The sequence below is a fragment of the Lagierella sp. genome (genome assembly GCF_029983815.1).
Taxonomy (GTDB): Bacteria; Bacillota; Clostridia; order Tissierellales; family Peptoniphilaceae; genus Mediannikoviicoccus.
The window spans coordinates 57,672-173,014 of the sequence record NZ_JASBYU010000002.1 but is presented as its reverse complement, the minus strand read 5'-3'; the positions used below and the strand labels follow the sequence as shown (position 1 = coordinate 173,014).

At 35.6% G+C, this 115,343-nt stretch carries 102 protein-coding genes, 1 tRNA gene, 1 CRISPR repeat array and 2 riboswitches (2 of these 106 cut by a window edge); of the genes, 27 read left to right on the top strand and 76 right to left on the bottom strand.

The genetic code is table 11. From position 1 onward, the window contains the following. A protein-coding gene (locus tag Q1K37_RS02010) for an ABC transporter permease (protein ID WP_300408858.1) crosses the window boundary here: on the top strand, positions 1 to 713 show its 3' portion. 532 nt of this gene lie to the left of the window's left edge; the window shows 713 of its 1,245 coding nt (coding positions 533–1,245); its start codon lies beyond the left edge, outside the window; it ends in the stop codon at positions 711 to 713. A gap of 91 nt (positions 714 to 804) precedes the next feature. On the opposite strand, the gene Q1K37_RS02005 is transcribed toward Q1K37_RS02010, so the two are convergent. Continuing rightward, positions 805 to 2,892, bottom strand: coding sequence for a heavy metal translocating P-type ATPase (locus tag Q1K37_RS02005; protein WP_300408857.1), 2,088 nt, complete (start codon positions 2,890 to 2,892; stop codon positions 805 to 807). Positions 2,893 to 2,895: 3 nt separating this feature from the next. Further along, positions 2,896 to 3,234 (bottom strand): metalloregulator ArsR/SmtB family transcription factor, encoded by a 339-nt coding sequence (locus Q1K37_RS02000; protein WP_300408856.1) that lies wholly within the window; start codon positions 3,232 to 3,234, stop codon positions 2,896 to 2,898. Between the two features lie 141 nt (positions 3,235 to 3,375). Here Q1K37_RS02000 and Q1K37_RS01995 point away from each other — a divergent pair, with 141 nt between their 5' ends. Then, positions 3,376 to 4,863 (top strand): cell wall-binding repeat-containing protein, encoded by a 1,488-nt coding sequence (locus tag Q1K37_RS01995; RefSeq protein WP_300408855.1) that lies wholly within the window; start codon positions 3,376 to 3,378, stop codon positions 4,861 to 4,863. Positions 4,864 to 4,998: 135 nt separating this feature from the next. Here Q1K37_RS01995 and arsS read toward each other — a convergent pair whose 3' ends face one another. From arsS to tpx, 10 genes are all read right to left on the bottom strand, one after another. Further along, positions 4,999 to 5,934, bottom strand: coding sequence for an arsenosugar biosynthesis radical SAM (seleno)protein ArsS (gene arsS / locus Q1K37_RS01990; protein ID WP_300408854.1), 936 nt, complete (start codon positions 5,932 to 5,934; stop codon positions 4,999 to 5,001). Then, positions 5,934 to 6,272, bottom strand: a complete 339-nt coding sequence (locus Q1K37_RS01985) for an arsenosugar biosynthesis-associated peroxidase-like protein (RefSeq protein ID WP_300408853.1) — start codon at positions 6,270 to 6,272, stop codon at positions 5,934 to 5,936. The genes arsS and Q1K37_RS01985 overlap by 1 nt, the downstream gene beginning before the upstream one ends. Positions 6,273 to 6,274: 2 nt before the next feature. Continuing rightward, positions 6,275 to 6,712, bottom strand: coding sequence for a C-GCAxxG-C-C family protein (locus Q1K37_RS01980; protein WP_300408852.1), 438 nt, complete (start codon positions 6,710 to 6,712; stop codon positions 6,275 to 6,277). Further along, the gene (locus tag Q1K37_RS01975) at positions 6,709 to 7,662 is read right to left on the bottom strand and encodes a (Fe-S)-binding protein (protein WP_300408851.1); all 954 of its coding nucleotides are present in this window, start codon (positions 7,660 to 7,662) and stop codon (positions 6,709 to 6,711) included. Before Q1K37_RS01975 ends, Q1K37_RS01980 begins: the two co-directional genes overlap by 4 nt. Beyond that, complete coding sequence (locus tag Q1K37_RS01970; protein ID WP_300408850.1) at positions 7,659 to 8,327, bottom strand: TIGR04283 family arsenosugar biosynthesis glycosyltransferase; 669 nt, start codon at positions 8,325 to 8,327, stop codon at positions 7,659 to 7,661. Before Q1K37_RS01970 ends, Q1K37_RS01975 begins: the two co-directional genes overlap by 4 nt. Next, positions 8,324 to 8,986: a TVP38/TMEM64 family protein gene (locus Q1K37_RS01965; protein ID WP_300408849.1), complete on the bottom strand. Its 663-nt coding sequence runs from the start codon at positions 8,984 to 8,986 to the stop codon at positions 8,324 to 8,326. The genes Q1K37_RS01970 and Q1K37_RS01965 overlap by 4 nt, the downstream gene beginning before the upstream one ends. Beyond that, positions 8,949 to 9,668, bottom strand: coding sequence for a TVP38/TMEM64 family protein (locus Q1K37_RS01960; protein ID WP_300408848.1), 720 nt, complete (start codon positions 9,666 to 9,668; stop codon positions 8,949 to 8,951). The genes Q1K37_RS01965 and Q1K37_RS01960 overlap by 38 nt, the downstream gene beginning before the upstream one ends. Next, positions 9,655 to 10,305: a TIGR04282 family arsenosugar biosynthesis glycosyltransferase gene (locus Q1K37_RS01955; protein WP_300408847.1), complete on the bottom strand. Its 651-nt coding sequence runs from the start codon at positions 10,303 to 10,305 to the stop codon at positions 9,655 to 9,657. The genes Q1K37_RS01960 and Q1K37_RS01955 overlap by 14 nt, the downstream gene beginning before the upstream one ends. Before the next feature lie 44 nt (positions 10,306 to 10,349). Continuing rightward, positions 10,350 to 11,096 (bottom strand): rhodanese-like domain-containing protein, encoded by a 747-nt coding sequence (locus Q1K37_RS01950; protein WP_300408846.1) that lies wholly within the window; start codon positions 11,094 to 11,096, stop codon positions 10,350 to 10,352. A gap of 137 nt (positions 11,097 to 11,233) precedes the next feature. Continuing rightward, entirely contained in the window at positions 11,234 to 11,734 is a 501-nt protein-coding gene (gene tpx / locus Q1K37_RS01945) for a thiol peroxidase (protein WP_300408845.1), read from the bottom strand. Positions 11,735 to 11,959: 225 nt separating this feature from the next. Here tpx and Q1K37_RS01940 point away from each other — a divergent pair, with 225 nt between their 5' ends. Beyond that, a complete protein-coding gene (locus Q1K37_RS01940) occupies positions 11,960 to 13,066 on the top strand; it encodes a rhodanese-like domain-containing protein (RefSeq protein WP_300408844.1) in 1,107 nt (368 codons plus the stop codon). Continuing rightward, entirely contained in the window at positions 13,047 to 13,454 is a 408-nt protein-coding gene (locus Q1K37_RS01935) for a hypothetical protein (protein WP_300408843.1), read from the top strand. Before Q1K37_RS01940 ends, Q1K37_RS01935 begins: the two co-directional genes overlap by 20 nt. A gap of 227 nt (positions 13,455 to 13,681) precedes the next feature. Here Q1K37_RS01935 and Q1K37_RS01930 read toward each other — a convergent pair whose 3' ends face one another. The 10 genes from Q1K37_RS01930 to Q1K37_RS01885 all read right to left on the bottom strand — a co-directional run bounded on the left by Q1K37_RS01930 (position 13,682) and on the right by Q1K37_RS01885 (position 25,488). Further along, positions 13,682 to 14,206, bottom strand: a complete 525-nt coding sequence (locus tag Q1K37_RS01930; RefSeq protein ID WP_300408842.1) for a hypothetical protein — start codon at positions 14,204 to 14,206, stop codon at positions 13,682 to 13,684. Positions 14,207 to 14,329: 123 nt separating this feature from the next. Next, positions 14,330 to 14,608, bottom strand: coding sequence for an HU family DNA-binding protein (locus tag Q1K37_RS01925; RefSeq protein WP_300408841.1), 279 nt, complete (start codon positions 14,606 to 14,608; stop codon positions 14,330 to 14,332). Between the two features lie 183 nt (positions 14,609 to 14,791). Then, entirely contained in the window at positions 14,792 to 16,027 is a 1,236-nt protein-coding gene (locus Q1K37_RS01920; protein WP_300408840.1) for a SurA N-terminal domain-containing protein, read from the bottom strand. 1 nt (position 16,028) lies between these two features. Beyond that, the gene (gene mfd, locus Q1K37_RS01915; protein WP_300408839.1) at positions 16,029 to 19,547 is read right to left on the bottom strand and encodes a transcription-repair coupling factor; all 3,519 of its coding nucleotides are present in this window, start codon (positions 19,545 to 19,547) and stop codon (positions 16,029 to 16,031) included. A 29-nt stretch (positions 19,548 to 19,576) separates the two neighbouring features. Then, a complete protein-coding gene (gene pth, locus Q1K37_RS01910) occupies positions 19,577 to 20,155 on the bottom strand; it encodes an aminoacyl-tRNA hydrolase (protein WP_300408838.1) in 579 nt (192 codons plus the stop codon). After that, complete coding sequence (gene glmU, locus Q1K37_RS01905; protein WP_300408837.1) at positions 20,156 to 21,544, bottom strand: bifunctional UDP-N-acetylglucosamine diphosphorylase/glucosamine-1-phosphate N-acetyltransferase GlmU; 1,389 nt, start codon at positions 21,542 to 21,544, stop codon at positions 20,156 to 20,158. It abuts the gene before it with no gap. 277 nt (positions 21,545 to 21,821) lie between these two features. After that, a complete protein-coding gene (locus Q1K37_RS01900; protein ID WP_300408836.1) occupies positions 21,822 to 22,661 on the bottom strand; it encodes a class C sortase in 840 nt (279 codons plus the stop codon). Further along, positions 22,648 to 23,511, bottom strand: a complete 864-nt coding sequence (locus tag Q1K37_RS01895; protein WP_300408835.1) for a class C sortase — start codon at positions 23,509 to 23,511, stop codon at positions 22,648 to 22,650. The genes Q1K37_RS01900 and Q1K37_RS01895 overlap by 14 nt, the downstream gene beginning before the upstream one ends. Beyond that, on the bottom strand, positions 23,512 to 24,396 hold the full coding sequence (locus Q1K37_RS01890; RefSeq protein ID WP_300408834.1) for a class C sortase: 885 nt from the start codon (positions 24,394 to 24,396) through the stop codon (positions 23,512 to 23,514). A gap of 141 nt (positions 24,397 to 24,537) precedes the next feature. Continuing rightward, a complete protein-coding gene (locus tag Q1K37_RS01885; protein ID WP_300408833.1) occupies positions 24,538 to 25,488 on the bottom strand; it encodes a SpaA isopeptide-forming pilin-related protein in 951 nt (316 codons plus the stop codon). 382 nt (positions 25,489 to 25,870) lie between these two features. Here Q1K37_RS01885 and murC point away from each other — a divergent pair, with 382 nt between their 5' ends. Together murC and Q1K37_RS01875 are read left to right on the top strand one after the other, a co-directional pair. After that, a complete protein-coding gene (murC, locus tag Q1K37_RS01880; protein WP_300408831.1) occupies positions 25,871 to 27,259 on the top strand; it encodes a UDP-N-acetylmuramate--L-alanine ligase in 1,389 nt (462 codons plus the stop codon). A 10-nt stretch (positions 27,260 to 27,269) separates the two neighbouring features. Continuing rightward, positions 27,270 to 28,298: an aminotransferase class V-fold PLP-dependent enzyme gene (locus Q1K37_RS01875; protein WP_300408829.1), complete on the top strand. Its 1,029-nt coding sequence runs from the start codon at positions 27,270 to 27,272 to the stop codon at positions 28,296 to 28,298. A gap of 96 nt (positions 28,299 to 28,394) precedes the next feature. Here the strand turns inward: Q1K37_RS01875 and Q1K37_RS01870 are convergent, their stop codons facing one another. Next, positions 28,395 to 28,841 (bottom strand): deaminase, encoded by a 447-nt coding sequence (locus tag Q1K37_RS01870; protein WP_300408827.1) that lies wholly within the window; start codon positions 28,839 to 28,841, stop codon positions 28,395 to 28,397. Positions 28,842 to 29,201: 360 nt separating this feature from the next. Between Q1K37_RS01870 and Q1K37_RS01865 the strand changes: the two genes are divergently transcribed. After that, positions 29,202 to 29,447, top strand: coding sequence for a hypothetical protein (locus tag Q1K37_RS01865; protein ID WP_300408825.1), 246 nt, complete (start codon positions 29,202 to 29,204; stop codon positions 29,445 to 29,447). A gap of 58 nt (positions 29,448 to 29,505) precedes the next feature. Here Q1K37_RS01865 and Q1K37_RS01860 read toward each other — a convergent pair whose 3' ends face one another. Genes Q1K37_RS01860 through Q1K37_RS01850 form a run of 3 tightly spaced genes read right to left on the bottom strand, consistent with a single transcriptional unit; the run spans position 29,506 to position 32,274 of the window. After that, a complete protein-coding gene (locus Q1K37_RS01860) occupies positions 29,506 to 30,261 on the bottom strand; it encodes a heparan-alpha-glucosaminide N-acetyltransferase (protein ID WP_300408819.1) in 756 nt (251 codons plus the stop codon). A 9-nt stretch (positions 30,262 to 30,270) separates the two neighbouring features. Next, positions 30,271 to 31,806, bottom strand: a complete 1,536-nt coding sequence (gene cls / locus Q1K37_RS01855; protein ID WP_300408817.1) for a cardiolipin synthase — start codon at positions 31,804 to 31,806, stop codon at positions 30,271 to 30,273. After that, positions 31,807 to 32,274: a pyridoxamine 5'-phosphate oxidase family protein gene (locus Q1K37_RS01850; protein ID WP_300408815.1), complete on the bottom strand. Its 468-nt coding sequence runs from the start codon at positions 32,272 to 32,274 to the stop codon at positions 31,807 to 31,809. A gap of 261 nt (positions 32,275 to 32,535) precedes the next feature. Here Q1K37_RS01850 and Q1K37_RS01845 point away from each other — a divergent pair, with 261 nt between their 5' ends. Next, positions 32,536 to 32,826, top strand: a complete 291-nt coding sequence (locus Q1K37_RS01845) for a hypothetical protein (RefSeq protein ID WP_300408813.1) — start codon at positions 32,536 to 32,538, stop codon at positions 32,824 to 32,826. A 122-nt stretch (positions 32,827 to 32,948) separates the two neighbouring features. Here Q1K37_RS01845 and Q1K37_RS01840 read toward each other — a convergent pair whose 3' ends face one another. Genes Q1K37_RS01840 through Q1K37_RS01825 form a run of 4 tightly spaced genes read right to left on the bottom strand, consistent with a single transcriptional unit; the run spans position 32,949 to position 37,137 of the window. Beyond that, entirely contained in the window at positions 32,949 to 33,470 is a 522-nt protein-coding gene (locus tag Q1K37_RS01840) for a hypothetical protein (protein ID WP_300408811.1), read from the bottom strand. Between the two features lie 40 nt (positions 33,471 to 33,510). Further along, complete coding sequence (locus Q1K37_RS01835; RefSeq protein ID WP_300408809.1) at positions 33,511 to 34,329, bottom strand: Cof-type HAD-IIB family hydrolase; 819 nt, start codon at positions 34,327 to 34,329, stop codon at positions 33,511 to 33,513. Beyond that, positions 34,322 to 35,902 carry an FAD-dependent protein gene (locus Q1K37_RS01830; RefSeq protein ID WP_300408807.1) on the bottom strand — a complete coding sequence of 527 codons (1,581 nt, stop codon included), beginning with the start codon at positions 35,900 to 35,902 and terminating at the stop codon, positions 34,322 to 34,324. The genes Q1K37_RS01835 and Q1K37_RS01830 overlap by 8 nt, the downstream gene beginning before the upstream one ends. Further along, positions 35,899 to 37,137: a CapA family protein gene (locus Q1K37_RS01825; protein ID WP_300408805.1), complete on the bottom strand. Its 1,239-nt coding sequence runs from the start codon at positions 37,135 to 37,137 to the stop codon at positions 35,899 to 35,901. The genes Q1K37_RS01830 and Q1K37_RS01825 overlap by 4 nt, the downstream gene beginning before the upstream one ends. A gap of 97 nt (positions 37,138 to 37,234) precedes the next feature. On the opposite strand from Q1K37_RS01825, the gene Q1K37_RS01820 reads away from it, so the two are divergent. Beyond that, positions 37,235 to 40,672 (top strand): pyruvate carboxylase, encoded by a 3,438-nt coding sequence (locus tag Q1K37_RS01820; RefSeq protein WP_300408803.1) that lies wholly within the window; start codon positions 37,235 to 37,237, stop codon positions 40,670 to 40,672. A 368-nt stretch (positions 40,673 to 41,040) separates the two neighbouring features. On the opposite strand, the gene ygiD is transcribed toward Q1K37_RS01820, so the two are convergent. Next, entirely contained in the window at positions 41,041 to 41,826 is a 786-nt protein-coding gene (ygiD, locus tag Q1K37_RS01815; RefSeq protein ID WP_300408801.1) for a 4,5-DOPA dioxygenase extradiol, read from the bottom strand. 595 nt (positions 41,827 to 42,421) lie between these two features. Further along, positions 42,422 to 43,732 carry a branched-chain amino acid transport system II carrier protein gene (gene brnQ / locus Q1K37_RS01810; RefSeq protein WP_300408799.1) on the bottom strand — a complete coding sequence of 437 codons (1,311 nt, stop codon included), beginning with the start codon at positions 43,730 to 43,732 and terminating at the stop codon, positions 42,422 to 42,424. A gap of 250 nt (positions 43,733 to 43,982) precedes the next feature. Here brnQ and Q1K37_RS01805 point away from each other — a divergent pair, with 250 nt between their 5' ends. Both Q1K37_RS01805 and Q1K37_RS01800 read left to right on the top strand, forming a co-directional pair. Then, on the top strand, positions 43,983 to 45,212 hold the full coding sequence (locus Q1K37_RS01805) for a cell wall-binding repeat-containing protein (RefSeq protein ID WP_300408792.1): 1,230 nt from the start codon (positions 43,983 to 43,985) through the stop codon (positions 45,210 to 45,212). A 144-nt stretch (positions 45,213 to 45,356) separates the two neighbouring features. Continuing rightward, positions 45,357 to 46,022 (top strand): YdjY domain-containing protein, encoded by a 666-nt coding sequence (locus Q1K37_RS01800; protein WP_300408791.1) that lies wholly within the window; start codon positions 45,357 to 45,359, stop codon positions 46,020 to 46,022. A gap of 416 nt (positions 46,023 to 46,438) precedes the next feature. On the opposite strand, the gene Q1K37_RS01795 is transcribed toward Q1K37_RS01800, so the two are convergent. From Q1K37_RS01795 to Q1K37_RS01780, 4 genes are read right to left on the bottom strand one after another with little or no spacing between them, the layout of a single operon-like run. Then, positions 46,439 to 46,858 carry a DNA-binding protein gene (locus Q1K37_RS01795; RefSeq protein WP_300408789.1) on the bottom strand — a complete coding sequence of 140 codons (420 nt, stop codon included), beginning with the start codon at positions 46,856 to 46,858 and terminating at the stop codon, positions 46,439 to 46,441. A 20-nt stretch (positions 46,859 to 46,878) separates the two neighbouring features. Then, entirely contained in the window at positions 46,879 to 47,244 is a 366-nt protein-coding gene (locus Q1K37_RS01790) for a hypothetical protein (RefSeq protein WP_300408787.1), read from the bottom strand. Positions 47,245 to 47,255: 11 nt separating this feature from the next. Further along, positions 47,256 to 48,008, bottom strand: a complete 753-nt coding sequence (locus Q1K37_RS01785; RefSeq protein WP_300408785.1) for a class I SAM-dependent methyltransferase — start codon at positions 48,006 to 48,008, stop codon at positions 47,256 to 47,258. Beyond that, positions 48,005 to 48,253 (bottom strand): hypothetical protein, encoded by a 249-nt coding sequence (locus Q1K37_RS01780; RefSeq protein WP_300408783.1) that lies wholly within the window; start codon positions 48,251 to 48,253, stop codon positions 48,005 to 48,007. Before Q1K37_RS01780 ends, Q1K37_RS01785 begins: the two co-directional genes overlap by 4 nt. Positions 48,254 to 48,457: 204 nt before the next feature. Further along, a riboswitch (M-box (ykoK) riboswitch) is annotated at positions 48,458 to 48,617 on the top strand. A 98-nt stretch (positions 48,618 to 48,715) separates the two neighbouring features. On the opposite strand from Q1K37_RS01780, the gene mgtE reads away from it, so the two are divergent. Continuing rightward, positions 48,716 to 50,071: a magnesium transporter gene (gene mgtE, locus Q1K37_RS01775; protein WP_300408781.1), complete on the top strand. Its 1,356-nt coding sequence runs from the start codon at positions 48,716 to 48,718 to the stop codon at positions 50,069 to 50,071. Positions 50,072 to 50,084: 13 nt separating this feature from the next. Beyond that, positions 50,085 to 51,449 (top strand): class II fumarate hydratase, encoded by a 1,365-nt coding sequence (fumC, locus tag Q1K37_RS01770; RefSeq protein WP_300408778.1) that lies wholly within the window; start codon positions 50,085 to 50,087, stop codon positions 51,447 to 51,449. Between the two features lie 53 nt (positions 51,450 to 51,502). On the opposite strand, the gene Q1K37_RS01765 is transcribed toward fumC, so the two are convergent. From Q1K37_RS01765 to selA, 5 genes are all read right to left on the bottom strand, one after another. Then, positions 51,503 to 52,276, bottom strand: a complete 774-nt coding sequence (locus Q1K37_RS01765; RefSeq protein WP_300408776.1) for a ZIP family metal transporter — start codon at positions 52,274 to 52,276, stop codon at positions 51,503 to 51,505. A 156-nt stretch (positions 52,277 to 52,432) separates the two neighbouring features. Then, complete coding sequence (locus Q1K37_RS01760; protein WP_300408928.1) at positions 52,433 to 53,812, bottom strand: sodium:alanine symporter family protein; 1,380 nt, start codon at positions 53,810 to 53,812, stop codon at positions 52,433 to 52,435. A gap of 173 nt (positions 53,813 to 53,985) precedes the next feature. Next, positions 53,986 to 54,082: transfer RNA gene (locus Q1K37_RS01755), tRNA-Sec, on the bottom strand. 71 nt (positions 54,083 to 54,153) lie between these two features. Beyond that, the gene (gene selB / locus Q1K37_RS01750; RefSeq protein ID WP_300408774.1) at positions 54,154 to 56,034 is read right to left on the bottom strand and encodes a selenocysteine-specific translation elongation factor; all 1,881 of its coding nucleotides are present in this window, start codon (positions 56,032 to 56,034) and stop codon (positions 54,154 to 54,156) included. Between the two features lie 2 nt (positions 56,035 to 56,036). After that, positions 56,037 to 57,446, bottom strand: a complete 1,410-nt coding sequence (gene selA / locus Q1K37_RS01745) for an L-seryl-tRNA(Sec) selenium transferase (protein WP_300408772.1) — start codon at positions 57,444 to 57,446, stop codon at positions 56,037 to 56,039. 239 nt (positions 57,447 to 57,685) lie between these two features. Further along, a riboswitch (glycine riboswitch) is annotated at positions 57,686 to 57,783 on the top strand. A 126-nt stretch (positions 57,784 to 57,909) separates the two neighbouring features. Between selA and Q1K37_RS01740 the strand changes: the two genes are divergently transcribed. The 7 genes from Q1K37_RS01740 (at position 57,910) to grdD (ending at position 65,246) form a co-directional block, all read left to right on the top strand. Continuing rightward, a complete protein-coding gene (locus tag Q1K37_RS01740) occupies positions 57,910 to 58,275 on the top strand; it encodes a GrdX family protein (RefSeq protein ID WP_300408770.1) in 366 nt (121 codons plus the stop codon). A 16-nt stretch (positions 58,276 to 58,291) separates the two neighbouring features. Beyond that, on the top strand, positions 58,292 to 59,230 hold the full coding sequence (gene trxB / locus Q1K37_RS01735) for a thioredoxin-disulfide reductase (protein ID WP_300408768.1): 939 nt from the start codon (positions 58,292 to 58,294) through the stop codon (positions 59,228 to 59,230). Between the two features lie 58 nt (positions 59,231 to 59,288). Then, positions 59,289 to 60,575, top strand: a complete 1,287-nt coding sequence (locus Q1K37_RS01730; protein ID WP_300408766.1) for a glycine/sarcosine/betaine reductase component B subunit — start codon at positions 59,289 to 59,291, stop codon at positions 60,573 to 60,575. Between the two features lie 81 nt (positions 60,576 to 60,656). Beyond that, complete coding sequence (gene grdA, locus Q1K37_RS01725; RefSeq protein ID WP_300408764.1) at positions 60,657 to 61,115, top strand: glycine/sarcosine/betaine reductase complex selenoprotein A; 459 nt, start codon at positions 60,657 to 60,659, stop codon at positions 61,113 to 61,115. 40 nt (positions 61,116 to 61,155) lie between these two features. Beyond that, entirely contained in the window at positions 61,156 to 62,466 is a 1,311-nt protein-coding gene (gene grdB / locus Q1K37_RS01720; RefSeq protein ID WP_300408762.1) for a glycine reductase complex selenoprotein B, read from the top strand. Positions 62,467 to 62,551: 85 nt separating this feature from the next. Next, a complete protein-coding gene (gene grdC, locus Q1K37_RS01715; RefSeq protein WP_300408760.1) occupies positions 62,552 to 64,087 on the top strand; it encodes a glycine/sarcosine/betaine reductase complex component C subunit beta in 1,536 nt (511 codons plus the stop codon). A 10-nt stretch (positions 64,088 to 64,097) separates the two neighbouring features. Beyond that, on the top strand, positions 64,098 to 65,246 hold the full coding sequence (gene grdD, locus Q1K37_RS01710) for a glycine/sarcosine/betaine reductase complex component C subunit alpha (RefSeq protein ID WP_300408758.1): 1,149 nt from the start codon (positions 64,098 to 64,100) through the stop codon (positions 65,244 to 65,246). Positions 65,247 to 65,391: 145 nt separating this feature from the next. Here the strand turns inward: grdD and Q1K37_RS01705 are convergent, their stop codons facing one another. From Q1K37_RS01705 to Q1K37_RS01690, 4 genes are all read right to left on the bottom strand, one after another. Next, positions 65,392 to 66,672 carry a dicarboxylate/amino acid:cation symporter gene (locus Q1K37_RS01705; protein ID WP_300408756.1) on the bottom strand — a complete coding sequence of 427 codons (1,281 nt, stop codon included), beginning with the start codon at positions 66,670 to 66,672 and terminating at the stop codon, positions 65,392 to 65,394. 250 nt (positions 66,673 to 66,922) lie between these two features. Further along, positions 66,923 to 67,435, bottom strand: coding sequence for a hypothetical protein (locus Q1K37_RS01700; protein WP_300408754.1), 513 nt, complete (start codon positions 67,433 to 67,435; stop codon positions 66,923 to 66,925). A 75-nt stretch (positions 67,436 to 67,510) separates the two neighbouring features. Then, positions 67,511 to 68,578, bottom strand: a complete 1,068-nt coding sequence (locus tag Q1K37_RS01695) for an FAD:protein FMN transferase (protein WP_300408753.1) — start codon at positions 68,576 to 68,578, stop codon at positions 67,511 to 67,513. Between the two features lie 109 nt (positions 68,579 to 68,687). Continuing rightward, on the bottom strand, positions 68,688 to 69,974 hold the full coding sequence (locus Q1K37_RS01690) for a trypsin-like peptidase domain-containing protein (RefSeq protein WP_300408751.1): 1,287 nt from the start codon (positions 69,972 to 69,974) through the stop codon (positions 68,688 to 68,690). 342 nt (positions 69,975 to 70,316) lie between these two features. Between Q1K37_RS01690 and Q1K37_RS01685 the strand changes: the two genes are divergently transcribed. Further along, positions 70,317 to 71,528: a DUF819 family protein gene (locus tag Q1K37_RS01685; protein WP_300408749.1), complete on the top strand. Its 1,212-nt coding sequence runs from the start codon at positions 70,317 to 70,319 to the stop codon at positions 71,526 to 71,528. 9 nt (positions 71,529 to 71,537) lie between these two features. Then, positions 71,538 to 72,971, top strand: a complete 1,434-nt coding sequence (locus Q1K37_RS01680) for an aminoacyl-histidine dipeptidase (RefSeq protein ID WP_300408747.1) — start codon at positions 71,538 to 71,540, stop codon at positions 72,969 to 72,971. A 69-nt stretch (positions 72,972 to 73,040) separates the two neighbouring features. Here the strand turns inward: Q1K37_RS01680 and Q1K37_RS01675 are convergent, their stop codons facing one another. The 11 genes from Q1K37_RS01675 to Q1K37_RS01625 form a co-directional block, all read right to left on the bottom strand. Beyond that, positions 73,041 to 73,598, bottom strand: a complete 558-nt coding sequence (locus tag Q1K37_RS01675; protein WP_300408745.1) for a GNAT family N-acetyltransferase — start codon at positions 73,596 to 73,598, stop codon at positions 73,041 to 73,043. Between the two features lies 1 nt (position 73,599). Beyond that, entirely contained in the window at positions 73,600 to 74,259 is a 660-nt protein-coding gene (locus Q1K37_RS01670) for a ComF family protein (protein WP_300408743.1), read from the bottom strand. 121 nt (positions 74,260 to 74,380) lie between these two features. Then, a CRISPR array of direct repeats spans positions 74,381 to 75,877; the repeat unit is 32 nt; unit sequence ATTTCAATCCACGCTCCCGCGTAGGGAGCGAC. Between the two features lie 120 nt (positions 75,878 to 75,997). Further along, positions 75,998 to 76,291 (bottom strand): CRISPR-associated endonuclease Cas2, encoded by a 294-nt coding sequence (gene cas2, locus Q1K37_RS01665; protein ID WP_300408741.1) that lies wholly within the window; start codon positions 76,289 to 76,291, stop codon positions 75,998 to 76,000. Position 76,292: 1 nt separating this feature from the next. Beyond that, on the bottom strand, positions 76,293 to 77,327 hold the full coding sequence (gene cas1c, locus Q1K37_RS01660) for a type I-C CRISPR-associated endonuclease Cas1c (protein WP_300408739.1): 1,035 nt from the start codon (positions 77,325 to 77,327) through the stop codon (positions 76,293 to 76,295). Between the two features lies 1 nt (position 77,328). Continuing rightward, entirely contained in the window at positions 77,329 to 77,982 is a 654-nt protein-coding gene (gene cas4 / locus Q1K37_RS01655; protein ID WP_300408737.1) for a CRISPR-associated protein Cas4, read from the bottom strand. Between the two features lie 5 nt (positions 77,983 to 77,987). After that, positions 77,988 to 78,827, bottom strand: coding sequence for a type I-C CRISPR-associated protein Cas7/Csd2 (gene cas7c, locus Q1K37_RS01650; RefSeq protein WP_300408735.1), 840 nt, complete (start codon positions 78,825 to 78,827; stop codon positions 77,988 to 77,990). Further along, positions 78,820 to 80,796, bottom strand: coding sequence for a type I-C CRISPR-associated protein Cas8c/Csd1 (gene cas8c / locus Q1K37_RS01645; protein ID WP_300408733.1), 1,977 nt, complete (start codon positions 80,794 to 80,796; stop codon positions 78,820 to 78,822). The genes cas7c and cas8c overlap by 8 nt, the downstream gene beginning before the upstream one ends. A gap of 11 nt (positions 80,797 to 80,807) precedes the next feature. Further along, entirely contained in the window at positions 80,808 to 81,521 is a 714-nt protein-coding gene (cas5c, locus tag Q1K37_RS01640; protein ID WP_300408731.1) for a type I-C CRISPR-associated protein Cas5c, read from the bottom strand. A 222-nt stretch (positions 81,522 to 81,743) separates the two neighbouring features. Then, complete coding sequence (gene cas3 / locus Q1K37_RS01635; RefSeq protein ID WP_300408729.1) at positions 81,744 to 84,188, bottom strand: CRISPR-associated helicase Cas3'; 2,445 nt, start codon at positions 84,186 to 84,188, stop codon at positions 81,744 to 81,746. 571 nt (positions 84,189 to 84,759) lie between these two features. Next, on the bottom strand, positions 84,760 to 85,884 hold the full coding sequence (locus Q1K37_RS01630) for an aldo/keto reductase (protein WP_300408727.1): 1,125 nt from the start codon (positions 85,882 to 85,884) through the stop codon (positions 84,760 to 84,762). Between the two features lie 51 nt (positions 85,885 to 85,935). Beyond that, positions 85,936 to 86,307: a DUF1801 domain-containing protein gene (locus Q1K37_RS01625; protein ID WP_300408725.1), complete on the bottom strand. Its 372-nt coding sequence runs from the start codon at positions 86,305 to 86,307 to the stop codon at positions 85,936 to 85,938. 152 nt (positions 86,308 to 86,459) lie between these two features. Here Q1K37_RS01625 and nhaC point away from each other — a divergent pair, with 152 nt between their 5' ends. Then, positions 86,460 to 87,899: a Na+/H+ antiporter NhaC gene (nhaC, locus tag Q1K37_RS01620; RefSeq protein WP_300408723.1), complete on the top strand. Its 1,440-nt coding sequence runs from the start codon at positions 86,460 to 86,462 to the stop codon at positions 87,897 to 87,899. Continuing rightward, a complete protein-coding gene (gene iadA, locus Q1K37_RS01615) occupies positions 87,896 to 89,029 on the top strand; it encodes a beta-aspartyl-peptidase (protein WP_300408721.1) in 1,134 nt (377 codons plus the stop codon). The genes nhaC and iadA overlap by 4 nt, the downstream gene beginning before the upstream one ends. Positions 89,030 to 89,081: 52 nt before the next feature. Here iadA and rbsK read toward each other — a convergent pair whose 3' ends face one another. Together rbsK and deoC are read right to left on the bottom strand one after the other, a co-directional pair. Further along, entirely contained in the window at positions 89,082 to 90,008 is a 927-nt protein-coding gene (gene rbsK, locus Q1K37_RS01610) for a ribokinase (RefSeq protein ID WP_300408719.1), read from the bottom strand. Between the two features lie 9 nt (positions 90,009 to 90,017). Continuing rightward, positions 90,018 to 90,656: a deoxyribose-phosphate aldolase gene (gene deoC, locus Q1K37_RS01605; RefSeq protein WP_300408717.1), complete on the bottom strand. Its 639-nt coding sequence runs from the start codon at positions 90,654 to 90,656 to the stop codon at positions 90,018 to 90,020. Between the two features lie 262 nt (positions 90,657 to 90,918). Here deoC and Q1K37_RS01600 point away from each other — a divergent pair, with 262 nt between their 5' ends. Further along, positions 90,919 to 92,079, top strand: a complete 1,161-nt coding sequence (locus Q1K37_RS01600; protein WP_300408715.1) for an amidohydrolase — start codon at positions 90,919 to 90,921, stop codon at positions 92,077 to 92,079. 44 nt (positions 92,080 to 92,123) lie between these two features. On the opposite strand, the gene rihC is transcribed toward Q1K37_RS01600, so the two are convergent. After that, a complete protein-coding gene (gene rihC / locus Q1K37_RS01595) occupies positions 92,124 to 93,041 on the bottom strand; it encodes a ribonucleoside hydrolase RihC (RefSeq protein ID WP_300408713.1) in 918 nt (305 codons plus the stop codon). Positions 93,042 to 93,358: 317 nt separating this feature from the next. Here rihC and Q1K37_RS01590 point away from each other — a divergent pair, with 317 nt between their 5' ends. Beyond that, positions 93,359 to 99,085 carry a leucine-rich repeat protein gene (locus tag Q1K37_RS01590; protein ID WP_300408711.1) on the top strand — a complete coding sequence of 1,909 codons (5,727 nt, stop codon included), beginning with the start codon at positions 93,359 to 93,361 and terminating at the stop codon, positions 99,083 to 99,085. Between the two features lie 80 nt (positions 99,086 to 99,165). Here Q1K37_RS01590 and Q1K37_RS01585 read toward each other — a convergent pair whose 3' ends face one another. The 8 genes from Q1K37_RS01585 to Q1K37_RS01550 form a co-directional block, all read right to left on the bottom strand. Beyond that, positions 99,166 to 100,230, bottom strand: a complete 1,065-nt coding sequence (locus tag Q1K37_RS01585) for a hypothetical protein (protein ID WP_300408709.1) — start codon at positions 100,228 to 100,230, stop codon at positions 99,166 to 99,168. 210 nt (positions 100,231 to 100,440) lie between these two features. Beyond that, the gene (locus Q1K37_RS01580) at positions 100,441 to 101,469 is read right to left on the bottom strand and encodes a double-cubane-cluster-containing anaerobic reductase (RefSeq protein ID WP_300408926.1); all 1,029 of its coding nucleotides are present in this window, start codon (positions 101,467 to 101,469) and stop codon (positions 100,441 to 100,443) included. Further along, a complete protein-coding gene (locus Q1K37_RS01575; protein WP_300408707.1) occupies positions 101,463 to 101,600 on the bottom strand; it encodes a hypothetical protein in 138 nt (45 codons plus the stop codon). Before Q1K37_RS01575 ends, Q1K37_RS01580 begins: the two co-directional genes overlap by 7 nt. Before the next feature lie 201 nt (positions 101,601 to 101,801). Continuing rightward, a complete protein-coding gene (locus tag Q1K37_RS01570) occupies positions 101,802 to 102,818 on the bottom strand; it encodes an FxLYD domain-containing protein (RefSeq protein WP_300408705.1) in 1,017 nt (338 codons plus the stop codon). Between the two features lie 129 nt (positions 102,819 to 102,947). Then, positions 102,948 to 103,787, bottom strand: coding sequence for a metal ABC transporter permease (locus tag Q1K37_RS01565; RefSeq protein ID WP_300408702.1), 840 nt, complete (start codon positions 103,785 to 103,787; stop codon positions 102,948 to 102,950). Further along, the gene (locus Q1K37_RS01560) at positions 103,780 to 104,448 is read right to left on the bottom strand and encodes a metal ABC transporter ATP-binding protein (RefSeq protein WP_300408700.1); all 669 of its coding nucleotides are present in this window, start codon (positions 104,446 to 104,448) and stop codon (positions 103,780 to 103,782) included. Before Q1K37_RS01560 ends, Q1K37_RS01565 begins: the two co-directional genes overlap by 8 nt. Positions 104,449 to 104,452: 4 nt before the next feature. Continuing rightward, the gene (locus Q1K37_RS01555) at positions 104,453 to 105,745 is read right to left on the bottom strand and encodes a metal ABC transporter substrate-binding protein (protein ID WP_300408698.1); all 1,293 of its coding nucleotides are present in this window, start codon (positions 105,743 to 105,745) and stop codon (positions 104,453 to 104,455) included. Between the two features lie 208 nt (positions 105,746 to 105,953). Further along, the gene (locus tag Q1K37_RS01550; RefSeq protein ID WP_300408696.1) at positions 105,954 to 106,655 is read right to left on the bottom strand and encodes a ZinT/AdcA family metal-binding protein; all 702 of its coding nucleotides are present in this window, start codon (positions 106,653 to 106,655) and stop codon (positions 105,954 to 105,956) included. Between the two features lie 707 nt (positions 106,656 to 107,362). Between Q1K37_RS01550 and Q1K37_RS01545 the strand changes: the two genes are divergently transcribed. Beyond that, a complete protein-coding gene (locus tag Q1K37_RS01545; RefSeq protein ID WP_300408694.1) occupies positions 107,363 to 108,772 on the top strand; it encodes a radical SAM protein in 1,410 nt (469 codons plus the stop codon). Positions 108,773 to 108,850: 78 nt separating this feature from the next. On the opposite strand, the gene msrB is transcribed toward Q1K37_RS01545, so the two are convergent. The 9 genes from msrB to Q1K37_RS01505 form a co-directional block, all read right to left on the bottom strand. Then, positions 108,851 to 109,801 (bottom strand): peptide-methionine (R)-S-oxide reductase MsrB, encoded by a 951-nt coding sequence (gene msrB / locus Q1K37_RS01540; RefSeq protein ID WP_300408924.1) that lies wholly within the window; start codon positions 109,799 to 109,801, stop codon positions 108,851 to 108,853. Positions 109,802 to 109,948: 147 nt separating this feature from the next. After that, positions 109,949 to 110,347, bottom strand: a complete 399-nt coding sequence (locus tag Q1K37_RS01535; protein WP_300408692.1) for a GNAT family N-acetyltransferase — start codon at positions 110,345 to 110,347, stop codon at positions 109,949 to 109,951. 82 nt (positions 110,348 to 110,429) lie between these two features. Beyond that, complete coding sequence (locus Q1K37_RS01530; protein ID WP_300408690.1) at positions 110,430 to 110,585, bottom strand: hypothetical protein; 156 nt, start codon at positions 110,583 to 110,585, stop codon at positions 110,430 to 110,432. After that, entirely contained in the window at positions 110,513 to 110,749 is a 237-nt protein-coding gene (locus Q1K37_RS08310) for a hypothetical protein (RefSeq protein ID WP_366524074.1), read from the bottom strand. The genes Q1K37_RS01530 and Q1K37_RS08310 overlap by 73 nt, the downstream gene beginning before the upstream one ends. A gap of 38 nt (positions 110,750 to 110,787) precedes the next feature. Beyond that, positions 110,788 to 111,129, bottom strand: coding sequence for a hypothetical protein (locus tag Q1K37_RS01525; protein WP_300408688.1), 342 nt, complete (start codon positions 111,127 to 111,129; stop codon positions 110,788 to 110,790). 77 nt (positions 111,130 to 111,206) lie between these two features. Continuing rightward, on the bottom strand, positions 111,207 to 112,232 hold the full coding sequence (locus Q1K37_RS01520; protein WP_300408686.1) for a uroporphyrinogen decarboxylase family protein: 1,026 nt from the start codon (positions 112,230 to 112,232) through the stop codon (positions 111,207 to 111,209). Then, positions 112,233 to 113,996, bottom strand: coding sequence for an ASKHA domain-containing protein (locus Q1K37_RS01515; RefSeq protein WP_300408684.1), 1,764 nt, complete (start codon positions 113,994 to 113,996; stop codon positions 112,233 to 112,235). Then, a complete protein-coding gene (locus Q1K37_RS01510) occupies positions 113,996 to 114,640 on the bottom strand; it encodes a corrinoid protein (RefSeq protein ID WP_300408682.1) in 645 nt (214 codons plus the stop codon). The genes Q1K37_RS01515 and Q1K37_RS01510 overlap by 1 nt, the downstream gene beginning before the upstream one ends. After that, a protein-coding gene (locus Q1K37_RS01505) for a hypothetical protein (RefSeq protein WP_300408680.1) crosses the window boundary here: on the bottom strand, positions 114,637 to 115,343 show its 3' portion. Its footprint extends 154 nt past the window's final position; 707 of the gene's 861 nt are visible here — the last part of the coding sequence; its start codon lies off the right edge, out of view; its stop codon occupies positions 114,637 to 114,639. The genes Q1K37_RS01510 and Q1K37_RS01505 overlap by 4 nt, the downstream gene beginning before the upstream one ends.

Here is a 115,343-nt window from a genome sequence, read left to right as displayed (position 1 = left end):
AAACAGGATTTATAGCTGGATACCTTGGAATGTTTGTAGTCTATATGACGGTAATCCTATTTGGAAACCAAGTTGCAACTTTGGTGGCTAGGGAAAAATCCGACAGAACTATGGAAATTCTAATTACAACCACTAAACCAACGGGACTTATAGTTGGAAAGGTCTTTGCAACTGCTATAATCTCCGTAATGCAAATGTCCCTAATAATATTGGCTCTATTTGTTGGATACAAGCTAAATATTTCCTACTACCCACCAGGACTATTGGAGTTTATTCAAGGTTCCTTTAATGCAAAGGTCTTGGCAGTATTTATGGTCTACTATATTCTGGGACTTCTTTTATACCTCTTCCTATTTGCATCCCTTGGCGCTTTGGTATCAAAGGTTGAGGAAGTTGCAAATGCTGTTGGCCCAGTGTCTGTAATAATCATTTTTAGTTTTATTGTTACAAACTTTACAATGCAGACCCCGGAGTCACCTGTGCTTAGAATTGCATCCTTGATTCCATTTTCTAGTCCAATGGCGTTTTTCACCAGGTATACCCTTATAAGTATTCCTGTAATAGATTTTATAATCTCCCTAGGCCTTTTGATTTTGGCGATAATCCTCCTTGCCTATATCTCCATCAAGATATATCGCTTGGGAACCCTTAACTATGGTAATAGGATTAAGTTCTTTAAGGCCCTTAGGATGATTATGGAAAAAGACGAATAGAATTATTAAACAAGAAATAATTGATAGACATTACAAAACCCGGGAGTCTTCCCGGGTTTATCTATATCTATTTTAAATTACAGATTCTACTTTAGTTTTCTTTTATGAACATTATTCTCAAGGAGTTTAATACCGCCAATAATGAAACTCCAACATCGGCAAATACTGCAGCCCACATATTGGCAAGTCCAAAGACCCCAAGTATCATAACCAAAACCTTGATGGTTAAGGCAAATATGATATTTTCTAAAGCTATAAGCTTGGTCTTTTGGGCTATTCTATGAAATAGGGAGAGCTTTTTAAGCTCTGTTCCCATTATGGTAACATCGCCAGAATCGATGGCGGCGTCTGAACCAAATTCTCCCATGGCTATTCCAACGTCTGAGATTCTAAGAACCGGTGCATCATTTGCCCCATCACCTACAAAGGCCACTTTACCCTCTGCCCTTTCCTTTATCTCTTCAAAGATTCTAACCTTGTCCTGAGGTAGTAGGTCGGCTTTAAAGTCATTTAGTCCCAGATCCTTAGCAAATATTTCTGCAGACTCCCTTCCGTCACCTGTAAGCATAATCTTATTTTCTATGCCTTGGTCCCTAAGTTCCTCTAGAGAATTTTTAGCATCCTCCTTTAATGTGTCTGCAATTTCTATATGTCCTAAATTTTCTTGATTCTTGCTTAGATAGATAATTGTTCCAGGAGAGTTGACCTTTTCCACTTGGATTTGATTTTCTTCCATCAAGGTCCTGTTTCCAAGAAGGATCTTTTCACCATTTAGAACACCTTTCATTCCCCTTCCTGGAATATCTTCAATGTCATTAATTTCCATGGCTATATCTTTATTAAAATACTCTTTAATGGACTTGGCAATGGGATGATTTGAGTTTTCTTCCATCTTCTTTGCGATAGAGAGCAGCTCTTCTACACTTCCCGAGTTAGCCTTTACATCCACAACCTTAAACCTTCCTTCTGTTAAAGTTCCAGTCTTGTCAAAAATAATAGTATCCACTTTGGTCATGGACTCTATATAGTTGGAACCCTTTACTAAAACTCCATATTTGGAATTTACTCCTATGGATGCAAAGTAGGCAAGTGGTATGGAAATGACCATGGCACATGGGCAGGATATAACCAAAAATGTAAGTGCTGTGTATATCCACTTTCTAAATGGTTCGTCTATGATAAGCGGTGGCACTAGAGCTATTATTAGAGCCAACAAAACCACTATGGGCGTATAGTATCTAGCAAAAACGGTGATGAAATTTTCCGTTTCCGACTTTTTATTACTTGCATTTTTAACCAAGTCTAGGATTTGACTTACCGTTGAGTCCCTGTATTCCTTTTCAACCCTAGCTTCTATAACACCTTCATTGTTAATTGAACCAGAGATTATCCTGCTTCCCTCTTCTACAACAACTGGCATGGATTCTCCTGTTATCGAAGAAGTGTCCAAGGAAGTCTTGCCAGATATGACAATGGAATCCACAGGTATTTTTTCTCCAGGCAAGATTCTTATTATATCCCCTACCTTTAACACGGCAGGTTTAACTACTTTAACTTCTCCGTCCACTACTAGATTTCCAGACTCCGGTTTCATCTTAACCAGGGATTTAATGGATTTGGTGGAGCTATCCACTGCCCTATCCTGTAAATATTCCCCTAGGGAGTAGAGTAACATAACCATTACCCCTTCTTCCCTCTGTCCTATTAAGATGGCACCGATAGTTGCAACGGACATTAAAAAGTTCTCGTCAAATACCTGTCCCTTCGAAATGTTTATAAATGCGGTCTTAAGCACAGAAAATCCTACAACTAGGTATGCAATGATTTCAACTATAGCACTTAAGGTTTCGTTTTTATTTTTTAAGAAAAAGGCTACCGCCATAAGGCCTATGGAGATGAGCATCTTCAAGACATCTTCATTAAAACCCTTCTTATCTTCATTTTCTTCCTGGTCAATATCCTCCTTTAAAACTTTAAAGCCTGTCCCAGGCTCAATTCTATCCACAATCTTCTTAGATTCCTCTAAGACTTCTTCATAGTTTCCATCTTCTGTCTCCACAAACAAACTGCTATTTAATACATTTACAGTAGCAGTCTTAACATTGGGGAGACTTTGTATTTCCCTTTCTATCTTTCCTGCACAATTTGCACAGGTCAATCCTTCTAAAATAATTTCCATAATCTACTCCAATATATGATCTAGTCCACTTTGAATGATTTCGCTAATATGCTCATCGTCAAGAGAATAGTAGATTACCTTTCCTTCTCGTCTATTTCTTACAATCCTTGCCTGTTTTAAAAGCCTTAACTGATGACTTACCGCCGACTGGCCCATCCCTAAAACCGACGCCAAGTCGGATACACAAAGTTCTCCATTGCCCAGGGTCAAAAGTATTTTTAACCTGGTGGAGTCAGAGAACATCTTATAGAAGTCAGCTAAGTCGTATGTATCTTCTTCTATAGGCAAATTGTCCATGGCTTTAGTTACTAAATCTTCATCTATATAATTTTTCTTATCCATATTCCCTCCTATGTTCATATGAGCAACCATTCATTCGTTAACTTTATATTAGAATAAAATAGTGGAAAAGTCAAATTATCCTAATTTTGCTTTACATAGCTTAGGGAAATATAATACTATAGTCATATAAGGGAGGAAAGAATGAAAGATAAGAAAATTTTTAGACATTTAATTACATTTTTAATATGCATTTCCATGGTTATTCCTATAAATACCATCGCCTTCGCCCAAGAGGCAAGGACTAACACACCTATTTTAGGAAAACCAAGTACTACAGTACATCAGATGAAACTTTGGGCAAAGAATAGAAACGCCAACCAATTATTTATCGATTTGGCGCCACTATACTATTCGGTTTCTGTATCCAGAGGAGTTGACCCCGCTGTTACCTATACTCAATCAGCAAAGGAAACAAACTTTTTAAGATTTGGTGGAGTTCTAGATGCATCCTATTTTAATCCCTGTGGTCTTAAGACTACAAAGGGCGGCGGAGACAAGGACCCGGAAGCCCATACTAGATTTTCATCATGGGAAGAGGGAATCACAGCACAGGTAGACCATTTAGCTCTCTATGCAGGAGCTGCTGGGTATCCTAGGGCAAACACCCCAGATCCAAGACATTTTGGTTCCATTCACGGTAAAGCGCCAATGGTAGAGGACTTAGGTGCAAATTGGGCTCCAAGCAAAGACTACGGCCTGGAAGTTGTGGATATGATGAATGTTTTACACACCTTCCCCTATAGTACCGTAAAGAGATTGTCTGGTAATACCAGATTTGACACCTCTGCTATCATCAATCAATATGCAAAGGTGGATTCAAATATTGCGGTTATTTCCAACGGACATTCCTTCCCAGACAGCATTACCGCTTCCATATTGGCAGGTAATTTAAATGCCCACCTGCTACTAAATGACCCGGGTAGAGTGACTGGAGAAATTAAAAACCTTATGCTTACTAAGAAGATTTCTACAATCTACTTAGTTGGAGGAAAGACATTGCCTAAGGACTATATCGACTCTTTAAAGTCCAGTGGCATTTCCATTCACTATGTAAAGGGAAAGAGCCGATACGACACAGCAGTAGAGGTTGCAAGACAAAATAGTCAAAGTGATGTCATATTCCTTGCAAATGGCGTCAATTTCCCCGATGCACTTAGCATTGCACCAATTGCGAAGATGAAAAATGCAAATCTACTTTTAACCAACGGCAAAGTTTTAGAGCCTGCAGTGGTGGATTTAATAAGTTCTGCTAAAGAGGTATATATTGTAGGTGGTGACAGCTCCATTTCAGTGGGTATTGAACAATTCATTAGTAAGAGAGTTAAGAATGTCACCAGACTTTCTGGTAAATCCAGATATGAAACTGCGGCAAAACTTGCAAATAACTACTATTCAAATCCAGACTATATCATGTTAGCTTCTGGTGAGGACTATGCAGATGCCCTTTCTGGTACTACTTTGGCAAATGCCCTAGGCGGACCTATTCTACTTACTAGAAAAGACGAGTTGCCAAATGACTTTGTAAGCTATATCAAGTACAAGAAGGTAAATACTCTATATATACTAGGTGGAACTGGATCCATTGGAAAATATGTAGAAAATCGAACAAAATTATTCTTAGATATGTAAATTAAAAAGCAGAGCACTGACAAGACAATTTTAATAAATGTCTATCAGTGCTCAATTGTATTCTTCGGTTCTATAAAGCTTTTAAGCTTTGTAAAAATATCTTTTTTCTCGCTAAACTTAGCTTAAGGACCCTCCTCATGAAGATCCTGCACCAGCAGTACAACCATAGCAATGGTCTCCTGTCATAATCTGTCTTCTAAAATCAAAATCCTCTGGGATATTTTTTATATTCATCTTGCCCTTACATGGAAGGCCTATGCTTAAGTTAAAGTCACAGTCATAGATCTTGCCATCCCAGTCCACAGAAATAGCATCAAGACACATTAGACTCTCTAAAACCTCTGGATTAAAAGCACTTTCCAGCTTTTTCATATACCTTTCGTAGTTTCCACTTCTTTTAAGCCAAGCTTCAAACCTACCAAGGGGCATATTTGTAATGGAAAATAGATTGTTAAAGACTATTCCATATTCATCCTTTAGTTTGCTTCGATATACATTTTCCAAGTCCTCCTGATTTCCAGGAAGGATTGCACCTGCTGGATTGTATACCAGATTAAGTGGCAAGTCCTTGCCATATCCCAACTCATTTAACTTTTTTAATACTTTTATACTGGAATCGTAAACTCCTGTACCCCTTACCTTATCGGTTTTGGATTTTTCATAAAAGGGAAGGGAAGCAAAGATTTCTACCTTGTTTTTCTTTAAAAACTCAATATCATATCCCTCTTCTAAATAGATGGATAGGTTGGTTCTTACAATGATATTGTCGGCGTAGTCCCTTAACTCTTCTATCAAGTACTTAAATACACGACTCATTTCGGGAGCACCTCCAGTAAGGTCCAACACCTTAAAGCCCTCCCTCTTAAATACATCTATACAGGCATTGGCCGTATCAAAATCCATATCCTCAGACCTATTGGGCCCACAGTTAAGGTGACAGTGTTTACAAGCCAAGTTACAATTTCTAGTTATATTTATTTGCATTGTAGAAGGATGGGACGAAGAGATTAGTTTTACCGCCTTTTGAATAAAGGGAGTAACGACTCTGGTCTTTTCCTTAGGCAATGACATTAAAATTCAAGCTCCTCTGCCAATTTTGTCATTTGAACACCATGGGCCAAAACCGCTCCCCCAGTTATAGCACTTGCTACATGAACCGCTTCCATCATCTGCTCTGTAGTATAGCCACTTTCAAGGGATGCTGTAGTATAGGCTTCTATACAATATGGACAGCTAACTGCATGGGCAACAGCTAATGCAATAAGGTTCTTTTCCCTTGTTGTCAATTCTCCCTCTTGAAAAACTGGTCCATAATATCCTAAAAATTTATCCCATAAATCCTTACCATGTTCTCCAAGTCTTCCATTACTAAAGTCCTCTAAGTCTTTTCTTTCAAAATATTCAGCCATAATCAACTCTCCTTTACAATTTTTTCTATAATTTTGATAGTATCTATCACTAAATCCGAGCATTTTATCATAAAATCCGGATTTTTTATAGCCATCTCTTTAACTTTATCAATATCCCTTAAATCGACTCCCACAATCTCTTTACAGATTTGAGAATTTGAAATCTTAGCAAATTCATCATCAAATTCCAGAAGTTTTTTCTTCAATTGGGTTTTGTCAAAATCCTCTAAACTATTTCCGTAGTATAGACCTAAGACCATGTAGGCACCAGTAACAACTCCGCAAATAGAACTTTTCTGCATACCCTTCCCAAAGCCAGAAGATATCTTCAAAGCCTTATTTAAATCCAATCCAAGCCTTGGTGCAAAATAGGAAAATACGATTTGGGAACAGTTAAAACCCTTAGAACTCATACTTTTTTGAAATTCTAATGGTGTCATCTACTTCTCCTAAAATTTCTCAGCTCTAAACTCCCAGATAAAAACTTTAATCTCTCTATTTCTTTTACATTAAGTATATCACATAGAATATGACCCGATAAGTTTAAATCCGCCCTTCTAAATCTACTGGAGCAACTGGCACAGTAGGTGGTGATAGGTTTGTCATAGGACTTTAATTTTTTTATAAATCCATCGGCGATTTCCGGTTCTCTACTAATGGCAAGTCCTCCAAGACCACAACATTGAACATCTTCAAAGGGGGTATTTAAATTTGGAACAAAATATTTTATCTCCTCCAATACTTCCAAGGTCTTTCTGTCGGGACATGGCACAAATATATTTTTTTCCTCTTCTACTTTCCTACCTAGCCCCAACTCCTTTAGCTCATGGTAGACTGAAACCACTTCTATATCGTAATTTGCCTTAAAGAAGTAATAACAGTTCATGCAGGCTGTAACTATCCTTTTAACGCCCTTTTTCTTAAAGATCTCCTCCAGCCTTTTCTTATCCTTTTTCGCCCTTTTCATATCTCCAGTTTCAAAGACAGGCTTTCCACAACAGTCCAAGGAAAAATCTATGCCCTTTTCTTCAAATATTTCCACCAATTTTTTTGAAGTCTCTGGGTATTGTCTAGGAAAGGAGCAGCCTAAAAAAAGTAGGGTATCGGACTTTTTCTTAGAATTATTTCTAAAGATATAGGGAGATTTTTCCATCTTCATCAGGGTAAATCCCCTTTCCTCTCCCTTCCTATGCTCCTGGGCGATAATTCTTCCGTCCAGGTCCACAGGACAGACTCTATTGCATTTTCCACAGAGAAAACAACTGTATTTTAAATCATCTCTCTTCACATAGTCCTTTAAATTTAAGTCATATTTCTTTAAAAAGTCACAGTTTTTAGTGCACTTTCCACATTCTATACATTTTTCTTCTACTAAATCAAAATAGCTCATCTTATATTCCTATACTCTCTTGCAATTTTACTTATGGATTCTCCATTTCTATACATATGTTGAAACTTTTGCATCCTATACATGGTCCTTAACATTCCACCTTTTTCAAATCTCACAGCCCTGGTGATTATCTTGGAATCACATTGTAAAATTCTAATGCCCCTATCCTTGATATCCATAGATAGTTGGTAGTCTTCCATTATTGGAATTTCCCTAAATCCTCCAATTTCCTCAAGGAGATTTCTTGTTAAGAAGATACCTTGGTCGCCAAATGCAATATTTCTTGTTCTAACCCGTAACCTGGACATAAACCCACAGATCTTCATTAGAGGATGCTTTGAGTCAAAGTAGAGTCTTAAACAACCTGCAGGACTTTTCTCTATACTCTTTTGTACTTCTTCAAGTATATTTTCCTCAAAGATGCTGTCACAATGTAAAAACAGTAGTATCTCTCCAGTGGAATTCTTTGCTCCATGGTTCATTTGAAAACTTCTTCCCTTAGGCGCAATCAAAATCCTCTCATCTTTATACTTTTGTACTAGGTGCTCGTCTTCCTTAGTTATGACAAAAAGCAGCTCATAATCGCCTTTTAGTTTATTTTTTTGAGCTAAAAAGTTCTTTAAAGCTGCTTCATCTCTATATACTGGAACTATAATTGAGATCATAGTTTACCTTTTTTCTTCAAGTATTTTGCCAAGAAGTTTGAAATCAATATCAATATAATCATAAAGATAATTGACAGGACAAATTCCTTGGATTTATAGTCTATGGACTTATCACCCATATTTAAATAGACTATGGTCCCAGGCATAATCCCCAAAATCGAAATTATTATATACTTTCTTAAGCCTATATTCAAAAGTCCAGACATATAGTTTATTAAATTATATGGGATAATCGGAGTAAGTCTAAGGACAAATAGATAAAATCCCAGATTGGTCTCCTTAGAAGTAAGCTTTCTCTTCATATCCTCACTTAGTCGTCTATTCAAATACCTATCTACCTGTTCCTTGCCTATATACCTTGCAATTAAATACATTAAGACGCAGTTTATACTAGCTCCTATCATAGTATAAAGAGTTCCCTTCCAAAGGCCAAAGGCAATACCTGCAGCTAAGGCAAGTACGGGAACGGGAAAGAAAAATATTGGTAGAATGGAAAATAAAGCTATATATATAAGCGGTGAAAACGCCCCTCCACTTTGTATGATTTCCCTAATTTTCTCAAATGGTAGATATTTTAAAACTATTACGGATACTACGACTATAAAAATAGTCAATAGTATCTTACTCAACTTTTGCAGATTTCTTCGCTTGTCTATCATTATAAATCTTCTTAATCATAAAGATAATTACTGAAATTGCAAAGAGACTAAGTAATCCTATTACCAAGGTCTTTGCTGAACCACTAAGCTCTCCCACCTTTGAGTAGATTATAGTTGCAGGTAATTGACCTATACCTGTTGCAATAAAAAATGGCCAAAATCCCATGGAAGTAAGACCTGCCGCATAACTGACTACATCAAAGGAGATAAATGGTAACAATCTACAAACTAGGATTGTATACTTACCATATTTTTTAAAGAATACATCAACGGATTCTAAAGCAGTCTTGGTGGCGATCTTTTCTACCACATCTCTACCTAAAATCCTTGCAATATAAAAGCACATTGCAGCCCCTACCATGGCGGATGACCAGGATAGTATAGCTCCCTTAACCCATCCAAAGATTGCTGCATTTGCCAAAGTTATAAAAAATGCAGGTATTGGGGAGATAATTGACTGTAAAATCATTAAGAAAAATGATATTACTGCAGCATAGGTACCATAACCCCTTATATATTCTATTACTCCATCTAAGTCCAGCTTGGTTAAAGTCTTTATAGAAGAGTTGACTCCCTTATTTACAGCTGGCACAAAAAAATATACCAATAGACAGATTCCAACCACAACCAATAAAGCTATTCGCTTTTTGTTGGAACTGCTCATATTACTACTTTCTTTCATATTCGCTCCTTATAATCCTTTCAAATTCATCAATGTCCTTATTTGTATTTCCAGTTACCCTATTAAAGTCAGAAGTTAAATCCACATCGTATATCTCTTCTAAAAGTTCATAACTTAGATTATCATTATCAATTCGACTTATGAGATTTTCCAACACTTTGCTATGACTTGACTTTTCCTCATCAAATACACAGAAAATTTTTTTCTTCATACCGATTAAGCAGTAGCCTCCATCCTCTGAAGGACCAATGACTATGTCCTTTGTGTCGAGTATGTCAAAAGCCTTCTGCAGGTAGTCTTCTGTCACACCTATTAAGTCCGATCCTAGAAGAATAACTCTTTCATAGCCCCGATCCAACACCTCAAATATTGCATTTTGCATTTTTTCATTGAGATTTTCTCCAATTTGAGGATAAAACCTATCCCAATTAAGTAGTTCTTTAAGTACTTCACTTTCTTCCATAGGATTTATATATACAAAGATATCCCTGTCTACAGAAAGAATATTGTTGAAGATTGAAGTCAAAATAATTTTATGAATCCTCGCAGCTTCCTGGGGTGAAAAATCCGTCAACAGCCTCGTCTTGGTCTTTCCCGGCAAAGGTACTCTGGTAAAAAATATAATAGCTTCTTTCATATTAAAAAAATGAACTACCCTTTGCAGAGTAGTTCATGACTAAACTATTTTACTAGTTCGTAATCGTGTTCTTTGGTTCCTTCAAGAACGTTGTATACTTCGTAGCCCTTTTCAGTAAGTGTATTAGCTACATCACTACTCTTATTTCCTGTAAAGCAGTAAGTTATAACAGGTTTTCCTTCAGGAATCTTGTCCATATTTTCTTCAACTTTGTCAAATGGAACTGAAACAGCACCTTCAACATGTCCCTTATCATAGTCTTCAGCAGGTCTTACGTCTACAACAGTAGCGTCGTTCTTCATTTCTAAGAACTTCTTAGAAGTGATGCTTGAATACTTAACTATATTTTCGTATTCATAGTCTTTAACACCTTCAGCGTCAGTTACGTCTTTATAACCATTTTCTGCTAAGATTTGAGCAGCTTCTGCACTTTTCTTACCAGTGTTACAATATACGATTACTGGAGTATCTTTGTAATCAGCTAATATTTCTGGATCAGCCTTTAAATCATCAACAAATACGTTAATAGCGTGTTTTAAGTGACCTTCTTTATATTGTTCTTCAGGTCTTACATCAACTACTAAAACTCCGTCCTTCTTCTTGTTGTCTCCTTCAATAGCGTCTAATTCGTCGCCCTTCATCTTCTTAACTTCTGTTGTTGCTACAGCTTCTGAACTACCAGCAGCACCAGTAGTATCATTTGCTCCATCAGTCTTTGCTGGTTGGTTACATGCAGTTAAACCTAATGCTGCAATTGTAACTAAACCTAATAATACTTTTTTAAATTTCATAGTGCCTCCTAAATTTAATATAATTTTAACACGAATACATTATAACATAAAATAGGATAATTTTCCTACTTATTGAACTTTTTCTTCCAGTTTTGGGAAAATTATCCTATATTTATTACAAAAATGTATTTATTTTACTATTTCAACTTCTTTGCTTCTTCGAAAGCCTTGTCAAAATCCACTTCATCTGTAGATTCTGGCACATATTCTACATAGGTTACCTTACCCTCTTTGTCAACTATTACAATACCTCTAGCTAACAATTGATTTTCCTTAACTAAAAATCCATACTTTTTACCGAATTCATGGCCATTGTAATCGGAAACTGCAATTACATTGTCAATTCCTTCAGCAGCACAGTATCTCTTTTGTGCAAAAGGCAGGTCCACAGAAATGGTTACAACCTTTACATCTTCTCCAAGTTCTCCAATCTTTTCATTGAAAGTTCTAGTTTGAACTTGGCAAACCGGTGTATCCAGTGAAGGAACAACTGAGTAAATTACCACCTTGCCCCTATCATCTGTTGAGTTGTAGATGGAAAGGTCTGTATTAACCGCTCTAAAATCCGGAGCCATATCTCCAACTTTTACCTCTTGTCCCTCTAATGTTACTGGTTCTCCACCAAATGTCATATTCATAAATTTACCTCCTTATTTTCTTCTATAGCTTAACACTTCCTATATACCCCTAATTTTTCTAATCAAGCAATAAATCCGATTACTTTCACAATAATAAGGCACCTACTCCATCATAACAATATAGTAGATTTCAATAAGTTATGATAAACTTAGATTGAATACAAATCCAGCCAATCTTTATGATGGTTGGATAAATTCATAAAAAAAAAGGAAAGGATGATCAATTTGAAGAAGTATTTAAAGGTTTTACTTCTGGCTTTAGTCGTAACTCTATCTGTAGTTGCTTGTAATAAAAAGCCTGCTGAAGACACAAAGACGACAGAAGAAACTACAACAGAAGCTTCAGAAACCACCGAAGGTTCAGAGGAAGCTACAGAAGGAGAAGAAACTGCCAAGATAAGTCCGGTAGTTGAAGAAAAAAGAGTTTATGTAGATGCTAAATGGGCTAAGGACTTTATGGAAAAAACCGATAAAGACAAATACGTTTTAGCTGAAGTTACCTGGGGAGAAGAAAAGGACAGTCCTGACTATCTAAAGAAACATATCCCTGGAGCTATCCATATCAACACAGACTTGGTGGAAGAAGGTCCAGTTTGGAACTTTAGAAAACCAGAGGAAATAGAAAAAAACTTTTTGGATTTAGGTATAACTTCCGACAAGACTCTTATTCTTTATGGTCCTGATACTGGAGCCGATAGAGTTGCTTTAGGTGCACTTTATATGGGAGTTAAGGATGTAAAGATTATCGACGGTAGACTTATGGGTTGGGAAAAGGCAGGTTTTGAAACTGAAGAAGGTTCTGTAAAACCTACTGCTGCAACAGAATTTGGCGTTAAGACCCCTGCTCATCCTGAATACATCCTAAGTCTTGATGAAACAGTGGATAAGCTTAAAAACGATAAAAACTTTACCCTAGTGTCCGTTAGATCAAAGGATGAATGGTTAGGTAAAACCTCTGGCTATAGCTATATTCCAAAGGCAGGAGAACCAAAAGGAGCCCTATGGGGAGAGTCTGGCGAAGGAAATAGCGGTATGGAAAACTACTGGAATGAGGACTTAACTGTAAAGAACTTTGAAGATGTAGTGGCACAATGGAAGACAAATGGTATTGGATTATCAAATGACATGTCCTTCTACTGTGGAACTGGTTGGAGAGCAGCTACACCATTCTTGATGATGTATGAAAGAGGATATGATGTAACTCTATTTGATGGTGGATGGAACGAATGGCAAATGCATGATGACCTGGATGTTCAAGTAGGTGATCCTGGTTCTTCAGATGTGAAGTACGAAAAGGTTAAAGATTTATCCGATGACAAGGCAGCAGAATAGACCCTATATCCTCATTTCGGTCCTTCAGCTTATATTGATTATAGTCGGATTTGTATTCAACTATTTTTCAATTAAAAAAATGGGGTTGATGAGACATCTCGTCTATAGAAATTATGTCTTAGATGGGTTGAGGATAAAAGTATTTTTATGGCTTGTACTTGCAGCTTTACTCTTCTCCTATTTACTATATAGGAATAGGACTAAATCAAAAATAAATGCAGATCATGTATTTTTAGTAATCCTCTTGATAATTGTTGGCTTACTATTCAATCAGGTTATTCCTAGGTTCAAGTACGACTACTACTACCAAAGTTTTCTATTTATTGTAGTGGCAGTCCTACAGTTGATAAAACTTAGTCTTAAAGCAAAAAAGTCTGTATTACACTAATTTAATAATAAAGACAGAGCTTAAAAAACTTAGCCTATGAAAGAAATAGAATGAAATTCAAATTGAAGTAAACCGTCCGAAAACCCCACTGTTTGAGCGTTAGCGAATTTGGGGTTTTCAGGTTTACAAACTATGAATTTCACTATTTCTGTAGTGAGCTAAGTTTTTTTGAGCTTTTGTCTTTTATTAACAGTCTTAAGTCGATATCACACAGACTTTTATCCTTATCAATCTACAAATGCAGTCCTATTCTTTACAAATACATCCCAAATATATATGGCTATTCCCAGAAGTAAAATGAGTCTATTGCTTTTTCCCAAATGTATCTCCAAGGTTTCAAAGGGACTAAAACCCTGTTTTAAGACTCTAATACTTCCAACATCTGGAAGATTAAATTCCTTGGAACCTTTGTTTAATATCATATGTTCGTGGATGTCCTTATAGTCAATGTCTAAGACTATATGGTCCTCTTCTACTTTTGAAACCACCCTGCCAGTCTCTTCGCCTTTTTCAAAATAGGTATGTTTCTTTTCTTCATCATAAAAGTCCCTTTTAATTCTAAGGATTTCTGTTTCATCGGCTCTATAGAATACGAATTCCGCTCCTCTAGAAACCGTTTCATTGACGAAGGCATCGAAGTAAGATCCTGGATCTCCAACTTTTTCCCCTATGATTAAAGGATTTTCAAAGCGGTCCTCATAGACCTTAAACCTATCATTTGCGTATTTATCAATTTTAATTGTATACAGCATTCAATTCCCCTCCCCTTTACTCTTGTTTCAATTTTAACATAAACTAGGGGATTTTACTTAAAAAAAGACCTCTAAGGGGCCAATTAAAACATGGGCACACTTAGAGGTCTTTTGAGTTTTATACTATTTGTTAACTGCTTCTTTAAGTGATTTTCCTGCCTTGAATACAGGTGCATTTGATGCAGGTATCTTTATAACTTCTTCAGGATTTCTTGGGTTTCTTCCTTCTCTAGCTTTTCTAGCTCTAGATTCGAAAGTTCCAAATCCAACTAATTGAACCTTTTCTCCATCAGCTAATGCTTCTGTAACTGTTTCAACAAAAGCATTTAATGCTCTTTCAGATTCAACCTTTGATAGTTTGCTCTTTTCTGATATTTTTGTTAATAATTCTGCTTTATTCATTCATTTCCTCCTAGAAATTTTTCTGTTGAATATATCATTCCTACTGATTATAACTAAACAAAGGCAAAGTTTCAAGGTTTCTTCCCCTTTTTTACATTAGTTTAATGAGAAAATTAAACTTTTTTTAAAATTGTAGGGGAATTTTTATAAATTGCCTTAAATTTTTAACTTGTCAATAAAAAATTATTTTTCTGTACTTTCTGTTTCTTCAGAAGCCTGGGTTTCCTCTTGTCCTTGACTGTTTTCAGTATTGTCCTTTGGAGCTTCTGTAGCATCGGTAGCATTGTCAGTAGATTCCTCTGCACCCTTTGGTCCCTTAATCTTACTAAAGTCATAGCTTTCTATGGCTTTTTCTACTGAATCCACTTTTTTGCCATCCTTGTCATAAAATTCCACATCTATCTTGTTAGTTTGCTCTTCCTTGTACTTGGAAATTTCATCTTCAGTTATCATTTCAGAGTACTTAGCCTTCAATTGATCATTGTAGTAATTTTCATCTAGATCCTTAAAGTCTGTAGCCTTTGAAATAGACTGAATTATATGGAATCCAAATTGAGTTTGAACAAGGTCTTTGCTAACTTCTCCAGCCTTCATTCCCTCAACCGCCTTGGTGAATTCTGGCACCATGTCCGCTCCACTGAAATTACCTAGCTCTTCTGCTTTAATAAAGGTTCCAGCGCCATTTTGTTGGTCGCCAGCCTTGTACTTTTCAAAAGCTTCATCAAACTTTGCCTTGTCTCCGTTAACTTCGTCTAAAGTTGCTTGGGCTTCTTTTTTTACTTCTTCGATCTTTGCTTCGTCAGTTATAGGTTGTCCATTTTCGTCCATTATAGAAAATAGGATATGATTTGCATTGTATACAGGTAGTAGAGTGTCCTTGTCTTCTTCCATTCTCTTTTCTATATCTTTTTCAGAAGGTGTATGCTCTTTCTTTAACTTTTCATCTAGTTTAGTGATGTAGTTTTGCTTTTCAAAGGAGTCATATTGTTCCTTTCTAAACTCCTCTTCAGTTAAATTATTTTCTTTTAAGAATTTATCAAGCTCTTCCTTACCACCAGCCTGTTCAACTAGATTGTCAATAGAAGTATTAACTTCTTCCTCTGAAACCTTGATTCCCTCTTTTTTTGCAAGGTTTATGGTCTTTTCCTGCATAACTAAAGAGTTTAGAATTTCAGTTCTAATTCCTTGAACTGCCTTTTTCCCCTCTTCAGTACTTTCGTCAAAGCCGCCGCCTTGTCCAAACATCTCCATCTGTTGTTTGTAATAGGTGTAGTATTCTTGAACTTGTTCTGCAGAGATATATTCCTTACCGACCTTTGCAATTGCATTGTCCGGCTTTTTTCCTGCATTTCCACATCCCGTCAATAGCATCGCTGATGCTAAAATTCCTGTAAACAATTTTTTTGTAATATTTTTCAAATCAATTACCTACCTTTTCTTTGTTATAGTTTAAAATCAATACCAATAGCCTGATAACAGGTTTTAAGTCCGATGAATTAACATAGATTGTCGGTGTATTCGCCAAATCAAAATTCATACTATCATCAAAGTTTTCACTTATAAACTTCAATTCCTCTAAGTCCATTTCCTTCCTGTCGCTGTATTCTAGTCCAAAAGATCCTTCCTTTTCGAAGACCCTTATAAATCCAGCCTTGGCAGCATAGGACTTGGTCAAAGCTATGTCCATAATATTTTGGACAGGTTTTGGCAAATCTCCAAATCTATCTATCAATTCCTCAATTAGTTCATCGTAATCTTCCTCGTCTAAGATAGAAGCAATCTTTTTATACATATCGATCTTCTCGTTGGAATCGTATATATAATTGGATGGTATGTATGCATCCATCTTTAAATCCACTTCCACTTCAGACATTCGAACCTTGCTCTTGTTCTCTCCCTTAATCTCACCTAAGGTTTCCTCTAATAGTTTAACATAAAGATCATACCCTATTGCAGATATATGTCCCGATTGTACTTCTCCAAGAATATTTCCTGCACCTCTTAGTTCCAAGTCCCTCATGGCAATCTTATATCCTGATCCAAATTCTGTAAAATCCTTAATGGCCATAAGCCTTTTTTCTGCAACTTGGGAGATACTCTTGTTCTTTTCATAGGTAAAATATGCAAAGGAGGTTCTATCGGACCTTCCTATTCTACCCTTTAGCTGATAAAGCTGAGAAAGCCCCATTCTGTCCGCATTGTATACGATCATAGTGTTCACATTTGGTATGTCCAGTCCTGTTTCAATGATGGTGGTACAAAGTAGGATATCATATTCTCCCTCTTCAAAGTCCAACATTATGGTCTCCAATTCCTTTTCAGACATCCTGCCATGGGCAATGGCAATTCTTGCATCGGGAGCCATTTCGTTTATCTTGTAGCTCATCTCTTCAATATCCTGAACCCTATTGTACACAAAGTAAACCTGACCACCTCTGTCCAGCTCTTTTAAAATTGCATCCCTAATGATGGATTCATTGTACTCAATTACATAGGTGTTGATTGGAAATCTCTCTTCAGGAGGTTCATCTAAAGTTGACATATCCCTAATTCCAACTAGTCCCATCTGTAATGTTCTAGGTATCGGTGTAGCAGAAAGGGTGAGCACGTCCACATTTTCTTTAAGACTCTTAAGCTTCTCCTTGTCCTTTACCCCAAACCTCTGTTCTTCGTCCACTATTAAAAGTCCCAAATCCTTGTACCCCATGTCCTTTGAAAGCAGTCGATGGGTTCCAACTACAATATCTATAAGTCCTCTTTTAACATCCTTTACAATGTTTTTCTGCTGGGTTTGGGTCCTAAACCTAGATAACATCTCCACTGAAATCGGGTAGTCTCCCAGCCTTTGTAGGATGGTGTTGTAATGTTGTTGGGCTAGTATCGTGGTGGGTACCAGTATTGCCACTTGTTTCCCATTCATAACTGCCTTAAAGGCAGCTCTAATGGCAACCTCCGTCTTGCCATAGCCAACGTCTCCACAGAGAAGCCTATCCATTGGCTTTGGCGATTCCATATCCTTCTTTATCTCCGCAATAGAGCGAAGCTGACTTGGAGTTTCCTCATATATAAAGTCGTCTTCAAATTCCTTTTGCCAAGCTCCGTCCTTCTCAAAGGCAAACCCCTTTACCTTAGACCTTTTAGCATATAGCTTAACCAGCTCTTCAGCTATGGTTTCAACGGATTTCTTAGCTTTTATTTTAGCTTTCTGCCATTCCACTCCACCTAGTTTACTTAACTTAGGTCCTTTTTCCGACTGGGTTCCTACATATTTTTGTACTAGATTCATCTGGTCTGTAGGAATGTACAATTTGTCATTTCCCCTATAGGAAATCACGATATAGTCCTTGGTGCTGTCCTGAACCTTTATCTGTTCAATTCCCTGATACTGTCCAATACCGTGGTTTTCATGTACCACAAAATCCCCAATGTCTAAGTCAGAGTAGTTGATTATCTCCGCTGAGGTCTTTTTCTTTTTAATCCTTCTAGAACTCTTCTTTTCTTTTCCATAGATTTCTTTGGTGGTTAGACAGGTAAATTTATTTCCTTTGTACTCAAAGCCTCTTGGCAACTGTTTGCTAAGGATAAATATCATTCCCGTTAGAAGCTCTCTTGAAAAGTCCTCCACTATAGAGGCATTTAATCCCTTGTCTTGACAAAGGTCAAGGATTGCCACAGCCCTATCTTCACTTCCTGCAAATATGACCACTTTTTCTCCTCGATAGGTAACCTGTTCCAGGTTTTCTACGAGAATATTCAAATTTTTGTTAAAGTTCATGGCCTCGGAAGATTCTATTAAAACCTCAACTTTAGGGTCTAGAAGCCTAGTCTTTTTCTTCAGGGGAGTAGTGTTTACAACTTTATTGTTACTAATGGACTTTAAGATTTCCTTAAAATCTATAAATATATCCTCATGGGTTATAAAGACCTCGCCCTTTTCCATCCTATAGGTAATATCTTCCTTGAATATTTGATTTAATTCACTATTTCTATCATAGACTCTGGTTATATCATCTACGATTATTACAGAGTCCTTTGGTAAATAGTCTAGTACACTATGATAGTCCACTTTTTTTAGATAACAGGCAACCAAATCCGGGTTGGATATCTCATAGCCATTTTCTATGTACTCTAAAATATCAGAGTACTTTTCCATCAACTTATCCTTATCCATTCCATACATCAAGGACCTATCTGCAATATCCAAGTCTCTACAAAGTCCGTTTATAACCTTTTCTCTTAGTCTACTGTCTAAAATCAACTCCTTTGCAGGTACGACTTGAACCTTTTCTATATTATCCACTGACCTTTGGTCAGAGATGTTAAAGGTTCTCATGGAGTCAATTTCGTCACCAAAAAGCTCTATTCTTACAGGGTTGTCCTCTTGGATAGGGTAGATGTCGACAATTCCACCTCTAATGGCAAACTGCCCCTTCCCTTCTATGATACTAACCCTTTCATAATTTAAATTTGTAAGATCTTCCGCCAAGTTTTCTAAATCCAAGACGTCGTCTATACCTATATTCAGGGTCATCTTCTTGTATCTATTCTTCTTGGTGAGTTTTCTTTGTACAGCCCTTGAGCTTGCAACGGTAATAAAGGGCTCATTTTTCATTAGTCGGTTTAATACCTTAAGTCTTTGATCTTCGTTATTTTTCTCCAAAGAAGAAAAATTATAAAAATTTAGCTCAATCTCTGGAAAATGTTCTACAACACTTGGATCTATCTCTTCAATGTCCTCTGCAAGCCTCTTTGCAGATTGTTCATCCTCCGTTAAAATAAATAGGTTCTTGCCTTCGTTTTTATAGAGGGAATAGATAAAGTGATAGAGACTTTCTTTAACAAGACCATGTAAATATATGGAATTTTTTTCTACTGAAAGTGCAGAAGAAAGTTCCTTATATCCTTTTAAATTCTTTAAAATATCTGTAAAAAAATTCATAATTCACCTTACTAAATCTAACGCCAGTTCTATTCCCCACTATGATTTTGACCATTATATAAATTCATAGCATCTTCCAGTTTATCTTCGACAATTAACTCAACTGCCTTTGCAGCATCCTCTATCTCCAAATCCAATACCTTCTTTTCATCCTCTGTGAAATTGCTTAGGACAAAGGCTGCTAAGTCCATCTTTGGATTCTTCTTTCCAACGGCAACTTTAACCCTGGGAAAGTCCTGGGATTGTAGATGATAGATTATGGACTTAAGACCATTATGACTTCCTGCTGAACCCTTTTTCTTAATCCTTATACTACCCCATGGTATGTCGATATCGTCGGTTATGACGATAACCTCATCGGGATATAGGTTGTAATAGTTCACAAAGTCAACTACCGCCATTCCAGAATTGTTCATATAGGTCAAAGGTTTCATCAAAACCACCTTTTCATAGCCAATGCGCCCTTCTCCTATTCCAGCCCTGAATTTTTCTTTATTTATGGTTATATTGTTTCGTTCAGCCAGTCTATCAATTGTCATAAATCCTACATTATGTCGATTTCCTAAATATTTTTGTCCTGGATTGCCAAGTCCAACGATTAATTTCAATTATTTTTTACTATTCCTTTCATCTCTTCTCTTTACCCAGCCTTGAATATTGGCCTGTTGGCCTCTTTCAATGGATAAATCACCACTTCCAACATCCTTAGTAATGGTTGATCCTGCAGCTATAAAGCCTTTTTCTCCTATATTTACAGGAGCTACTATATTGGAGTTAGATCCTATAAAGGCACCATCTTCAACCTTTGAACGATGTTTATTTACCCCGTCGTAGTTAACGAAGATCGCTCCACATCCAATATTTATATTCTCTCCCAAGTCCGCATCGCCTATATAGGCTAAGTGACCAGCTTTGGTCTTCTCTCCAACTGTGGAATTCTTTACCTCTACAAAGTTTCCTATATGAACTCCCTTAGAAAGTTTGGATTTTGGACGCAAATGAGCAAAGGGTCCAATGTCTGTTCCCTCTCCTACATAGCTTGACTCTATTACAGAGGATTTTATGACTACATTGTCTTCTATTGTACTATTATCTATGGTTGAATCTCCAACAATCAGGCAATCTTCCCCTATTGTGGTATCTCCAGTAATTTTAGCCCCAGAACAAATGGTTGTATCCCTACCTATTTTTACACTGTCTTCAATGTAAATATTGGAAGGATTTTCCATCATGACCCCTTCCTTCATAAACTTTGTGTTAATTCTTTGTCTTAACATCTCCTGAGCTTGGGAAAGTTGAAACTTAGAGTTGATTCCATGAACTTCCATTTCATCCTCTATCAAAAATGTAGAAATCTTTTCACCATCTTCTCTAATGATCTGGAATATATCTGTTAAGTACATCTCTCCTTGGTCGTTGTCACGATCCAGCCTTGAAATAGCATCTTTTAAAGCCTTGCCCTTTAAAACCATAAGACCAGAGTTATATTCCCTTATCTTCAACTGTTCCGGTGTACAATCTCTATGTTCGACGATTTTAAGGAAGTACCCTTCCTCGTCTTTAATGATTCTTCCATAATCCGTAGGGTCCTTGGCAACAGCTGTAAGTACAGTTGCCACATTGTCGTTATCATTGTGATAGTTCACAAAGTCCCTTAAGGTGCTTCCCTTGATAAGTGGAGTATCTCCCGTCAAAATTAAAACTGTATCCTTATCAGAAACTTCATCAAGGGCAAGGCTAACGGCATAGCCAGTACCATATGGAAATTCCGGCCCAATCTTTTGTTCTTTGATAATCAGGTCTGTGCCCTTAAAAAGTTCTGTAATATCCTCTTTGTTTTTTCCTGCAATGATTACCTTTTTATCCACATTGCATTCATCGCAAGCGTCCATTACATACTTAATCATAGGTTTATTCATCAATCTATGAAGAACCTTAGAATGTTTAGATTTCATCCTAGTTCCTTCACCTGCTGCTAAAATTATTGAAATATTCAAATTTTCTACCTCCGATTATAAACTCACTTTTAATAATATATTTATTTGGCTAAAATGTCCACCTTACAAAGCCCTTATAGATTACTTCATAGGTAAATCATTTGCCATCATTATAAAAATCCATTACATTTTACATCATATATCTTTAAATACCTTTAATTATTAACCGCTTGTTTAAACAAGAAAAGCTCAAAACCGACATCCAAGTTCAAGTCTTTATGATTGCCGATTTCAAGCTTTCTTACTCTAATCCAGGTTTGAACCTGATAATGTTAAATTATTTTCTTCTAAGATACCTTATAAACTTATATACGAAGTAAAGCAACGCAAGGGATAAAAGGGTTGTCACTCCAAAGATGAAGTACTGACTACTCTTTACTGATTTGTCCACCTTTACCTCTTTCACAGTCACCTTGGAAGTCTTTTTATCTTCCACTTCTTCCTTTGCCCTAACACAGTTTACCAAGAGCCTCTTTGGACTTGGCGGAGTCTTTGGCTCACAGGTTAGAAGGGTAAGCATATCCACATTCTCAATGGGTTTTAACTTCTCCCATTCATAGGGAAAGATTATTTCTGTAGAGTCCACCACATAGTCATAGGTTTCATTGCCCCTATATACATAGACATGGTCTCCCTTTGTAAGTCTGTCCAAATGAAAGAACATAAGGTCCTTATAGTAACCTCTATGGCCTGCAATAACTGACCTTCCAGGTCTGCCTATGGGAAGATGGGTTCCATCGATATGGGCCGCCCCCATGGCAAGGTGCTTAACGGAGGCATCTAAGTAGATGGGTAGCTTTACATCTAGTTTAGGTATATCCAGATAGCCAAACTCCCTATCCGGATTGTCCCTATAAACCGAGTATTCCCTTTCATAATTTTCATCGCTGAAGGGGTCTACAAAGTTCATCTCTTCACCATCTATATTTTCATTGTACTTCTCAATATCCTTTTGAACTTCTTTTGTATTTTCCTCAGAAGCTGAAGCTATATATCTTTTAAACTCCTCTTGCTTGAATATTTCGCCATAGGTCATATTTAAAAAATTATAGAGAGGTAACATTATTCCTACTAGAATCAAAATGTACCCAAAGATTACTCTCTTATTTTTCTTCATTTTTCTCAATATCCTCAATTTTCTTTGAAATAGTTTTAATTTCTCTCTTTAAGAATATCATCAACCCAAGTAAAACTAAAGTGATTGGCACTGAAAACATCAAGTAATCCAAGAATCTTGAATTGTCCCTAGTCCTACTTCCCTCTTGAAGTATTTGAGGATTGTAAGGAATCCTATGGCCTCTAACCAGTAGTCTATGGGAATTTATCATATATGGAGTACAGGTTAAAAGAGTTGCATAATCTTCACCTTCAACAACTAAGACTTCAGAAAAATCAGAAGGTTCCACAACTTTTATCTGGTCCACTTCATAAGCTAAAACTCCTTCAATATTGTGTATATAAAACTGATCCTTCTCCTTTAACCTATTTAAATCTGTAAATAACTTTGCAGTAGGGAGCCCTCTATGGGCGGTGATTACAGTGTGGGTACTCGCTCCTCCAATGGGAAGACTTGTTCCCTCCAAGTGTCCCGCTCCCTTTTGTAGGATGGATTCAGAGGTTCCTGCATAAACTGGAATGTCCTGGTCGATTGCAGGTATTTCCACATGGCCTATCTTTTCTTCTATCTCCAGCATTCTGGCATAGGCCTTTATCCCTTCCTTTTCCTTTTCCGTATATGGGTCTGCCAACTTTGAAGGGTCCAGAGTTTGATTGTAGGCCCTTGCCAACTCCATCCTCTTAAGAACTTCTTTATCTGGAAGCTCCCTAGCTTTTTTTTCGAAGTATTCTATTTCTTTCCCCGATTCAATCCTATAGTAAAATCTTGATACCACTGGATATATCATTATTCCAAATCCAATTAGAAATAGGAATATAAAGGGGAGATTTTTAAACTTTTTCTTCTTCATCTAATTCCCCTCCCCATCCTTCTTGGATTTTAAGCTCATCATTTTTGATACAAGTCTTTTTCTCTTCTTGTAGTATTTTATATCCATATAGATTAAAAAGACAATCAAGGCTATGTCAACAAAGAAACCATATCTAAATAGAAGACCAAGCCTTCCAGTCTTTACCATATCTCCAACATCTGCAGGATTGTACTCGATTCTATGTCCCCTTACTAAAAGCCTATGGGAATTTATCATAATTGGCGTACAGGTTAAAAGGGTGGCATAGTCCTCCCCATTTACCACAAGTAGGTCCTCAAACTGACTTGGCTCAACCACTTTTATCTGGTCCACTTCATATGCCAAAGTCTGCTCTAAGTTGTGAATAAAAAACTTATCGCCGACCTTAAGTTGAGAAAGGTCTGTAAATAGTCTTGCTTGAGGAAGTCCTGAATGGGCTGTTATGACGGTGTGGGTGTCAAGCCCTCCTATGGGAAGACTGGTCCCCTCTAAATGGCCCGCTCCCTTTTGCAATACCTCATCAGAGGTTCCTGCATAGATTGGAATATCCACGTCTATTAGCGGGATTTGAACGTGGCCTATTTTTTCATTTAGTTCCAACATCCTTGTATATTCCGCAATTCCCGCCTCTTGCTTTTTCTTTACATATGGATCTGACGGGATTTTATTTACCAAGGAGTCGTTATATCCCTTTGCCAATTCTATCCTCTTTTTAACATCTTCTTCGCTCAAGTCCTTCTTAGCATCATCAAAGGTTCTTACTTGCTTGTCCGCTTGAACCCTATAATAGAGCCTTGATACTTGAGGATATAGCAGTATTAAAAACCCTATTATAAAAATCAATATAAAGGGCCACTGTCTCTTTTTCTTCTTTTTATTAGCCATATTTTTCTCCAAATATCTTATCAGGGATTACAATCATAATTCCCCTTACCCAAATCAAGCACCCAAGCTTAACTTTTAAATAGCTTGAGTGCCCAATTTACAAGTCAAAAAGAGTGCACCATCAATGCACTCTCTATATCATTATTCTCTAATCAATTTTTTACCGATGTAGAATAGCATAGCACCTGAAATTACCATTACTATAAGAGTGATGTCCCCTGTCTTTGGAACTCTAATCTTATTTCTTGGTTTTTCATTCCTTCCAGGTGGCACATTTATGTCCTCTCTTTTATTTTTAATAACCAGCTCGTACTGACCTGATTCATCAGAAACTTCAAATTTTATTGACTCCGACAAGGCTTTATACCCCTTAGGAGGTACTATCTCTTTAAGATAGTAGGTTCCATAAGGTAGATTTTCTACCACAAACTTACCATTCTTGTCAGACTTTACAATATAAGGCTTTCCATCGACCATATAGTCATAGTAGTAGTCGCCTTTTTTGATATTCACTTTAAATACCGCTTCCTTTAGTGGAGTCTTCCCATCTTCATCCACCTTTATAAAGTGATATCTACCTGTTTCTGTTGGTTCTGAAGGCTCTGATGGCTTGCTTGGTTCTGTTTCCTTAGTTGGATCAGTAGGTTTTGTAGGCTCCGTTGAAGGAACCTTTAGGTCAACCTTTGGATAAATTACATTTTCTTTCATAGGTACTAGTATGAAAAACGGAACTAGAGTATAGTTTTCCCTATTGATTTCTCTTACATAATAGGTTCCATTGGAAAGATCCGATAAAATTATTTGTCCCTTTTCATCTGATTTTGAAGTAATAAAATTTTCTTCATATTTTTTATCCAATTCTTCAAGGGAGAACTTTTCAAATTCCTTTAGCTTTTCCGTTAAGTCACCAGTTAACTTTTCATCTGAAATCTTCCAAACTTTTAATTCCCTATTTCCATAATCTTGATCGTTTTCTCCATACTTTATGTCAATTATAATCTTATTGGCTGCATGAACTGGAACCACAATTGAAACAATCAACATTAATGAAGTTAAACAAATGGCCATTAATCTTTTAAAATCAATTTGCATATCCTATCTCCTATATTTTTATGTATTTATATAATTCCATACTCCCACAATAAATAAATCCCTTAAAAATGTCTTTACATTTGTTATTGTACTTCATTTTTAGCTCTAATGTCAATTAATTTTAATTTTTTTAAATCTTCATACCTTGATTATACCTTTAATTTTTCAAAAACACCTCTTCCTATTGGAATACTAAAGTACTCTTGTCATTAAATAGTTACAATTTCTCCATTTGTATTTTTAACTTTATATGAAATTTCTCTATGAATGTAGATAGATTTGTTAAATTTCTTACATTATCTTAACTCTTCGTTAACTTTTAGACTTGTTTTCTTTATTCCACCATTTTCCTATGGTATAATACATTTGTTTAGGGGGAAATATGTTTAACTTTGATTATAACGACAAAAATATAAAGGAAGTTCACTTTATCGGTATAGGCGGAATTTCCATGAGCGGTATTGCTCAACTACTAAATTTTCATGGTTATAAAGTTTCTGGTTCAGACAGAGATGAATCTGAAACTCTAGAAAATTTAAGACAGGTGGGTATTACCACCTATGTTGGACAGAAAAAAGAGAATATAAAAAATCCTGATTTGATTATATACACCGACGCTATCTTAGATGATAACGAGGAATTGATAGCTGCAAGGGAAAAGACAGTACCAGTGGTTTCTAGGGGAGTTTTTTTGGGAACTTTGATGCAAAATTACAAGTACTCCATCGGTATATCTGGTTCCCATGGAAAGTCCACCACCACCAGTATGATTTCCAAGATATTGGTTGAAGCAAATGTTGACCCATCTATATTACTTGGGGGAAAATTAGATGAAATACAAGGTAATATGCACAATGGTAAAAGCGACTATTTCTTGACTGAAGCCTGTGAATTTAACGGCAATATCCTTTATTACTATCCTGCCATGGCGGTTATTCTAAATATAGACGAAGACCATTTAGATTATTATAAGGATATCAACCATATCGTCAGCACTTTTATCGGATATATGAAAAATCTTTCAACGGATTCCAAAGCAGTTATAAATATTGATGACAAAAACTGTTTACCTCTTCTCGAACATGTACGAGGTGAAGCTATAACCTTTGGAATTGAAAATGAAGATGCAACCTACAATATTACCAATATCAACTTCGATGAAATTGGACATCCTTCTTTTACAATTAAAAGCAAGAAGGAAGACTTTGGATCTCAGGACTTTAGTTTGAGTATAATCGGCAGATATAATATTTATAATTCTGCTGCTGCAATCATAGCATCCTATGAGTCAGGTATCGATATAGACAGTATAAAAAAATCCATTTCAAATTATCACAATCTCCACAGAAGAATGGAAATCGTAGGACAATTTAATGATGCAATCATCATGACGGATTATGGACATCATCCTACTGAGATAAAGGCAACCATGTCTGCACTTGCCGAACATAAAAAGGGTAGACTGATATGCGCTTTCCAACCTCACACCTATAGTAGGACAAAACATCTTCTAAATGACTTTGCCAACGCCTTTGGAGACTGTGATGAGGTAATAGTTACTGAAATCTACGCTGCAAGGGAAAAGTTTGATCCTTCGATCCACTCCATTGACCTTGTGGAAAAATTGAGAGAAAATGGCGTAAATGCCATCTATTTAAAGACCTTTGATGAGGCCTGTGAATATATTCAAAAGAATGTAGACAAAGATGATACGGTTATTACTACTGGTTGTGGTAATCCGGACGTCCTTGCAAAAATGATAGTAAAGTAGGGGTTGATTTATGATTTATTTAAATTGTGATTATGCAGGTGGTGTACACCCAAATATTCTTAAAAAATTGATGGAAACAAATGAAGAACAGTCTGGTGTATATGGTTTTGACAAGTATTCTGCAGAGGCTAAGAATAGAATTAAAAAGGCTTGTAATAAAGAAGATATGGACATCTACTTTATCTCTGGTGGAACTCAGACCAATGTCATCGCCATATCCGCTGCAATAAAGCATTACCAAGCTGCTATATCTGCAGATACTGGACATATCAACACCCACGAATGTGGTGCGGTTGAAAATACAGGACATAAGATTGTAACTCTACCTAATAAAAACGGTAAGTTGATGGCCAAGGACATCGCTAAGATGATAGACGCCCACCATATTCAAGGTATGGCAAAAATTCACGATGTACAGCCTAAAATGGTATATCTTTCCAACTCGACAGAGTTTGGTACCATCTATTCTCGTAAGGAAATCGAAGACATATCTAAGGTTTGTAAGGAACATGACTTGTACTTATTTGTTGACGGGGCTAGATTAGGCTATGCTTTGACTGCAGAAAACAACGACGTAGACTTGGAATTTCTAGCAAACCACTGTGACATGTTCTATATAGGCGGAACTAAGATAGGAGCCATGTTTGGAGAGGCTCTAATAGTTATAAATCCTGAACTTAGAAAGGACTTCCAGTACAATTTAAAACTACGAGGTGCTTTACTTGCAAAGGGTAGAATGCTAGGTATTCAATTTCTAGAATTATTTAATGATAATTTATATTTCGACTTGGCAAGGGGAGCAAATCAACTTGCTACAAAGCTAAGAATTGCCCTTGTGGAAAAAGGTTATGAACTTACTGTAAACTCTCCAACTAACTTGACCTTTGTGGTTATGGACGACGAAAAACTTGAAGAATTATCTAAAGAATTCTCATTTGAAGTTATCAGCCGTCACGATGAATACAGTAAGGTCATTAGAATTGCAACAGGATGGGATACGAAAGAAGAAGACATAGATCTATTGATCGAAAAACTTTAATTAAAGATTAGATTTTAAAAAGAGCTCTGTAGTTTAATTAGAGCTCTTTTCCTATTTGTAGCCATCCCATAATATCAAAGGATTAATCCCTTGCTTTTAATCGATTTGATCATCTTTTCTAAAATTCAATTGAACTGCCCCTATATTATTTCTATTAAGTAGTTCAATTGCATAATCATCTATTCTATATCCCTCTTCATAGTATATTTTTGAAATTCCAGCTTGTATTAAAGCCTTTGTACAATTTAAGCAGGGAAAGTGAGTCACATAGCATCTACACCCCTTTACGGAGATTCCCTCCTTTGCACAGTAGAGCAAGGCGTTCATCTCTGCATGTATTGTAGCAATACAGTGGCCATCTCTCATGGTGTGCCCTACTTCATCACAGTGGGGATTTCCTGCAACTGAACCATTATAACCTGTGGAAACTATTCTATTGTCCTTATTTACCAAAACACAGCCTACATAGGCTCTATCGCAAGTACCCCTAGAAGCTACAGTCCTTGCTAAATTTATAAAATATTCATCCCATGAAACTCTCATCTTTACCTCCAATCTCTATGTATCTTATTTTATTGTATCATCTATGTAAATATAGGACTATTCATTAATGTAGATTTATTAATTTTATTTTCTTAAACTCCCATTTATTAAATTTTTATTTATTTCTTTCCCATTTTCAACAAATTCTGTTATAATATTTACGTTGGAGGAAAACATGAAGAAAGTATTACTTATTTTTTATTATCTATCCTTTTTGTATCTTGTAAGGGAAAGGAAGATATAACAAAAATCAATGAAATAGACATAAATTTAAATAAGAATCCAAAACTTGAAACCTTTGTAAAGGACATAAACAAGGACTCCTCTCATTCTGCTCTAATTCTAAATAAAGATAGATATGTGTTGATATATAATAATCCAAATTTAAAGGTCAAGGACTATAATATCTCAATTGTGGACAATGAATTATATATCGATTTAGACGAGGAAAAGAGCAATAATGAACCTATGAGATTTTATGAAGTCTGTAATGATGTAGAAGTTGAAGAATTTGTTAAAAAACATGATATTCCAAAGAAGATACATGTCTTAGAAAATGGCAAAGAGATGGAAATTGTATACTTTGAAAATGTAGAGATAAAATAGAATAATTCGTCAAGTACCACAGAGAGCACTTGACGATTTTTTTATTTGGAATTAAATTCTATAGCAGCGGCCTTTTAAAGTAATAGGATAATAATACATAGAATAGCGGTTGATGTAGGATGTAGAACAATAGTCTATTTCTTCCTATAATCGTAATAGGGTTGTAAGACTTTGGTCTTCGCTTTGGATTGTGGCTAAGGTAGATTTTACCTATAAAGTAACCGCCTATTAAAAGAAAAATCCAGGGCAACATTGGATAGTAGTCCGCCGATTGAAATCCAGGCCCTGGAAATCCCAACCAAAATAAATACTTTACATCGTATAGACTTTTAGACAGCTCAATAGTCTCTGTTGGAAGCTGAATAAACCCTCTTGTGATGGGCCAAGTAATATAAAAACCTAACATGGACAAAGCAAATCCAACATACCCATTGATATATTTTAATACAAGCTCTAGAAACATCATCACCAAAGTCCCAAAGGCAAAGAAGTGTATTATGCCAAATAGCACCAATTCCTTGGGAAATAACAGGTATGTTATCAGTGAAATACCTATTGCTACAATGGACAGCTTTATAAATTTCGGAATATGCCTACTGGAAAAGTGAAGTGTCATTCCAGATATGGTCATAAATATAAAGACAGCTATAAACCTTCCATATTCCGTCCACCTTGTAGGGAAAAATACAATATCCTGGTTGAAAATAAATTTTAAGTCATAACAAAAGTGAAAAAACATAATGTAAAGCATGGCAAACCCTGCTATTAAGTCTATAATGTTATATCTTCCTTTTTTCTTATTATCGCTATTCATCTTTATCTCCTATAATAAGGGTGCAAAAACCCTAAGTATTGATCGAGCTATTTTTACTATAAGCCATTCTTTCTTCATTTGTGAAAGAGTCTTTCTTTCAGAAACCTCTAAAGTATCCAAGAAGTCCTCCTTAATCTCCTCTATTACCGGTGAATTGTAAAACCAAACTCCATTTTCAAAGTGGAGGTAGAGGGATCTAAAATCCACATTTATTGTACTTACCACCGCCACACTGTCATCGGAGACGATATTCTTAGCATGGATAAAGCCTGGCTTATATTCATATATCTTAACTCCCGCCGATAGTAAAGTCTCATAAAAGCTTCTAGTTACCATGAATACCATTATCTTATCTGCAATATAGGGGGTTATTATCCTAACGTCAATTCCTCCCTTTGCCGCCGATGTAAGGGCAGTTAACATCTCGGAGGATAGTATTAAATAGGGCGTTGTAATGTAAACATACTTTTTTGCTTTGTAGATTATATTTAAATACAAGTTTTCTCCCACCGGCTCTTGATCCAAGGGCGAATCTGCAAAGGGTTGAACAAAACCTGAATCTTCCATAAAGTCATTTTCCCTAAAGAAATCGTCGGGAATATATTCATTAAAAGGAGTAAAGTCACTACTTAAAGAGTTCCACATAGATAAAAAGAACACCGTCATGGACCAAACAGCTTGTCCCTCAATTCTAACTCCAGAATCCTTCCAATGTCCAAATCGAACTTTCTTATTAATATACTCGTCAGCTAGGTTTAAACCGCCGGTGTAGCCGATCTTTCCATCTATAACAGCAATCTTTCTATGGTTTCTATTATTATGTTGAGGAAGCACAACATATTTTATTGGGTTAAAGACTTGAAATCTTATTCCAGCGTCAATAAGCCTTCTATCAAAGTCCCTACCCACTTTATTCATACACCCAAAGTCGTCATAGATTAACCTAACATCTACGCCTTCCTTTGCCTTTTCCTTGAGTATTTCATAGATTTTATCCCAGACATAGCCTTCGTCTATGATAAAGTACTCTAGAAAGATAAATTTTTTTGCATTTCTTAAGTCTTCGACTAAATCTTCAAAATATAACTCTCCAAGGGGATAGTACCTTGACTTTGTATTCCTATATACTGGACAACTGGCATATCTCTCCAGGTATCTACTTTCAAGGTATGCATCGGAATTACCTATCTCCTCTAGGACATTATCCTGGTTGCTCATCAAAAAATGAAAGGATGAAGTGGTGGCAGACATGCTATTTCTAACATTTTTTACAAATCTATTTTGGGCAAAAAACAAATATAGAAACGAACCGAATAGGGGCAATGTGAGTATTGGAATAATCCAAGTGATTTTATATGCAGGATTTGTATCCTTATTCACCAATACAACTACTAATATCAAGGATAATATCACACTTACCACATAGAACCAGATAAATTTTTCCTGTAGTGTAATAAACATCTCAACTATGAAAATAAGCTGCAATAAAAATATAATGGTAATCAGGAACATCCTACCAGTAAGGAATTTAGTTATCTTTTTCATCTACTTCGTCTTCCCTCGTATCTCTTTTACTATAATTTTAAAAACAGCCGTTCTGTCCAGGGCACCTCTATTGTATAGGAAGCCATCATCAATATGATAGCTGTCCACTATAACCTGTAATGCCCTCTCCTTTTCTTCATAGTCCTTTATTTCCTGTACCTCTCCCCAACCTATTACACTGGAATAGTTCATGGTACAGTACCCTTTTTTTAAATCCGTAACAAGCTCTAGGTCTGTGTCAGCTTCAAAGGAAACCTTTACTCCATCCTTAAGATAGTCGTATTTTTTTCCTTCCTTAGCTCCATGAAAGTATAGGACGATGGTTTCATCCAACCTTTCAACTCCTGCATTTACAGGGAGCATATAGGGATATTCAGCCCCATTAAAAGCCAAAACCAATCTATCACTGTCTTTTAAAATTTTGATTATTTTATTAGTATCATGGATTTCTCTATCACGCTTTCTCATACTGTCCTCCCACTATAATTCATTTTACTACATTTGTGACTTTAATTTAATACTCTATAAGTATTGGAATGGAACAGCGGGATATAAGTAAAACACTAAGTATAGAGAATTTCCTATGTAAGTATAGCCTCAACTTACACTTCTATGCTAAATTATTACATTTTTATTACAATTACAAAAAACATCATCAAATCCCTTAAAAAGTTCTTGCATTTTTTCAAAATAAGTATATAATCATCAAGGACGATAAAGGAGAGAGACATGAAAAAATTATTTAGCATTAAGATTTTACTGCTTTGCCAAGTGGATTCAAGGGAAGTTTACGAAGAGACCTTGATCCTAGTAAAATTAGATAATATCGATGATTTAAAGGATAAAGTTTATTCCTACGTGGAAAAATTGAATGAAGAATACGAAAACAAAATATTTAATCTAGTTTCCATTTTGGATTATTATGAAATTTCAGATGAAATAGAATTCCCTAGGGAATTTGTTCAAATATATAGCAGATTTATAAATAGGGAAGAACTAGATTTATATCCAGAATTTTAGTAGATAAGGCGGGGCAACCCGTCTTTTAAAATGCAAAAGTGTAGGAGTTTAATTTCATATTTTGTTTAAAATAAAAAGAAGCATTCAAAACCGAATGCCTCTTATGGTAAGTTAATCTACTCTTATTCTTTTGAACCTGTTTCAGTTGGCTTTTCTCCACCTTTGTCGGAAGTTGAGTTAGAACTATCCTTAGTTTTATCTTCTGATTCTGTAACCTTGGCCTTGTCATCTGTAATTGTCGGTGGGTTTTTAACCGGATTTACAAATGGTGACATGGTAACTTCACCTGTAAGCTTATTTACATCTCCAGCTTCAATTTTACCAATATGTCTAATGGCTACTTGGTCCTTTTCTTTGAAGATATCTGTAGTTGCTGGTGATCCATCTTTATTTATTGGATTAAAATCTTCATTTGTTGTAAATTCGTACACTTTACCTCTAAATTCTTCTGGACTTTCTTCTAAGCCTTTAACTGTGAACTTAGTCTCTTCACCAACTTTTTCCATAGACTCAATCTCACCATAGAACACAGAGGTCATCTTCGCCTTTTCCTCTGCCTCCTTCTTTCTCTTTGCATTGTCATAGATTCCAAAGATAGATAATGCCAATATCAATGCAAGAATTACTGTAAAAAATTTCTTCATCTCTTTCCTCCAATTTTCATATTTAACATTAACAGATATATTATAGGCTTAATCTTTCAACAATTTCAACTATTGGACTTTCCCAATGGCTAGAATCTAAAACTATGTCAGCCACTTCTTTCAGTTCACTTACCGCATTGTTCACAGCTATGCCAACCTTGGCATATTTAATCATTTCCAAGTCATTGTAATTGTCTCCAAGGGCTATAACCTCAGATCTGTCTATACCAAGTTTAGTAGTCAAAACTTCAATCCCCGTGGATTTATCTATTCCTCGACAGGTCATATCCAAATACTTTCCCGAAGAAAAGGTGTAATGAATATCATCCCTCAATACCCTATATAAATCTTCTTTAAATTCATTTAAAATCTTTAGGGAATCAGAAACATAATTTATTTTACATATTCCCTCTTTAATCAGACTTAAAAAATCATCTTCAGACACTTTGATAAAGGGAATTTTCCTTGCTAAAAAATCTTCCTCATGCTGTTGGTCCATATTGTATATAAAGACTCTATAGGAGGTAAATATCTCCATTGTTAGATGCTTTTTCATTCCATAATTCAAGATCTCCTCAGCAATCTCCCTTTCAAAAATGGATTTAAATAATATTCTGTCTCTTTTTATATCAAAGACACATGAACCATTTTGGGTAATCGCAAACTCTCCCCTTTTTTTAGTTCCAAGACTTTCAATATGTCGATACATGGAACTAATATTTCTTCCAGAGGCAAATACAAAGTTAATCCCACTATCAAGGATATAGTTTATTGCCTCTATATCCTTAGGAGAAATCTCATCTTGAGCATTTAGGATACATTCGTCCATGTCACAGCAAAGTAGTTTATACCTACTCATTATAACCTGCCAAAAAAGCTATGGCACCCTTTATACCATCCACAGAAGAACTCATTATTCCTCCTGCATATCCGGCACCTTCTCCCAGTGGGTAGACTCCTTTAAAGTTGCAGGACTCATAACTTTCCTTATCTCTCAATATTCTTATAGGAGATGATGTCCTAGTTTCAACTCCCGTCAAAATTCCATCTTCCAAGGAAAATCCATCAAGTTTTCTATTAAGATTTATAATAGCTTCCTTTATGGAGTCATTTATGGACTTGGAGTAGATTTCATTTAAATCTCTAAAGACAGTTCCCGGTTTGTAGCTTGGAAAGACTCTTTTAAATTCAGTGGATACTCTATTGTCTATATAGTCTCCTATTAACTGAACAGGAGCATGGTAATTAGAACCCCCTAATTTAAATGCCCTTTCCTCTATTTTCTCTTGGTACATCATTCCAGCCAAAACACCCTGTCCATAATCTTTTTCATTTATATTTGCAATAATTGCTGAATTGGCATTTTCTAGGCTTCTGCTATGGTAACTCATACCGTTTATACAAAGTCTATTTTCCTCCGAAGAGGCTGCAATAACTCTCCCGCCAGGACACATGCAAAAGGTGTAAACTCCCCTCCCGGATGTAGACCTATAGGTCAGCTGATATTCACCTTGGGGAAGTCTTTTATTATCATAATTTTCTCCATATTGGGCCCTATTGATAAGCTGTTGAGGATGTTCTATTCTAAATCCAACTGCAAAGGGCTTAGACTCCATTGAAAGACCCTTCTTATGAAGAGTTTGAAAACTGTCCCTAGAACTATGCCCTAAGGCTAAAAACACAGAGTCCGCTTCTATTTCTCCCCTATTGGTAATAAGTTTTTTTACCTTCCCATCCTCTAAGACTATATCCTCCATGGTGGTGTTAAAATGAACCTGTCCTCCTAAGGATATAATCTCTTTTCTTATGGACTTTATCACTTCTTTTAAAATATCGGTACCAATATGAGGCTTTTGCAAAATCCCTATCTCCTCAGGGGCTCCATGTTCAATAAAGACCTTCAAAACCTCCCTAATCATAGGATCTTGGGATCTGCAGGTAAGTTTTCCATCAGAAAAAGCTCCTGCACCTCCTTCGCCAAATTGTACATTGGAGTTGGTGTTTAAGTTTCCATTTTCCCAAAATTCATCTACGGTCTTAGTCCTCTGGTCCACATCTTGCCCTCTTTCAATCACAATGGGATTAAATCCCGCCTTGGCTAGGGTCAATGCAGCAAATATACCACTTGGACCAAATCCTACTACCACTGGACGCTTCGTCTTTTTGCGATTGATTTCAAAATTTATCTTTTCTTCCTTGTATTCTCTTACATCTCCTGGATTATATTTAGAAAGTCTCTTTTTTGAAAGTTCTATGTCCACAATTACAGAATAAACAAATTGTATCCTATCCTTCTTTCTGGCATCTATGGATTTTCTATAGATTTTATAATTAAAGTCGTCGTACTTTATCCTTAATTTTTGTTTTATCTTTTCTCTTAAAAGCGCCTCTGGCTCATCTAATCCTATTTTTAAGTTGTTAATAAAAATCATATATTTCCTTTCAGTCCTGTAACGTATCCCATGGATTCAAGAATTTCGATGGATCTATTTCCTATTCCCAATACTCTATTTCTAACATCGGGAGATACTAGGTTGTAAAGTTCTCCTCCCTCTTTATAATCCTCTATTAAAGTTACCTTTGCCTTGGTCTTTCCGTCGGTCTTATCGATCATAACCCATGTGGGATGGATGTCCAATTGTTCTAAAGTCGTTTTATTCTCTTTAAAACTCTTCTTTAATTTAAGGCCTGCAATAAGTCCTGCCTCCACTTCCTTTAAGCCATTGTATTCCTGCCTTTGTCCAGAAACGGAATTTCCCATGGAATAAAAAATAAATTTCTTTTCACCATCAACATCAACTTCTTCTATGGGTTGAATTACATGGGGATGACTTCCCATTACAATATCAGCACCCCAATTTAGTAAATTTTTTCCCATATTTCTTTGAAATTCAGTTGGGTTGAAGGAATATTCCTCGCCCCAGTGGGGAAAGACAATAAGAAAGTCGACATTTTCTTTTAAGGCCTTAACATCATTCTTCATCAAATCCTCTGTCATGGGATTTATCATATCCCTTTGTTCCTGTGCTAAGGCGCCTTCCATCCCATTAAACATTTGACTATAGGCAAGGATTCCTATTTTAATTCCCTGCTCCTCCACTATTAGATACTGTCTATTATCGTCCTTAAAAGTCCCAGTGGTATAAATGCCATGGGCATCTAGTGCGTCGATGGTGTCAGAAATCCCTTCAGCCCTAGAGTCCAAACAGTGATTGTTAGCAGTCGTCAAAATGTCAAATCCTGACTCCTTTAGTTGTTTGATGGAATTTGCAGGTGTATTGAAAAGTGGATACCCCTCCATCTTTCTCTTTGGCGTCGAAGTGGTCTCATAGTTTCCCGCCATTAAGTCGAATTCTTCAGTAAGCTTTCGAACCTTTTCATAAAAGAAAGAAAAGTCGTAATTTCCTTGGGAATCTACATTTCTATAAAAAGTCCATGGATGATACATTATATCCCCAGTTACTCCAAGGGTAATTTCCACGTCTTCTCTAGTTTCAACTTTTGGTTTCGTTTCTAAATTATTTGTACTATTCTCTTTATCTAAACTTTCTGTGCTTTTTACTCCAACTTCAAGTTGTCTTACGGTAACATTGTCTTCTCTTGTTTTACAGCCACCTAATATTAATATTAAAATCGTAATTAAAATTAGGCGAAGTGTTTTTTTCATTTTATCCTCCAAAACTATTTTATTACTCTTCTATCTTATCAAATTTTTAATAAAAGTGTGATATAATCAACTGAAATGGTTGTGGAAAGGAGCTATTATGTCAGGAACTATTAAAAAGATATTGGTGGCAAACCGAGGCGAAATCGCCGTAAGGATATTCCGTGCCTGTTCAGAGCTTGGAATAAAATCTGTTGCCATCTATTCAGAAGAAGATAATACAGCGCTATTTAGAACAAAAGCAGATGAATCCTACCAAATAGGCCTTGGGAAGACTCCTGTAGAAGCCTATTTAGATATGAATGAAATAATCAGTCTAGCCAAGAAAAAGGGTGTAGATGCAATCCATCCTGGATATGGCTTTCTATCAGAAAATAAAGAATTTGCAAGAAGATGTAAAGAAAACGGCATCATCTTTATAGGTCCAAGCTATGAAGTGTTGGATACTCTAGGCGATAAAATAAAGTCTAAGATTGCGGCTAAAAAAGCGAATGTTCCAACCATACCTGGTGTGGACAAGCCTATCAGAACAAAACAGGACGCAGTAACCTTTGCTAAAGAGGCAGGATATCCTGTGATGATAAAGGCAGCTGCTGGAGGTGGAGGCCGAGGTATGAGGATTGTCCATAGTGAAGATGAACTAATCCCCGCCTTTAGATCTGCTCAATCCGAGGCGAAAAAGGCCTTTGGAATTGACGATATGTTCATTGAAAAGTATTTAAATAAACCTAAGCATATCGAAGTGCAAATTCTAGGGGATAAAAAAGGCAATATCGTACATCTATATGAAAGGGACTGCTCCATTCAAAGGCGTCACCAAAAGCTGATTGAGTATAGTCCCGCCTTTTCCATAAGTCCAGAAATTAGAAAGAAAATCTGTGATGACGCAGTTAAAATTGCTAAATCCGTCAACTATTACAATGCAGGGACAGTTGAATTTTTAGTTGATGAAGATGGAAGTCATTACTTCATAGAGGTAAACCCTAGAATCCAAGTTGAACACACAGTAACGGAAATGGTTACAGGGATAGACCTGGTTCAAGCTCAAATTCTTATTGCCCAGGGCCATACTTTGAAGGATGAGCTAATAGGAATAGCTTCTCAAGAAGATATTTCTTTAAAGGGTTATGCAATTCAATGTAGAGTTACTACAGAAGACCCTGCAAATAACTTCGCACCAGATACTGGAATGATTGACGTTTACCGCTCTGGATCTGGTTTTGGCGTTCGTCTTGACGTGGGTAATGCCTATGTTGGATCAATTGTAACCCCCTACTACGACAGCTTATTGGTAAAGGTTACAACCTCCTCTAGAACTTTTAAGGACACTATAAATAAGGCTAAGAGAGCCTTAGGCGAATTAAAGGTCAGCGGAGTTAAGACCAATATTGCCTTTTTATTAAACGTGTTAAATTCGGAAGCCTTTATAGAGGGAAAGACCAACACCGGATTTATAGAACATAACCCTCAACTCTTCGATATCATGCCTAGAAGTGACAAGGAGTTGAAGGTACTTCGTTTTATTGGCGATATCGTAGTGAATAATAAGAATAGGATAAATAAAAACTTCGATACGGTTTCAGACTATTCCCACTTGGAACATACCGCCTTTGAATCAGGAACAAAACAAATCCTAACTCTTGAAAAGATACCTGGATTGTTAAAGTGGATAAAGGGGCAACAAAAGGTACTCTTAACCGACACCACCTTTAGAGACGCCCACCAATCACTACTGGCTACAAGGGTTAGAACTGTGGATATGGAAAAAATCGCCCCTGCTGTTTCTAGATATATGAACGATTTATTTTCTTTGGAGATGTGGGGAGGGGCAACCTTTGATGTTTCCTATAGGTTTTTACAGGAGGATCCTTGGGAGAGACTTCGTATTTTACGAAAAAAGGTGCCTAATATCTTACTACAGATGCTTCTAAGGGGAAATAATACTGTAGGATATAAGAACTATCCCGACAATGTTGTAAAGAGATTTATTCATAAAAGCGCAAGTGAAGGAATAGATATATTCAGAGTTTTCGACTCTTTAAACTGGATTGAAGGAATGCGCTATGCCATGGACTGCGTGTTGGAAGAAGGAAAGGTTCTTGAAGGTACAATGTGTTATACTGGCGATATCCTCGATGAAAAGAGGGATAAATATAGCTTAAAATACTATATAGATATGGCGAAGGAATTGGAGAAAAGTGGCGCCCATATCATAGGGATAAAGGATATGTCCGGACTTTTAAAGCCCTACGCTGGACGCAAGCTCATCAAGGCTTTAAAAGAGGAAATTTCCCTTCCTATTCACCTACACACCCACGACACAACTGGAAATGGCGTGGCTACAGTACTTGCAGCAACAGAAGCCGGAGTGGATATAATCGATACGGCATTTAACTCCATGAGTGGACTTACCAGTCAGCCTGCGTTAAACTCCGTTGCAGCAGCGTTGGAAAACACTAGAAGGTCAACCAATATAAACTTAGACTATGCAGAGGAGATCTCTAAGTACTGGGAAGGTGTTCGTCCAGTATATGGAAACTTTGAATCGGATTTAAAATCCGGGTCCACCGAAATATATAAATATGAGATACCTGGCGGACAATACTCCAACTTTAAGCCACAAGTGGAATCCTTTGGCCTTGGACACAGATTCAAAGAAGTTAAAGATATGTATAGAGAAGTGAATAAAATGGTGGGAGATATAATTAAAGTAACACCATCTTCAAAAATGGTGGGAGACTTTGCCATATTTATGGTTCAAAACGACCTAACCCCAGAAAATATCTATGAAAAAGGTAAGTTTTTAGACTATCCAGATTCTGTGGTAACCTACTTTAAAGGAATGATGGGACAACCTGTAGGAGGTTTTCCTGAAAGATTACAAAAACTCGTTCTAAAGGGGGAAGAGCCTATTACTGTAAGGCCTGGTGAACTTTTAGAACCGGAAGACTTTGATAAAGACAGGAAATATCTAAAAGATAAGTACAACTTCGAGCCAACAGAGGAGGACCTACTGGCCTATGCCCTCTATCCTAAAGTCTTTGAAGAATATTTAGAAAATAAAAGGACTAATGGTGACCTTTCCCATATGGAATCCAAAGTTTTCTTCCATGGAATAAACCTAGGGCAAACAAGAGAAGTAAAACTTGGAGAAGGTAAGACGCTAATAATAAAGCTGGTGGATATGTCGGAAGCAGACGAAGAGGGAAATGTCTCATTGGCATTTGAAGTAAATGGAAATAGACGGGTAATAAAAGTTTTTGATAAACATAGCAAAAAGACCTTGGATAATAACTTTATCCAAAAAGCCGATCCTAATGATGACAGGGAAATTGGCGCAAGTATTCCTGGAAATATAATAAAAATCCTTGTAGAAGAAGGAGAAACAGTAAAAGAAGGACAGCCACTGATGATAATAGAAGCCATGAAAATGGAAACGGATATACTTTCTCCTATGACAGGAAAAGTTGAAACCATTGCAGTAAAAGAAAAAGATATGGTAGAGTCGGGGCAGTTGTTGCTAAGAATTGAGGGTTAGGAAAGCGATCAGCTTTCCTATTACCTTTTGTAATATTTTTTCAAAGTTTATGAACTTTTAAAAACATTTATTAATAAACCTTTTCTACTTCAAAATAAAGGGAAGGGAATCGGTAACCTATTTGATGGTTCCATTTCCCTTCCCTTTAAAACCCAACCCTTTTTTAATCGGGCACTCAGCTCCACAAAGTTTTATTTTTCAATATTATCTACAATAATTAAAAAGAACCAACTCTTTAATTTTAGGATGAGTGCGGGGCACTTCCTACTTCTCACATCCCACCTCTCATCTCTCACCTCTCATTAAGTCGAGCACTCATGTTTGAGTGCTTGATCACATCCCAACTCTCATCTCTCACTTCTCATATCTCACCTCTCATTAAATATAAACCCTGTCATCGCCATAGTTCCTAAGTTACAGGTGTTGTTAAAGACTTCTACTTTATCTCCGTCTGCAGCACCAAGTGCATATATAAGCGGCAAGTAATGATCTTTTGTTGGGATTGAATATCTATAATTATCATGTTTTTTATAGTGGATTACTAAATCGTCATCATGTCTTTTTAACGCATCTATAATGTAGTTATTGAATTCATATGCCATAGGTGTTCCATCAGGGTTCTCCCATTCTATCAGTCTTAGATTATGGACAATGTTCCCACTTGCTACTATCAAATATCCTTCGTTTCTAAGGGGTACAATTGACTTCCCAATTGAAAATATTTCCTCTGAAGATAGTTTTGAATTAACGGAAAGTTGTACAACGGGCACATCTGCATTGGGAAACATATGTGTCAATACCGTCCATGTACCATGGTCAATCCCCCAACTATTATCCACCGACACCCTATCACCTAAAAGTTCTTGCACTTTTTTAGACAATTCTAAATTTCCTTTTACTGGATATTTAACTTCATAGAGCTCCTTTGGAAATCCATACATATCATAGATTTGTCTTGGCTCTTCCGTCTCTTGAATATAGGTTTCTCCTTTATACCAATGGGCACTGATTGCCAAAATCCCCTTTGGTTTTCCAAAGTTTTCAACGATTTTATGTCCTACTTCAGCTATCTCTTTAGTAATTTGATTATTGTCTAGAGCAAGCATTGGACTTCCATGTCCTACAAATACCACTGGCATTCTATTATTAGTCATTCTAAATCTCCTTTGTTCCTTGGATTAAAATTTTTAATTATTTTCTCTTTATCACAAGTTTTACCCACAAATTTAATTTGAATAACATTTTTTATACAATTCCAAACAAGTAGTAGGAAAGCTGTAAGCTTTCCTAAAACCTTTTGTAATGTTTTTTTAAGTTTATGAATTTTGAGAAATTTTTATTTATAAACTTTTTCTACTTCAAAATAAAGGGAAGGGAATCGGTAACCTATTTGATGGTTCCATTTCCCTTCCCTTTAAAACCCAACCCTTTTTTAATCGGGCACTCAGCTCCACAAAGTTTTATTTTTCAATATTATCTACAATAATTAAAAAGAACCAACTCTTTAATTTTAGGATGAGTGCGGGACCCTCCATAAATTCAGGGACTGGCCGTCCCTGAAAACCCTGCTTAAAAAGCAGTAGGAAAGCTGTAAGCTTTCCTTCAAACACTCCGTTGTCGGGCACTCAGAGCTTTAGAACTTTTTTGTTTTTCAGAAATTTTATAATGATTAGAAAAACTAACTTTGTAATTTCAGGCTAAGTTTTTCTTGAGCTTTATAACTACAAATTCTACATTTTCAACAATCTATTAACTAATTTGTTCTGATTTATTATTTGATTGCGAAATCACTTTAGCAATCACTGTAAATATTATCGCCGTTATCAGCGCTGGTAAAAACCACTCGAAACCCACATTTTTTAGTGGCAATTTTTCTATGAGTCCCATAGGTCCTTCTAGTATGTTAAAAGTTGAGTTTAGACTTTGGATAAAGCTTACTATAAATGTTGCAATTACTGCTCCTTTGTAGGTCAGGTCATATTTTATATATTCTTCGATCATCCCTAAAAATATAAGCACGATTATTATAGGATAGATCGTAGTAAGAATTGGCCCTGCTGCCTTTATAAGTCCTTCTACTCCAAATAGGGAAAAGGCTCCAGAAAGTATAACACACATCACCACTATAGGTTTATACTTTATTTTATCCCTTGTCATAGTTGAAAAGAAATCACCACATATTGCAGTAAGTCCTACTGACGTTGTCAAGCACGCTAAGGATACTGCCACCCCTATTAAAATGGTTCCTAGATTTCCAAGTACATGATGCACTGTTCCCAAAAGTATCTCCACTCTAGTATCTTGAATTGTATATATTTTTGAAGCGGTTGCTCCTACATAGGTTAACCCCCCATAGATTAGGGCAAGCAATATAAATGATACAAGCCCAACTCCCATGGTCATCTTAAGTCTTTCTCTATTGTCTATGTATCCCCTTCTCATTAGATCAGATACTACAATGCCAGTCATCATTGCAGCGCCTAAGGCATCCATCGTCTGGTACCCTTCTACAAAACCCTTTAAGAATACGGTGTCTTCTGCTGGCGGAGCCATCTCTCCTATGGGATTAATAATACATTTTATTATTATTAGTCCTAAAATCACTATTAGCCCTGGTGTAAGATACTTTCCAATCTTATCGATTACCCCTGACTCGTTCATTACAAATAGTGTGGTCAAGGAGAAGAATACGATTGCCGTCACCCAGTGAGGAACTCCTGGAAACACCTTACTTACAAAGACTTCATGAGTTGTTGCTGCAGTTCTAGGGATTGCAAAGAATGGGCCGATAGTAAGTATGGTAACGGTTCCCAATACCTTGGCAAAAGTTCCTCCAACCCTCTTTCCAAGATCCTCTGCTCTACCTCCTAGTTTTGCCGTTACTATAACACCTAAGATTGGCAAAACTGGGTCTGTAAGTAGAAATCCTACCATGGATTTTTTAAATCCACTTCCTGAAAAAACTCCTAAATAGGGCGGAAATATCAAATTTCCTGCTCCAAAGAATATTGCAAACAATGCAAATCCTACAATGAGTACATCTTTAATTTTCGTCTTCAAAATAACCTCCTTTGTGCTTTACCTTAATTGTACATCAATCTTACAAGAATTTTAAGTGTTTTTTAAGAATTTAATTTGTCTTTTTTAATTTGTCAATCCATCCAAATTTCAAACTTCAACCTATTAACTTCTTAAGCGAAAACAAAAACTTTTTAAATTTCTTAATAAATCTATATTAAAGTGTTTTTGTATTTAAATTTTTAAGTATTTTGTGTTACAATGTAATAAATATAATTTTTGGAGGGTTGAAATGAAAAAGAGATTTTTCGGATTTGTTTTAGGTGCTTCTTTGGTTCTAAGCAGTTTTAATATTTCCTATGCTAAACCTGAAGCACAAGTTTCAAGAATTTATGGTTCAAGTAGATACCAAACCGCTGTCAATGTATCAAAGACATATTATGAAAAGAGCGACACCGTATTGGTGGCTTCGGGAGAAGGCTTTGCTGATGCTCTAGTCGGTGGAACTCTATCTTCTCAAATTGATGCTCCTTTGCTTTTGACTAATAGTGCCACTTTGACAAAAGAGGTTAAAAGCGAAATCAAAAGACTTCAAGCAAAGAAGATTTACTTACTTGGCGGTAAGGGCACCGTTACTAAAGCTGTAGAAGATGAATTAAAGACCTTAGCTTCTGTAACTAGACTATTTGGTAAAAATAGATTTGAAACGGCTAAGGCCATAGGTAAAGAAAGGCTAGCTTTAGCTAAAACAGAAGATTACCATACTGCTGCTGTAAATGGATTCGAATATCCAGATGCCCTTGCCTCAGCTCCATTTATTGGACAATTTGGCAATGAAAAGACTAAGACCACTTTGTTACTACCTCATGAAAAGGATATGAAGCCTAATTATATAATCGGTGGAGAGGGGTCTGTGGACTATAAAGGCGAAGTTATCAAGAGATTTAAGGGTACTGATAGGGTAAAGACATCTTTAGAAATCGCCAACAACTACGAAGATTACCTAGGTATTAAACCAAATGCTCTAATCGTTGTAAATGGAGATGATTACCCAGATGCTCTTGCTGCAGTTTCTGCATCTAAAGTTTTAAAAGCCCCTATTATCTTAAATAGAGGTAAACATGTATCAGAAGATTTAAGTAGATATCTTGACAAAAATGAAATCGAAAAAATTGTAATTATCGGTGGTGAAGGCTCAGTTCCAGATTCCGTATTTAAAGAGTTAGTAGACGGTAAGCCATATACTCCTCCTACAATAATCCCTACGGAAGAACCTACTAAGCCTACCGATGGTCAAAGACCAACTGAAACTGGAGTTCCAATGGACCTAGACAAGCTTTGGGTTGATAAGAACGGAAATGGTTTGATAAAGGGAAATATTTCAACAAAGGGAGAAAAAATATATCATGTTCCTGGACAAAACGCCTATGATAGAACTAGAATAAACCCTAGTAAGGGAGAAAGATGGTTTAAGACCGAAAGAGAAGCTCAAAAGGCAGGTTGGAGAAGAGCTGAGAAATAATTTTAAAGCCAATGTTGAATATCTATTATGAAAACATAAAAAATCTAAGTCGAGTCCTTTAGTCGAAGGATTCGGCTTATTTTTCTTTACAATGAATCTCTAAGTAGTACAATGAAGATAGAAAGAAAAAAGGAGGATCATTTTATGAACAATTTAAAAAAATTATTATTGGTATTTGTAATTGCATGTTTAATGGTAACAGGTTGTGCTAAAGGCAATAATAAGGGCACCGATAGTGAGGCTTCACCTATGCAGGGGGTTTCTGAAAGTAGTCCTTTAGCAGTAGACAAGGAAAAGAAGACTGTAACTCTTTATACTACTTTTAACGGAAAATTCTTAACTGAACCTACAAGACATTTGGTTATTTATAACAAGGGAAAATTAGCTGATATGTCTGTTTTCTCATCTTATGTTTCTCCAGAAGACTTTCATAAAGCTCTTGAAGATATAGGAGCCAAACCTGGAGATAACATGACACCCGATAATGCTTCAAAAACTTTAACAGAAGGAATGCCATTAAAAGTGACCTTATATTGGGCAGGTAATGAAAACGGAACCGATGTCAACGATGCCATTGTAGACTCCAACGGAAAAAAGATAGATATGAAATTTTCTGGAAACCTTCAAAACTCTAAAGATTTTAACACTGGCTGTATTTCTTGCCTGGACTCTTGTTTCGTAGGTATTACAAGTAATGCTACTTACCCTCTTGGAGCAATCGAGGAAACTAAAGAGGTTGAATTTAAACCAGATGCAGAAAAATTGCCTAAAGATAAAGAGCCTGTAGCCATCGTATATAGTATTGACTAATGGCAAGAATCGAAGGAATTTTTCGATATTTAATATATTCAATAGTTCTGTTCTCAACTCTATCCTGTCTCATAAGTTTAAGCATATGGCTGGACATGAGAATTCACTCAAGATATATAGTTTATGGAAGTTTTATTCTAATGTTACTACTCAATCGTTTTGATCTATTAAAACGGTCTAAATCCATTATCTTTGCTGATATACTATTTTTGTTTTTGTTGTCTATCGGAAAGTTTAATAGGATTTCCTACGAATTGAGAGAAGCCTTTAAAATTCCCTTAACTATAGAGACTTTTAAAATTTTGTTTATTGCAATTTTTACTATTGGAAATATTTTTATTTGCTATCGACGATTTTATAATAGCAAAAAAATTGAGGAGTAACCGCTATAGGTTACTCCTTAAATTCTATCTTTATTAAAATTCTAAAACATTTATACCTAAATCCCTGTCTTTTTCCCTATCGGCTCTTCCATCTATTACTTTTATAAAGAGTTCTCCTGTTAAGGCAATTTGTCCCTTCACTAGATGACCGCCAAAGACTTTCATTTCACTATCTCCAAGACAAACGTGAAGATGGGCATAAAACTCATCCTCCTTTGTACTTATATTTCCAGATAGATTTATAAGCTCAAATTCACCTTCAAAATTTTCCTCTTTATAATCATTATCCCTCAATGTGTAGGAACCAAGGGTCACCTTATCCAAAGCTCCAATTCCTTGAACTAAGGCCAAGTTTATCTTTTCTTTCGAAGCCAGCTCTTCAAGCTTTTCATGAATATCTTCTCCCCGGTCCAATCTCAGAAGGATTGTGTCCTCAAATCTTCTATAATCCAAAGAAAATCACTCCTTTAAGTCTATTCTTTATTAGGTTTCTCGATACCACTTGGAATTTGATTTTGATTTGAAACGCCACGATTTATAGGATCCACGTCCAAAGCTTCTCTCTTATCCACAAACAGTCCTTTTGATTTTTTGTCTTCCTTTCCCGTCTTTTCTTCTTTTTCCTTGTCTCTTTCTTCTCCTTCATCTAATATTAATTCTTCATCCCTTTCATAATCTTCAACTTCACTATTTTTATTTTCAGGTATTAAATTAGGATTATCTAAGGTGCTTGGAATCTGATTTTGGTTGGGAACTCCTAAGTTTGCTGAATTTAATTTTTCCTGTCTTAATTTTTCCTCTTCAAGTCGTATGTCCCTATCTTTATCTATTTTACTCATAATGCTCTCCTCTATATCTTTATGCTTCTAGTTGCCACAAAGGATGGTATGTTGAGTTCATGCAATCTTCCTTCTCCATTTGTATCTTCATAGAGGGCTTGAAGGACAAAACCCGCCTCCAACTGTCCATTTATCTGTTCTTCTAAACCATGGGAAAATTGCACTCCAGAATCCTCCTTCAAAAGCCTTTCCATCTGCTCTTTGTTTTTAAGGGGATTGAAGGGAAGGCCATTTATGATTCTTTCTTCCTTTTCATCTACAATATAGTTTATGCCAATGTCCAATCCAGAAAGTAAAATCCCCTTTTGAGATAAAATTCTATAACACTCTTTCCAAATGGGTTTGACTTCTTCTACATATACATTGGATACAGGATGAAAAATCATATCGAAAATCTCGTCTTCAAAGGGCAGCGGTTTTGACATATCCCCTTTGATAATATCGATTTCATATCCTTCCCTTTTAGCTACTAGCCTTTCACTTTCCAGTTGTTTTTCAGAATAGTCAAAGACTGTACACTTTCCTCCAAGAGCAGAAAAGATTGCCATCTGTTTCCCTCCGCCACAGGCTAGACCAAGTATCTTTTTATCCTTTATCTCTCCAAACCAAAACTTTGGAACATTTTTTGTAGGTGTTAGTTTCACATCCCACTTACCTTCTTTGGCAAGACTGAATTCCTTTGATGAAATAGGTTTTCCCCATTCCCATCCTTCCTCTATCCATCTATCAATAGTCTTAGAATTTATATCTTGATAATTCATCATCTGTTAAAGTTCTGTCTTACGTCCTGGTTCTCCCGTAGGATTTCCATTCTTCCCTTGATTTCATTAATCTTCTCTGACTTTTCCTTTATCTTTATTTCGTCTTCTCTTGTAAGAAGCTTTTCAGGATCCTGTTCCCTATCTATATCCTTTTTAGCTTGATCATCTACGATATTTTCAAGCTTTTCTTCTTGCTTTTCTTGTCTTTTACGATTTAATTTTATTTCTTCTTTTTCTGACTTCTTCATTTTGTACCTCCCATTTTCATTTCCTTAACATCCTTGAAATAATAAGAATGTTATTACTCTATATACCCAAATAATGGTAGAATCCTAAATCTTATATTTTTTACATTACGCTCTTCACATATTCACCTATAAAACTCTATATTTTTATAATCCTGTAATTTTCTCTATGTTGACAATTATTTCTCTATAAGTTAACATAAAAAATGGATGGTCCGATAGGTAAGGCTAACCTAGGGATATGGATTACTACCGCAAAGTGATGGAGACATCATCCGCCGGTTAACAGACTGTATCGCACGTAAGGTGCAGTTTAATGTAATTTCACCGCCCTTTGAAGCTAAAGCTCAGACGGTTTTTTCAATCAGGTACCTAAATATTTATGTACTGGATTGTTTTGTAACAATTACCACACTGATCATTTCGTGTGGTTTTTTTTATTTATTTATGAAGGAGGTAGAATTTATGGAAAAAAGCTTAGAAATTCTAGAGGAAAGATTACATGAGTCCCTAGAAGAAAACAATTTGCAAGAGGCAAAATTGATATTAAATTCCCTTAATATATACGATATTGCAGAATTTTTTAACAATTTATCTCAAACCAACCTAACAATCTGTTTTAACCTTCTATCGAAGGATACTGCAGCCCTGGTCTTTGCGGAAATGGACATTGAACAGCAGAAACTTTTAATTGCCGGATTTTCCGACGAGATACTAGAGCAAATTATAAACGGGTTGAGAACTGACGATAAAGTCGATATCATTGAGGAACTACCTTCGAATCTGGTAAAGAAAGTCTTAAAATTCACTAATCCTGATCATAGAAGGATTATTAATACAATGTTAAATTACCCTAAGGATTCTGCTGGGTCAATCATGACCATCGAATATGCAGCCACAAAAGCAGGACATACCGTTGGCGAAGTTATTCAACTTTTGAAGAAGACCGGGGCAAACAAAGAAACTATCGACATAATATACATCATTGATGATACAAGACATTTAATTGGAGAAGTAGCCTTATCCGACTTGGTGCTCTCCGATTCTGAAGCTCAAATCTCTTCTATCATGAACCATGATGTAATCTCTGTTAATACTATTGAAGACAGGGAAGAAGTTGCGAGGATATTTACAAAATACGACTTTTACACAATGCCCGTTGTGGATAACGAAAATAGACTTGTGGGAATTATTACCGTTGACGACGTGTTGGATATCTTAGAAAAGGAAACCACAGAAGACATGGACATAATGTCAGCGATAACTCCAACAGAAAAGACCTATAAACAGCTTTCCGTTTTAGAAATTTGGAAAAACAGGATACCTTGGTTATTAATTTTATTGATATCATCGACCTTTACTTCACTAATTTTAATGAATTATGAAAAAACCTTGGAAAAGTATGTGGTTTTGGCAGCATTTTTACCAATGATAACCGACACCGGCGGTAATGCTGGAAGCCAGTCAGCTTCAACCATCATACGTTCCCTATCCTTAAAGGAAATAGACTTAAGCGATTTGATATATGTATTGTGGAAAGAATTTAGAGTAGCCATTTTAGCTGGAATTACATTGGCCTTTTTCAATTTTATAAAATTGATGTTCTTTGACAAGGTTGGAATGTCCGTAGCCTTTGTGGTTTCATTGACAGTCACAGTAACTGTAATGTTAGCTAAGGCAACCGGTTCTGTACTACCTGTTGTTGCAGAAAGCCTTGGAGCAGATCCAGCGGTAATGGCAAGTCCTCTTATCACCACCATCGTAGATGCCTTGGCTATTCTAGTCTATTTGAAAATAGCAATGACTATATTACCATTTTAAGAAGGAGAGAAAATTGAAAGTAAGAATTGAACATGACAGTATTGGCGAATTAGAAGTACCTGCAGAACACTACTGGGGAGCACAAACCCAGAGATCCTATCAAAACTTTAAAATTGGCACAGAAAAAATGCCAATGGAAATAGTAAAGTCCCTAGCAATTGTGAAAAGGTCCTGTGCAATTGTTAATTGTAACCTAGGTAAACTTTCTGAGGAAAAGAGGGACCTAATCGTTAAAGTATGCGATGAAATCTTAGATGATGGGTTAAAACAAGAGTTCCCCCTTGCATTATGGCAAACCGGTAGCGGAACTCAAAGTAATATGAATGTCAATGAAGTGGTTTCCCACAGGGGAAATGAATTGGCAAAAAAAGATATTTTACATCCCAATGACGATGTAAATAAGTCTCAAAGTTCCAACGACACCTTCCCTACGGCAATGCACATTGCTGCCTATACTGCAGTAACCAGGGATTTATTGCCCCAATTGAAGGATACTCTAGATGTTCTTTACGGACTATCCATAGATTATAGAGACATCGTCAAGGTTGGAAGAACACATTTGCAAGATGCAACTCCACTATCATTGGGACAGGAGATCTCCGCTTGGTCCAATATGATTGAAAAGTCCACAGAATATATAGAGGAGAGTTCTAAACACCTACTTTCCTTGGCAATAGGAGGAACTGCTGTTGGAACGGGATTGAACACACCTGAAGGTTTCGATGAAAAAGTATGTGAAGAAATCAAACTCTTTACTGGAGATGATTATAAACCTTCAGAAAATAAATTCCACTCCCTATCTTCCAAGGACGAATTGGTCAACTGCCATGGAGCCTTAAAGACATTGGCTACAAATATATTAAAGATTGCAAACGACGTAAGATTTCTTGCCTCTGGTCCTAGATGCGGAATTGGAGAGCTTACTATCCCTGCCAATGAACCAGGAAGTTCCATAATGCCTGGAAAGGTAAATCCAACTCAAGCTGAAGCCATTACCATGGTGGTAGCACAGGTTTTAGGAAATGATACCACTATTTCCTTTAGTGGTTCTCAAGGAAATTTCCAATTAAATGTATATATGCCTGTAATCATTTTTAACTTTTTACAATCCGTAAGGCTTCTTACTGATGGACTAAAGTCCTTTACTGACAATTGTTTAAAAGGCTTAAAACCTAACGAAGAAAAGATAAAAGAGTATTTAGACAATTCTTTAATGCTCGTTACAGCCCTTAATCCATATATTGGTTATGAAAATGGTGCTAAAATAGCAAAATATGCCCATGAAAATAACACGACATTGAAAAAAGCGGCTCTAAAACTAGAAATCTTAACAGAAGAAGATTTTGATAAGTATATGAAACCAGAAGACATGATTTAGTCTTATTAAAAAAGTCCTAGAAGTTTAAACTTCCGGGACTTTTTTAGTTAAAATTAACCTAATAACACATCCATTATCATCATTACAATAAATCCAACTATTATTCCGTAGGTTGCTTGTCTTTCAAATCCACCACTATGGGTTTCAGGAATGATTTCATCACTTATTACAAATAACATCGCTCCTCCTGCCAAGGCCAATATGAATGGAAGTATCTGTTGAAAGATTTGTACCAATCCAAAGCCTAACAAGGCTCCAATAGGTTCAACCAAACCTGTAAGTAAAGCTATTACAAAAGCCTTCTTTACACTGTAGTTCTCTCTAAGTAAAGCTAATGCTACAGCTAAGCCCTCTGGCATGTTTTGCAGTCCAATTCCAAGAGCAATTGTAATTCCATTTGCCAACTCACCAGTTCCAAAACCAACACCCGTTGCAAGTCCTTCTGGAAAGTTGTGGATGGTGATGGCGATGATAAAAAGCCAAATCTTCTTTAAACTATCTGTGGATGTTCCTTCAACCCTCTTATCCATTAAATGCTCATGGGGAGCGTACTTGTCTATTAAGTCCAGCATCACAGCCCCTAAAAATATTCCAAGTCCAGTTATCATTACCGCTTTAAAATCTCCACCACCGTATTCAATACTTGGTAATATCAAGGAGAAACAACTTGCTGCAAGCATGACCCCTGCGGCAAAGCCAAGTAGAATGTCCAAGGCACTTCTCTTTATCTTCTTTGTAAAAAATATAGGTATTGCTCCCAGACCTGTCATTATTCCCGGCAATAGCAAACCTAATCCAACTATCAATTTCGAATCTATATTTCCCATACTTACCCCCTTTGTATAACAATGAATATAATATCATAATGTAATACATTTGATAATAGTAGGATGAATGTAAATTGAATCCCATAAGCTACATTTCTACAAAAAAATAGCGAGACTAAGCTCGCCATTTTCCTACTGAAAGGATACTAAATTAATTTACTTTGTTTCATATTCATAAACATAAGATATCTTGCCAAGTTCTTTAAGTCTATCGTAGTCTTTAGTCAAAGATTTTACATGTTTATGAAGGAGTAATAATCCAACTAAGTTAGGGAATACCATTAGACCGTTAAAGAAGTCTGATAGTAACCATACAAATTCGATTTCAAACATTGAACCAAGTACTATACAAGCTATTACTATAAGTCTGTATGGCATAAGTCCCTTTTTACCAAATAGGTATCTGATATTTGTTTCACCAAAGTAGTACCAACCAATTACTGTGGTAAAGGCAAATGCTGTTAGACAAACTGCAAGAACAGCTTTACCTGCTCCTGGGAATGCAACACCAAATGCTTCCTGTGTCATAAGTGGACCTGCAAGTCCTGAATCATAAGCTCCAGTTAAGATGATAACCAATGCTGTAGCAGTACATACGATACCTGTGTCGATTAAAACACCAAGCATTGCTGTTAAACCTTGTTCAACTGGATGATTTACTCTTGCAGTAGCGTGAGCGTGAGGTGTAGAACCCATACCAGCTTCATTAGAGAATAGTCCTCTTGCTACACCAAATCTAATCGCCAACTTAACTGTAAGTCCTGTTCCAGCTCCAAGTACGGCTTGTGGATTGAAAGCACCTTCAAAGATAAGTTTGAAAGCATGACCTATTTCCATTCTAAATTTAATCAATACAAAAATTGCTAAAGCTACATATATAAGCGCCATGATAGGTACTACCATTTCCGCAAAGTTTGCAATTCTCTTAATTCCACCAATAAATACTAAAGCTGCCAAAATAGCTATGGCAATACCTATTGCAATTGTTGGAATACCAAATGCTTCGTGTATAGCTGAAGCCATGGAGTTAGATTGTACCATGTTTCCGATGAAGCCTAGTGCCAAAATAATTGCAAAGGCGAAGAATCCTGCTAGTCCCTTAGCAAGTCCCTTGTTTTTAATACCTTGGCTAATGTAGTAAGCAGGTCCCCCTACTCTTTCTCCATCATCATCAAGGGTTCTAAACTTTTGAGCTAAAACAGCTTCGGCAAAGATTGTACCCATACCAAATATAGCTGCAATCCACATCCAAAAGATAGCTCCTGGACCTCCTGATAATATGGCTGTAGCAACTCCGGCTACGTTACCTGTACCAATCTGAGCAGCTATAGCAACTGCTAAGGCTTGGAAAGATGAGATTTCCCCAGCTGCTTTTCTTCTAGCATTCTCTTCTTTGTCGAAAAGTCCACCGAAGGTCTGTTTAAAGGCAGCTCCCATTCTTGAGAATTGAGGAAATGCTAAATAAATAGTGAAAAATAATCCGACGATAGGTAGTAAGAAAATAAGTACCTTGTTCCAAACAATGTCGTTACCGATATCTACAAATTTTGTTGCAGTTTCGGCAATGCCTGCAAATAATAAATAATTCACTTTACCCTCCTTTAGGTTTAAACGTTTTCCTCGTGAGAACCCTAGAGCCCCCACGTTTTTTACATATTTCCTTTCAGTATTGTATTATTAAATTTAATAATATCCGAAAATATGTATCGTGGCGGGAATGCGTGGGAATCGAACCCACCCGAGAAGCTCCTAACCCCTCATACTGGTTTTGAAGACCAGAGAGCACACCAGCACTCATTCACTCCCACGTCACAATTATTTTACCATACTTTTGGAATAAAATACAATTTATCTCTTATATTTGAGAATTTATTTTTTTATACCAAAACCCTATAATCATCAACTCTCTTAGTCAACTTGATATGGTCAAAGTAATCCAGGATCAGCAGGACATTCTTTCTACTGGACTTTAACAAATCCCTAGCTTCTGAAACGGTTATGGTTTCATTTTTATTTAGATAATCCAAGATAATCTTTTTAGCCATGTTGAAGTCCCTCTCTAGAAGAACGTTGTTTTCAGCCCCAAAGACAACTATTTCATTGCCTATCATAAATTCAAGGACTTGTCTTCTATCCTTATCCCTACCAGCTAAAGACTTCAGGTTTTCTATCTTCTCTAAACCGTTATCCTCTATTTCTCTAATTAAAGCTTCCTTTGTCTTCTCCTGTTTTGGTGTAAGTTTTATCTTATGACTTGTAAGGCCGTAATAGTCTGCTGACTCTTTAACAATTCCCTTATCCTTCATAAGTTTTAATACAAATTCCAATTCTCTTAAATTGACATCGTAGGAATTTTGGGTAAGAAGTTCATTTTTAGTCATACCCAATGCTAGAGGATTTTTTTCATGATTTTTTTCTAATATCTTTTCTATATCTTCAAACACTCTAGTTAAAACCTCTTGGCTTACATACCTGTCTACTATTTTAACAATTTTCCCCTCGGATATTAACCCATTTACTTCTTCACTTACAACCTTCTTGTTTTCTCCTGTATAGGATACGATCTCCTTTAGGGATATAAGAGCATCTTCAGAGTTTGCAAATTGGAAGATTATATCGTCTAACTCTCCCTGCTCCTTTATCTGAAGCTGTTTTACCAATTCTTCATCTATATTGTGTTTCTTTGCCATAGGTTCGATGATGACTCCTCCACCTATGGTCTCCACAGGAGAATAGGACCTTAGTACAAACCTATCCCTGTTTCTACAAACTAGAGGTTCCTCCAATCTAAGTTGCAAAAAGCCTTCCTCCCCTTGACCAATCTCCTCTTGATCTAATGGAACGGCACGACAAAATATCTCTCTTGTACCTATTCCAAGTCTTAATCTCATCCAATGGTGAATCGGAAAGTCTGAAGCCTTAGAAACCATAACCTTACAGTCTATAATATTGGTTAGAATCACTGAACCCTCTGAGGCTATTACATCCCCTCTTTCAATGTCTCCTGATTTAATCCCTGAAAGATTTATAGCAGTCCTTTGTCCAGCATAAGCAGTTTCTTCGTCCTCGCCATGAACTTGGATAGATCTAACCTTCGCCTCTTTTCCCTCTGGATAGATAATGAGGTCATCTCCTCTAGAAATCTTACCTTCCATTAAAGTTCCTGTAACTACAATCCCAATTCCCTTTACAGGAAAAGCCCTGTCTATATGCATTCTAAAAGGTGTATCCGACTTCTTTTCTTCAACCTTTTCACTCTCAGATGCAATTAAATTCTTTAGTTCATCGATCCCTCTTCCAGATATGGAATCCACCTTTGCTATAGGTGCATTTTCAAGGAAAGTTCCCTTTGAAAATTCCTTTAGTTCCTCTTCCACTAGTGCTAAATAATCATCCTCTACCATATCGGACTTGGTGATTACCATAATTCCTCTGTGGACATTCATATAGGATAGTATATCTAAATGTTCCCTACTTTGAGGCATTACTCCCTCATCTGCAGCGATTATAAATAGAACTAGGTCTATTCCTGTAGCCCCTGCCATCATATTCTTTATAAATCTTTCATGGCCAGGAACGTCGACTATCCCAACTCTATTGCCATTTGGTAAATCCAAGTAGGTAAATCCTAGGTTAATGGAAATACCCCTCTTCTTTTCCTCTTTTAATGTATCTGTCTCTCTACCCGTTAGGGCCTTAACTAAAGTAGTCTTACCGTGGTCGATATGCCCGGCAGTACCTATTATAATATTCTTCATATCTAACTCCTTGGAAAACAGTTCTCTATCTCATTGGCTATAGTATCAAAATCCTTATCATCTAATGTTCGTAAGTCCAACATATACTTGTCATCTTTTATTCTACCTATGATATGACTTGGAGAAAGTCTCAACCTCTCCTCTATCTTACTAGGACTTAAACCTTCCTTTTCAAGTAGGATTACCTTGGAATCAAATTCTTCCCCTGGCATGGATCCTCCACCTACTGTAGATTTGCCATCTTCTATATGAACCTTAATATCGGTATTTTTTTCTTCTATTTTAGATACCAATACCTTTGCCCTTTCCATAAGTTCCAAAGGCGTTGCAGTAATCATTCTTAAAGTAGGAATATTCTTTTTAGCCTTTTCTTCATCAAAGTACATCCTAATGGTGCATTCCAGTGCAGCCAATGTGAATTTATCCACCCTTAGGGCTCTAAGGATTTGATTTGACTTCATCTTGTCAATATATTCCTTTTTACCTACTATGATTCCAGCTTGAGGTCCCCCTAGTAATTTATCGCCACTAAAGGTAATTAGATCTATTCCAGATTTAATGGATTCAGAAATCGTCGGTTCATGAGGTAGTCCATATTCTTCCATATTGTAGTAAACCCCACTACCTAGATCCTCTACAACTGGTAAATCATATCTATCGCCCAGCTCCTTTAACTCCCTATTGGATACCGAGTCAGTAAAACCGATTAATTTGTAGTTACTGGTATGAACCTTCATCAGTACAGCAGTCTCTTCGGTGATGGCATCTTCATAATCTGAAACCCTAGTCTTATTTGTAGATCCAACTTCCACAAGGTTAGCCCCACTCATGGACATTACAGATGGGATTCTGAATGCTCCTCCAACTTCTACAAGTTCCCCTCGGGATACTATGGCTTCCTTGTCCTTGGCAAATGTATTTAACACCAAGAATACAGCAGCGGCATTGTTGTTGACGATTAGAGCATCCTCAACACCAAGTAGAAGTCTAATCATCTTAGTTACATGAACATAGCGAGATCCTCTTTTACCTTCGGGAATATCGTATTCCAGATTGGAATAGCTGGAGATGATTTCCCAGATCTCGTCCTTTATGCTGTCACTAAGCAATGACCTTCCTAAGTTGGTGTGAAGTATGGTTCCAGTTCCATTAATTACCTTTAATAGAGAATGGGAAAATTCCTTTTCCATCTTGTCACAAACTTTTAATATAAGATTGTCCAGATTCAATTCTCTCTTTAGATTTTCTAAGTCCTCTTCCTTGGAACTTATAATCTCTTTTCTAATTTCATCCAGGACATCTCTAATCCCTTCTGTCTTTAAGACTCTAGAGTATTCTAATTTTTCTATCCTCTCGGATTTTAATATCTCTTCCACTTGGGGTATCATTTTAAATAAGTCTTTTTTATCCATTTATATCTCCTATCGATGTTTATATCATTATTATAACAAAACAGTATCTGTATTTAGTGTAATGGATAATCTAATAACTTAAAAGGTTTAAGAAGATTTATTAATTATTTTCATCAATTTTGACATTTTTGTAATATTTTAATAAATATTTCGCTAAAAACTCAAATTTGTTGACTTTTTGACAATCTCGTGCTATGATTATTTTGCAAGTTAAGGAAATAACTAAATCAATATACGGTATGATCGTCGTGGGAGACTCTTAGGAGACCGAAGGGACAAGAGAAGCTACTGCCAATAGCATCTTGAAATTCTCAGGTAAAAGGACTGCGACGGGACTGGATTCTGAAGTTAGCGACAGAGGATAAGATGGCATTATCTTTTCTGTCGTTTTTTTTGACTACAAAAAAATTCAGTTATTGCCTATTTGTATTAATTAAGTGATAAATCTTATGAAGAGGTGTCTATGTTAATCGTTACAAATAATCCTAAGTTTTTAGGATTTCAAAAAGAAGGCTTTGAAGTGAGATACTTGGAAGAAGATTATCTATCAGTATTAAAGGCGACAAGAAATCTTGTACATTCCGGTTATGAAGTTTTAACCCATCCCCTATACGGTTCTGTAAAGCCATATGAGACTCTATACAGAACCATTGTATTAAAGGAAGGAAAAAAACTTGACTACAATTCTGTAACCCTTGTGGAAGATGCCATAGTGACCGCTGAAAAGTTCTACAAAATGAACAAACATTTTAAATGGACTCCCGATATCTTAGACGACTTTCAGGTTATCGATAAAGACTTAATCGACAATGCAATCGAAAGAATTTAAGGAGTTCGAGGACAAAATGGATAATATATATGATATTATTATTGTTGGCGGAGGTCCCGCTGGACTAAGCTGCGGACTTTATGCTTCAAGGGCAAAACTTAAAACCTTGGTTCTTGAAAAGGACAGTATGGGCGGTCAGATGTTTTTGACTGGAAGCATTGAAAACTACCCTGGATCTTCAGAGATTTCAACGGGAATGTCCCTTACAAACAGATTTAAAGAACAAGCAGAAAGCTTCGGTTGTGAAATTATTAAAAATAAGGTTGCAAAATTGGAGCTTAATGATAAAATAAAGACGGTCGTATGTGAGACAGAAACCTACAAGGCCAAGACAGTTGTAATTGCTACGGGAGCAACTAGAAGAAAACTTGGAATTCCCGGTGAAGATGAATTTTCTGGAAAGGGCGTTTCCTACTGTGCAACCTGTGATGGTTCATTTTTCCAAGGACTGGAAATTCTAGTTATTGGAAGCGGAAACTCTGCCTTTGAAGAGGCAATTGAACTTACCAAGTTTGGCAAGAAAGTTTATCTGGCTCATAGAAAAGACCTTTCTAAAGTGACTCCAGTTATTCTGGAAAGGGCCAGGAAAAATGAGAAGATAGAATTTCTTCCTCAAGAGGAAATTCAAGAAATCAAAGGTGATGGCCTAGTCAAGTCTGTAATCTTTAAAAATTCAGAGTCCGGACAAGAGACGGAATTCTGTGTTAAAGAGGGAGATCCAACCTTTGGAGTGTTTGTTTTCATTGGTTCTAAGCCAAATAGTCAATTTCTCGGTGAGTTTAGTGGCCTGGAAAACGGGTATATACTAACTAACAGGGAGATGGAGACAAAGGTCCCTGGGGTTTTTGCTGCCGGTGACATCAGAGCCAAATCTGTTAGGCAAATTGTTACTGCAGCCGCTGATGGAGCAATAGCTGCAATTAGCGCTGAAAAATATATTACAGAAAACTTTTAAATTGCATAATTCACCAATTGTGGTGTTTTATATATAAAATTTTAGTCGGAGGTGTGGTATGAAATTAGAATTAGGTAAAATCTTTATTAAAGATGTCCAATTTTCTGATTCATCAAAAATCGAAGACGGTATCCTTTATGTAAATAAGGATGAGTTATTAGAAGCTGTCGGCGGGGACGAGCATATCAAATCAATTGACTTTGATATTGCAAAACCTGGCGAAAGCGTAAGAATAACTCCAGTTAAGGATGTTCTTGAACCTAGAGTTAAGGTTGAAGGCCCTGGAGCTATATTCCCAGGAATCCTTAATAAAGTTGATACCGTTGGTGAAGGCAAGACACATGCTCTTAAGGGAATGGCTGTCGTTACTACTGGTAAGATAGTTGGTTTCCAAGAAGGTATTATTGACATGGTTGGAGAAGGTGCTGAATATACACCATTCTCAAAGACTATTAACTTAGTTGTTATAGCTGAACCTGTTGATGGTATTAAACAACATGTGCACGAAAATGCTATAAGAATGATTGGTCTTAAGGCTGCTAACTATTTAGGAGAACTTGCAAGAGATATAACTCCTGATGAAGTTGCAACTTATGAAACTAAACCATTGTTAGAGCAAATCAACGAATATCCAGATCTTCCAAAGGTAGCTTACGTATACATGCTACAAACTCAAGGTTTGCTACATGACACATACGTATATGGTGTAGATGCTAAACAAATAGTACCTACTATCCTTTACCCTACTGAGATCATGGATGGAGCTATCGTAAGCGGTAACTGTGTATCTGCATGCGATAAGAACCCAACTTACGTTCACTTAAATAATGGTGTAATTGAAGACCTTTATGCAAGACATGGTAAAGATTACAACTTCTTAGGTGTAATAATTACTAACGAGAACGTATATCTAATGGATAAGGAAAGATCTTCTAACTGGACTTCAAAATTAGTTGAATATCTTGGAGTTGACGCAGTTATAGTTTCTCAAGAAGGTTTCGGTAACCCTGACACTGACTTGATAATGAACTGTAAGAAGATTGAAAACAAGGGTGTTAAGACAGTAATCGTAACTGACGAATATGCTGGTAGAGACGGTGCTTCTCAATCATTAGCAGACGCTGATGAAAAAGCAAATGCCGTAGTTACTGGTGGAAATGCTAACCAAGTTGTAGTACTTCCTAAGTTAGATAAGATTATAGGACATGTGGAATTTGTTGACATCATAGCTGGTGGAGCTAAGGGTTCCCTAAGAGAAGATGGAACTATCGAAGTTGAAATCCAAGCTATTACAGGTGCAACTAACGAAACTGGATTCAATTATTTAACAGCAAAAGGTTATTAATTCTGAATCAAACAACTTAAAACAAACTAAACAAATAAACTAAAAAAACTAACAAACAAATAAATTAAACAGGAGGATGTCATGAGTATATTAGAAAACAAAAAGATTTTGATCATCGGCGACCGTGACGGAATTCCTGCTCCTGCTATTGAAGAGTGTGTTAACACTGTTCCAAATACAGAAGTAGTATTCGCGTCTACTGAATGTTTCGTCTGAACTAGTGCCGGAGCTATGGACCTAGAAAACCAAAAGAGAATTAAGGAAGCAGCAGAAAAATTTGGTGCTGAAAATCTAGTGGTTATTTTAGGTGGTGGCGAGGCAGAAGCTGCAGGTTTAGCAGCTGAAACTGTTACAACTGGAGACCCTACATTCGCTGGTCCTCTAGCTGGTGTGGAACTTAACTTAGCAGTTTACCACGTAATCGAAGAAGCTCTAAAGGCTGAATTCGATCCAGAAGTATATGACGAGCAAATCGGAATGATGGAAATGGTTCTTGACGTTGACGAAATCGCTGGCGAAATGGAAGAAATCAGAGGATAATATATTATAAAAAACACTTTTAAAAAAGGAGGATGTATTAATGGCGGATATTAGAGTCGTGCATTATATTAACCAATTCTTCGCAGGAATTGGTGGCGAAGAAAAGGCCGACATAGCGCCTTTCATTGCTGAAGAGTTACCTCCAGTTAGTAAACAATTAGGGTCAAAACTAGGAGAAGGCTTCGAAGTAGTTGGAACTGTTGTATGTGGTGACAGTTACTTTGGAGAAAATATGGAATCAGCAAGTAAAGAGGTTTTAGATATGATAAAATCTTTTGAACCTGATCTATTTATCGCAGGACCTGCTTTCAACGCTGGACGTTATGGTGTTGCTGCTGGTACTGTTACTAAAATGGTTAAAGAAGAACTTAACATCCCTTCAATCACAGGTATGTACGTGGAAAACCCAGGTGCAGACATGTTCAAGAAGGATGTATATATAATCTCTACAGCTAACTCAGCTGCAGGTATGAGAAAAGCACTTCCTGCTATTGCAAAATTAGCTAGAAAGCTTGCTCTTAACGAAGAAGTTCTTGGACCTGAAGAAGAAGGATATATCGAAAGAGGAGTAAGAGTTAACTACTTCGCTGAAAAAAGAGGATCTGAAAGAGCTGTTGATATGCTTGTTAAGAAGATCAAAGGCGAAGAGTTCGTTACTGAATATCCAATGCCTTCCTTCGACAGAGTTGAACCTAGTCCAGCACTAACTGACTTATCTAAAGCTACTATTGCTATAGTAACTTCAGGGGGTATTGTTCCTAAAAGAAACCCAGACAGAATCGAATCATCATCTGCTTCTAAGTATGGTGAATACTCAATCGCAGGTATTGATGACCTAAATTCTGAAACTCACGAAACTGCTCACGGTGGTCATGACCCTGTATATGCAAACGAAGACGCAGACAGAGTAATCCCTGTGGACATTTTAAGAGAAATGGAAAAAGAAGGTAAGATCGGTAAGTTATACGATTACTTCTACTCTACAGTAGGAAACGGTACAGCAGTTGCTTCTGCAAAGAAATTTGCTGCTGAAATCGGTGAAAAATTAAAAGCTGATAACGTAGATGCAGTTATCTTGACTTCTACGTGAGGTACTTGTACACGTTGCGGTGCAACAATGGTAAAAGAAATTGAAGCAACAGGTATTCCTGTAGTCCACATCTGTACAGTAGTTCCTATCTCATTAACAGTAGGAGCTAACAGAATAGTACCTGCTATTGCGATCCCTCACCCATTAGGAAATCCTGCATTGGATCCTAAGGAAGAGAAAGATCTTAGAAGACATATCGTTGAAAAAGCTCTTAATGCTTTAACAACTCCTGTCGACGATCAAACTGTTTTTGAAGATTAATTAATTTAATCTTTTAGATAATATAACTAAAAAATGATTCTGCCCCTAATGGGGCAGAATCTATAATTAAAATGGAGGTTTTTTTATGTCATTTCCTGTATTTAAAAGTGCCGGATTTGTATTAGTTCATACACCAGATATGATTATACAAAACGGTTCCACTACTTCAACTGAAAGAGTTACTAACCCTGGTTCTGAATTCTTACAAAAAGTTGGAGACCACATTAGAACTTATGAAGAAGTGGTAAATTACTTACCTAACCAAGTTTACATTGGTAATCTTAGACCTGAAGAATTACAAAAACATGATTTACCTTGGTTCGATAAAGAATGCAAGGGAGAAAGAAAAGGTAGATTTGGAGAAATCGTACCTCAAGACGAATTTATTGCTGCTATTAAAGCATGTGACTCTTTTGAATTAGTTGAATTATCTGAAGAGTTCATCGAATCTGTAAAACCTAAATTAGAAGAAAACTATCCTCACTTAGCTGAGTCATTCGCAAATGCAAAAGCTTCCGATATCGAAGCTGACAAACATCTAATTGACGAACACAAAGCTGAAGGACTTTACATGGAAGGCAAACTAGTTGGACTTATTAAACAAGCCCATGATGTAGACGTTAACTTAAGTGCTCACACAATGTTTGAAAACCTTGTATCAAAAGCTTCAGCAGTACTTTGCGCTGACTACATGTTCCAAGCACAAGATAAGGTAACAAAAGAAGAGATAGATTATGTTATAGAATGTTCAGAAGAAGCCTGCGGGGACGTTAACCAAAGAGGTGGCGGTAACTTCGCTAAGGCTATTGCTGAAAAAGTTGGATTGGTTAATGCATCTGGTTCCGATACAAGAGGATTCTGTGCTGCTCCTATCCACTCATTTATCCAAGCTGCTTCATTAGTAGAAGCTGGAGTTTATGATAACGTACTTGTTGTTGCAGGTGGTTCAACTGCAAAACTTGGTATGAACGCTAAAGACCACGTTAAAAAAGACTATCCTGTTCTTGAAGACGTAGTTGGTACTTTCGCTGTTGTTATATCTAAGAACGACGGAGTATCCCCTATCATCAGAACAGACTTAACAGGAAAACACACTGTTGGTACTGGATCCTCACCTCAAGCTGTTATGAGCTCTCTAGTTACTAACTGTCTAGATAAAGGAAACTTAAAGATCACTGACATTGATACATTCTCAGTAGAAATGCAAAACCCAGACATTACAGTTCCAGCAGGAGCAGGTAATGTACCAGAAGCTAACTACAAGATGATAGCTGCTCTAGGTGTTAAGGGTGGAGCATTACAAAGAACTGATATCCCAGGATTTGCTACAAACTATGGTTTACCTGGTTGGGCTCCAACTCAAGGTCACATCCCTTCAGGAGCACCTTATGTAGGATTCTGTATTGAAGATTTAACTACTGGTGATAAGAACAGAGCAATGTTCATTGGTAAAGGTTCATTATTCCTAGGAAGACTTACTAACCTATTTGATGGTGTTTCCTTCGTAGTTGAAAGAAATAAAGGCGAAGAAGCTGAAGAATCTGGAGTATCAAGAGAAGAAATTAAAAAAATAATTGGTGAATCCTTAAGAGAATTAGCAACTAATATGCTTGCAGAATAGGAGTGGTTATATGCCTAAGAATATTATTGCAGAAGCTCTTTTAGAGATTGCTGAAGGAATCGAAAGTGGTTCCTTTGCAAAAAAACCTAGAATCGGTCTTACTATTTTAGGTTCAGAACATGGCGTGGAAAATATGTTGGAAGCTGCAAGACTTGCAAAATCCCCATCCCACGAAGTTGTTCTAATTGGACCTAAACAAGAAAATTGCGATCTAGAAACTCATGAAGTTTCTTCTGAAGAAGAAGCTCATAAGAAAATGGAAGAGCTACTTGATAAAAAAGTTATAGACGCTTGTGTAACATTACACTACACATTCCCTATTGGAGTTTCTACTATAGGTAGAGTTGTAGCTCCAAGTACAGGAAGAGAAATGCTTATTGCTACTACAACTGGTACATCAGCTCTAAATAGAGTTGAAGGTATGGTTAGAAACACTATTGCAGGTGTTGCAGTTGCAAAATCCCTTGGAATTGAAAAACCACAAGTTGGTGTTCTAAATGTCGATGGAGCAAAACAAGTAGAAAGAGCATTACAAAACCTAATAGCTAATGGCTATGACTTAGAATTCGCTGAATCAGCAAGAGCTGACGGTGGAGCTATTCTAAGAGGAAATGACATACTTCAAGGTGTACCTGATGTATGTGTTACCGACTCATTGACAGGAAATATCCTTATGAAGATGTTCGCAGCCTTCTCCACAGGTGGAAGCTACGAAGCTGCAGGATTTGGATATGGTCCAGGAGTTGGAAAAGACTATGACAGAAATATCTGCATAGTTTCAAGAGCTTCAGGAGCTCCTGTAATAGCAAATGCTATTAAATACGCTGCAGACCTTGTAAGAGGAGATTTCTTCAAAGTGACTGCTGATGAATACAAAGCAGTTGAAGGCGCTTGTTTCGACGTTGTATTAGATTCATTACAACCTAAGAAAGAAGATGCTGGAGAAAAAGAAGAAACTGTAGAAGCTCCTCCAAAAGAAATCGTAACTGATTCTATAGCAGGAATTGAAATTCTTGACTTAGAAGATGCAGTTCAAGCTCTTTGGAAAGAAGGAATTTACGCTGAAAGTGGTATGGGATGTACAGGACCAATCGTAATGATTAGTTCAGCTAACCACGAAAAATCAGCTGAAATCTTAAAAGACAAAGGTTTCATCTAAAATAGAATGATTAAGGCAGAAGGAAAATCCTTCTGCCTTTTCTTTTTGTCTAAAATATAGGTCTAAGTTTTTGTTAATATATAAATATTATCAACTATTACAATATAGAGAACAAAGACATTTGAATGTCTCTGCCATAATAGTATTATGCGTTGTATTTCTCTAAATCCAATTCTTTTTGTAAAGCCGCAACCATAACACCTGTGGAGCCTCCAGCATGAACATTTGTTGAAGTACGTCCCATATCTGCTACACCAGCAATTGGACTTAATACGAGAATCATTTCAACAGGTAATCCCATTGAAGCAAATAATGCTGTAGCTTGAATGGTTCCAGTTCCAGGAACACCAACGGTTCCTAATGATGCAAATAGCGCTGACCCAATCATAATTGCATATTGGGAAGTTGTAAATGGAATATTTAGTGCATTTATTGTGAAGATTGCTAAAAGTACCGGCCAAATTGAAGCACAACCTGGCATTCCAAAGGTAGTTCCTATGGATGCTGAGAAAGAAGCTATTTCTCCAGGAACACCCATTTTTTCTTGCTCTTTTATATTTGCTGGCAATGTACCAATAGAACTTTGAGTGGTAAAGGCAATTAACCAAGCTGGGAAAAATTTTCTTTGGAATTTAAATGGATTTAGTCTTCCAATCAAACTCAACATAACAGTAGATGTAACAAATGTGTGGAATAGACATGCAACATAAACCATCAATAATAAGAATAACAATTCCTTAACAAAAGACAAGTCAAGGGTAGCTACTTGATTTGCTAATAATGATAATACTGCATAAGGAGTAAATTCTATAATATCTCCTATGATATTGTTCATTACTTTATTTCCTGCTTTAATGAAGTCTACAAATGGTTTAATTTCTTCTTTTTTAGGATATTTTAAAACTACTATACCAATAATAATTGCAAAAACTACGATAGGTACTATCTTATTATTTACCATACTGTCTACTATATTTTTAGGAAAAAAGCTAACGACTACATCCGCAAAAGCTGGTACTTCACTCACCTCTTCTGCAGCATTCATCTTCATATTTGCATTCATTCCCAAGCCAACTAGTTTACCTAACACTAATGCAAGAACAGAACCTAAAACATTATGAAGTGCCAATACACCAATAGTCTTTCCCCCTAAGGATCTCAATTTGTCAGTACTTTCAAGTGAAGATACCGTATTAATAATTGAGAAAAGTAGTAACGGAAATACAAATGCTTGTAAAAGACTGGCAAATACTCGACCAAAAATTGCTACATAATCAGTATTTCCTTTAAAAACAAGTCCTACTAGCACACCCATAGCGGTTGCAAGTAAAATTCTAATCATGAATGAAACCTTACGTTTCTTTAATTCATTTAGAACCAGGCATAGGACAATAGCCACAATTAAAGCTATGATGCTTTTAATCATTAATTAATCATCTCCTTTTATTAATGTTTTTTACTAATGTATTGTACCACTCCACTTCAAAAATCACAAGCAAATTAATAATATTTTAACGATTTCCTTAGAAATTTTACATTTTTTTAACTTATTTTTCTTTTCATTCTAAACAAGCACTGATTTCTTCCATTTAAAAAAGACAGGAAATAATTTCCTGCCTTTAATCATCCTAATAAGATTAAATATCAACTATCATTTAATTTTATTTTTACAGTACCTAGAACCAGTTTAAAGGTATTAGAAATAGATAGGGCGCTGTAAAAATAGCCATATTTCTAGCTAATACAAACTTTTCACATTCTGTTAGTTCAATATTCTTATATACAAATTTACGGTTTAGAAAATAAATTAAAAATCCTCCCAGTATCACACAGGCTAAGACTATTAAAAATGAAAATATATTATCTAAGGGATTGATTTGTATTGGTGAAATATTTTCCAACCACCACTTCCCAATCTTCGTACTGGTATCTGGACTCCAAATAACGGAGAGTAATACTAGTGGAATTGATGCGATAATATCACTTATAAAACCTACTAAGACCGTCTTTGGAAGTATACGCAGTATAAGATTCTTCTTATCTCCAATACTTAGATGCGCTGTTGTAAATAGTAAGACTAAGCCATCAATAATCGCATTGATTGGTATAATTGCAAGCCAAGTTATTGGAAGTACCCAAAGCATCCATATTGGAAAAATCACATTTCTCAATTTTATTTCTTTTTTCATAAACATCTCCTATCTTAATAAAAATTTCATATTTTCGACTCGCTCATATATTATATATTAGTTCCTATGATTTCACTAATCTTTTAAATACTTTTCGAACCCTTCTGTTTCCTTTATTTTTCCGTTTTTATCTACCCACATTACCTCCACATCTTTAAATTTCTTTATCAGGTTTTTACCTTCCTCATAATCTAAGATGAAAAGCGTTGTAGAAAGATAATCTGCTACAGAGCTATCCTTTGCAACTACTGTCACAGAAGTAAAGTTTTCTGCTGGCATCAAAGTCTTGGGACTAATTATATGGTTGTAGTCCTTACCATCAACGGTATAGAATCTTTGATAGTTTCCACTTGTTACAACGGTCAAGTCCTTTCCATATATGGTCTCAATGGTAGGTTTTTTTGTGTTCTCCTTTAAATTTGGATTTTGTACTCCAATTATCCACTTGTCCCTTCCCTCAATCATAGGCTTACCTAGGGCAATTATATTCCCTCCTGCAGAGAGAATTGCAGACTTACAGCCCTTCTCTTTGACCTTATCCATTATCAGCTGTGAAGCAAAGCCCTTTGACGTAGCTCCAAGGTCTAGTTTCATATTACTATCCTCTAAAAACACCGTTAATTCCTCTTCATCTAAAATAACCTTATTAATAGATGTGTGTTCATTAGCCTTTCTTAAATCCTCGATTTTTGGCAATTTCGCAGTTTTTGGATTCTTTAGTCCCTCTTCCCTGTATTCATGCCAAATCTCTAAAACCGAACCAAAAGCCATATTGGTCACATCAGAATATTCTTCTGTCATCTTTTTAGAAAACTTTATCAATTCAAAAAGATCTTTGTCTACCTTAATAGGTTTAATGCCCGCATTGTCATTGATGGTTTTAATATTGTTAACACCCTCAAAACTATCAAAATGATTATAGAGTTTGTGAAGCCTTTCAAACTCACTCTTTACCAAATCATAATACTGGTTATATTCCTCTTCAGACTGAGTGTAGGCAGTAAAGTCGATAATAGTGTCAAATACGTCAAAAAAGGTCTTCTGATATTTATTGTAACCCTTTATCACTTTTACCTTATTTCCAGCACATCCTGTTATAAATAGAACTATAATTAAAATTATAGAAATAAATTTCTTTTTCATGATTCACCTCTTAACTATTATAGCTTATTTAGATGTCTATGTAATATCTAAAAGGAGCGCTAAAATAAAAAAGGGGTGTAGCCATGCCACACTCCCCATTTAATTTATCCTATGATTGGGTTTCCATAAATTTTTCAAATTTTATTTTGACCTTTTGCTCCTTACTATTTCTGATTATAGTAAGTTCAGTTTCATCACCATATCTAAAGTCGATTAGTGACTTTCTGATATCATTCATACCTGTAATCTTCTTATCGCCAATTTTAATGATGATATCATTAGCTTGTATACCAGCTTTTCCTGCAGGACTAGTAGGCTCAACTTTCAAAATTGCAGCTCCATTTTTAGCCCCAGTGTCCACTTGGAAGTACTTTTCATACATGTCCAAGTCAACCCCTTGGATACCAAGCTTAACGGTTTCAAAGTTACCCTTATCCTTTATCTCATTTACTATGGACTTAGCTATATTAATAGGAATGGCAAATCCTATTCCTTCACCACCACTTGCCTTAGCAGTATTAATTCCAATGAGTTCACCCTTGGAATTTAGAAGAGCTCCACCGGAGTTACCTCCATTTATTGCAGCATCAGTTTGAATTAAACCATCCATAGAAGCACCATTTTCCATATTGATAGTTCTGTTTAATCCAGAGATATAACCTGAAGTAAGGGTTGACTGTAAGTCCAACCCTAGAGGGTTTCCAATAGCTATCGCCTTATCCCCTACTGAAACCTTATCCGAATCTCCCAAATCCATAACTGGAAGTCCAGTCTTTTCAACTTTAACAACCGCTAGATCCAGTCCCTCATCCTGCCATATCAACTGTCCAGCAGTCTTTTCTCCATCGCTGAACACCACATTGATCTCCCTAGCTCTACCATTACTTACAACATGGGAGTTAGTAAGGATATACCCGTCGCTACTTACAATAACGCCTGATCCGACACCTTCCACATAACCTCTCAAACTAAAGATGTCATTTGACTGGGTTATAGTAGTAATTCCAACAACAGACGGAATCGCCTTTTTTGCAATGGCATTTTCAACATTGGCATCATCCTTTACATTTATAGTGTAACTTGAGTTGGACCCATTGGAGTTGGATCTACCATACTCCGCCTCCACAATATCCTTTACCTTAACTGCAGTTGCCAAAGAAGATAGCACAGAGAACAAAAGAGTTATAATAATTATCCTAACCCAAGGTGTCTTCTTAGGCGGTACTCTTCTTATTTCCTCTCTTACAGCATTTCTAACATCGTCCATAGAAGGACCACGACTTCTATTGTAATCATCATAATAATCATTACTAGAATTATAGTAATATCTGTTTTCATCTCTAATATCATCGGAATTGAATCCTTCAGTATTGTCAAACCTTTCATCATCATTCATCAATAATCACCTCTTTTATACATCCATTTTAGTTTTACTACCTTTAAAATGTCTTAAACAATTTAATTTTCTATTTACTTTTTATTAATCTATAACCTTAAATTATTCTAAAATTGTCTTGTCTATTATTATACCCATCCTGATGTTTTGTAATATTGTTGTGATTTTACTATAGTCATAAATTTTAAATCTTGAAATTCACTTTAACATAACGACAATCCAAATTTAACATATTTCTTATGTTAACGATAACATTTAACAATTTATCGCTTTAATTGGCTTGACAAAAATTTTATTAGTTATATAATGAAATTGAAAATATTTCATTTATAGGAGGATTTTATGAACAGTTTAATTTCGCCGGATAGTACATGGATACTTTGGGCAATTCTTGCAGGTTCAGCTGCATTGGCAATCATACTGGAACAGAAGTACCAGTGGGCAAATAAGGTAACTGGTTGTATACTGGCCTTGTTTTTTATGTTGATTTTGGCAAATCTAAAGATTATTCCAACAGAATCTCCAGTTTATGATAACGTTTGGGACTATGTTGTACCTTTAGCTGTGCCTATGCTTTTATTTCAAGCGGACATCAAGAAGATTTGGAAGGGTTCTGGAAGAGTTTTAATAATCTATCTAATTTCTGGACTTGGAACCATAATAGGTGGTTTTATTGCATTCTTTATTCTAAAGAGTTTTATTCCTAAACTTGCAGATTTAGTTCCCATGTTTGTAGGAACCTATACAGGTGGATCAGTTAACTTTGTAGCCATGAGTACAATGTATAATGTCCCTGGACAGACAACATCAGCGGCACTAGTGGCAGATAACTTACTTATGGCGTTGTATTTCTTTACTCTAGCTTCATTGCCAGCAATGGCTTTTATCAAAAAATTCTACAAAAGACCCTATGAAGAAAATCTAGAGAAGATGTCAGAAAGTCAAAAGTCAGAAAATGAAACCATGGCCGCCCAATATTGGGGAGCTAAGGAGATTTCTCTAAAGGATATTGCAATAACAGTGGCTCTTGCCTTTATAATCGTAGCAATTTCAGACAAACTTGCAGGTATAATCCAGGAAGTCTTCTCTGGAGATGATGCTTTTTCAAAGATTATAGGAGGATTCTTCGGAAACAAATACCTTCTAATCACCACTTTCACAATGATTATTTCATCAGTATTTTCTAAACAGATGTCAAAGATTAAGGGCTCCCAAGAAATTGGAACTTTCCTAATCTATCTATTCTTTGCTGTAATTGGAGCTCCCGCTTCCATCATGTTAATTTTAAAGGAGTCCCCTCTACTATTGGTATTTGCACTATTAATAGTAATAATAAACCTAATCTGGTCACTAATTTGGGGTAAGATTTTAAAATTCTCCATTGAAGAAATTATCATCGCCTCCAACGCCAATGTAGGTGGTCCAACTACTGCAGCGGCAATGGCTGTATCAAAGGGATGGCAAGAATTAATAGTTCCTGCTTTATTAGTTGGTACTTTAGGGTATGTAATAGGTAACTACTTCGGAATTCTTTCCGGATTAATTTTACATTAGGAGGAAATTATGTTAGAAAATTACGAACCTAAAGAAGTTCTATATTGGTTTGAAGAATTGACTAAAATACCTAGGTGCTCTAAACACGAAGAAAAAGTAAGTGAGTTTGTATTAAACTTTGCTAAAGAGAGAAACCTAGAAGCAAAGAGGGACAAGCTTTATAATGTTATAATCAAAAAGCCTGCAACAAAGGGCTTAGAAGATACCCCTACGGTTATTTTACAGGGCCATATGGATATGGTTTGTGAAAAAACCGAGGACTCTGACCATGACTTTTCAAAGGACCCGTTAAAGCTTAAAGTTGAAGACGGCTGGTTAATGGCAGATAAAACTACCCTTGGAGCAGATGATGGAATAGCCGTTGCCTATTGTCTTGCCCTTTTAGATAGCAAGGACATTCCCCATCCAAACTTAGAAGTTCTACTAACAACTCAAGAGGAACTTGGGATGGATGGAGCTGCAGCGGTTAAACAAGAGGATTTAGAAGGAAAGTATCTTCTAAACATCGACGGTGAAGTTGAAGGTGACCTACTTGTAGGCTGCGCAGGAGCAATGACCATAACTTCTACAAGAAAGCTCAAATTTAAACAGTCTAATTTAGATAGAACCTATAGTCTAGTCATATCCGGCTTAACTGGTGGCCATTCCGGACAGGAAATTGAAAAGTTTAGAGGAAACTCCATTAAGTTAATTGCAAGAATCCTTCAAGGAATCGATAATTTAGAGTTGGTTTCTTTAGAAGGAGGTTCTAAGCATAACGCCATTCCTAGCTATTCTAAGGCCATTTTACTAGCTGAAGATAAAGCAAAGGCAGAAGTGGAAAAAAGAATGTCCGAGATTTCTTTAGAACATAAAGAAACCGATCCAAATCTAAAAATCGAACTTAAAGAAATTGAAGAAAAACACGAAACCGTTTGGGACGAAGAAAGTCAAAGACATGTGCTAAAGGCCCTTGTTGCAATTCCAGATGGGGTTATATATATGGACTATGCTTTCCCAGGACTGGTACAAACCAGTATATCCAATGGGGTTTTAACTCAAGATGAGTCAACTCTTAAACTGGTAGCTCTACTTCGTTCTTCAGTTCTATCTTCCTTAGTAGAGATTAGAAATAGCTATGGAATTATAATGAATGAATTTAAATTTGATGTGACTGATGACGGTGGCTATCCTGCTTGGGAATATGATCCTGACTCAAAATTAAGAGAAGTGGCAATTCAAGTATATGAAGAAATGTATCATGAATCTCCAAATGTTCACACAATACATTGCGGTCTAGAGTGTGGAATATTAAAGAAAAGTCTTACCAAAACCGATATGATAACCTTTGGTCCACAGATGTATGATATTCATACTCCAAAGGAGAGAATAGACTTGGAGTCCGTAGACAGAATTTGGGAATATACGAAAAGACTTCTTCTCGAAATAAGTAAAATAAAATAGGTATAAAAAATGACCCCTTTGCAAAAAATCTAAGGGGTCATTTTAAAGCCTTAAAAAGACAAAAGTTTATTAACTTTTCCATTCCTCATAATCTATGGAATACATATGAAAATCGTCGGGTTTTCCAGTCTTTTTATCAATTACATAACCTTTAAGTACTGCATCTATTTTCATGCCCGCCTTCTTCATCACCATTCCAGAAGCAGGGTTCATACCCATATGCCTTGTCAATACCTTCCTAACTTTAACTTCAGTAAACATATAGTCAACAACCGCCTTTAAAGCTTCTGAAGCATATCCCCTATTCCAAAACCTACTGCCATAACAGTATCCAATTTCTACAAGATCGTCCTGTTTGGAAGGCCTTGCTTCTATCTCGCCGATTACCTGGCTATTTTCCTTAAGCTCTACAACCCAGTCAAAGAAAAGTTTATCTTCATACTTATCCACCTTGGAACTAAAATACTCCCTAGTACATTCCGCATTTTCATGGGTATCCCAAGTAACATACCTTTCAACTAACTTATCCCCTGTCCAATTTTCATAGGCCTGAAGATAGTCATTTTCTTCAATCCTTCTTAGGATAAGCCTTTTGGTTTCAATAATTTTTGTACCTATTTCCTTCATTTTACCTCCCCTTTTTAAGAGGACTTTCTGGCCTTGCCTTTCCAATGACAAGGCAGTCAATCTCCCTATATCCTACATCCTTTAAAGCTCTTACCCCCTCTTCCAAGGTATAGCCAAAGGTTATTAAGTCATCCACCAACAATATCCTCTTGTTTAATAAACCTTTCTTACCAATTGCCTTAAAAGCGTAGTTTACATTGGTCCTTCGTTTAGATGAAGAAAGTAGATGTTGATCTTTCGTTTCTTTAATTTTAATCAATATCTCTTTGTTTACAGGAATATTTAGTCTTTCACCAAGAAAATCGCAGAGGATATCACATTGATTGTAACCCCTTTTCAAAAGTTTTTTTCTGTGGAGAGGTATTGGCACCAACAAATCATAATCTAAGCCATTTTTTCTATAAAAGTCCTCCAATAGCTTTGCAAACACCTTACCATAATATCTTTTTTCTCTAAACTTAAACTCTGAAATCATCCTCTTAATATGTCCCGAATATAAATATGGACTATAACAAGTAGAATCTCCAATAACTTTGAAGTCTTCAATAGTTTCCAAAGTTTCAGCACAGCTTTTACAAATATAATCCCTTGTCTCCTCTTGTTTACAACATAGGCAAATATTATCCGGTTGAAATAACAAATCAAGTAATTTAAACTCCATAACTTCCTCACTGACAAATGATACTTTCGATTTTAAGGCTTAAAACAACAAATCCTTTCGCATATTATAACATTATACACAGTTTAAATATAGAGGTTTAAAGAGTTCTTGAATCACCAAGCCGACAATCCACGCCCCCATGTAGGGAGCGACACCTGCCCAGCAAGGGCGAGACCGAGGAGTCACGATTTCAATCCACGCTCCCGCGTAGGGAGCGACAATAAATCTAACAAACAAGCGGTCAGAGACTGGAATTTCAATCCACGCTCCCGCGTAGGGAGCGACTGCCCGCTTATGGATACAGTATACCCTTTTTTATATTTCAATCCACGCTCCCGCGTAGGGAGCGACAGAAAGGACATTCTAAGCATGGGAAATAAATACAATTTCAATCCACGCTCCCGCGTAGGGAGCGACTTTTTGGTGCATATACAGTTGGTGTACCGTATAGATTTCAATCCACGCTCCCGCGTAGGGAGCGACTGCATTTTCAAATAGTGTGAGAGATGCTGCATACATTTCAATCCACGCTCCCGCGTAGGGAGCGACGGCTAAAAAAGTATAATTTTTATCCAGAAATTAGCATTTCAATCCACGCTCCCGCGTAGGGAGCGACTATTGATTTTTTAATAACTTCCACTGCTTTATTAATTTCAATCCACGCTCCCGCGTAGGGAGCGACAGATAGCATTGTATGTACTTTGTCAGAGGTTGGCATTTCAATCCACGCTCCCGCGTAGGGAGCGACAGGTTGAATTATATTTAATACACTTTAAACTTTCTATTTCAATCCACGCTCCCGCGTAGGGAGCGACAGGTTGAATTATATTTAATACACTTTAAACTTTCTATTTCAATCCACGCTCCCGCGTAGGGAGCGACTATTCTTACACCAGTTTTAACCACGCATACATTGATTTCAATCCACGCTCCCGCGTAGGGAGCGACGTTATGTGATGTTGTTGGTCGTTTAATTATCAGTATTTCAATCCACGCTCCCGCGTAGGGAGCGACGGTAAAAACAAGGATGGCTTATGTTTACAAAGGTTTATTTCAATCCACGCTCCCGCGTAGGGAGCGACAATGAATTTCCTCTCTTAGAGAGTGAGGAGATGGAATTTCAATCCACGCTCCCGCGTAGGGAGCGACTTTTCTATCCCGAATTCAGTTGCTATTTTTTCATCATTTCAATCCACGCTCCCGCGTAGGGAGCGACTTGAAATTCCTGGTGTTGCACCTGTTAATCCTATAGATTTCAATCCACGCTCCCGCGTAGGGAGCGACGCTTTTTAACACTTGCGGAATTAGATAGTAAGGTAATTTCAATCCACGCTCCCGCGTAGGGAGCGACCACCACCAGAATTTAATATAATCTCTAGATTATTTATTTCAATCCACGCTCCCGCGTAGGGAGCGACTTACGGTGTTTTAAGGAGTAATAGGGCAAAGGCAGATTTCAATCCACGCTCCCGCGTAGGGAGCGACATATAGAGTTAATGGCGGATGTAAAGGGAATTTTAATTTCAATCCACGCTCCCGCGTAGGGAGCGACGGAAAAGGAGTTGAAATTTACGAGGACGTAAACAATTTCAATCCACGCTCCCGCGTAGGGAGCGACCGTAAATTTTCAACGTTTTACGGCTATTTAAATTTTCCTTTTCTCTTTTTAGGTCGAAAATTTAATAAAAAACCATGTTTTTCCTTCGAAGACTCCCACTTTTTATGTGCAAGCCAGGTTCTACAGCATAAGTAAATCTTCATCTGGATTATAGCTATCATCTCTTCCTATACTCTTTACCCGAGATTTCCAGCTTTTCCCTAGATTATAGAATCGAATGCTATCTGTTTTCTCGTCTATTATATCTAATAGAATCTTCTCCAGCTTTCTAAGCTGTGCAGGATTCAAGCTACATTCAAAAACCGAATTTTGTACTCTCTGCCCATAGTTAACACACTGTTTTGCTACCCTTCTGAGCCGTGATTTTCCTTCTCTTGTTTCTGTGTTGACGTCATAGGTTATTAATACCATCATTTTAATTACCTCTTATAACAAATGGAGGATAACTTTCCAGGTCTCCTCGTAAGTATCTATTAAGTAATCTTGCTTGTACATGGGGTAGTAATCCAAGTTTAATTTTTTCTCCAATGAATGGATGTTTTATTTCCCTATTTTTATTTTCCTGCCAAGCTTTAATCACCTTTTGTTTGCCCTTATCATTAAGAAGTACTGCTTCATTTTCTTTTATTTCAAAATCTACAGGCTTAATTATACGTAAATTAATTAGTGAGAGGCAGAGTCTATCTACTAAATAACTTCTCATTTCTTCACATAAATCAAGAGCCATTGAGATTCTCCCCGGTCTATCTACATGCATAAATCCAACATAACTATCTATACCTTCAGCTTCTAAGGCAGACTGACAATCATAAGTTAATACAGTATATAGAAATGAAAGTAAAGTATTTACTCTATCTCTAGGTGGCCTCCTATTCCGCCCCACAAAATAAAAATCTTCTCTTTGTTGTAAAATCATTTCGTCAAATATATCGAAATAGGCTTTTGCAACTACTCCTTCTAAACCCCTCAAGCTATCTTTATCTTGTGATATTTTAATATCATCAAGAGCCTTATCTATCAAAGCAATGGATTTATCAATTCTCTGTAAATCGACAATTTCTTTGTGATCTTTTACAAAGGACTTTATTATCTTCTTAGAATTATATCCTTTTGCATAAACAATGTTTCTTACAAATTCTAAAGATTCTTCGCCGTCAGCAAGTCTATATTGCTCTCTTCTCACAAGTACATTTCCACTACTCTTTCCAATATATCTTCCGCAATATCTTCCTTGGGGAGTCATAAAAGCAATAATAATATTATTGTCTCCACACATTTTTATTAAATCAGGACTAGCGCCTTGATAATTAAAACAGATTATCCCTTCTAAAATATGGATAGGAAATCTTCCTATAACTTTCCCATATTCCTTTATTACAATGTTTTCTCCTTCTTTTGCAAGATATGCATCTTCTCTTGTGACATACAGTACATTCAAAAGTTTTTTCATATCAATCACCGTATAGATAATTTTCTATTGATTTTCTTTTCTTTGTTATCCTAGGCATACATAGATCATACAATGAACATAGCGTACATTTTTTATAGAATTCAGCATCTGGTGTAATTCTGTTTTCAAACATATCGTGCATCTCTTTTACTGTGTCTATTACAAATTCTCTCTTTTCTTCATCAATATCAACTTCAAGTCGAGTATTAGTTTTAAAGTAATAGATAAAAGACTTCTCAATATGACAATTTAAATCCTCTTCAAGACAGATCACCTGGGCAACTAGCTGAGAGATGTCCCTTAAGTCTGGTTTTTCTTTCCCTCTCTTATATTCTATAACATAGGGTTTCCAAAGTCCTTTTTTGCCTGGAACATTGACTCCCTCTCCATCTTTAATAAATTCTACCATATCTATTATCCCATTTAATCCTAGCTTACTTGAAGAAATAGGTACAGATCTAGAGTAGAAAATATTCTTTCTTTTTTCTTTTATAAAAGGATTATCCACTTTTTCATGTTTTATCATACCATCAATAGTATAATAGTTTTCCTCCCATAATTGTTCTACATGAATTAGACTCCAACTTCGTTTACAGAAACAAAAGTGTTGTATGCCACTAAGCATTAGATAATCCTCTTCTTTGTATTTTCTCATTTCAATTAAATACCTTCGATATGAGAATATTTAATTCCTAACTTTTTATACTCCTCTAATTTTTCTTCATTTAGTCTTATCTTATAGTCTTCATAAGAATCGGCTTGTGCTAAGTCTTCATATTCCAATAAAGCTCTTATTTTGGCGCTAGAAACATTTCCAATTTCATTTTTATGTTCGAACCAAAATATTTCTTTAATTTCCATACTTCCATCTGGTCTTGCAGACGAGGTGTCATTTATAAATAAAGTTTTTAAACATTTTTTTATTATTTCTTTATCTTCTTCATTAAATCCAGTTTTCTCTGCAATATAAGAATTTATTGCTCCACTAAAGAAGTAAGTTCCAAATTCTACACTATGTTTAGTTCCCATAGTATCTGAAGATCTTGCCTTATCATTTTTAGGTTCCATACCATTGCAAGATCTTGTAATTTGAGTAGAATTTATTATAATTGGACTTAATGATTTAGCCATTGTAATGGATACAGGCCCTCTAATCCCAATAGATCTTTTATCAAATGTAATTACTTGTCCAAAGGATCTAACATCTAACCATTTTTCATTAAATGACTTTTCGACTTCTTCATCCTTATTGTCTTTGTTAAAATAGATTTTATACCTAGCTTCTAAAGAATTTGCTCCATCTTTTGTTCTTTCTTTCGCTTGCACAAAAATATCCTTGTCTAAATCCTGCATTCTATTTCTTATTTTTCTTTTAATACATACATCAGTAACTTCACCGTAACCCATTGAATCAGTTCTAGGCATATTGCCAGCTAGAGGATCCCCATTACAATTTGCTCCTTTAACCGTAAAAGTAACTAAAAAATCAACCTTATTCATCTTTATCTCCCTTCTTAGTAAATAATTTTTTTGTTTCTCCGTAATATCCAAAGATAAACTCATAATCTAATGGAGCATTTAACTCCTGCTTTTCTCCTAAATTTGCCAACGCTTCATAAATTTCTTGTTTTTCCTGATTGTAGATTATAGATAAACCAGGTTTCTCAGCTTTTAGCTTCATTTCATAAACCTTTGTCTTTGATTCTAAAACTTCGCTCATAGTTGCAGGTTTATTAGTAAAGGAATTCCAAAATTTTTCTGCATTAGTGATACGAACTCCACCGGAATTATCTTTCTTTTCTTTAGTCAATTTATCAAAGACTGCACTTTCTATTCTTTCATAAACAGAAAGCAATCTTCCATATAAGTAAGATACTGTTTGACTTTCTAGTTCTTTCATATTAAAATCCTCCTTTCTTTCTTTGCTCAATATGGCAAGAGCTATATACATAATTGTTAACCATTGTTTGTCATATTTGATTCTATTTCTGATATTTAACTTTAGCATTCTTGTCAAATTATCCGGTATATCTCTACCTTCGATAACCGAAATGACTAATTTTCTAAATTGATCTTTTTTGAAATTATCATTATCTAAAACCAGCTTCCCATCTCTCTCTATCCCATAGGAAGACAGTAGTATTTGACCTAATGAAGGAATGTACTCCTCATAAGATTTTTTGTCCTCAGTCTTTCTATACCATTTATATTTTTCTCCCCAAGCGTTTAAGTTTAGTAAAAGTTGGGAAGATTTTATCTTGTTGTAATATTTTATAGAAATTCTTCCATTACTAGATTTGTCCAATATCATGGCATAATAATTAGAATTATCAGAGAACATTTTTTTGCCTTTAATAAATGATTCCCCAACATTTTTATTTCCTTCATTCGGTGTAAAATCATCTATCTCTTCTTCTATTTCGTCCTTTTCAATATATCCTAAAAAATTTTCTTTGCTATTAACATTTTCATCCTTTTGCTTTGCTGAATTTGAAGGATCTAAACCACTCTTATTCTGTATGTCATCGCTAAACCAGTTAATTAAATACTGCCCCGAACCCAACCAAACTCTTGTATTATTATTCTCTAAAAGGTATTTAATCATTAAATGAACTTTTTCCGATGACTCATATCCCACCTGTATAACTTCAGATCCATCTTTAAATCTTCCAAAATAAGTCTCTCTGTTATTGCTGACAGAAATAACTTTCGCATTGCCCAAAATTCCTCGGTGCTTATCTACTATTTCTTCTTCTTTTCCACTAATATTACATATCCCTAGATTTTTCCGTTGAGAATCAATATAATCTATGAATTCTCTGTGAAGATCTGTAAAGTCTGTAACAGTATAATCTCTGCCTTTATCTGCAATTACTTTAAAGTTTACATATACATCTTTAAAATCTAAAGTTGCTTCTTTAATTTTTTCTCCTGATTTAGTTTCCTCAACATACTGATATTTCACCTTAGTCTTATCTATACTAATGAGATTTTTTCCATATATCTTATCTACAACCCTATTGAAAAAATCTTTATCTTCGACTGCACCTATGATCGATCTTAGAAATATCTTAACTTTATCATCTTTAACATAATCATAAAAATCTCTCAATCCGCTTAAGTACATTTCATGCTTAATTTCATCTAGAGTGCTTAAGTATGAAAAATTATCTACTATAGGATGAGCACATTTACCTGATGTTCTAGCTCCCGAATTCATAGTAACTGGAAAAACAATATAAGTTTCAAATAATTTTGTGTCACCATTTTTGTCCATCTTTTTCATGAACTCTGCTTGAATAATTTGGGATTCCTTCGTCAATGTTAAAAGAACTATATTATTTCCATTAGAATTCATAATATTATGATACACTGGTAGGAGCACAGTATCATTAGCAGTATATTTATCTACTAGCTTTAAGTCCTCTGCTTTATTATAAGATTCTAGTAAATCTGTCAAAAAGCCCACATTTTCACCTCCTATAACTTCATATATTGTTCATACTCTTCGTCAACACTTCTATATTCCTTTGGGTATTTAAAAGTGTAATTGGATAAAGTGTTTTTGATTAAGCATTCCTCTTGAGATGGGAATTTTATTATTCCATCTTCCATCACTATATCCGTATAACAAGAGATAAGTTTTTCCCCTGGCTTGTCTGGATAAATAAATGAGTGAAACATTATTCCAAAATTTATCTTTTGGTCTTCGTAAAAAGAAGTTGAGTTTGTATATTCTATTTCATCAATTTTTTCAACAAAGCCTACAAATTGCCTTACACCAAGAAAAACATCTCTTCTTCCTCCTCTTTCTAAAGACCTTTCCATAATGGCCTCATGCTTTTTCATATTTCTATCGTTTTTCATATCTTCCCTTGCCAAATTCCATTCAAAATGAAATTTAACAAGATACTCCACATTTTCTAGAGCTGTAATATAATTAAGTCCAGGGCTTCCATTTGAATATAGAGCTCTAGATCCCATGGTATGAGTTCTTATCTGGTTTATAACCTTAACTTCATCAATAACATTAACTAGTACAGGCTTAAAATAGCAAGCATCAACTATTCCATGAAGCGCTTGTCTTGTGCATACGCTATATGAGATAGCTTCTCCACCAGCTTTAGTTTCTGGAGCTGTAAACATAGCATAATCACCTGTAACTCTAATATAAAAGAATTTAGATCTTTCCATTTTTTCACCTCCATGTTCAATTAAGAAATATTTAACACCTTTTCAATTAGTGTTAACTTCATTTTAAGTATATTATAAATATCTGTTTGAGTCAAATTAATACCGACTTATGTTATAATATTTTTATCACAGTGTGACTGTGGGGATTGAAATATTTTTAGTATCTTATAGGAGATAATAAAGTAGTGCTCTATTTTATTATCCCTATCTACATAACTCGTATTAAAAAATCAAATTTGCCTCATCCAGTCTTTTTATATCTAACCCTCTTTTATTGGAGTAAAGTTCTTTTGGTAAAATTGAAATCTTACCATCCAAGTATTTTATGAAATTTCTATCGTGTATATCAGACTTTCTTACATTTACTGTGTAAGGTTGTAAACTTTTTAGTATCTTCTTGATTTTCTTTAATAACAATCCATCATATGTCTTTTCATATTCTTTGACCATATCAATCAACTCTTCAATTATTTCCTCATTATCGCGATAATATACAATAACACCTTCTTGTGAGTCTTCATCAATTAATTCAAATATTTCACTAATTTTTTTAAATGGTTGGTTGACGCTACTAAAAGGTTTCGATGATGTAGCACCAGAAGACACATCTTTATAATCGTTGTAAATTTTCTTTTCTGTTATTAGCCCAAATAAATCCAACTTATCTTCTTCCAAGGGATAACTCATTAATTCAGCTCTGTTGCTAAAGTATTTATCATAGAAAGGTCCGTTTAACTTATTTAAGTCTAATTCGTCTCGATAGATTGATAAAATTACATTAGCAATTTCTTTTTTATGGTTTACTCCTTTAAGATACTTTGTACATTCTATTTCATTTGATAAATTTACTAGTTTTACTTCCCCAAACTCCAATAGTCCTGCTCTATTACACCTTCCATCTGCCTGACAAAGAGAATCTATGCCTGCAAAGGACCTAATGAGACTTTGAAAGTCAATGTCCACGCCAGCTTCTATGAGTTGAGTGCTTACACATATTACAGGAACTCCTAGGTTTAGTTTTTCCTTCATCTCTTTAATAATATCTTTTCTATGAGCCGGACAAAAATCCGTTGATAATAGGTAGCAATCATTATATTTTTCTTCAATCTCATTAAATATTAGTGTTGCTGTCTTCTTTGTATTAACAATGATAAGTGTAGATCTATCCTTATGCATCTCAATCTCTTTTATTATATCTTCAATAGATGCTTCTTCCGTCGTCCCATTTAGAAGACTAATTTTATTCCTTCTAAAAGGTTTCATATCCTCTTCACTCATTGTATAAAGGGAATCCTCTTCTTCATTTAATCCACCATATTTTATTCTATATTCTATATTTTCATTATCAAAATCCGGTTGTGTTGCAGTACATAAAACTAAATTAACCCCCATTATTCTAGATAAATAATTACAGAAAAGATTAAATATATACGTTGTTTCTATGGGTAGAGATTGAACCTCATCCAATACAATTACAGAATTGATAAGAGAGGCAAATCTTCTTATATTTCCAGATTTTCCTTTCATCAATGAATTAAAAAACTGAACCATTGTAGTTGCAACAATTCTTTCATCCCAAGTATCAATCAAATATTCTTTATTTTTAAATTCAATTGTATCTTCTTTATATTCATCTATTTCATTTGAATCTTCTACTATATTGGAATGATGCTCCAACACATTTTCGTCTCCAAAAACTTTTTTTAACTCTTGAGCATTTTGTTCTAGCACCGATAAGAATGCCGTAACATAAATAAGTTTTTCAAATTTCCCGGTAGAAATAGCCGCCGCTGCATATCTAGAAGAAGCCAAAGTCTTTCCAGATCCAGTTGGTATATCCAGTTTATAAACTCCTGGTCCATTGATAAATCCCTTGTTTTTAACTTCGTCAGCAATTTTTGTCTTTACTTTATTAATCTTCGACTTAGGTTCTCCAAACTTTTTATATACATCTTCTATAGATTTTAAAAGCGCTTCCCCTGAAACAAATTCTCTCTCTCTTGGAATTACTTCTTCAATAGAGTTTATTGTATCTAAGACATCTGCCGTCTTTAAAATAGAAAGTAGCAGTCTCACCGTTATAAAATTATAAAATTCAAATTCTTTTCGATTTGTTTTGTCAAGGTCAAGTCTATTAAATACTTCTACATATTCCTCATGGGCCTTCAAAAAATAATCACTAAAACTTTTTCCCGTTTTCTCAATTATTAATTTTTCAAATTCTTTTAAAAACCCTAATATATCATCTTCATAATTATAGTCACCCTCTTTGTCATAGAAACACTTATAGTGAATTGAGCTAAAATAATTATTATTATCATCTGTTCGAAGAGAATCAAAAAGACCATGGTGCGCTCCTATTACATATGAAGCAGTTTCAATAAAATCCCCATAGTTCTTCATTCCTTTTTTATATAACTGCCTTGCTAGAGTGAATATATACTTCACCCCCGCACTAGAATGTATAACCTTTTCCGTAGAACCATTTATTATCTTATTTTGAAAGCGCCTATCTGCCTTCCCACAGTCATGAAGAGCACCTGCTAAAAAACAAAAATTCCCAAGTCCTACCTTATCACCTAGTTCTTTACAATGTAGAGCTACATTTAATAAATGATCCTCTAGACTCTGTGTCCTGTCGTTATTATCTTTATGAGCAATTATCATGTATTATCACCTCAATAATATTATAGCATTTATAAAGATAATTTCCTCTGTTTTTTAAATTATATTCCACACTATAAAACTCATAACACAACTGCAAAATGTCCAATAGAAAACCCTCCAAACCTTGTGTTTTATAAGGTTTTAGAGGGTTATTTCCATTTTTATCTGTCAAAGTCAAGCTTGGAATAGTTCATAAACTTTATTATAATTATAGATAATTTATGGCTTGATTGTTTTTACACTACCCAAAGTTTCAGCACAGCTTTTACAAATATAATCCCTTGTCTCCTCTTGTTTACAACATAGGCAAATATTATCCGGTTGAAATAACAAATCAAGTAATTTAAACTCCGTAACTTCCTCACTGACAAATGATACATACTATTTCCAAGGCTTAAAACAACAATCCTTTCGCATATTATAACATTATACACAGTTTAAATATAGAGGTTTATCGTCCCTAAAAATATTTGAAATTTCATCTCTACCTTTCAGTTTAAAAACTAAAATTCACAAAAAAACCCATCGATTACTCAAACATGAGCTTTCAATGGGTGATAAGTAAATCTTATTATTTTAAAAATTGATTTGCTTCTTTAAGCCCCTGTATAATTTCAAGGTTCTGTGGACATTGATCTTCACATTTTCCACATTCGATACATTTTTCAGGAGAAACTCCATCTTCTAGATATTTCTTATAATCCTTTTTGCTCTTTTCACTTTCGTCATATAAATAGGCCTTGTTCCAAAATCCAAATACCTTTGGAATATTTATATCCACTGTGCAAGGCATGCAGTATTCACAGGCTGTGCAGCCTATTCTTTCCCTATCCTTATAGGCCTTTCTAGCCTTTTCATAGAATTCACATTCCCTATCCGTTAAGCTATCATATTCTACAACACTTGCCATTTCTACATTCTCTTCTACTTGTTTCATGCTATTCATTCCACTTAACACAGTCATCACATTGTTAAGGCTAAGGGGAAATTTAATAGCCAATTGGGAAGGAGACATTGGTTTAAACTCTTCTTGCAATTTAAGTACTTCTTCTGGAGGGTTAGAAAGCCTTCCTCCCTTTAAAGGCTCCATTATTATTACGGGAATTCCTAGTTTTGTTGCTAGATCATATCCCTTCATACCCGCTTGATATTCTATGTCCAGATAGTTTAACTGAATTTGGCAAAAATCCCAAGGATAACTTTTTACCATCTCTTCAAAAGCTTCATATTCATCATGAAAACTAAATCCAATATATTTTACAATACCACTTTCTTTAATCTTCTTTACGAAATCAAAAACTCCAAGTTCTACAATTTTTCTAAATCTTTTAATGTCTAAAGAATGGAGTAAATAGAAGTCAAAGTGATCTGTTTGTAAGTTTTCCAACTGTTTATTTAGAAGTTTTTCAAAATCTTCTTCCTTTTCCACAAGCCAACATGGAAGTTTAGTAGCCAAATGAATCTTATCCCTTAGGTTATTTTCTTTTAAAAACTCCCCTACAAACTTCTCACTGGTCTCCTCATGATAAGGATAAGCTGTATCTATGTAATTAACCCCCTTGTCAATTGCTTCAAGTAATAGTTTAGATGACTCTTTTTTGTCAATCTTACTATTGTCCTCATCAATGACAGGAAATCTCATACATCCAAATCCAAGTCTTGAAACCTTCGTTCCCTGTATTTCAAAATATTTCATAAAATCCTCCTCTTATATTGTATTTAATAGGTGATATAGAACCGTTTTCAATCACTTTCTCCAAAAACTCTTATAGTCCTTTTTCTCTTCTATTTGATGTTCTACCATCTTGTAGATTAAATCAAAGTCCACTTCATCAGTCCAGTCTATTCCGATGGTCATATCCTTCGCCCTATATCCTGCCCTTTCAATTTCATCACTGAACTTTCTTACAGTACTCGCCTCTGGTACAATACTAAAATGCTTTTTATAAGGCGTTAGGGATATAATAAATGTGCCATTTTTGGTAAACATGGGCTGATTCCACTTTATTTCCCTCTTTAAGTCGGGAAACTTCTCTATGATATGTTCAATTATCTCCTGAAACTTTAACCTGTTTTCTGGATTCTCTATCTTGTTAATAATCTTTGAAAATTCTTCCATATTTCCATCCATAATTTATTTTTACCCATATAAAAGTCTGGATAATCATTAGCTAGGCATAGAGAGTAGAGATAAATATGTGAATACTTTAATTGACTTTAGCAGTTTAACTTAATACAATATACATAACCAAAAGAAAGTGAGGAATAATTATGAAAGAAAAAAGGAAACCGTCAACTATTCAAGCCCTCTTTCCCCTGTTGACGATGATTGTACTACTTACAATAGGAGTTGGATTTTTGAAGCTTCGGGCTGAACCGATCATATTGATTTGTGGAATCATAGCAGGAGTTATGGCCTATAATCTAGGATACAATTGGGATGAGATGCAAAAAGGAATCATAGAAAAGATAAGTCGGGCTTTACCTGCTACATTGATCCTATGGTCCGTTGGTCTTCTTATAGGATCATGGATGTTTTCTGGTACTGTTCCCATGATAATTTACTATGGAGTTCAGATAGTAAACCCAAGATTTTTATATGTGACAGCCTTTCTAATAACCTGTGTGCTTTCCGTAGTTACAGGTACTTCCTGGGGTTCTGCTGGAACAATGGGTGTGGTTTTAATGGGTATTTCCCAAGGACTCAATATGAATCCAGCCATCACTGCCGGAGCTGTTGTTTCAGGGGCATACTTTGGAGACAAGCTATCTCCTTTCTCCGACACCACAATACTTGCTCCCCTAGCGGCAGGGTCAGAATTATATGAACATATAAGACATATGCTCTATACGACCATACCTGCATCTACTGTTGCCATTGTAGTGTATTTAGTTGCAGGATTAAACGCCGATATTGCAGGAACTAGCAGTGAATCCGTTAAAATATTACAAGAACAACTTAGTGGCATGTATAATTTTAATTTAATTTTAGTAATCCCTGTAATTATCATGATAGCAGGTTCCCTACTTAAAATACCAACACTTCCAACCATGATAGTAAACTCCCTATTTTCTGTAATTATAGGGGTTTTGGTACAGGGATTTACTTTAAAAAATGGCTTTATTTCATTAATTCAAGGATTTGATGTGGAGATGACAGGATTTGGCAAAGAAATCCTTCCAGATATATTGACACTGTTAAATAGAGGAGGTGCGGTCTCCATGACTTCAACCACAGTCTTAGTCTTTTGTTCCATGGGATTTGCTGGAATAATGAGTGCCGCCGGCATGCTAGATGTAATCCTAGAAGCCATTTTAAAACGTGTGAAGACGGCTGCTGGAGTAGTCATTTCAACAATTGCTTCCTGCTTTACCGTAGCCTTTGTTACAGGAAACTCATACCTTTCAATCCTTATCCCTGGTGATCTCTTTAGAAATGTATATATCGAAAGAGGACTTCACCCTAAAAACTTATCCCGTACTTTAGAAGACTCAGGAACGGTTTTAGTTCCTTTAATTCCATGGTCCGCCGCAGGAGCGTATATGGCTTCTACACTTGGTGTGGACACTCTAAGCTACCTACCTTGGGCAATACTTAACTATATGGGTATAATATTTGCAGTGATACTTGCCATAACTGGAATTGGTATCGAAAAACTTGGACCAAAGCAGATATTGGAATATAAGGAAAAGGAGAAGATCGATCTATGATTTTAATTAAAGATGCTCATATATATAATCCTGAGGACCTTGGTAGAAAAAATATTATAGTAAGTTTTGGTAGGATTTTAAAAATAGTAGATGAAGTTCCAAAGATGGACTTTGATGAAGTTTACGACGCCAAGGGAAAAGTAGTAATTCCTGGAATAATCGACCAACATATTCATATTACAGGCGGTGGTGGCGAAGGGGGTTTTGAAACAAAAGTTCCAGAACTACAACTTTCCAAACTAATTCAAGCAGGAATTACCACTGCTGTTGGACTGTTGGGTACAGACTCTGTTACAAGATCTGTAGAAAACTTGGTTTCTAAAGCCATAGCCCTTACCCACGAAGGTATTAGGACATACGCCCTAACAGGATCCTATGAATATCCAAGTCCTACAATTACAGGGGATGTAAAAAGGGACATAGTGTTTATAGACGGGGTAATAGGTGCAAAGATTGCTTCAAATGACCATAGGGACTCTGCCTTGGACCATAGAGAGCTTGCAAGACTTGGTACATGTGCAAGGGTTGCAGGAATGATTTCTGGAAAGTCAGGTCATGTCACCGTTCATTTAGGAGGCGGGAAGTTTCTACTCGACCAAATAAGAGAGGCCTTGGATTTTTCAAACCTTCCAATTTCAACCTTTAGACCTACCCATGTCAATAGAGATAGAAATACCTATTTAGATTCTCTGAATTTTGCATTAGAAGGAGGATATATAGATGCAACCTGTAGAATGTCTTCAGATATTACAGATGTAGAAGTCTACAAATTGGCTAAGGAAGATAGAGTCTTAGATAAACTTACCTTTAGTTCCGACGGCTATGGTTCCTGGTCAAAATATGACGAAGAAGGAAACCTAACGGCCATTGGATATAGTCCCGTTGACACTGCAATGGCAACTTTAAAGGAAATAGTAGAGTCGGGAGAACCATTGTCTGAAGCTTTAAAGCCCTTTACTTCCACCGTTGCCAAATGCTTGAAACTTCACAGAGAAGTAGGATTTATAAAAGAGGGATATATCTCAAACCTACTGGTCTTAGACGAGGACCTTAGTATAAATTCAGTGATGTCCATGGGTAAATGGATGATGAAAAATGGTGAATTGCTGGTAAAAGGACTTTATGAATAATATAGTTTTGGTAAATTTATTAAGGTGTATGCAACTTCAAAGATGCATACACCTAATTTTTATTTTTCATAAATTCATCTATTTCTGCCCTTGTAGGCATTGCAGGAGTTGTCCCAATTTTCTGTACGCAAAGGGCACCTACTGCATTTCCAAATTTACAGGCTTCCCAAATGTCCTTTCCCTCTGTCAACGCAGCTAAAAGTCCTCCATTAAATGCATCACCTGCTCCAGTGGTATCGATGACATCCACTTTATATGCTGGTATAATTTCAGATTTTACTCCATCAAATACATACACTCCTCTTTTCCCAAGGGTGATAATAACTTTTTCTACTCCCTTGTCAGAAAACCACTTCGAAGCCTTATTTGCAGATTCCAGATCCTTTATTTTTACACCCGTCAAAATCTCCGCTTCTACTTCATTAGGAGTAACCATGTAAATATCTTTTAACATACTCTCATCTATTTTTTGAATAGGCGCGGTGTTGAGAATTACCTTAGTATTTGTCTGTTTTGCAATTTCAACCAACTTTTCAACTGCAGAAAGATTGGTCTCAAGTTGAGTTAATACATAGTCACAATTAACCAATGACTCTTTTAACCCTTCCACTTCTTCGTCTGTAATCTCTGTACAGGCGCTTGGAACTACTACAATCTGATTTTCTCCAGTCTTTTCATCCACCATAATAATAGCAGTACCTGTAGTGAAGTCCGAAGTCCTAATGATATGCTTTTTATTCATGCCAAGTTCTTCCATTGTATCGAGACAAACCCTAGAAAAGCTATCTTTTCCAAGTTTAGTCATCATCAAAACATCAGCACCAGCCTTATGGGCTGCAACACATTGATTAAATCCCTTGCCTCCCGGACCCATTGTAAAATCAAGTCCCTTAACAGTTTCTCCAGGTTGTGGCAAATGAGGTGTTCTAGACATCAAGTCCACAACAAAGCTACCAAAAACTACTGTATTTTTCCTCATTTTAATCTCCTATTTAACTATATTTATTCCATTACTTGCACCGATTCTATCCGCACCTGCATCTATCATCTTTAAAGCATCTTCTCTTGTTCTAACTCCTCCAGAAGCTTTTACCTGTAATCTGTCTTTAACAACAGATTTCATAAGTTTTACATCCTCAACTGTGGCACCACCTGTTGAAAAACCTGTGGAAGTCTTAACAAATTGTGCCTTTGCAGCCATAGCAAGTTCACATGCCTTTACTTTTTCTTCTTCAGTCAGCAGACAGGTTTCAATAATAACTTTTACAACCTTACCATTTGCAGCCTTTACCACTTCTTTTATGTCCTCTTGAACAAAGTTATAATCCTTGTCCTTCAAAGCTCCAATGTTGATGACCATATCAATCTCATCCGCTCCATTTTTCACACAATAGGAAGTTTCAAAAGCTTTCACTTCAGTCGCCATTGCCCCCAGTGGAAAACCTACTACACAGCAAACCTTAACATCAGAATTTTTAAGTTCTTTACTTACTTTTTCAACATTACCACTATTTACACAAACAGACATAAAGCCATGTTCCTTAGCTTCATTGCAATATCTTATTACATCTTCGGCTTTTGCGTCCGCTTTTAATATAGTGTGGTCTATCATCTTACTTAAATCCATATTGTTCTCCTTTTCATTTTGTAATATATTTAAACATTTTCCTAGTTAAATCAACGATTTGAAACATATCTTTCTTAATCAAGATATCATCAGTTATTTTAAGTGTCAACAAATTTGCACTTCATTTTAACAATCACCCTTCCATCTTGAATTTCTCAATTTAATGTAATAAACTGTAGCTAACGATATTTTGTTTTATCCAAGAAAACAAGGTATATCAAAATCTTAAAATTACAATATTATTAGTAGAAAGGACGATAGTATGATACTTATCAAAAATGTACGCATTCACTCCATGAGTGATGATAAAAAAGATGGTTTTGACGGTTCTATAATCTTAAATGATTCTAAAATACATGAAATCATTTCCGGCGAATATAAAGATGACTTTGACGGTGAAGTTATAGATGGCGAAGGATTCTCTTTGTACCCTGGTTTTATCGACGCCCACAGTCACCTGGGATTAGACGGTTCGGGAATAGGATATGAAGGTCAGGATTATAACGAACTCAACAAATACTTAACTCCAGAACTTAGAGGTTTAGACGGTCTTAACCCAATGGATCCTTCCTTTAGAAAGGCACTAGAAGGCGGAGTTACCTGTGTTGGAACAGGTCCCGGGTCTGCTAATATAATTGGCGGAACATTTGTTGCTGTAAAAACCTATGGTAAGAGAATCGATAAAATGGTTCTAAAGGATCCTGTAGCAATGAAATGTGCCTTTGGAGAAAACCCTAAAAGGGTCTATCGAGAAAAGGGCATTAGTACTAGGATGTCCACAGCGGCGAACTTTCGAGATATGCTAAATAAGACTGTGGAATACATGGAAAAACTGGAACTAGCAAAGGATGACAGTTCTAAGAAACCTAAGTATGATTCAAAATGCGAAGCCTTAATTCCAGTGATAAAAAAAGAAATACCATTAAAAGCACACGCCCACCAGGCTAATGATATCTTTACAGCTTTGAGAATTGCAAAAGAGTTTGACCTAAACATTACTTTGGAACATGTTACAGAAGGACATCTGATTGCAGAGGAGTTGGCCAGTGAAAATGTGCCCCTTGCAGTCGGTCCATCTTTAAGCCATCCCGTTAAATTTGAAATGCAACATGTTTCCTTTGAAACTCCTGGCGTACTTTCAAAGGCTGGTTGTGATATTTCCATCATCACCGACGCTCCTGTAATACCACAGGAATATCTTCCACTTTGCGCTGGCCTTGCAGTAAAGTCTGGCATGGATGAATATGAAGCTTTAAAGGCAATAACAATCAACCCTGCAAAACATTTAGGAATTTCCGATAGGGTTGGCTCCATAGAAACCGGGAAAGATGCAGACCTTGTTTTAACCAACGGAAACCCTCTAGCTCTAGAAACTGAAATAAAATATGTGTTTATAGACGGAAAAATGGTCTATAAAAAATAAAAATCAACATGAAGAGGCCGCCTACATGGTAGCCTCTTATCTTTTTAAAAATTGCAACTGTCGATTGAATTGAAGAACCATTCTTTAAACTTTGAAACATCAATGTCGTAGGTAACATTTGCATTAGGCTTTTCTTTAAAAAAACCATTAAAGTCGATGCAGGTAGCACCATAGGTAAATTCCCCCTTGGTCTCAACCTTTACACAGGCATCTTTCATGATAAAGATATCCGGTTTTAATAGATAGGCGATGGCACAGCTGTCAAACATCCTTAACCCTTCCTCAAAACTTCCACTTCTATATCGATTAAATAGTCCATAAAACATTTTACCCACATCGTTTAGCTCTCTTATTCTTTCAATTTCTTCTTTGTAAATAGGCACTTTTAGACCCACATCTAAAGTACACATTGTGGTTGTAAGGCCAGATTCAAATACTATTCTTGCAGCCTCCGGGTCACATTTTATATTAAACTCAGAATATATTCCCGCATTGCCCCTTCCTACTGCTCCACCCATTAAAACAATTTCTTCAATTTTTTCCATGACTTCGGGATAAGTTCTAAAGAGAATAGCAATATTGGTAAGAGGTCCTATTGGAACAAGGGTTATTTTTTCATTTGACTTCATAATGGTCTTATACATTGCATTTACAGCTGTTTCTTTGAGCAATAAATCCGTATTTTCTTCAGGAAATTCAAACCCGTCCATTCCCGATTCACCATGAACATCACTAGCATTTATATAGTCTGATAGTAAAGGCCTCTTTGCCCCAGAAGCTACAGGAATATCCTTTTTTAAAAAGGCTAATAGTCGTAATACATTCTTCGTAACCTTATCTATAGTTACATTTCCGTTTACAGTAGTAATAAGTTTTATGTCCAGTTCCCGAGAAAAAGCAGCTATGGCAATGGCTATAGCATCATCTATCCCTGGATCCGTGTCAATTATTATAGGTTTCAAAATCTTCCTCCTAGTTGTATAACATTCTACATATACAATATATCTTCAACTTTTTGCTGTCAATTGAAACAAATCTAATATTTATCACTTTCTAAAAACACTTTTAAGCCGTTAAACAACAGAATTCAATATTCTAATTCATTTAAAATTAATATATACACAAAGGAAATTCTTTAAATGTTTTATTGTTCATTTTGTATACTTATTGGATTTATTTAACCCGTGGTGATACACTTAACTCAATGTATTGTTATATTTTTGTCTTGGTTTGTAAGGACATTAAGCTTAACAATAAAAAATAAAAATGGAGGATTTATATGAAACAATTAAGAAGACGATTAATATCATTATTACTCGTTTTATCAATTATCCTATCTCCTATTTCAGCTCTAGGAGCCGAAACTGTTGTAAATCAAAATATTACAACAGATGCTACTCAATTTGAGTTTGATGCATCAAAGGGAGAAATAACAGGATATAACGGGAATGAAACAGACTTGGTAATTCCATCTAAAATAAATGGAAAACAAGTACTAGGATTAGGCGTTGGTGCACTACGCGGAAAAGAGCTAACAAGCATAGTATTACCTGAAGGTATGACATATTTAAGCTATGCTTCTCTTACTAATAATAATTTCACAGAGATTTCAATGCCTTCTACAATGCGTAAAATCGAATCCTACGCTTTTGCAATTTGCAAGAATTTAAAAGATGTTCACTTAAATGAAGGACTTAAACAAATTGAAAGTTTTGCTTTCAATAATACTCCTGCTCTTGCAGGTGAATTAACTATTCCATCTACCGTTGAGTGGATCGGTCCTAAAGCTTTTGCAAAATCCAATTTAATCACTTTAAACATAAAGGGAGATTCCAACTCATCCCCTATAGTATTAAAAAATGCATTATCTGATCATTTAAATTACATTAATTTAGAAAGCGAAAGAAAAAATATAAAAGTTGATTATACAGCATTTTGTAATAGAGAGAAAAAAGAAAAAGTTATAATAATTAGTCCTAAAACTAAAATACCAATAGATGCTAGTACGTATGAAGATGTTAATACTTGGATTGATAACAATTTAAATATTAACTTCATAATGTCTTATGTGAAAATTGATGACAATACTGGTCATTCAGATTTGATCGAACCAATTGAGGTTTCATGGAATAGTAAGGATTCTTTTGTAAAAGATGGAGAATTTGAAGTAACTGGTACTATGAAAACTATCACTTCAGAAGATTTCCCGCCAAAAGAAGGTTATATTACAGCTAATCCAGACAATTGTCTTGGTACCAATACTATTTCACTGACCTTTATCGCTAAGTCACCTACGGAAGTTGATAAAGTATTTGAAATTGACTCTGATACAGGTTTAATTACTAAGTATAATGGCCACGACTCAGACTTAACCATCCCAAGTGAAATAGATGGAGTTAAGGTTGTAGGGATTGGTAAAGCTGCATTTAGCAATAAAAATTTGACTTCTGTTACCCTTCCGGAAGGTCTTGAATATACAGAATTTGGAGCTTTTAGTAACAATAATCTGTCTAAGGTCGATCTTCCTTCAACTATGAAGAAGTTGGGCTCTTATACTTTTTCAGCAAATAAAAGCTTAAGAGAAGTGAAGTTTAACGAAGGTTTAGAAGAGATTGGCGACCACGCTTTCTTTACCAATTCTATTCTTTCAGGGGAATTGGTTATTCCTTCTACTGTAAACTGGGTTGGACCATCCGCCTTTAGATATACTAATGTAAATAAATTAAAGGTACTTGGAGGAAAGGACTCTCCAAAACTTACATTAAAAAATAATTTGGGACAACAAATCCAAACAATTGAACTGGAAGATATCAATAAAGAACTCTATGTGGACTATACCGCATTTTGTAATAATGAAAAAACCAATTTAATAACTACAACAAATCCTACAGTAGTAAAAGTTGAAAGCCCTGCGGAATTGGAAAATTGGATTAAAGATAATGTGAACATTCAGTTTATGTCCTCATATCAACGATATAGAAGCCTTGATGGGAAAGAATTAAACGAAGATAAGACTGGAAAGTTTGATGAGTACGCAGATATTAAAACCCTTTGGGAACCTATAGCACCTTTCGCAGATCAAAACAATGTGATTGTAAAAGGCGAAATGGATCAGATAACAGATGAAACGTTCCCTCCAAAGGAAGGCTTTATTATGAATAAGGCTTCTAATTTTGGTGGAACCAACACCTTAGAACTTGCCTTTGTAATAGAAAAAACAAGTTCCAATAATTATCTAGCTTCTGATTTTACTTTTGACGGAACTACTATAACTGGCTTTTCAGAAAGTGGTCTTAAAAAGCTTGAAAATTTAAAAGATGTAAATTTACCCGCTAAAAACCAACAAGACGAAACTATTACTTCCATTGGAGATGACTCTTTTACAGGTAAGGGAATAGAATCTATTGAAATTCCTGAATCCGTAACTTCCATTGGAAAGCTAGCTTTTAATAAAAACAACCTAACTGAATTGAAACTTCCGAGCTCAATAAAAGAAGTAGGCATTTCAGCTTTTGGTGTAAATCAAATCAAGGAACTAACTATCCCAGGCTCATTAGAAGTTATTCCATCTGGTATGCTGTCAACAAATCATATTGAAAAACTTACTATTGAAGATGGAGTTAAGATAATAGAACAAAGTGCTTTTATAGCTCATAAATTAACAGAACTTGAGATTCCTGGTTCCGTAGAAAAAATTGGCAGAATGGCCTTTAAAGATGGTACAAGAGCTCAATCTGGAACACTAAAGAGTTTAACTCTAAATGAAGGTCTTTTGACAATTGATAGGGACGCCTTTGGAAACCAACTTCTTCAAGAGGTGGATATTCCTAAGTCCTTAACTTCTATAAATAACAGTTCCTTTAAAGGTAATCTCGGCTACGAATCTTCTGGTGTTGTAAGATTAAATACAAATAATGAAAGTCATTTAGATTTTAATAATGATAAATCTCTAGTAAATCAAGAGTTTGTATACTCTAAAGAAGAAGTAGACAATTCTACCTATGTAGTTAGCGACTTTATTTTCGACGGTGCAAAAATAACTGGTTTTTCCGAAAGTGGATTGACGAAATTAGAGACTCTAAAGGATGTTAATCTTCCAGCTAAAAATGATAATGGTGAAGAAATTACAATAATTGGTAATAGCGCCTTTAGAAACAAAGGAATAGAATCTATTGAAATTCCTGAAAGTGTAACTTCTATTGAAAGCTTTGCCTTAAATAGCAATAATTTGAGTTCAATAGATTTAAGTGAAAATTTAACAGATATTGGAATATCTGCTTTTGGTGTTAACCAAATAACTGAAGTTACTATACCTTCAAATATTAAGGAAATATCTAATGGTTTATTCACAATGAATCCTATAAAGAAACTTACTATCGAAGATGGAGTTACTTCCATTGGACAAAGTGCCTTTGTTGGAAATGAATTAACCGAATTGGAGATTCCTTCATCTGTAGAGTCTATTGGTAGAATGGCTTTTAAATCTGGTAATAGATATCCTAAAACTGGAACTTTAACTAAGTTGACTCTTAATGAAGGTTTGAAAAATATAGATTCACTAGCCTTTCAAAACAATAAATTGGAGGAAGTTAACATCCCTTCAACTTTAGAAAACATTGAAAAGGACAGCTTTAAAGGAAATGTTGGTTTTAATGAAAGCGGAATAGTTAGATTAAATACCGAAAATGAAAAACACCTAGAATTTAACAACGATAAATCTTTACTAAATCAGGAGTTTGTATTTTCAGGTGAACCAGCTGTTGAAGAATACACTAGTGACGACTTTACCTATGATAAAAATATTATTACTGGATTTAGTGAAAGTGGTAAAAAGAAATTTGAAAATAATAAGAATTTAGTCTTACCTGATACAAATCCTGACGGAACAATAATTACAGAAATCGGTCCAAGCGCTTTTGAGCTTGAAATCGAAAAAGTAGAATTAGTTGAAGGTTGTCTTCCAGGTCTAGCTTCTCCTTATGGTTTAGTTAGTGTTAAACTTCCTGTAAAGCTTGAAAAGATATCTCAAAATGCTTTTAGATATAACAACATTAATAGTATTGAGTTCCCTGAAACCTTAAAGTCTATTGATGTACTTGCATTTAACGGAAATCAACTAACTTCGCTAGTGCTACCGGATTCTATAACCCATTTAGGAGTAGGCGCTTTTTCCTTAAATAAAATTGTAGAACTAAAATTGTCTAAAGGACTTACCGAACTTAATAATGGTATCTTTAGTTACAATGACATAGAAAGCCTAACTATTCACGAAGGAGTAACTAGGGTAAAACAATCTGCCTTCCGTGGTAACCAACTAAAGGAATTAAATTTACCTAGGACATTGGAAACCATAGACGAAAGAGCTTTTCAAGCAAATTTACTCGATAAGATCGTAATACCTGAAAATGTTAAAGATATAGGAAAATATGCTTTTAAGCAAAAAGAAAAACACAGATATATTACAGAAGTAATTCTTCCTGAAGGACTTGAATCTATTGGAAAAGAAGCTTTTTGTAATAATAATCTAATAGAAGTTAACCTACCAAAGTCATTGTTAAATTTATCAGATGATGCTTTCAAAAATAGCTTAGACTTAAATGACCCTAACGGAAAACTAAAAGTCGTTAAGCTATATACACAAAACCTAGAACATTTAAAATTTAACAATGAAAAATCTTTGAAAAATCAAGAAGTAATATTTAATGGAAGTATCGAAATTAATCCTATCCATGAAATTAAAGATAGTGATATACTGAAAGAAAAAATTGAACGTGGAGAAAAGCTTAATATAACTGATAATATAAAAAATCTTCCTGATGGAGCAACAATAAAAGATATAACAGATCCTAAAATTGATACAAATAAACCTGGTGAATATGTGGGAACTGTGGAAATTACATTTAAAGATGGAAGTAAAAAAATAATAGAAATCCCTGTTATAATAACAGAAAAATCCACAGAACCTGTAGATCCAGCCGAACCTACAGATGCTACCGAGCCTACAGACTCTACTGAACCTACTGACAATACTGATCCTACTGACAATACTGATCCTACAGACAATACTGACAAATACGTTCCAGGTGTCCCTTCACCAACAGAAGATAATAATGAGAAAAAAATTATTGAGGAAATTAAAGGACACGATCGTTACGAAACTGCAGTAAGGATATCACAAAAAATTTACGGATCATCACAAGAAGTAGTTTTAGCTTCAGGAGAAATCTTTGCAGATGCTTTAACTTCAACGAGTTTTGCTATTTCACTAGATGCACCATTGTTACTTACAAGTTCAAAAAATCTAAACACAGTAACAAGAGATGAAATTAAAAGATTGAAATCCACAAAAGTATATCTAATAGGCGGAAAGGATACAATCAATAAATCCGTAGAAAATGAATTAGTAGATTTAGGACTTAAAGTAGAGCGAATTGCTGGTAATAATAGATATGACACCTCTGTATTAATAGCTAAAAAAGTTCAAGCTTTGAATCCAAATGTACAGGATATAGTAATTGCAGATGGCAGAAACTATCCTGATGCTCTTGCAATTGGAGGTTTTGCAGGTAAAAACAAAATGAGTATACTTCTTTCTAATGGAACAAATCTTTCCAGAAATGCTGAAGATTTAATTAGTAACGCTTCAAAAATATTAATTATTGGAGGAAAGGACTCTATAAGCACCAGTTTGGAATCAAAATTAAAAAATTCCAATAAAGATGTTGAACGTATATTTGGAGACGACCGCTATGAAACAGCAGTATCATTGGCGAAGAATAAAAATCTAGACACTGAAAACATAATAATTGCTAGTGGTGAAAACTTTGCTGATTCATTGGCCGGATCTGTATTGTCCGCAAAATATAATGCGCCAATAATTTTAACTCCAAAAGACACCTTACCAAAAAGTGTTTCTGATTTAATTGATGAAAGTAATAACAATAAAATAACTATTCTTGGCGGAAAGGATACTATTTCACTTAAAGTTAGAAGCAAGCTGAAATAAACGAAATACATTTTAGTAAATGTTCCTAAAACCAAGAGACAAGTAAAAACGAGTGCAATTAAGCACTCGTTTTTCTCACTTTAAAATTGTTGTGCATCCTGTAATTTTGGTGCATTTTCATAGATATACACTTCCACATCCCCTATTTTGCCTTCTGTTGGGAGTATAACCGTGAAAGTTTGTTGAACTTTTGGATATACTGGCTCAATAATATTTTGTTTAGCTCCTGTCACTGGCTTTCCGTCCTTTTTACCTATAGCAAATATCTCTATTCCTTCGGCATTTCTTTCTGATTTGTTGATATAATTACCAGACACTGATACACCATCATCCATTTTCATCTTACTGATATTTTCAACTTGAAAGTCGTCAAATCCAAGATATTCTTCAACGTATTCCTCTTCCATTCCACCTTTTATTTCAAATTCCACTTTATCTGGCTTTTTGCCCTTTAAAATTTTAATACTTCCTGCAAAAGGCCTTGTATCTCCAGGTCTTATAAAAGGTAATTTATATTGAAAATTTGATATGACTTCGCCTTTATTGTCTAGTAAGGTAGCCTTTACTACCGGTCCAAAGACAGTTGTTTTAGAATCCTTGTTCTTAATAAACCCAGCAAAAGTTACTTGTTTTTTACCTATATCGAAGCCTGTTTCTCCAACCTCTATTTTGTCTTTTGCTATATCGTAAGCCTTTCCTACACTCTCTGCAAATTCTTTGGATTTTTTTTCATCGAAAGCATAAAAATTATTTTTTGCTACTTCCTGTTCCTCTTCTGTGAAATAATCCTCCATGAACTTATCATTGTCACCTAGCTTTATTATATGATCATAGCCAAGACTAGTTAATATTTTAAAATATTCATCCATTTTGTTTTCTAACACTAGTCTTTTTAATCCTAAATTTTTCTCTTCATCATCTAGTGCTTGAATTTCTTCTGGGCTCATAGAGAGCAGGTCTTTTCCTTCTTTAAAAACCTTCTCCTCTTCTGTCGCTTCTGTATTTTCTGTTACTTGTTCTTCTGAACTTTCCGTCGTTTTATTTGTAGTATCTTCTGTAGTTTTTTCTCCCCCATCATTGGAACATGCAGCTAAAACCATAATAAGTGCCAAAGAAAGGGACAAAATCTTAATAAGTTTTTTCATAATGTCCTCCAAATTTTTATAGGAATTGTCAATCTATACCTAATTGATAGGTATTACCATATAAATACCCAGATTTTATGATTTCCATTGTTAAAAATAAAACTTAACATGGATTTAACTATTCCCAATTTGACTGGTTTTAACATATATAAAGTTTCAAAAAAAACAAAAAATTGAGTACCCTTTACAGTACTCAATTCAATTACAAATCTATTTGTCTATCATTTCCAAAAAGGCTTCAATTCTAGTTTCTATTGGTCCTCTATCCATCTCAGAATAGTCCACTTCCAGCTTAATATATGGAATGTTGGATTCTCTAACTTCCCTTTCTATTTTTGTAGCTTCCACGTTGAAGGTATGGCAAGCCTGTAAAATCACTTCCACTACTCCATCAACCTTATATTCTTTAATAAGTCTTTGAATATTCGAAACCCTTTCTGTATTATCCGTCATTACAGAACAACCAATTTTTAAATATCTCTCAGCTATTGCACGTAAAATATCCTCTGCATTTTCATCTACCAAGTCTTCACTAGTTCTAGTACCAGCACAGGTATCGTAGACAACTATTACACCCTCATTATCTTCAATGGTCTTACACACCTTGTCCATTACTCCACCCATAGGACAACCTGTAAGCATTATCCTCTTTGCATCTTTTTTAATTTCGGTACCATTTTCTCTATAATTTTCTTCAATTGAAGTACATAACTCCTCTATAGCCCTAATCCTATCATCTATGGTTAGTTTAAATGCCTCACCTTCTGTAGCAGCTATCATATCTAGTCCATGCATTGGAGGAGGATCCATCTTTTGTAAATTAAACATCTTCTGTTTAGCTATACGTAGTCTATTGGTCTTTCTAACCGCATCTCGAATCTTTTCTTCGGTAATTTCTATATCGAATTTCTTCTCTAGATATTCTATTAGAAGTTTAAGCTCTTCCTTCCATATATCTACAGCATAATGTCTTTTATTACCTTGGGGAAGATGCATTATATAAACGTCTTTTCCCAAGTCCCTTAGTAATTCGTACATCTTCTTTTTCCCATCACAAGTGGTTTCTCCGATGATTAGGTCAGAAAAATATGTATAAGGGCATTTTTGTGAAACTGCAAAGCCATAGGATGACTTAATCAGTGGACAAAGGTTCTTAGGTAAAGTATTCTCCGCTTCTGGTATAGTCTCTTGACTTGTTCCGCAAAGTCCAACTGCTACAAGCCCTGCCGCATTTAAAATTTCCGCTGGAGTGTATGCACAAAAACTCCAACTATTCCCTCGCCTGACTCCTTCAGCTCCTTAACCTTAATAAAACCTTCCTGCCTTGCTTGGGAAAGTTCTTCAAACTTTTCTGGTAATGACAAGGTCATATTATCAACTCCTTTTATTTTAAGAAAAACTTATGACTCACTCTTCATTAATTATTTAAACATTTAAAGTTTTATAATCCTACTTCACAAGTTTATTTTATATTTCCTGGTACACCTTGTCAATTACTTCAATAAACCTTTCTTATAAACCACATAAAAACTCCAAATAGAAAATCACCTACTTGGAGTTTTTAATATTTACTAAATTTTCATATCTTCAATTTTGGGACTAGCTTCATATATATATACTTCTATATCTTCCAGAGGAAAGTTGTGAGATACCGAGGTTTGGAAGGTGAGTTCACCCTTTGGAGGCATTTTCGCCAAACCCGTTTTGCTACCGCCCGCAATCTTTCCGTCTTTTCTTATTAGTACAATAACTTCTAGAAAATCCGAAGTTTTTTCCGTTTTATTTACAACAGTTCCAACTATATCTGACATCTCTATTTTTTGAGCTTGCTTCAAATCCTTTATTTCAAAATCCTCTTGTTCTAGATATTCTTCAGTAAAGGCCTTTGCAGTAGTGCCCTTTGAAACTTTGAATTCTACAGATTTCACTTCTATACTTTTATCCTCCGGATTATTCACAGTTCCAACAAAAGGTCTTGTCTCTCCCTGCTTAAGATACGTAATAGTATCCATGCTTGAAGCAACTACATTATTATCCTTGTCCAATAAGTTTATATCTATTTGAAGTGCATAAATAGCTTTTTCTTGACTTTTATTCTCTACAAATCCACCATATCCTGTGTAATACTTTTCAATATTATATCCAGTTTCCGTAAATTCCACATATTCCTCAGCCACATCATATTCTTGACCTACAAAGTCGGCATTTCTTTGATTTGCCATTTCTGAAACCTTACTTTGAGTTTCCAAATAAGCGTCTTTTTCTTCACGACTTAGCTTTTCAAAAAGTTTCTGTGACTCTCCCACTACAATCCTTTGATAATCCATAGTTTCCATACTTTGAGTTGTATTAAAGTACTCTTCTGCCTTTCCATCCACTAATAACTGGACCAACTTTTGAGCCGCTTCTTCATCACTCAGTCCCGATAGATCTATCTTCTTTTCTTCTTTATTGTCCTTGTTTTCACTGGCAATGGTTGATTTTTCATCAGTTGGTTTATTATTTGTCCCACTATCACCTTTTGCACAAGATGTCATAATCAGCACCAGGACCAGAAAAACACCTAATATCCTTATTTTCCTTCCCATAATTCTCCCCCTATTTTTCAAAGTGTATGAGTTTCCTTTGTCCAATCTAATTGATATAGATTACCATATAGATACCCAAAAAAAGAGAATTACGATCTTAATAGGTCCAAGTTGTTAAAGAGTTTATAATTAACTGCTTAACTGCCTCTTTAATATTTGCTTTGAATTTCTCCTTAACTTGTTTTTTACTTTAGTGATTACAAAGGTTATAATAAGCCCTAGTCCAGCAAGTACAACGATCGATCCGCCTGGTTTTACATCAAAATAATAGGAGAGTACCACTCCACTTAAAGTGTAAAACATCCCAAATAGTAGAGTAAAAATATAGGTTTGTTTGTAACTTCTACTTATCAAAAGGGCGTTAGCAACTGGAAGGACGATGAGAGAAGTTACCATAAGGGCTCCAATCACCTTTGCCGATAAGGCCACCGTTAGGGAGGCTAAAAAGGTAAAAATCCCATTGATAAGTTTTGTATTCACTCCTGCAAGCCTTGCCAAATTGGGATTTATACAGATATTTAAAAGGCCTCCATAAAACACCAAGGATAGAGATGCTACTAGTAAAAATGTAATGGATATTAAAATTAAATCCATCTTTGACACAGAGACGATACTTCCAAATAGATAGGCTTCAAAACTATTTCCTCCCGGTGCAAAATCTGAAAGCATTGCCGCTATTCCAAGGCCTAGGGCAGTTATTATTCCCGTTGCCATGTCACCATAGTGGGGAAATTTCTTTCGTATCCCCTCTATCCCAAAGGCTCCTACCACACATGCTACTACACCGCCGATCAAGGGATTGATATTTAGTATAAGCCCTGCAGCTACTCCAGAAAGAGAGACATGGGAGAGGGCATCTCCGATCATAGAAGTCTTACGGTTCACCAAGACAATTCCAATTAGCGGAATCATTATGGAGATCATTAATGAAACCGCCAAGGCCCTTTGCATAAATCTAAATTCAAGCATTTACTATTTCTCCTTTCAAAAGGCGATAGTTGCTATATTCTTTAATTTTGTCCCTGATCCATTCCAGTTCATGGGTTACAAGGATTACCGTTACTTTAAAATCCCTATTTAACTTTTTGAGAAGTTCTGCCAAATAGTTTTTTGAATCCTCGTCTACTCCAGCCGTAGGCTCATCAAATATCAGTATTTCCGGTTCATTCATCATGGCCCTGGCTATCATAACCCTTTGGCGAAGTCCTCCAGAAAGTTCTGTTACAGGACAATTTATATAATCCTTAAGTCCAAGTTCCACAAGTTTTTTCTCCGCCTTTTTATAGAGGTCTCTAGTGGGAAGTTTTATTGGTCCAAAGTCATCATAGGCCTGTAATACAACCAGTTCCTTTGAAGTCAAAGGAAAGGTTATAAAATTTTCTCCTTGGGTTTGAGGCACATAGCCTATTTTATTCAATGTTTTTTTATCAATAGGAGAGTCGAAGATTTTCACAGTTCCCTTTGTAGGTTCATTCTCTCCAATCATAATCTTTATTAAAGTGGATTTGCCGCTCCCATTTTCACCAGTAATTACCGCCACCTTTCCTGCATCCACAGAAAAGTTTAAATTATTTAATACTGGATGACTTCCATAGCTAAAGTCTAAATTTTTTATGTCTATCGCTTTCATATTATCACCTCATTGAACGATATAGAGTTTCTAAATTATATTTTAAATAATCAATATAATCACTTCCGACTTTTCCCATATCCCTATTAACATATTCCATGGAAATAAGTCCCTTTATATCAGCCCCTATCTCTTCTGCAATAATGTCTGCACCATTTTTAGGCATTCCATACTCATAGAAAATCGTATTTATACCCTTGTCTTTAGAGTCCTCTATGACCTTTCTTATCTTTTTTATACTCGGCGCCTCCATGCTGGTTAGATTTTGTAGAGGATATTGTATCAATTTAAAGTCCTTTGCTAAATAGGCAAAGGCATAGTGACTTACTATAAATTCCTTCCTGTCCACCTTTGAAAACAAATCCCTGTATTTATAGTCAAGAGCTGTCAATTCCTGTAGAACCTTAGAAGAGTTGTCTCTGTACTCCTTTTCAAATTCAGGAAATTTCCTACTTCCTACATATTCCATATCCTTTACAAACCTTTTAGCATTTCTAACACTCATCCATGTATGAGGATCGTAGGTTACTTTGTCTTCGGAAGTCGTAGAAACATCCCTTAAAGTCCTTAGGTTTAGAGGTTCTTCTTTAGAATCCATAAATTTATAGGAAAGGGCTTCAGATGAAATTCTATCGGTATAGATCAGCCATTTACCACTTTTAGGAACTTTGAAGAAAATCTCTCCCTGCTCATGCCCCATTTCAAGCTTGTAGACCTTGGAGCTTTCTACTTCAATCAACTCCCTTTGAGGGACCTCCTGCCCCTCTTGTTCCATGATTTTTCTTCCAATATCTATGGTTTTATTTTCATCAAGCTTTTCTTCGACCAGAACGAATGCAATCCTTAAATGTTTTTCATGGGTATGACCAAATTCCATCCTATAGACCTCGTCAGTGAGTTTTCCTTCCCCTAGGTATTGAAAATCTCCCAAAGCCGCCGCTCCTTTATAGGTGATTAGGTTTATACCAGATGCCAAATTCAAAATTTCCAAGTTTGGAAATAGTTCCGGTATCTTATCGGTCCACCTTTCTAGATTTGCACCATTTATTATTAGTAAGTCCGCCTCTTCCAACTCCCTCATCTTCTTTGGTGAGGGCTCCCACAGATGGGGGTCTTGACTTATAGGCATAAAAATTCTCAAGTCCACAGTGTCTTTAAAAACATCTTTTGCAAGACTGTAAACAGGGTAAAAGGATGTATAAACTATAGGCTTTTCCTTTGCCTTAGTCTGTTTTTCACATCCCGTAAAAGTAAGGAGGTAGATTAGAATCAAAATGATAGATAAAACTTTTTTCATAAAATCTCCTTTCTTTCTTATAAGCAGATAGCAAGCACTTAAAGATCTTAAATGTCCTATGCTCGTATGTTTATAGATTTATTATCCTAAAACATAATATAGTGTTATTAAAAAGTTTTTGGTGAATTTAAATGGATATAGACATAAGATTTTAAGTGCTTGATTGCTTAAAAAAAGCCCCTGAATCATCAAGGGCCTTTTAACAAAATTATTCAGCAACTTCCTCATAAACTTGGTCGATTGTAACCGTAGGACTTACAAAAGTAGGATACCAGTCCTCTTTCTTTAGCATAGTTTCTGTGTCAAAACCAGTTCTCAAATGAAAATGAGGCATATGTTCTTCGCCATGTAATGGCATCAATAATAGATTAGGGTATTTTCCTTCGGATTTAAACTCATACCAATAAAAAGTCTTTCCGCCATGTTCCATAGGATGTTTCCCTACATAAGTATAATTTGTCTTATCAATCTCTTTGCCCTGAGGTTTATCATAAAAAGTTACAGTTTCATCTTCAACTTTAATAGCTCCAAAATCTACCTTCATCTTGGAAATAAAATCTTCCTTTGCCTTTTCTGGACTTATATTGTCCCTTTTAGCAACTTCCTTATAGGCCTCTTGAATTTTTTCGTCCTCCGCAAATGTAGTTATGCTAGTCCACTCTCCATTCCAGTCAGATAGGGACAATTCTTTACCTTCACTTTCTTGACCATGATCATGGTCGTGATCGTGGTCATGGTCATGGTCGTGATCATGATCATGGTCGTGGTCATGGTCATGCACCTGACCATTTGCCGTTGGGTTCTTTTCTGGAGCATCCGTTTGATCGTTAACTCCGCCTTTCTTACAACCTGTCAATGCCACAACGCCAACTAGGGCTAGGGCCAACAATAAATTAGTTTTCTTTTTCATCATTTCCTCCTTAAAGTCACCCTGCCATCTCTTAGTTGAAGATAACTTATAGGGGGTAAGTTAGATCGACGTATATGAATTTTAGTATGTATTAAAATCCATTTTTAAAAAATGGCAAGGTGTTAATTAAAATGATAACCTCTTTGATATTGATTATCATTTCTGTTTACAGTATAGCAAACCTTTTAAAACATTGCAAACTTTTTTTGAAATATTTTTATATTCTTTTTATCAATATTGAAATCAAGGGGTTTTAAACGTTTTATTACTCTAAGATTATTTATTTAAATCAAATGGGTTTTTATTTTATTTTAATATATACTCCTCTACTATTAATTTTTTTCTTCTTATACTAAAGTTAAAGCATCTAATTAAACAATCCTTTTCATTGGCTAAAAATGAGCATTTGTCTAGTTGTAAAACTTGAATGACTTCTTCTAGTTGGGTATACTTAATGTAGATGGGAAATTTCCATGAATCGAATTATTATCTTATCATCTTTAAGGACAATAATATATATTATCAACCCCATTTAAAAGGTTGTGTGTTATTTAATTTTGTTTAACTAAGACATTCACCTATAATAGGTATTCGATTGTAGCATTTAAAAGGACTTAGTTCTTTAATGGATGCTAAAAGTTAAAACTGAATGTCTTTTGATTTTAATGGTTGTAAAATTTTTAAATCGTTATTGGAGGAGGCCTAATATGGAAAATAAACTTAAAGATAAGGCAACTAAAGCCGCATTTTCTGTGGCTGTAGACCTTGCATTTAAACGTATTAAAAAAGACCCTGCTGAGGGTATGAAGGATGTTATCGATGTCATCGACCAGTATTTAATGCCTAATTCTTCAAAGGAGAATAGTGCAAAACATGCAATTACTAGAATTAGAGAAGAATTTTCAAATCCCGATTCAAAATGGGTATCCTTTGGTGAGGATATAGTAAAGGAAGTTGACGAGAACATTATAAAGCGATTTGTGATGACTTTTGGCTACAATGCAGTGTACAAGGGCAATGCACTAAGAAATGAACTACAAAAGAAATACGACTGTAATATCCCTTGGGCAATACTATTTGACCCAACTTCTGCCTGCAATCTAAAGTGTAAAGGGTGTTGGGCGGCTGAATACGGTCATAAAAACAATCTTACTTATGATGAAATGGCTAGCATCGTTAGACAGGGAAACGAACTTGGAACCTATTTCTTTATCATGACTGGAGGGGAACCTCTCGTTAGAAAAGACGACATAATCAAATTGGCAAATGAGTTTAATGAATCTGCCTTTCATATTTTTACAAATGGTACATTGATAGACGACAAATTCTGTGAAGAAGTTGCTAAAACTGGAAACATCTCCTTTGCATTAAGCATTGAAGGTACTGAGGAATCGACCGACTTTAGAAGAGGTGACGGCGTATATAAAAAAGTTATCCAAGCAATGGAGCTAATGAAAAAGCACAAGCTTCTATATGGAGTTTCAATTTGTTACACTTCACAAAATTATAAACAGGTAACTTCAAATGAGTTTATGTATAACCTAATCGACCATGGGTGTAAGCTTGCGTGGTATTTCCACTACATGCCAGTAGGAAATGATGCAGACCCTAGTCTTTTACCAAATCCTGAACAAAGAAAATATGTGTTTGAAAAAGTTAGAGAGATAAGATCTGGCTCTTCGCCAATGAATATCTTTACCATAGACTTTCAAAATGACGGAGAGTTTATCGACGGATGTATTGCAGGCGGAAGAAACTACTTTCACATTAACTCCCTTGGAGACATGGAACCATGTGTATTCATTCATTTTTCCGATTCCAATATAAGGGAAAAGACAATTTTAGAGGGGTTACAAAGTCCACTATTCATGGGCTTTCACAATAATCAACCCTTTAATGACAATATGCTCAAACCTTGTCCAATGTTAGAAAACCCTGGAAGGCTTACGAAGTTAGTAGAAGATTCCAAGGCAAATTCAACGGATTTGATTTCTCCAGAGTCTGCAGAGCATCTTGAGGAAAAATGTATTCCTTATGCTAAGGACTGGAACAAGACCGCCGATAGACTTTGGGAAGAGAGAACTGAAGAAAAAAGAAAAAAGGCTAATATTAGATAATAGTTAAGTGGATGAGTATTTCCAGCCACTATATATAATAATCCAGCAGCCAAGATTTGACTGCTGGATATTCTTATACTATTTTACTTTGTCTATATAGTCCCCATAGCCTTCTTCTTCCATTTTTTCTAGGGGAATAAACTTTAAAGAAGCTCCATTTATACAGTATCTTGCGCCGCCTTTGTCCGCCGGTCCGTCATAGAATACATGGCCTAAGTGGGAATCTCCCCCTTTACTTTTAACTTCAACACGCCTCATGTTAAAGGAATTGTCTGCACTATAATTAATATTTGAATCTATAGGCTTTGTAAATGAAGGCCAACCACATCCAGCATCATACTTATCTGATGATGAAAACAGAGGCTCTCCTGTTACAACGTCAACGTATATTCCCTTTTCATAAAAATCGTCATATTCAGAAGTAAAGGCCCTTTCAGTTCCTCTTTCCTGGGTAACTTTATATTGGATGTCGGATAACTTTTCCTTTAAAGTGCTATTATCAGGCTTTTTGTAATTAGACTCCTTCTTCTCTAAGGGTTCATCTGCCAGGGCCAGATTAAGATGACAATATCCTCCAGGATTTTTCTCAAGATAGTCCTGATGGTACTCTTCTCCTGGTATAAAGTTATTTAAAGGTTCTACTTCTACGGCAATCTTCTCAGAGTAGTCCTCCTGTTTTTGTTTGATAATCTCATCTATGATAAGTTTATTATTTCTATCCTGATAGTAAATTCCAGTTCTATACTGTCTTCCCCTGTCATTACCCTGTTTATTTATAGAAGTTGGATCTATGATTCTAAAATAATGTTCTAAAAGGTCCTGTAGTGAAACCCTATCTTCATCGTATATGATTTTAACGGTTTCACTATGATCCGTATCTTTAATCTGTCTATAGGATGTTTCTTCAGTCTTTCCATTGGCATAGCCTACGGTTGTATCAAGTACACCAGGGATTTTTTTGAAGTATCCTTCCACACCCCAGAAGCATCCTCCAGCAAAGTATATCTCATTTTTATTTTCAATATTCATAAAGTCATTCTCTCCTTTTTCCACTGCAATATTTTTATTGTCGTTCTCTTTTCTCAGTAGACTAAACGCCAAGAAAACCACAAATAAAACAACAAATACTATGGTAATTTTCTTATATCCCTTCATAAAACCACCAAACCTTAAAAACTACTTTTTAAGCATTCCCACCCTTTCAGGATAGATATAATCATATCCATGTTTTAAATAGAGTCTATCCGCAGGTGGGTTAGCATGTATCATAATAAACTTTTCTCCAGCGGTATTCTCTTCAAACCATCTATCAATATGGTTCATTATCTCGTTTCCAATGCCCTTTTTTTGATACTTTTCACTTACCATTATATCCGTTATGGCAAAGGTGATCCCTCCATCGCCTACAACTCTACCTAAGCCTATAAGCTCACTGTCTTCATAGACACAAATTATATATAAAGAGCCCTTTAAAGCCTTCTCAACTTGAGTAATTGTTTTATTTCCGCCCATATTAGCTTCCTTCCTAAGCTTTAAATAATCTTCGGCCTGTGGGGCTTTTTCAACATAATCCATAAAATCACCACCTAGTAATTTTATACCTCTTTTTATGTAAAAATAAACTTGGGACAAAGGTAATTCCCCCTGTCCCATTACATTATCTATTTACAATTTCTTCAAGTCTTTCTACATCGATAGGTAGTTTTCCAAACTCTTTGGCCGTATCGAAATACCTTAACTTTAACCTAAATTGAATAAAAAAGAAATTACTTCTGGTTGAATCGAAATCATAATTATAAAACAAATTGTCCAATAAAACAAAATCTCCAAACCTTCATTAACTTTTATAGATAGAAATCTTTTTCTATTACCATGAGCGATAAACTTAATAATCAATTTGTAAATTGTATATCCAACGCACGATCCCAGTATATTTGCTATCAAATCATTTATAGAAGTTATTCCCCTTCCAAACATTTGATAAAATTCAATAGAAAACGAAATATAAAAAGATGTTAAAATGATTTTTGAATTTTATTATAATTTTTATATAAAAGAGGAACAAATAATCCAAGCGGTACAAACAAAATAACATTTAATATTTTCTCAATAGAAACATTAGTTAAGTCGCTAAGAGATAACTCGTCGAATCGCGGCAAAAAACCTAAATTTTTTCCTATTCCTGTCATTGTTAATATTCCAATTAAATAATAACAAAAAATAAATGATAGGATTATATGGGATTTAGTCTGATTCTTATTCAAATTTTTTAAGAATAAAAAATATGAAATTAACATAGGTAAAACTAAAAGATAGCCAGTCAATGACCGTTGTATTGTCTCTGTTAATATTTCCATAAAAATATTTCTCCCGTATTTCATTTCCCTATTGAATATAGCTTAGTTCAAAATAAATTTCATTATCTCTAATTCTATTATCTATTTACAATTTCTTCAAGTCTTTCTACATCGATAGGTAGTTTTCCAAGCTCTTTGGCCGTATCGAAATAGGCGTGTAGATTTTCCGCTGAGGTCCCTACAGGAATTTGACATCCTGCACCAATGGTATATCCCATTTTTGAATCATATCCTTTTAAGATACAAGTCGCTATGGATTTTGTAATATCCTCCTTAGTACCATTTTTTATCACTTCCACCGGCGGAACATTTCCAACGATATGATGAACATCTCCCATCTCTTCTTTCAACTGGGCTAAATCTTCTACATTGTCCACGCTAAATGCTTTAATATTAAGTTTTCTAATAGAGTCCCATATTTGTGATGTCTTTCCACATATATGTAGAGATGCCTTTTTTGAACTAATTTTATTATAATGGTCTAGGTTTTTACTTAGGTAAGGTAGAGCAAATTCTTCAGACTGTTTTTTACTCAAGACCGTAGTAGATGCCATAGGGTCTGAAAATTCTACGTTTAGACCAATTTTTACCATCTCATCAATGTAGAGGTTATTAGCTTCTGTGATGATTTCTAACATTTCATGAACAGAAGCCGGATGTTTTCGAAGCCATCTAAAGAGGTTATCCGCTCCACATAAGTTTACAGCAACGGACATCGGTCCTGCAATATCCAGGCCTATTTCCTTTTGTCCTTTAAATTCATCAATTAGCATCTCGCCCCCTTCTAGTACCAATGGTAGCCTTGCGTCCTTTAAAGGGTTTGGAATTTTTAAACTTTTAATATCTTCAACCACCTTAACCTTGGGCTCGATTACATATTTTAGGGAGTCCTCTGGGTACTCCACCTTGGATCCAAATGCCTCCGCCAACCCCTGTAACCCCAATCCTACTCCCACATCGTCCAAGCCAAACTCTTCATAGGTCCTTAGAACTATATCCTTCATAAATTTAGGATTGTGACAATATTCATAGGAAGTAAAATTATAGAGCTTCATAGCCGTCTCCCCAATCTCCCCTGATACACCAAGTCTATTTTTTTCCATTTAATCCTCCCCTATATCAAATATCAATGATTTTGCAAACAATCTATCATAATTTTCCCTAGATGATAAATTGATGTACGTAATTTTATCTGTAATCTCCTGTACTTCTTTTAGTTTTCTTGGGTTTAAAAGGCTTACAATCCCACCCTTTAAAGAAGAATTTCCAATATATTCAATTCTATCCACCATAAACTTTGGTAAAATGCCTATTCCAAGGATATCCTCTCTATCCACATATGAACCAAATTGACCAGCAATATAGATCTTTTCAACATCATAGAAGGACAGCTTTGACTCATCTAGTAAGACTTTTAGCCCCGACAGTAAAGCCCCCTTTGCCAATTGAACCTGTCTAATATCTTTTTGACTGATGTAGATTTCCTTGTTCTCATCGAGAAAAAACCTTTTGTTATCCCTATCCAAATAGGACTTGTATAAATTAATAATAGCTTCATCCCTTGTAAAAGCACCTTTAGAATTAACAATCTTCTCTTTAACAAGTTCACTTACTACAGAAATTATTCCAGATCCGCAGATCCCCATAGGATTTAAACTACCAATGCAGCGGTGTTTAACTTTTCCGTCTTCTATCTTTACCCTATCAATGCTTCCTTCTCCTGCTCTCATTCCACAACTTATATTCATCCCCTCTAAGCAAGGTCCCAGAGCGCAGGAAGTTGCATAAAACTTTCCCTTGTTATTAAGTAAAATCTCCCCATTTGTTCCCATGTCTATAAGAATTTCAATCTTTTCAGAGTTAAAGAAGTTCTTATATATCCCTCCAGACAGCACATCACCGCCAACAAACGCCGAAACACAGGGAAAAACCTGGATATTAAAAGGCTTTAAGTCATTAAAACCCAGTTCCAAAGGATTGTATCTTTTACCTTCTACACTTATGGGGATATATGGAGATTTTCCTAAGTAGCTTATGTCTAAACCCCGAAAAATCGAAAGCATTGTAGTGTTACCAACCACCACCACTTCAACCAGTTCATCCTTTAATAAACCTTCACTCTCTATAAGAGAAAGGCCCATTTTTTCAATCTGTTTTATCAAAATATTGTTCATTGTCTGAAGACTTGAAGGATTTTTAATTACTTCCTCAATTCTTGTAAAGACATCCGCCCCATAGGTGGTCAATTTATTTATTTCTGTTAATCTACAAAGCTCCTTGCCCCTCTTTAAATCCACCGAGGATATGCATAAAGTCGTACTTCCAATGTCCACAGCTATCCCAAACAGGTTTTTCACAGGGGTACTTCTTAAACTCACTAACACATCTTCATAGACGATTCCATAATAGTCATTGCATTGTTGATTAAGTGAGTTCAAGGCATTTAAAGATATTTCTTTTACCTTAAAAAAACTCATTAAATAATTTTCAACAGATGAAAAACCTCTAATTTTATTCCTTGAAATTTCAATCTTTTCAATCCTTAAAGAGTTTAAGACCTTTGAATACTCAAACAAATCCTCCTTTAAAAAAATTGAACTTTCCCTTGGAATTTCTAAAGACAAATCCTCCTTAGGATAGTAACCACAGGCAAGTCTAAATCCCTTTTCTAAAAGAGTTTCAGATATAAACTTCTTATCTAATTCTGAGGGAGATTTGACACTTTTTATCTTAACAAGACATTTTCCACATTTTCCCTTTCCATTACAAGGTCCATCTACTATTACTCTGTTTTTTCTTAAAATAGAAAGAAGATTTTCCCCTTCTTCGTAGTAAAAGGTCCTGTTTTCAACTATTATTTTAGACATTACTTTGCCAAAAGCCTTTTTGCAAGTTCCACAGCTTCAACAGCATTTTCCGAATAGCCATCAGCGCCGATCTCCTTTGCAAATTGACTGCTAACAGCACCTCCACCTACCATTACCTTGAACTCATCTCGTATTCCCTTGTCCACTAACATATCGATAACCTTCTTCATTCCATCCATAGTTGTGGTCATCAAAGTGGACATACAGATAAACTTGGCATTTTCTTTTTGTGCAACTTCAACGAACCTCTCAAGCTTAACATCTTTACCAAGGTCAATCATTTCAAACCCACCAGCTTCTAGCATGATCTTTACCAGGTTCTTTCCAATATCATGAGTGTCCCCTTCCACAACTCCAATGACCCCTTTGATTCTTTCAACCTTTTGATCATCTTTTACATGGGGCTTTAAAACATCCAAACCCGCATTTAAAGCATCGGAGCAAAGAAGAATATCCGTAATAAAGTATTCCTCTTCTTCATATAGCTTTCCAGCTCTATTCATTCCGTCAATTAACCCTTCCATTATTCCATCAATGGCAGGATATCCCTCATCTAAGTACCTTTGAGCAGTTTTTTCAACCTCTTCATCTTCCATGTAAAATACATCATCTGAAAGTTTTTTTATTAATTCTTCTTTTGTCATTTCTCCTCCACCAAAATAATATTATGTAACACCTTGCAGTTGTCAGTACAAAAAGTTTCATCCTTTGGACAGACCTTCCCAAGGATATTTGCCTTATCTCTCAAGCTTTCACAGACTTGTAAATAATTTAATCCACTTTCAACAAAGACTTCTTCTAAGCTCGCAAGACCACAGTCCATTAACCCTAGAGAAATCTTTGGACATAGTACAATTTGAATATTTGTAAACTTTCTTGTAATTTTTCTTAAGAAAGGGTGAATTATCTCAGTCATAATCTGCGAAAAAACCTTTGGTCCAAGAATATCCACAGAAAAAATAGAATCGGAAAAACTAATCCATCTAATCCAATTTTCATTTAATAGACTGATGTACTGTTCCAAATCAGTCATGATAATTTTAAAAATTTCAAATACTTTTTTTCTATCTCTCCTAAAACCTTTGAACACCCTTGTAATATCAATAATCCCATTTAAAATAGTCATTGGCCCACTTACAGAATAAAGGACTTTGATTCCGTTTCTTTGAAGTAACCTAGCAGAATTTATCGTAGACAAAAGGGTGTCATCCTCCCAATTAAACTTTAAGTTCTTTAATAATTCCTCCAAATCATTATAAATTGTATCTCCATTTTTACCTAAAAACTCCCCATCCCAAACTACATTTCCACCATAGGCTGAAATCTCTGTCATATGATTAAAGGGGA

Coding starts and splice junctions, on each gene's coding strand:
- Q1K37_RS01515 (WP_300408684.1), bottom strand. CDS start 113,996: ATGTCTAAAATAATAGTTGAAAACAGGACCTTTTACTACGAAGAAGGG.
- mgtE (WP_300408781.1), top strand. CDS start 48,716: ATGGAAAAAAGCTTAGAAATTCTAGAGGAAAGATTACATGAGTCCCTA.
- msrB (WP_300408924.1), bottom strand. CDS start 109,801: ATGAATATTGAAAATAAAAATGAGATATACTTTGCTGGAGGATGCTTC.
- Q1K37_RS01825 (WP_300408805.1), bottom strand. CDS start 37,137: ATGAAAAAAACACTTCGCCTAATTTTAATTACGATTTTAATATTAATA.
- Q1K37_RS01560 (WP_300408700.1), bottom strand. CDS start 104,448: ATGAAAGCGATAGACATAAAAAATTTAGACTTTAGCTATGGAAGTCAT.
- Q1K37_RS01730 (WP_300408766.1), top strand. CDS start 59,289: ATGAAATTAGAATTAGGTAAAATCTTTATTAAAGATGTCCAATTTTCT.
- Q1K37_RS01830 (WP_300408807.1), bottom strand. CDS start 35,902: ATGATTTTTATTAACAACTTAAAAATAGGATTAGATGAGCCAGAGGCG.
- Q1K37_RS01985 (WP_300408853.1), bottom strand. CDS start 6,272: ATGGCTGAATATTTTGAAAGAAAAGACTTAGAGGACTTTAGTAATGGA.
- Q1K37_RS01695 (WP_300408753.1), bottom strand. CDS start 68,578: ATGAAAAAGAAATTTATTTCTATAATTTTAATTATAGTTCTATTTATA.
- Q1K37_RS01980 (WP_300408852.1), bottom strand. CDS start 6,712: ATGACACCATTAGAATTTCAAAAAAGTATGAGTTCTAAGGGTTTTAAC.
- nhaC (WP_300408723.1), top strand. CDS start 86,460: ATGAAAGAAAAAAGGAAACCGTCAACTATTCAAGCCCTCTTTCCCCTG.
- Q1K37_RS01900 (WP_300408836.1), bottom strand. CDS start 22,661: ATGAAGAAAAATAAGAGAGTAATCTTTGGGTACATTTTGATTCTAGTA.
- Q1K37_RS01805 (WP_300408792.1), top strand. CDS start 43,983: ATGAAAAAGAGATTTTTCGGATTTGTTTTAGGTGCTTCTTTGGTTCTA.
- Q1K37_RS01670 (WP_300408743.1), bottom strand. CDS start 74,259: ATGGAGTTTAAATTACTTGATTTGTTATTTCAACCGGATAATATTTGC.
- Q1K37_RS01935 (WP_300408843.1), top strand. CDS start 13,047: ATGACAAGGCAGCAGAATAGACCCTATATCCTCATTTCGGTCCTTCAG.
- Q1K37_RS01700 (WP_300408754.1), bottom strand. CDS start 67,435: ATGAAAAAAGAAATAAAATTGAGAAATGTGATTTTTCCAATATGGATG.
- Q1K37_RS01895 (WP_300408835.1), bottom strand. CDS start 23,511: ATGAAGAAGAAAAAGTTTAAAAATCTCCCCTTTATATTCCTATTTCTA.
- Q1K37_RS01875 (WP_300408829.1), top strand. CDS start 27,270: ATGATTTATTTAAATTGTGATTATGCAGGTGGTGTACACCCAAATATT.
- Q1K37_RS01630 (WP_300408727.1), bottom strand. CDS start 85,884: ATGAAATATTTTGAAATACAGGGAACGAAGGTTTCAAGACTTGGATTT.
- Q1K37_RS01930 (WP_300408842.1), bottom strand. CDS start 14,206: ATGCTGTATACAATTAAAATTGATAAATACGCAAATGATAGGTTTAAG.
- Q1K37_RS01800 (WP_300408791.1), top strand. CDS start 45,357: ATGAACAATTTAAAAAAATTATTATTGGTATTTGTAATTGCATGTTTA.
- Q1K37_RS01555 (WP_300408698.1), bottom strand. CDS start 105,745: ATGAAAAAAGTTTTATCTATCATTTTGATTCTAATCTACCTCCTTACT.
- Q1K37_RS01925 (WP_300408841.1), bottom strand. CDS start 14,608: ATGAATAAAGCAGAATTATTAACAAAAATATCAGAAAAGAGCAAACTA.
- Q1K37_RS01790 (WP_300408787.1), bottom strand. CDS start 47,244: ATGAGTAAAATAGATAAAGATAGGGACATACGACTTGAAGAGGAAAAA.
- Q1K37_RS01975 (WP_300408851.1), bottom strand. CDS start 7,662: ATGAGCTATTTTGATTTAGTAGAAGAAAAATGTATAGAATGTGGAAAG.
- Q1K37_RS01820 (WP_300408803.1), top strand. CDS start 37,235: ATGTCAGGAACTATTAAAAAGATATTGGTGGCAAACCGAGGCGAAATC.
- Q1K37_RS01510 (WP_300408682.1), bottom strand. CDS start 114,640: ATGACAAAAGAAGAATTAATAAAAAAACTTTCAGATGATGTATTTTAC.
- rbsK (WP_300408719.1), bottom strand. CDS start 90,008: ATGAGGAAAAATACAGTAGTTTTTGGTAGCTTTGTTGTGGACTTGATG.
- Q1K37_RS01860 (WP_300408819.1), bottom strand. CDS start 30,261: ATGAATAGCGATAATAAGAAAAAAGGAAGATATAACATTATAGACTTA.
- cas4 (WP_300408737.1), bottom strand. CDS start 77,982: ATGAGAAAATACAAAGAAGAGGATTATCTAATGCTTAGTGGCATACAA.
- murC (WP_300408831.1), top strand. CDS start 25,871: ATGTTTAACTTTGATTATAACGACAAAAATATAAAGGAAGTTCACTTT.
- Q1K37_RS01685 (WP_300408749.1), top strand. CDS start 70,317: ATGAACAGTTTAATTTCGCCGGATAGTACATGGATACTTTGGGCAATT.
- Q1K37_RS01625 (WP_300408725.1), bottom strand. CDS start 86,307: ATGGAAGAATTTTCAAAGATTATTAACAAGATAGAGAATCCAGAAAAC.
- Q1K37_RS01950 (WP_300408846.1), bottom strand. CDS start 11,096: ATGAAATTTAAAAAAGTATTATTAGGTTTAGTTACAATTGCAGCATTA.
- Q1K37_RS01740 (WP_300408770.1), top strand. CDS start 57,910: ATGTTAATCGTTACAAATAATCCTAAGTTTTTAGGATTTCAAAAAGAA.
- Q1K37_RS01705 (WP_300408756.1), bottom strand. CDS start 66,672: ATGATTAAAAGCATCATAGCTTTAATTGTGGCTATTGTCCTATGCCTG.
- Q1K37_RS01585 (WP_300408709.1), bottom strand. CDS start 100,230: ATGAAAAAACTTATTAAGATTTTGTCCCTTTCTTTGGCACTTATTATG.
- Q1K37_RS01840 (WP_300408811.1), bottom strand. CDS start 33,470: ATGAAGAAATTTTTTACAGTAATTCTTGCATTGATATTGGCATTATCT.
- Q1K37_RS01675 (WP_300408745.1), bottom strand. CDS start 73,598: ATGAAGGAAATAGGTACAAAAATTATTGAAACCAAAAGGCTTATCCTA.
- tpx (WP_300408845.1), bottom strand. CDS start 11,734: ATGAATATGACATTTGGTGGAGAACCAGTAACATTAGAGGGACAAGAG.
- Q1K37_RS08310 (WP_366524074.1), bottom strand. CDS start 110,749: ATGTTTGGAAGGGGAATAACTTCTATAAATGATTTGATAGCAAATATA.
- Q1K37_RS01780 (WP_300408783.1), bottom strand. CDS start 48,253: ATGAAGAAGTCAGAAAAAGAAGAAATAAAATTAAATCGTAAAAGACAA.
- Q1K37_RS01535 (WP_300408692.1), bottom strand. CDS start 110,347: ATGGATTATGTTGAAAAAGCCCCACAGGCCGAAGATTATTTAAAGCTT.
- Q1K37_RS01965 (WP_300408849.1), bottom strand. CDS start 8,986: ATGATAGACAAGCGAAGAAATCTGCAAAAGTTGAGTAAGATACTATTG.
- Q1K37_RS01680 (WP_300408747.1), top strand. CDS start 71,538: ATGTTAGAAAATTACGAACCTAAAGAAGTTCTATATTGGTTTGAAGAA.
- Q1K37_RS01550 (WP_300408696.1), bottom strand. CDS start 106,655: ATGAAAAAGAAAACTAATTTATTGTTGGCCCTAGCCCTAGTTGGCGTT.
- cas7c (WP_300408735.1), bottom strand. CDS start 78,827: ATGAATAAGGTTGATTTTTTAGTTACTTTTACGGTTAAAGGAGCAAAT.
- Q1K37_RS01845 (WP_300408813.1), top strand. CDS start 32,536: ATGAAAAAATTATTTAGCATTAAGATTTTACTGCTTTGCCAAGTGGAT.
- Q1K37_RS01870 (WP_300408827.1), bottom strand. CDS start 28,841: ATGAGAGTTTCATGGGATGAATATTTTATAAATTTAGCAAGGACTGTA.
- Q1K37_RS01890 (WP_300408834.1), bottom strand. CDS start 24,396: ATGGCTAATAAAAAGAAGAAAAAGAGACAGTGGCCCTTTATATTGATT.
- Q1K37_RS01765 (WP_300408776.1), bottom strand. CDS start 52,276: ATGGGAAATATAGATTCGAAATTGATAGTTGGATTAGGTTTGCTATTG.
- ygiD (WP_300408801.1), bottom strand. CDS start 41,826: ATGACTAATAATAGAATGCCAGTGGTATTTGTAGGACATGGAAGTCCA.
- cas3 (WP_300408729.1), bottom strand. CDS start 84,188: ATGATAATTGCTCATAAAGATAATAACGACAGGACACAGAGTCTAGAG.
- Q1K37_RS01545 (WP_300408694.1), top strand. CDS start 107,363: ATGGAAAATAAACTTAAAGATAAGGCAACTAAAGCCGCATTTTCTGTG.
- Q1K37_RS01565 (WP_300408702.1), bottom strand. CDS start 103,787: ATGCTTGAATTTAGATTTATGCAAAGGGCCTTGGCGGTTTCATTAATG.
- trxB (WP_300408768.1), top strand. CDS start 58,292: ATGGATAATATATATGATATTATTATTGTTGGCGGAGGTCCCGCTGGA.
- selB (WP_300408774.1), bottom strand. CDS start 56,034: ATGAAGAATATTATAATAGGTACTGCCGGGCATATCGACCACGGTAAG.
- mfd (WP_300408839.1), bottom strand. CDS start 19,547: ATGAATTTTTTTACAGATATTTTAAAGAATTTAAAAGGATATAAGGAA.
- cls (WP_300408817.1), bottom strand. CDS start 31,806: ATGAAAAAGATAACTAAATTCCTTACTGGTAGGATGTTCCTGATTACC.
- Q1K37_RS02000 (WP_300408856.1), bottom strand. CDS start 3,234: ATGGATAAGAAAAATTATATAGATGAAGATTTAGTAACTAAAGCCATG.
- Q1K37_RS01570 (WP_300408705.1), bottom strand. CDS start 102,818: ATGGGAAGGAAAATAAGGATATTAGGTGTTTTTCTGGTCCTGGTGCTG.
- Q1K37_RS02005 (WP_300408857.1), bottom strand. CDS start 2,892: ATGGAAATTATTTTAGAAGGATTGACCTGTGCAAATTGTGCAGGAAAG.
- Q1K37_RS01690 (WP_300408751.1), bottom strand. CDS start 69,974: ATGAATGATGATGAAAGGTTTGACAATACTGAAGGATTCAATTCCGAT.
- Q1K37_RS01575 (WP_300408707.1), bottom strand. CDS start 101,600: ATGACCTTGTCATTACCAGAAAAGTTTGAAGAACTTTCCCAAGCAAGG.
- Q1K37_RS01885 (WP_300408833.1), bottom strand. CDS start 25,488: ATGCAAATTGATTTTAAAAGATTAATGGCCATTTGTTTAACTTCATTA.
- iadA (WP_300408721.1), top strand. CDS start 87,896: ATGATTTTAATTAAAGATGCTCATATATATAATCCTGAGGACCTTGGT.
- deoC (WP_300408717.1), bottom strand. CDS start 90,656: ATGGATTTAAGTAAGATGATAGACCACACTATATTAAAAGCGGACGCA.
- Q1K37_RS01960 (WP_300408848.1), bottom strand. CDS start 9,668: ATGAAAGAAAGTAGTAATATGAGCAGTTCCAACAAAAAGCGAATAGCT.
- Q1K37_RS01590 (WP_300408711.1), top strand. CDS start 93,359: ATGAAACAATTAAGAAGACGATTAATATCATTATTACTCGTTTTATCA.
- grdD (WP_300408758.1), top strand. CDS start 64,098: ATGCCTAAGAATATTATTGCAGAAGCTCTTTTAGAGATTGCTGAAGGA.
- Q1K37_RS01520 (WP_300408686.1), bottom strand. CDS start 112,232: ATGGAAAAAAATAGACTTGGTGTATCAGGGGAGATTGGGGAGACGGCT.
- cas2 (WP_300408741.1), bottom strand. CDS start 76,291: ATGATGGTATTAATAACCTATGACGTCAACACAGAAACAAGAGAAGGA.
- Q1K37_RS01995 (WP_300408855.1), top strand. CDS start 3,376: ATGAAAGATAAGAAAATTTTTAGACATTTAATTACATTTTTAATATGC.
- cas5c (WP_300408731.1), bottom strand. CDS start 81,521: ATGGAAAGATCTAAATTCTTTTATATTAGAGTTACAGGTGATTATGCT.
- Q1K37_RS01835 (WP_300408809.1), bottom strand. CDS start 34,329: ATGAGTAGGTATAAACTACTTTGCTGTGACATGGACGAATGTATCCTA.
- Q1K37_RS01850 (WP_300408815.1), bottom strand. CDS start 32,274: ATGAGAAAGCGTGATAGAGAAATCCATGATACTAATAAAATAATCAAA.
- Q1K37_RS01525 (WP_300408688.1), bottom strand. CDS start 111,129: ATGGAAATATTAACAGAGACAATACAACGGTCATTGACTGGCTATCTT.
- cas1c (WP_300408739.1), bottom strand. CDS start 77,327: ATGAAAAAACTTTTGAATGTACTGTATGTCACAAGAGAAGATGCATAT.
- Q1K37_RS01970 (WP_300408850.1), bottom strand. CDS start 8,327: ATGATCTCAATTATAGTTCCAGTATATAGAGATGAAGCAGCTTTAAAG.
- grdC (WP_300408760.1), top strand. CDS start 62,552: ATGTCATTTCCTGTATTTAAAAGTGCCGGATTTGTATTAGTTCATACA.
- Q1K37_RS01955 (WP_300408847.1), bottom strand. CDS start 10,305: ATGAAAGAAGCTATTATATTTTTTACCAGAGTACCTTTGCCGGGAAAG.
- arsS (WP_300408854.1), bottom strand. CDS start 5,934: ATGTCATTGCCTAAGGAAAAGACCAGAGTCGTTACTCCCTTTATTCAA.
- selA (WP_300408772.1), bottom strand. CDS start 57,446: ATGGATAAAAAAGACTTATTTAAAATGATACCCCAAGTGGAAGAGATA.
- Q1K37_RS01785 (WP_300408785.1), bottom strand. CDS start 48,008: ATGATGAATTATCAAGATATAAATTCTAAGACTATTGATAGATGGATA.
- Q1K37_RS01600 (WP_300408715.1), top strand. CDS start 90,919: ATGATACTTATCAAAAATGTACGCATTCACTCCATGAGTGATGATAAA.